Source organism: Lysinibacillus sp. LK3 (assembly GCF_001043675.1).
In the GTDB taxonomy this organism is placed as follows: domain Bacteria; phylum Bacillota; class Bacilli; order Bacillales_A; family Planococcaceae; genus Lysinibacillus; species Lysinibacillus capsici.
In genome coordinates this window covers 57672-173014 of sequence record NZ_LDUJ01000017.1, presented here as the reverse complement: position 1 = coordinate 173014, position 115343 = coordinate 57672, and the positions used below count along the sequence as shown (strand labels likewise).

Here is a 115343-nt window from a genome sequence, read left to right as displayed (position 1 = left end):
CAATATTTCAAATGGGCCCTTAGTATGTTCAAGTTTTCTAATGTCTGTAGCAAGTATATTGTCCTCTCCATAAATACCACGAAGTTTTTCTACTAGCTCAGAACCAATTTGACCAAGTGCTCCAGTAACAATAATCTTTTTCATTTCCCAAAACCTCCACATGTGAACAATTGTACTTTCAGAAAGTACAAAAATACTTTAATAAACATTGATTTAATAACACTTTCAATGAAATTCATTATAATGTGTTCGTTTTGAAAATACAACAATTATATTAATAATATTCCTTACAAAGAACATACAATCCCTTATTCACAGTATATGAGAACATGAAAAATATTGTGCTACAAAAATATACAAAACACATTTGTACATCTCAAAAACACAAATCATTTACACTTTCATAAGCTAGTTTTGTAAGCATGCAAAAAAAGGGTCTTCTTTGCTATTTTTTGCAAAGAAGACCCTTTTTTAATATTATTCTTTAATATTAAATTATATCGAAAAACGTTTGACAGCTATTTGCAAAACTTTTGATACTTTGCGCAATTCCTTAATATAATTATGGAACTGTTGCTGAGCTTTTAATTGATCAGCTGTTAACGTAGCAACATGCTTAGTAGACACGGCATTCGTATCGGATAAGGCTGTCAGCATACCCGCATCCTCACTTACCTTCTGCGTGTGATTGGCAATCTCTTGAACCGTAGCAGATACTTCCATAATATATGGCTTAATAGTATGTACTTTTTCTAAAATTTGATCAAAACTTGACGCAGTTTGTCCTGTAACAGCTACACCTTTTTCAGTCGCTACTAAAACCCCTTCCATCATTTGTACCGCATAACTCGAATCTAGATGGATGTTCTGTACAATGGATGTAATCGTTTGTGTCGATTGAACAGTTTGCTCTGCAAGCTTACGAACCTCATTAGCCACTACTGCAAAGCCTTTACCATGCTCTCCTGCTCTAGCGGCTTCAATTGAAGCGTTTAAAGCCAGTAAGTTAGTTTGCGCTGTTATTCTTTCTATTACTTCAATCATTTGATCAATCGATGCAGCCCGCTCAACTAAATTAAAGATAGCTGTATTAGATTTTTCAACCGCCTGCTTAATAGCTTGCATTTGTGTTAAATTAGCCTGTACAATTTCAGTTCCACTTTCTGCATCTCTGGCCGTTTTTTGTGCAAAACTTTCTACAACCTGAACCTTTTCTAAAATAACCTGTACATCATTTAAAACCTCCTCTAAGGAAGCAGTATTCGAAGCTAGTTTACTAGAAGAAGCAGACGTTGACTCTGAAATAGATTGTACATCCTTCGCTATTTTTAATGTCGTTGTTGATGATTGCTCAGAGGATTTCTGCAATTTCCCTGTCATTTCTTCTACTTCATAGGCACTGTCTGTGACAGTATGGAGTAGTCGTTTCACCTCTGTTACCATTTGATTGTATGACAGAACTACTTCACCAAGCTCATCATGAGCTACATAACTTGCATTGGCAGTGAAATCACCTTGTTCTGCTCGTTTTAATAATGACTTTAGTTGACGGGTTGGCACATTGACTGCCTTCGTTGCAATAAAGCCGATAAGGATAACAAGCAAGACAACCGCTAAGCATACGCCACCTAGTAACCAGTAGCCAAATTGTACATCTTTTTGATAAGCCTGCTGTTGGTCTTTTGCTCGTTGAACCAAATAATTTTGCGTGTCTTCTAATAATGCATGACTTTCCTGACTAATTGGTAAAAATGTTTGCACATAAAACTGATCTAGCTCACCATGGTTCAATTGCTTAAAGTTCTCAATGGCTTCTTCCTGCTTCTTAAGCAATGACTTATACTTCTTAATTTGATGACTCATCTTCTTGTCAATTTCTTGGCTATCTAGATGATCTAAAGGCTGCGCCATGTTTTGTAAAATGGCTGTCATTTCTTTATCGTCACCCTTCGAATCTACTATAAAATCTAATCGACGCTGTGATTCTTCTAGCTCATTTAGCCATCCAATTGGGACCAGTCCCTGTGTGTAACTCTCACTTGCATGCCACGACATTTTCCTTAAATAATCTACACTGAATACACCTAGCAATACATTCGATAATACACAAACAATCATGAGTACAAGTAACTTGTCCTTCACCTTAATGAAACGGAAAAAATGCATGATCCTTGGCTCCTCCTCCAACTCTTACCAATAATGATAGTATAGAGATATAAAGCCAGTGTTATATTTTTGTAAATTTTAATCGAAATATTAAGAATTTATACCCATCATTTAGTTTTATTTAGGTAATTTAACTCGCTAAATTAGCCAGATTATTGCTACTTATTCATACTATTTTTAGAAAAACATTCGCAACCTTCCATACATTGTAAGCGTTCATACTAGAGAATGGAGGTGTTACATTTGACGCAATTCAAGAAGTTAGATTGGAGTTTAGTAATAAGTCTTCTTTTACTCGGCGCTATTAGTTGCCTTTTTGTCCATTCTAGTAGTGTAAATTTTGAACAGTATGCAAGCTCCTTTATTATCAAACAGTTTTTATTTTATGTCATCGGATTAACCATCATGCTTGGAATATCCTTGCTTGATATTGAACAGTTGAAGAAGATTGGATGGCCATTTTACTTCCTAATAGTTGCTTTAACGGCTGGTCTTATTGTTGCTCCTGAAAGCATTGCTCGAACGATCAATCAGGCAAAATCATGGTATCAAATCCCGTTTTTAGGTTCTCTCCAACCCTCGGAATTTTTAAAGTTCGCTTTTTTAATAGTTGTGAGTAAGGTCATTATTGCTCATCAAGAGAAAAATGTCCGCCCCTCCTATCTAGCAGATTTTTGGTTACTTATAAAAATCGGGCTAATTGTCCTTCCTCCTACGCTACTTGTTTATAGACAACCCGATACAGGTATGGTCATGTTGTATATGGCAATGATTTTACCGATGATTTTCTTTTCAGGTATTCATAGAAAGCTTCTTGTCGTATTTACGGCTGTTCCTCTAGTTATCATCAGTACGCTGGTAGTGCTCTATGTCAGATTTAATGAATTTTTTACAGAGAAGGTTTTAGGTGCTCTATCAGGACATCAGATTTCTAGAATTTATGGATGGCTTCAGCCTTATGAATATACAGATTCTTCTTTTCAAGTACGCCAAGGCTTTATGGCTATCGGGTCAGGAGAATTTGTGGGCAAGGGCTATCTACATAACAATGTCTATGTACCAGAAAAACATACCGATTTTATATTCTCTGCTATTGCAGAAGAGCTAGGTTTTATTGGAGGAGCATTTGTAATCGCGCTACTTTTTTTTGTTATCTATCGTATTGTCGTTATTACGGTAGTAGCGCGAGACCCCTTTATGACTTTAATGGGGGCAGGTATTTCAAGCTTACTAGCCTTTCAAATTACTCAAAATATCGGCATGACCATTGGGCTTTTACCTGTCACAGGTGTCACCCTACCCTTTTTAAGCTATGGTGGAAGTTCGTTATTATCCAATTTTATGCTTATCGGAATCGTCATGATCATTCATCATTCATATAAGGGGTATATGTTTAAAGTAGGAGACTGACAAAATGCAAGTAGAGACATGTATATGCTATTCTCTACTTGCTAAGTTAAGGGGGATTAATTCGTTAAAAACTTCTTCATACTTGCATTATATTGATCGATAAATAGCTTTGCCTCATTATATGGTAATCTTAAAGCAGCTAAAGCGGCACCACCTACCGGTAAGCTATAAGCACCCACGAAGTCATACTGATTACTATTCTTTTTATCAATAGCGATTAATTTTTTAGTAAATAGCTCCAATTCATTAAAAACGCCACCAGCTAGCACTACTTTGACTTGCTTATGTGCAAACGGGTTTTTTTTGTAACAAGCGTCTATACTTTGATAAAAAACATGGCACACTTGATCAATAATTGTATTGGCTTCTCCATCACCACGTTTAGCGCATTCAATTGCAACCTTACTTAAAGGTGATATGGTATCCCGCGGATGTCCTTCGCCATATACCACTTCAATTATCTGCGGAACGGATTGTAATCGAAAATATTCTAATACCGCTGCTGTTAGAAGCGTTTCAGGACCTCTTTTGTCGAATGCTTTAAATACCGCTTTTAATGTGCGAATGCCAATATCATAGCCACTGCCCTCATCATCAAAAATATAACCCCATCCTGCTGTACGCTCAATTCTTCCAGATGCATCTATACTGAGTGTAATCGCACCCGTACCAGAAATTTGTACAATGCCTGGCTGCCCCAAGGTTCCCGCATACAGCGCGTTCATTCCATCATTCGATAGTGATAGTTGACAGTCTTTCGGTAAAAGCGAGGTTAATAATGCATAGGTAATTTTCTCATTATTATTTTCTGTTACACCAGACAGGCCAGCATGGCACTTTGTAATGTGTTGAAATTCGTGAGGCTGTTGTCTTTTTAAATTATTTATTAATTCTGTTATCGTCTCTGTAAAATGCTCGAAGCTCATGGATGTGGGATTACTTTTGCCTGTTTCTGCTAGCGCCATAATTTGCCCATGACATGTTGAGATTGTTGCAATCGTTTTCGTTCCACCGCCATCTATTGCCAAAACATGCAAGTGCCTTCACCTCTATACAATTTTAATTGTAGATACAATTTCTCCTACCTCTACCCCTGCATCATTACGCACAAATGCAGGAGACAATGCTTTAATACGCTCAATTGTTTCTTGATTTGTATACTGCATTTGTTCCAATACAGAAGCAATTACATTGGGCCACGGACTTTCGGAGCCATTCATAATTTTCAAGGCAAAACTTACTCCTTCATTTCTTAGAGCAAAACAGTATACACCCTGTGCTCCGCCCTTCGCCACAATATTAGGGTCCTTTAATAATGCTGTACAAATAAAGTTTTGCGCTGCAATGATATGACTCTCTTGATTCATTACTGCTGTAAGTTTTATTACTGCTTCACGAATTAGTTCATCATCAATCAATTCTGGTCGTGCTAACTTTAAATAGGCAATGGCCATGTTTTTTAGCGGAATCGCAAAGACAGGCGCACCACAGCCATCAATCCCTGTACGAATTCTCTCTATCTCATATTCACTTAAATAGGCAATATATTTTTTTATCATCTGTTGCAGTGGATGTTCTGGATGACAATATTGCTTGACATCATAGCCATTTGCTAAACATGCAGTTAAAAATCCTAAATGCTTGCCCGCGCAATTATGAAAGAGTTTCCTCTTTTCAAATCCCTGTTGAATATACTGTGTTTTAGGTTCCTCATTTAGTGGAAAGGATGCTGCACAAATTAAATCACTTTCATTAATAGGGAGTTTTTCCAGCAAAGAGACTAATGCCTCTTGATGATAAATTTCACCTCTTTGCGAAGCCAGAAATAATGCACTTTCATTTGAAGTAATTCCGTATTTTTCTATAAAATCAGTCATAAAAATGGGAATGGCTTGAAATGGTTTTGCTGCAGAACGAAAATACACAGGCTCATAGTCTTGACCTACAGAGACGAATTCTTCCTTCGTTAGATTCACAGCACTCATTTGTCCATAATGCACATTTTCCATTAATCCTGAACGATACTCCTTTAAAAATTCTGAGTAAGCCACGAATCAACCAACCTTTCTTTAAACAGACAGCAACTGCTTTTGTGCTTGTAATGCCGCTCCTTTAACAACCCCTTCTTTTAATTGATTGGAAAACTGCAAATCAAAGTAGGGTTGTAATTCCTTCCATATATACTGTTTACACTTTTCACTAAGTAGTTTTTGAAATGTCACATTGTGCTCAATAATTTCTCCACTGACGATGACAGCCTCTGGTTCGTATAAACAAACTAGATTATTGATGGCTATAGCTAGAAAAGTAGCTACATCTTGTTGAATATCGATCGCCCATTGCTCACCTTGATCAACACACTGCAAAATCTCTTCTATTGATTGAATATTAAGATTTTTAGGCGTTCTTTTTAACAGCGTAACTTCAGAAACATACATCGATAAGCATCCTCTTTTACCACAGTGACACATTTCACCAAAGGGATTAATCGTTATATGACTTATTTCTCCAGCTTTATTTTGAATGCCACGATACACTTCTCCATTTAATAATATGGATGCTCCTATTCCCGTTCCAATTCCGACTAAAATACAATTTGAATACAGTGGCGTATAGATATCACCAATTTCAGCAATGATTTGCATTTTTAATTCATTATCTACGATGACTTCACAACCAAAAACACCATTTAAATCTTCTCTTATATGGCAGTTTTCCCACTTCAATTGCTCAGAGGAAACGATAATTCCTTCCTCGTTATTGATTACTCCTGGAATTCCTATCCCAATGCCTAGTAATTTATCCTGAGCAATCTGATATTCTGTCATGATATTTTCTATAGATCGTTTAAGTAGATATATAGCTTCTTCGTATTGATGCTTGATGCTACATTTGACTTCCTGAAAGGCAATAAGCTTCCCTAAGAAATCTAGTATACCTATTCGAATAGTAAAACAGTCAATTTCTATCCCAATCGTATATAAAGCATCTTCTCGCATATGAATTAACGTAGGACGTCTACCAATGGCTGTTTCTTCCGATACCCCTTCAAGAATAAAGCCTTCCGCTTCTAGCTCCTGCACAATACGAGTAATAGTCGTAGGGCTCATTTTTGTATATTTTGATAATTGAATTCTTGAAATTGGCGCCATCTGCCTTATTGCGTCAAGCACAATATATTTATTTTGTCTTCGCATTTGTACTTGATCTTGCTTTTTCAAATTAGATTCAACCCCTATTTAAACTTTTCTATGAATTGTACAGCTTCTTTGATGTCTTTTTCGGGATTTGATCTCACTTCTCGTTCAATAGTTAAATAGCCATTGTATCCGATTTCTTGTAAAGCTGAAAAATAAAGCTCGAAATTGACATCTCCATGACCTAATGGAAGTTCTCTGAAAAACTCTCCATTTTCCACCATTTCTTCTATTTTATCATGAGATGTTCCAGAATCGTATCCTAAGTACCCGTACACATCTTTAGGATTCGTTGACTGCAGTTGAATACCATCCTTTACATGTGTATGTACAATATATTTCTTTAATAGTTTGACTCCAGCTACAGGATCATCTTTTGTTACCATCACCATATTGGCTGGATCAAAATTAACCGATACACCGTTCGTTGATAGCTTATCTAAAAACTCTTTTAATGTTTTACTCGTTTCTGGCCCTGTTTCAATCGCAAAATAAGCATCTAATGATGTAGCATATTGTCCTAATTCTTCACAAGCTTCCAGCATTGTTTGATAGATTGGGTCATTTTCATCTTCAGGAATAATACCGATATGGGTTGTAACAATGGATGTTCCTAGGTCCTTGGCTAATTGCAGTATTTCTTTTGATTTTTTTATTTTTCTGGCATTTTCTGCTTTATCTTGGAAGCCATGTCCTCCTAAATCTCCACATAAGGCGGAGATTTCTAGACCTAACCCTAAAATATACGCCTTCAATTCTGCTCTTTGTTCAGCATTTAGGTTATCGGGGTCCAGCTCACCTGAAACGGCATACATTTGTACCCCCTGTGCCCCAACTTCTTTCGCCTTTAACAAACCTTCACGAATAGGTATACGAAAGCTGTCTACTATCACACCGATTTTATTATCCAATTTCACCATTTTAATAAACAACCTCCTTTCCTTCAGTTGCAGAAATATAAATACCTTCTAAGATTTTCATAATTTCTACCCCATCCTCCACAGGTGCAACTGAATCATAATGATGAAGGCAACAATCAACAAATGAATTAATTTCATTTTGAAAGGCAGTTGCAAAATCAAAAGTTAGATCGTTAATTTGAGGATGAATATTTAAAATCGTATTATGCTCTTCACTTACAATTTTTAATTCAGGCTCTAGCTCTGCTCCACCGTTCGTGCCATATAGCTTAATACTTATTTCATCTTTTAAAGCATGTAGTGTATAGGAAACGTCTACCATTAGCGATGCTCCATTCTCAAATGTAATGAGGGCATTTGCTAAGTCTTCTACTGTGTTTTTCGTTGCATCATAGTCTGCAGCCTTGTAGAAGGATAAATTTTCTATATGATTTCGATTTCCTAATTGATTGTAAGTATGACCTGTTATACGTTTCACCTTTGGTCTACCCATTAAGTACCAGCATATATCAATTACATGTACCCCTAGATCAATTAAAGGTCCGCCGCCAGACTTATCAATTTCGGCAAACCAGCCTCCTGGATTCCCTAATCTTCTTAGGCAGGAAGCTTTGGCATAATAAATATCGCCCAATTTGTTATCGTCGATGAAGCTTTTCAGTACTTTGGTATTTGTTGCAAATCGTCTTACATAGCCCACTTGAAATACTTTCTGATGCTTTTCTGCAACCTTTTGGATATTTAGAGCCTCTGCATAAGTCATAGATAGCGGCTTTTCTATTAGAACATGTAAGTCATTTTCCAAAGCAAAAATCGCCAATTCTGCATGCGTATTATTCCATGTACAAATACTGACAGCATCCACATTTTTATCTGCGAATAGCTCTTCTTTTGAAGAAAAAACATGTGTTGCTCCAAATTGGGCTGCTTTTGCTTTGCCTCGTTCAATGGAAGCATCATACACGCCATATAATTCAACGTATGGATTATTCGTATAGGAACCTAAGTGAAAATCTGAAATAGAACCTGTGCCAATGACACAAACTTTTAATTTATCCATGTGCTTTCCCCCTTTAGAGCTTGCATTCATTCCATAAACGACGTACATTATCCATCCCTATTTTTGAACCAACTTGGCAATCTTCCATCCCTTCAAACTCAATAGTAAGATAGCCATCATATCCACTGCCTTTTACGAGTTTAATAATTTCTCGAATATTTATATCACCATGCCCGACAATAGCACCTCTGATGTAGTTGTTATGAACTGTACGGAACCACTCGCCCTCACCTGGATTTTCATAATAAGGACGAATATAAAAATCTTTGAAATGCACTGTAGCAGCATAAGGAATGTTTTTCATAACACCAATGAGAGGCTCTTCATCAATACATAAAAAATTACCGATATCTAAAGTTGTTTTAAAGTTGTCTCTGTTTACCGCATGAATTAATTGTTGTACACGATCACTTGTTTGAACATTAAAGCCATGATTTTCAATCGTTGTCGTAATATTAAATTGTTTCGCGTAATCTGCAATTAACTGACAGCCTCTAACCATTTCTTCAAAATGCTCGTTGTAATAATGAATGGATGTTTGCTCCTTTGGTAAGGTAAAGAGAGTAACGTCATGGCGCATAATGTGAATACCCATATGATGTACTACATCAATATGTTTCTTTAAACGTTCAACTTCTTCTAAAAAAGCTTCCTCCGTATCATGAATAAAGTTAGCTGGTAACGAATAGGCGGATAACTCTAATCCTAGCTCTGCTGCTTTATCTTTAATTTCAGTTGCAAGTTCATAGTTATCTACAACCGTAAATTCATAGGGCACTAATTCTACATGCTGACCACCGTTGTCTGCTACCCATTGTAAAACATCTAGAACATCCATCTCTCCCTGTCTCATTTTTTTAACCATGCTGTATGTGCTTAACCCTATTTTCATTTATAAACATCCTCTCCATTAGTTAACAAAGTGACATGCAACACTTTGCTCTTCGTTAATTTTCCTCATTTCTGGTATAGCTTGCTTACATATATCTGATGCAAAGGGGCACCTTGTGTGGAAGGTACAACCACTCGGCGGATTTTTAGGATTTGGAATATCACCAGTTAAAACGATCTTCTTTTTTCGTAATGTTGGGTCTGCAATCGGTACGGAAGCAATGAGCGCTTGTGTATAGGGATGCTTTGGTTCATTAAATATGGTTTCTTTACGCCCAATTTCTACAATGGATCCTAAATACATAACCCCAATATAATGGCTAATATGTTCTACAACACTTAAATCGTGAGAAATAAAGAGATAAGATATTTTATATTCTTGCTGCAATTGCTTTAATAGATTCAATATTTGTGATTGTATAGATACATCCAACGCAGACACAGGCTCATCAGCAATAATTAATTTTGGCTTTGTTATTAAAGCACGGGCAATACCCAAACGCTGTCTTTGTCCACCACTGAACTCATGTGCATAGCGATCAGCATGTTCAGCATTTAATCCAACGACTTCCAGCATTTCAAGCACTAGTTTTTCACGCTCTACTTTCGAAAGTTTTGTATGAATTTCTAAAGGCTCTCCAACAAGCTCCTTGACCTTCATTCTTGGATTCAATGAGGCATATGGGTCTTGAAAAATCATTTGAACAGTTTGCCTTAAGTGCCTTAATTCAGATGGCTTTGCAGTAGCTACTTCTTTCCCATCCACAACGATACTTCCATTCGTTGGTGCTATTAATCTAGTAATTAATCTGCCCGTAGTAGATTTCCCACAACCACTTTCCCCAACTAAACTAAATGTCGTACCTTCTTCTATTTCAAAGGAGACATCTATAACTGCGTTAACATATTGCTTTTTTTGAAATAACCCTCCGGCTATTTGAAAGCTCTTTTTTAAATTCTCCACTTTTAATATACTATTAGGCATTTACTTCCACATCCTTTTTCACATATAGCCAGCAGCTACATTGGCGTGTAGCCGAAATTTTTACTGTCGGTGGACTCTCCTGATGGCATATAGACATCGCTTGATTACAACGTGGAGCAAATTTACAACCATTCGGCATATTTTGTGGGGATGGTACTTGACCATTGATAGAATCTAATACTTCTTTGTTATCACCAATTTTCGGTACAGATGCAATTAAACCTTTTGTATAGGGATGCTTGGGGCTAGCAAATAATTCAAAGACATCTGCTTCCTCTACAACCTGCCCTGCATACATGACCACTACCCTATCGCACATTTCCGCCACAACACCTAAATCATGTGTAATTAATAAAATAGCTGTCTCATTTTCTTCCTTTAGCTTTTTCATTAGCTCTAAAATTTGAGCTTGTATCGTGACATCAAGCGCAGTGGTTGGTTCGTCGGCAATAAGTAAATTAGGGTGGCAGGCCATAGCCATTGCAATCATTACCCGTTGGCGCATTCCTCCTGAGAGCTGATGTGGATATTCATAAATGATTTCCTCAGCTCTTCCTATGCCCACGCTTTTTAACATTTGGATTGCATGATGCTTACTTTCGTTTTTCGGCAGCTTCAAATGCATCTCAATTGCTTCCATTAACTGCTTGCCTATTTTTAAGACAGGATTTAAAGAAGTCATGGGCTCTTGAAAAATCATGGCCATTTGCTTGCCACGAATCTTCCGAATTTCTGATTCGGACATTTTCGTCAAGTCATGTCCATTAAAATGTATAGTGCCATTGACGATTTTGCCTGTAGTACCGTGAAATAATTGCATGATGGATAACGATGTTAAGCTTTTTCCACTGCCCGATTCTCCCACTAAGCCTACTATCTCTCCTTTACGGATGGAAAAATTGACACCTCTTAAAATTTTGATTTCCTTATTATCACGCGTAAAGGACGTTTCTAAGTCACTTACTCGCAATACATGTTCTGGCATAGGCATTCTCCTTAATTATTTTTTATTTTTGGATCTAACACATCTCGTAATCCATCACCTATTAAGTTAAATGCTAGTACGGTTAAAAATATGGCAATACCTGGCATGATGACTACATGCGAAGATGTCCCTAAATAGTCGCGCCCACTACTTAGCATTACTCCCCACTCAGGCATTTCAGGGCTTGCACCTAAGCCTAAAAAACTTAAACCAGAAGCTGCTAAAATGGCTGTCCCTATACGCATTGTGACAAAAATGATTAACTCACTAATTGTTTCAGGGAAAATATGTTTCCACAGCACTCTAACATGCGATGCTCCCATAGATTGTGCTGCTTCTACATAGACATTCTCCTTCGCATTCAATGTAGCACCTCTGACTAAACGAGCAAAAGATGGCACACTAAAGATCATCACAGCAATGATGACATTATTAATACCAGGGCCCAATAAGGCTACAATGGCAATCGCTAATAATAAATCAGGGAATGAAAACAAAACATCACAGCTACGCATGATGATTTTGTCAACCCACCCACCGAAGTAACCGCTAATTAAACCTAAAATAGTTCCTAGTATTAAGCCTAAAAATACGGCACTGAAACTCACCATTAAGGATATTTTTGCGCCTACTATTAAACGACTAAAAATATCTCGACCATACTCGTCCGTTCCTGCCAAATGACTTGCACTTGGTCCCTCTAATAAAGCATTATAATTCGGTTCAAAAGGATCGTAAGGTGCGATATAAGGGCCAATAATAGCGATTACAATTAACAATCCTATAAAGATACTTGCTACCAAAGCAGCCTTTTGTTTTTTAAAAGACTTCCAAAATTCTTTAAGAGGAGAGTATTTTCTTTGTGTATTTTGCACTTGGCTATTTTGCACAGTAGTTGGTGAAGTCATTTTGTTCCCTCCCTTAAGAATTTAATTGGATTTTTGGATTTAACACGGTATAAAGCACATCAACTATTAAATTGACTAAAATAAATTCAAATGCAAATAACAGCAGTGCAGACTGAATGACGGGATAATCTCGAAAGGCAATCGAATCAATTAAAAGTCGTCCCATTCCTGGAAAACTAAAGACTGTCTCCACTACCACCGATCCTCCTAAGAGAAATCCGAATTGCAGACCTGCTACTGTTACCACAGAAATCAAGGAATTTCTTAAAGCATGGGTCACAATAACGGAGTGTTCTTTCAATCCTTTTGCTCTCCCTGTTCTTATAAAATCAGCTTGTAACGTTTCAAGCATGGAAGAACGAGTAAATCGCGCAATCATTGACATAATGCCAGCCCCTAAAGTCAAGGAGGGCAAAATATAACTTGAAAAGCCATCTAATCCACCCGTCGGAAATAACCCTAGCTGCACTGAAAATAATTGAATTAATAATAAGCCCAACCAAAATCCTGGAATTGAGATGCCAGAAACAGCCGTTACCATACCAAAATAATCAGGCCATTTGTTTTTATTGATGGCAGAAAAAACACCAATCACCAAACCCATTAATGTAGCCCAAAACATGGAAAGGAAAGTAAGATGAAGAGAAGGCATAAACCTTGTTTTAAACATATCTATGACAGGTAGTCCTGTTGTTAAAGATGTTCCAAGCTCACCCGTCACAAGATTTTTCATATAATCCATGTATTGTTTAAGAATGGGTTTATCTAAACCTAACTCATGGCGTACATTTTCAACATCTTCTAGCGTGGCATCCTTACCAGCTACTAATCTTGCAGGGTCACCTGGTATGAAATGAATAAATAAGAATGTTAATATAGAAATGACAATTAATATCGGTATCATTTCAACAGTTCTTCTTGCTATATACTTCCACATGTGGCCTTCCTCCTTTCTATTTTTATGGAAAAGGAATTGACGAGCATCAATTCCTTTTACTGTTCATTACTCCACTTTGGCATTCTTCACATCAAGCCCACCTGTAGGGTTTACTAGCACACCGCTCACATTTGAACGTACACCATATACAACTTCATCTACCCCTAAGAAAATCCATGGTGTATCTTGATAAACGATTTCCTGTAATTTTTCATATAATTCAGCTTGGCGATCAACATCTGAAATGGAGTTAGCTTCATCCATTAATTGATCTGCCTCCGTGTTATGATAGTAAGCTGTATTTGCACCATTCGGTGGGAATGATACGCTATGGAAAAGAGGCTTTGTTGCATTCGTTATATCCGAAGCATACGCTGACCAACTCACATACCACATTTGTAATTTCGCATCATCTGGTGTTTGTGCTCCATAGATTTCGTCTGATAAAGTTCCTTCTTCCATCGATTTAATTTCTACTTTTACACCGATTTGACCTAACTGTTGTTGAATAAACTGCATACCCTTCATCGTATCCGAGTTTGTGTTCCCCCAGATTTCAATATCGAAGCCATCTGGATAGCCTGCCTCAGCCAATAATTCTTTTGCCTTTTCAATATTGTGTTCATACATTTTTTGCTGCTTATAATAAACGGTTTTGGAAGGAATAATAGAGTCTAATGGTAAACCAAGCCCTGCATTCACCACTTTTAAATAAGCATCCTTGTCCACGGCGTAGTTAAATGCTTGTCGAACTTTAATATCATCCAAAGGTTTTTTATAGGTATTTAATGAAACGTAATGTGCAATTGTAGAAGGAACCTTATTTACCTCTACATCTTTACTATTAGAAAGCTCATCAATATTTTGTGCTGGCACTGGATAGATAACCTGAGCATCGCCCGCTTTTAGCATCGCTACGCGCGAGCCGTTTTCTGGCACTGGTTTATAGGTGATTTTAGCAACACGTTCTCCACCATCCCAATAGCCATCAAAGTTTTCAATTGTTAAATGGTCTCCTTGTACCCATTCAACAAATTTATATGGTCCTGTACCAACAGGTTTTTTAGGTATATCTGCTGAATTTTCTTTAATCATTTTTGGACTAATCATTTTGGCAACTCCGAAACGCGTAATCATTGGTCCATATGGTTCTTTTAAAGTAACTTTAATTTCATAGTCGCCTAGGATTTCAACATTGCTGATTAAGCTAAAACCACGAGAATATAAACGTAAGCTTTCATCATTCATGATTCGTTCAATGTTGACCTTTACAGCTTCAGCATTAAACTGCTCCCCGTCATGGAAAGTAACCCCTTCTTTAAGTTTGAATGTATAGACTAGCGCGTCTTCACTAATTGAATAGTCATCTGCTAGAACCTTAATAATTTGACCATCTGCATTAAAGCCTAACAATCCTTCTAGCATTGTCTCCTGTACAGAACTCGAATTCGTATCCCCTGTGTTATGTGGATCCATTGAAATAAAGTTTTCATTTACAGCGATAACAAGTTCATTTTTTGAACTAGCTGTACCTGAATCTGTAGTAGACTTGTCCCCAGTATTTGATGCGTTAGAATTGTCTTTCTCTGCGCATGCTGCTAAAAGCAACGTACATAGAATTACAAAAACCAATTTTTTAACATAATTCATCTCATCTACTCCCTTTGTAAAAATCTATAAGAATATTTCTTATAACTTAAATTAAGAAATATAATTACCGAAAAACATTTATTTTCTCCACTGATGAAAATAAGTAGGCAAAAAATAAACTATATTTTCTTACGATTAGACAATTCAATTCAGGAAAAATTGCTCCCTCAACTATCACAATTGCTTTTAATCAGAAAGTATAGTTCAAAATACAAGGTGTATTTATTCCACTGCTGAAAATAAATGAGTAAAAAAATATTCCCTCTCAGGACATTTTTATTATCAGAAAATTAATTATTTTTTAACAACTATAAACTATGAAATCTATTATTTCCACTATTTTTTTAATAAATTTCAGAATTTTATAATTGTTTTTATTGAACTATAATAATTATCCCTAGAGTTTTTGTTGCCCCAAAGGCCAATAATAAAAGTTCTAAAAGCCCTTATTACATGGCTTTTAGAACCTACATGAATAGTTGCTATAGCGTATTTATACTATTCACAACCACATTTAGTATGCGGTCAAGATCTTCTTGTGAAATATTAAGTGGTGGTGATAACGTTAAGACATTATTAAACCCTGCTACAGTAGCTCCATTTTTCCCAATGATGACCCCTTGCCCTTTACATGCTGCAATGACAGCATTCACTTTCTCCACAGGTAAAGGTTCTTTCGAAACTTTATCTACCACTAATTCAATTCCAATCAATAAGCCTTTGCCTCGTACATCTCCTACATTTGGGTGAGGCTGTAATTCTTGTTGCAGTGTTTTTAGTGTTACTGCACCAATTTCCTTGGAACGGTCAAATAAAGCCTCTTGCTCAAGAATCTCAATATTTTTTAATGCGACTGCACATGCCACCGGTGAGCCACCGAATGTATTTACATGGCGGAAATAGCCGTATGCATCTGATCCAGTAAACGCCTCATATATTTCACGCTTTACCGCTGTAGCTGATAATGGTAAATAGGCACTTGTAATTCCTTTGGCCATTGTAATAATATCAGGCTTTACACCATAATTCATAAATCCAAATGGCTTCCCTGTACGACCAAAGCCACAAATAACCTCATCCACAATCATTAAAGCGCCGTGTTTTTTGCATACTTCTTCAATACCTTTTAAATAGTTTTCTGGAGGCATAATGACACCACCACCTGTAATAATAGGCTCTAAGATCATTGCTGCAATTGTATCGCCCAGCTCCCAGGTCATCGTTTTGTCTACGGCCTTTACACTCGCTAAATCTAATGGCGCAATAGTCTCACTTTCATGCTCACGATATTGATCAGGTGGTGCAACATGGATAAAGCCAGGTGATAGAGGCTCATATTTATATTTACGCTCCGCCTGCCCTGTTGCCGCTAATGCACCGAAGGAATTCCCATGATAAGCACGGTAGCGAGAGACGATTTTATAGCGCGAGCTTTGTCCTTTTTGCTGATGGTATTGTCGAGCTATTTTAAAAGCTGTTTCATTCGCTTCTGAACCACTGTTAGAGAAGAAAATAACATAATCTCCACCAAGCATTTCATTAAGTTTTTCGGCTAGTTCCACGGCTGGTAAATGTCCCTGAGATAAAGGTGCATAAGCATTTTTCATCATTTGTTCATGGGCTGCATCCGCTAATTCTTTACGACCATAGCCAACATTGACACACCATAGCCCAGCCATCGCATCAATATATTCCACACCATCTGTATCAGTAATTCTTGCACCATCAGATTTCTCTACTACATACGTGGCTTGTGGATTATAGGGTTTCATCGAATGCCATACATATTGCTCATCCTTTGCTAATACATCACTTTTAAGATTGATCTGCGTCATCGCCAAACACCCCTCATTATTATTTTAGTTTTTCGCATCGTTATTACTTGGGAACGCAAAGGAGCTTGCTGTATCCTCTGTCTCATCGGGCCAACGTTCAGAAATCGTTTTTGCCTTTGTAAAGAACCTCGCCTGATCTGGACCAAACATATGCCCTTCACCAAACTTAGAGCGTTTCCACCCACCAAAGTTATGATAGCCAACTGGGATTGGGATTGGCACATTTACCCCTACCATACCCACCTCTATTTCTTCTTGGAATTTACGCGCTGCCGCACCACTGCTTGTAAACATTGTGACACCATTGCCAAGCTCATGATCATTTATTAAATCAATAGCCTCTTGTAGTGAATCAACCCCTACTACAATACGTGCTGGACCAAAGACCTCCTCTTTGAAGATCGTCATTTCTGGTGTGACATGATTAAGTAAAGTAGGACCAAGATAAAAACCATTTGACGATTCACATACTTTTGGATTTCTTCCGTCGATGACAAGATTCGCTCCTTCACTGACCGCCCCATCGATATAACGTATAATCGTTTCCTTTGATTGTTTAGTGATAACAGGACCAAAATCGACGTCTTGCTCTGTATAAGGCCCTACCTTTAGTTCGGAAATTTTATTTTTCAATATTTCCGTAAATCGTTGCTCCGTATCCTTCCCTACAACGAGTGCACCAGAAATAGCCATGCAACGCTGAGATGCTGCGCCATATGCTGCTCCTAAAAAGGCATTTGCTGTCTGTTCTAAATTGGCATCAGGCATAACAATCATAAAGTTCTTTCCACCACCAAATGCAGCGACTCGTTTATTGTGCTTTGTCCCAGTTTGATAGATATATTCAGCAACAGGCGTTGAGCCAACAAATGAAATTGCTTGAATCTCTTTATTTTCTAATAGTTCATCGACTGCCTCTTTATCTCCATTAACCACTGTCCAAATACCGTCTGGTAGACCTGCCTCTTTCCATAATTGGCACAAATATAATGCTGAAATAGGTACACGTTCAGATGGCTTTAAAATAACTGCATTTCCTACCGCAACAGCCATACTTGTAATAGCCAGTGGTACCATAACAGGGAAATTAAATGGTGCAATGGTTGCTACTACACCAAGAGGCGATTTGGCAGAAAAAGCATTAATATTTCCACCTACATTGACGGAATACTCTCCTTTTAGCAATTGGGGGGCACTGATCGCCATATCCACAGATTCAATACCACGAACAATTTCACCTTTCGCATCTTCCTTAGTTTTTCCACTTTCTTGGCAAATCACATTGATAAGTTCTTCCTGTCTTTCTACTAACAGCTGACGGAAACGATGTAGCACTTCTACCCGCTTCCCAATTGATGTTTTTTTCCATGCTGGAAAGGCTTCCTTAGCTAACTGAATAGCATGCTTTACCTCGGCTCTTGAAGCAAGGGGTACTCTTGCAATAACCTCACCTGTTGACGGATTATATACTTCAGAGAATCTGTTACTTGTACCTGCTACCTCTTCTCCTTTGATAAAATGTGTTAGCGTTTTCATTTCTTGTTGAACTGTCATAATTGACCACTCCTTTTTTTCGTCTTATTGTTCAAAATCAAACTTGTCTTTTGTGAAAAGGGAACTTGATTCATCGGCTTGTTTGATCACCTTTTTCTTTTGAGTCAGCATATAGAAAATCATCACAATGGCCACAATAACGCATGTAAATAAAATTTGTGAGCGCATAGACTCTATAAAGAACATCGCAATGAGTAATGCTGTTGTTGCTACTATTGTTAAATATGTTAAATATGGAAATAGCCACATTTTCACCTTTAATAGCTCTGGATTTTCTTGCTCAATCTTCCGTCGCATTCTTAACTGTGAAAAGGCAATGATTAAATAAAGAATCAACGTAATAGCACTACAAGAACTTAATAAAAACATAAATACTTTATCTGGCGACACATAGTTCATAATGACCGCAATATATGAGAAAAATGTTGCGGCAAGTATGGCATTAACAGGTGCACCATTTTTATTTAATTTTAAAAATGCCTTTGGTGCTTCTCCTTTTTCCGCTAAAGAAAATACCATTCTTGATGTAGCATAAAGTGCTGAATTTAGGCATGATAATACAGCAGTTAAAACAACAAAATTCATAATTTGTGCGGCTGCAGGAATACCAATATAATCAAGTACCGCTACATAAGGACTTGTTAAAATATCTGAGGAATGCCAAGGCAATAGCGTCACTACAACTGCAATAGAGCCTACATAGAAAATTAAAATACGCCAAGTAATAGAATTGGTAGCTTTTGTGACAGCGGCTAACGGTTCATCCGATTCACCAGCAGCAATCGCAACGATTTCTGTCCCCATAAATGAAAAAATAACGATAACGACACCCATTAGAACAGCGCCAAAACCATTTGGTAAAAAACCACCCTGTTCAACTAAATTGGTCATACCAACAGCATTAAAGTTTGGAGCAATACCAAAGATAATAAAAGCACCAAGACCTAGAAAAACGACTATACTTGCAACCTTAATAAGAGAGAACCAATACTCAAACTCACCAAAAGCTTTGACAGAAAGAACATTTGTTAATGTAAGTGCTACAGTTAATAACAGACTTAAAAGCCATAAAGGAATCCCATCGTACCAATATTGAATAATGGCAGCTGCTGCTGTTGCCTCTAAAGCAATGGCAATCACCCAGAAAAACCAGTACAACCATCCAATCATAAAACCTGCCCACGGACCAATGGCTTCATGTGCATAGTGAGCAAACGATCCACTCGTTGGATTGACTGCCGCCATCTCACCTAGCATACGCATAACTAATACAACGATAATTCCTGCAAATATATACGATAAAATTGCCCCTGGACCAGCTAGGTTAATGACCGAGCCACTCCCCATAAATAGTCCAGCACCGATTACACCGGCAATTGCAATCATCGTCATATGCCGCTTCTTTAATCCTCTTTGTAAATGCGTTTGTTGCCCCATATCTGTCACCTCTTTTAGTAGATTGCTTGATCGCTTACAAAAATCTTACATCTTTCATAACGTTGAAGTAATAGACAAACTGTAAAATTCTATACTTTTGTTTTATACATAATGTAAAATAGACTAAATATTCTTAAAATAATTTTTAAACGATTTTATGAGTAAATTCTTAGCGCAAAGCAGAAATTATTGAATTCTAACCACAGACACGCATGTCAAAAGGAGGGGCAAAAATGAGCCCATTTCAACTAAAAGTACTAGACGTTTTACAGAATAAATATTTTCAAAATGCAGAGGTAGTTGCAGGTCATGAGGGATTAACAAGGAGCGTTAAATGGGCACATGTACTAGAAATCATTCATGTTGATAATTTTTTAGTTGGTGAAGAGTTAGTATTAACTACAGGGCTTAGTCTCCAACATAGTATCGAGGACTTTGTATCCTTTATAGAAGCCATCATTCAAAAAAATTGTGCTGCCCTTTGTATTGAATATGGCACCTCTATTCAAGCAGTTCCTGAAGCGATTTTAACACTTGCCAACCGCCACCAGTTGCCTATTATTGTTTTCCATGAAGCAGTTCCTTTTGTTCGTATTACACAGGATTTACATAGTCAAATTATCAATCAGCAATATCTATTGATTTCTTCACTAGAAGCTTACTCACAAACATTGAACAAAAATGCAGTATTGGGACAAAATACGGACGATATTTTACAAAATATGTATAATGAATTGAAAATACAAATTATGTTTTCCATTAAGGGAAGAGAACCTGTCTTTTTCCCGAATATGGTTCATAAAAAGCGGCAGCAATTCCTAACATTGAATACATCGTCTCAGCAATTTAAACATGAGCCTATTTTTCTATTTGATCAACATTATGCCGATTTATCAATTTATCGAGAAGATGGGCTTTTCTCCGAATTTGAATTATTAATATTAGATCGCACGGCAACAGCGTTGGCACAGCTTTTAATGCGAGAGTTCTATATTGAGGAAAAAAAGAATATTGAGGATGCTTCGATTTTAGCTGATTGGATTGATCAAAAACTATCTAAGGAGGAAATCTATAAATTTATCGTTACACATTATACTAACTATACACAATCCAGTGGCACTGTCTTTATTTTGGCTTCTCCTAATACGTTGACAAAGGCACAGGAGGATGTAGTCTATAGTAAGCTTTATTATCGTAATCTCTTTGAGCAACATGGCTTTATTCCATTTTTATTTGAAAGAAAAAGCTATGTTATTTTTATTTTACTGCATACAAAAGATAGTAAAGCCATTCGTGATATGCTAAACAACATGTTTTCCTCTTTGGTCAAAACTGAATTTTATAAAAAGCAGCAGGCACAAGGTTATCAGATAGCTATTGGGAAGGTCGTTTGTGATGTGGATGAAATTCCCAAAAGCTATCAAACTGCACTGGAAACCTTATATATTTGTCGAAAAGTACAAACGTCCTCGTTCTTTTATGATGATCTGCATTTATATCATTTAATCTATAAATTACAAATGCAGGTGGATTTACAGGAAGTGATTTTCGACTATTTACAGCCCGTTATTGAATACGATGAAAAATATAATAGTAAGCTTCTCGAAACATTGCAGGTGTATTTACAAACAAATGGCTCTAAACAGCAAACAGCGAATCAATTGTTTATTGTTCGTCAAACACTCTATCACCGCCTAAAAAAGCTTGAAAGTTTACTTGGTAAAAATTTTATGAACGGGCATAACCGCATTACACTTGAATTTATGCTACTAGCCAATTCATTAATCGAGGATAAGAGCTAGAAAAAAGTTGGCACGCTTAAAAGGTTAACTCCCCTCCTAAGCGTGCCCTTTATTACCCTTTCACAACTACATCGTGATACAGTCCTGGTCTACGATCATCGTAAACAGGAATTCTTCCACGTACTTCATCGACAATAGAAAAGTCTACATCGATCACTGCTACTTCCTCGTCCTCAGCACCTACCCATAATACTTCTCCCCAAGGCTGAATAATCATAGACTGCCCATTAAAATTTTCTACCTTTTTCGAAATACGATTTACTGCAATGACAAAGCATTGATTTTCAATTGCACGAGCCTGTAGCAACGTTTTCCAATGGTCAATCCTTGGAGTTGGCCACTGCGCTGGTACAAATAATACCTTTGCTCCTTGTAATGCATGTGCACGTAACCATTCTGGGAAGCGAATATCATAGCAAATGACACCAGCAGCTTCAATATCATCTAAAGCAAAACGATTCATTTCATCCCCTGCTTCCAAGTAAAGATGCTCGTCCATTAAACGGAAAAGATGTGCCTTGCTATATTCCCCAACAAGTTCTCCATTACGATCAAAGGTATACATCGTATTATAAAATTTATCGCCTTTCTTTGTTGAAACAGAGCCCCCTACAATATGTACATCAAGTTCCTTAGCAAGTTTAGCCAAAAAGGCCTTTGTCCGCTCACCATTGATATCTGCTAGCTCAGGCAGTTTCTCTAAAGCATAGCCTGTATTCCACATTTCAGGTAACACTATGATTTCTGCCCCATTTTTTGCAGCTTCACGAATCTTATCCTCGGCACGTTCAAAATTTTCTTCAACTTTGCCAAAGCCAACATTTAATTGAATACAACCGATTTTCATCTCTATTCCTCCTCTAGACAATTAACAGAAAAAGTAATACTATTTGCTTCATATTCTTCAATAATAATTATTATATTCTGAAAAAGGTGATCATGCATGGAATTCTCTAAAAAACTACAGCAACTACCCACTCAATTTTTTGCAGCACTCGTTCAAAAAGTAAACTTGGCTCTAGAAGAAGGGCGTGATGTCATTAACCTTGGGCAAGGAAATCCCGATCAGCCAACGCCTATTCACATCATTCAAGCATTACAGGAAGCAGCTGAAAATCCTCAAAACCACAAATATTCACCATTTAGAGGTCTCGCTGAATTACGCCAAGCTGCTGCGGACTTTTATCAACGTGAATATCAGGTAGAACTAAATCCAGATACAGAGGTAGCGATTCTTGGTGGAACAAAAATTGGTCTAGTTGAGCTACCTTTAGCTGTGTTAAACCCTGGTGACACGATGCTCTTACCAGATCCTGGCTATCCAGATTACCTATCAGGTGTTGTACTAGGAGACGTCAATTTTGAAGTAATGCCCCTTTTTGCTGAAAATGATTTCTTACCTGATTATCATGCATTACCTGATGAAGTGAAAGAAAAAGCAAAGCTTCTTTACTTAAATTACCCGAACAACCCTACAGGTGGTACAGCATCACTTGCGTTTTTTGAAGAGACCGTTCGCTTTGCGAAGGAGCACAATATTATCGTATCACATGATTTTGCTTATGGGGCAATAGGATTTGACGGTAATAAACCAGTTAGCTTCCTTCAAGCAAAGGGTGCAAAAGAAGTAGGAGTTGAAATGTATACATTATCGAAAACCTATAATATGGCTGGCTGGCGTATAGGCTTCGCTGTAGGGAATGCCGAGATTATTGCTGCTATTAATCTAATTCAGGATCATCTGTTTTGTAGTCAATTCCCTGCCATTCAACAAGCCGCAGCAGTAGCACTGACGGCTTCCCAGCAATGTGCGGATGAACTACGAGCTACTTATGAGCGTCGCCGCAATGTACTCATTGAAGAAGCTCGAAGAATTGGCTGGCATGTTACGGCTCCAAGTGGCTCCTTCTTCGCATGGCTCCCTGTACCACTAGGCTATACAAGTGAACAGTTTGCTGATCTTTTGCTCGAAAAAGCTGATATCGCTGTAGCAGCAGGTAATGGCTTCGGTCAATATGGTGAAGGCTATGTTCGCGTAGGATTGCTGGTTAGTGAGGAGCGCTTACGTGAAGCAATCCATAGAATCGAGCAATTACAATTGTTTATAAGATAATGACGCCATATCCTGTAGCTATCCCTAGCTACAGGATTATTACTATTTTTCAATTTTCCTTGGTTGCCCTAAACCATTTTCTAATGGATAAAATTGAACATGACCTGTTTCATCATCCCATTTTCGAATATGTTGAATCCCTTGTACCTCTGCCAACACGATGTCAGCAGTAATAACAGGGTTGCCCCCTTTTATTAAATGCCCACCTGATACAACACCCCATTGATCGCTCATAGAACCATGGAAATGTGTCTCATATCCACCATCTCGCTTACACACCACACCTGAACCTTGAATAAATTCTAATGGTCCCTCTTTTTCAATCACATCACTAAAACGAACTTGAATTTGAACTGTTGCATCTGGCACTAAATAAACAAAGCTACTTTTTTGAAAGCTGCCAATACAGCTTACAATTGTTGCTGACTCTATACTATTCTCTTCGCAAAGCGCTTCAATTCCTTCAATGATATCTGTTCCCGTTAGAAAACGAGCACTAATAACCTTACCAAATGAACCTATACCATAATTAACTCTTACAGACATTGTTATCCCTCTTTTGCGTCGAAATATTATAATTATATAAAAAATTTAAAAATTATTTATTGACTTACTATACCCTATAAATTATATTAGTTCTATCGGAATTACAAAAAAATATTATAAATCTCTTATCAAGAGTAGCTGAGGGACTGGCCCTATGAAGCTCGGCAACCTCCTTTTATAGGAAGGTGCTAAATCCTGCAAACGATCTTCGTTTGATAGATAAGAGAGGACATCTTTTCATGAGCCTCTCTTAATTTGTAAGAGAGTTTTTTTATTTTCAAAAAACCGATAAAAACAATCTTGGAGGTATTTTCATGAAAAAGAAAAATAAATTTTTAGTAGGTTTAGCAAGTTTAACATTAGTAGCAGCTTTAGCAGGCTGTGGCTCTAAAGAAGATAGTAAAAGCCAAGCTGAAGGAATTGATGAAAAGAAAATCGTTGTAGGCGTCACTTCTGGTCCACACGAACAAATTGCAGAAGTAGCCGCTAAAGTAGCAAAAGAGAACGGGCTAGAAGTAGAACTAAAATCATTTTCTGACTATGTTTTACCTAATACATCCTTAGCTGAAGGTGATCTTGATGCGAACAGCTATCAACACGAGCCTTTCCTAGATACATTTAATAAAGACCATGATACAGATTTAGTACCAGTGGGCAAGACGATTTTAAATCCAATGGGTATCTACTCAGAAAAATATAAATCCTTTGATGACATTCCTGACGGTGCAACGTTTGGCCTACCAAATGACCCAACGAATGGAGCACGTGCCCTCTTTGTTTTACAGGAAGCTGGCTATATTAAGTTAAAAGAGGGTGCAGACTTAACAGCCTCGATCCGTGATGTAGAAGAAAACAAAAAGAATTTAAAATTCATTGAATTAGAGGCAGCTCAAATTCCTAAACAACTTAGTGAAGTAGATGTAGCAGCTATTAATACAAACTTTGCACTAGAGGCTGGCATTAACCCTAAAGATGACTCTATTTTATTGGAATCTACTGATTCTCCATACGTGAACTATATTGTTGTACGTGCTGAAAATGAAAATGATCCAACAATTAAAAAGTTCGTTGAGGCTTACCAATCTGACGAAGTGCGTCAATTCATCGAAGAGGAATTCAAAGGTTCTGTAATCCCTAGCTGGTAATATGTTCAGAAAGCTTCTATAAAGCCGAAGAATCTGCTGAAATTCCCCAATGGGAAGACGAGCAGATTCTTGCTTTTTAGAAGGTTGAGAAAGGAGCAAACAATCGCATGATTCAATTACAAAATATCTCAAAAGAATTTAAATCGAAAAAAGGCATCATAAAAGCTGTGGATGGCATCAACCTTCACGTAAAAAAGGGACAAATTCATGGTGTAATCGGCTATAGTGGTGCTGGTAAAAGTACACTCATTCGTTGCGTTAATCTACTAGAACGTCCTACAGCAGGAAAAGTAGTGATAGACAATGTAGACATTACGACCCTTTCTCTTCACGAATTACGTCAAACACGCCAAAAAATCGGGATGATCTTCCAGCACTTTAATCTCTTAAAAACAGCAACAGTTTACAATAATATTGCAGTTCCCTTAAAGCTACTAGGCTATAAAGAGGCGGAAGTAAAAAACCGAGTAGCTAAGTATGCTGAAATTGTCGGTTTAACAGATAAACTAGATAGTTACCCAAATCAACTTTCAGGTGGTCAAAAACAGCGTGTGGCTATTGCACGTGCCTTAGCACAGGAACCAGAGATTTTACTTAGTGACGAAGCAACAAGTGCACTTGATCCTGAGACAACGGAAGCCATTCTTGAATTGTTGTTAAAAATTAATCGTGAATTAGGCATTACGATTCTGCTCATCACACATGAAATGAATGTAATTCAAAAAATTTGCGATGAGGTTTCTGTTCTAGAATCAGGGAAAGTTGTGGAATTTGGCACAGCGATTGAACTTTTTGCGAAACCGAAGCACCCTACAACGCGAAAGTTTTTGAATACAATTTCACAACGTAATTTATCCCCTTCTCTTATTGAGCAATTAAATGTTTCAGGAAGTGTAATCCGTTTAACATTCCTTGGTGAAAGTACTGGTAAGCCATTATTAGCAGAAGTCACTAAGGTATATGATGTGCAACCAAATATTTTAACAGCTAATATTATTGAATTAAAAAACGGTATTGTCGGCAATATTGTGGTGCATTTACATGGCGAAACGCAGATTGTCCAAAAGGCGTTAACGTATTTTTCAGAAAATGGCGTGGCAGTGGAAGAATTAGGAGGTGTGTTCAATGAGTAGTATCCAAAGCTTCTTTACAGATTGGTCAGATGTTATTGGCAAAGCAATTATCGAAACATTTCAAATGGTCGGAATTTCATTATTTTTCTCCATTCTGATTGGCATTCCATTAGGGCTATTAATCGTTTTAACACGACCAGGACAATCCTTTGAAAATAAATTTTTCTATCAGTTTTTTAATCTATTTATCAATATTGTTCGCTCTGTTCCATTTATCATTTTATTATTCTTCATCTTACCTTTTACCAAGTTAATTGTAGGTACAACAATTGGTGTTAAAGGTGTAATCGTTCCACTAGTTGTTTACACAGCTCCTTATATTGCACGGCTGATGGAATCTGCGCTTTTAGAAGTGGATTCCGGAGTAGTAGAAGCCTACACAGCCATGGGTATTAAACGTCGCCATATCATTTGGCATGTCCTATTACGTGAAGCGCGACCATCTATTATTTTAGGCTTAACAATTGCCACAATAGGATTAATTGGTGCAACAGCAATGGCAGGAATGGTTGGTGCTGGCGGTTTAGGTGACCTTGCCTACCGTTATGGTCATTTGCGCTATGAGGTTGATGTGATGTATGCAACTGTCTTTATCTTAATCATCCTTGTGCAGAGCATTCAATCCATTGGTAACCGCTTCGCCGCGAAGTTGAAAAAAGATTAAGAGGAGAATGAAGATGACAAACGAAATTTATGTAGAGAAAAATGGCTATATTGCAACGTTAGTATTAAACCGCCCGGATAAACGGAATTCTTTATCAAGGGCAATGTTTCAAGCCATAGTAGACCAACTAGAGCTGCTCCGGATAGATTCTTCCATCAAACTTTTAATTGTTCGCGGTGTCAATGAAGTAGCCTTTTCTTCCGGTGCAGATATTAGCGAGTTTTTAGATGTTCGTTATGCTACAGACAATGCTAAAGCCTATAATGAATTGGCTCTAAAGGCGATCGATGCTCTCTATAAATTTCCACACCCGACAATTGCTATGATTCAGGGCTTAGCAATTGGTGGTGGCTTAGAGTTAGCAAATGCTTGTGATTTTAGAATAGCAACGCCTAAGAGTAAGCTAGGCATTACCGCTGCAAACATAGGTATTGTCTATAATTTAGAAAGCACGAAACGTCTCATCAATATTGTTGGTGTCGCTAAGGCAAAGGAAATTTTGTACACAGCTACTATTTTTACAGCTGAAGAAGGAAAAAATATTGGTTTAATCACGGCCCTACACGAACCAGAGGAAATTGATGAGGCGACATTGCAATTCGCTGAACATTTATTAAGTAAATCATCCATTGCAAACGCAGGCATCAAAAAAATTATCCAAGCAATTGTTGATGGTGAAATTGAAGAAAACGATGAGCTGGCACAGTTAGTTTTGGATTCATTTAGTTCAGACGATTATAACGAAGGTATTCAAGCCTTTTTAAATAAAAGAAAGCCTATTTTCAATAAATAAGTGAGGTAGTAACGATGACAAACATAACTGATGGCGATCTACTCTTAAAAAATATAACTGCACAAGCCCCCTTCCCCATTTGCTTTGCAGATTTAGAAAAGGCCGTAGCGGAAAAAATCGAAGCTGGCCCTTTTGGCTACATCCGTTCAGGTGCTGGCGGTGAACAAACACTGCGCAATAATCGTGCAGCTTTTGAGAAGTATTCCATTGTTCCCCGATTTTTAAATGATGTGTCAAACGTTGATACATCGGTTCATTTGTTTGGTAAAACATATCCAACTCCTTTGCTTTTTGCTCCTGTGGGCATGAACGGAATGGTTCACGATGAAGGTGAGCTTGCCGTTGCACGTGCCGCCCAGTTTTTAAATATCCCTTATATACAAAGCACTGTGTCCACTTTTGCTCTTGAAGAAGTTGCTCAAGCTGCGCCTTCTGCAACAAAATGGTTTCAATTATATTGGTCTACTAATGAAGAAATTGCTTTTAGCATGGCTGCACGTGCGGAGGAAGCTGGATTTGAAGCGATCGTTTTAACTGTCGACACCGTAATGCTAGGCTGGCGTGAAGAAGATGTACGCAATCAATTTTCACCATTGAAGCTAGGCTATGCAAGAGGAAATTATATGAATGATCCCGTTTTTACAGCCACTTTACCTGATGATTCATTCGAGTCCTACGTACAAGGTGTCTTGCAAAATGTCTTCCACCCAACACTTAATTGGGAGCATGTTCGAGAGCTAAAAAAACATACCAACCTTCCTATATTATTGAAGGGAATTTTACATCCTGAAGATGCAAAGCATGCTATCGACAATGGTATTGATGGCATTATTGTATCAAACCATGGTGGCCGTCAATTAGATGGTGTAATTGGTTCACTTGATGCCCTTCCTGCTATTGTGAAAGTTGTGAATGGACAAATTCCTATTATATTAGATAGTGGTGTATATCGTGGCATGGATGCCTTAAAAGCACTTGCTTTAGGAGCGAATGCAGTTGCAATTGGACGTCCTTTCGTCTATGGACTAGCCCTTGAGGGACAACAAGGTGTCGAAAAGGTGATGACCAATCTTTATGATGAATTAAAGGTTTCTATCGCATTAGCCGGTGCTACCTCTGTCAAAGGATTACGCAACATCACATTAGTCAAACAGGATGGGACTGAGGGTAAATGAAACAAGCATTACAAGGATTAAAGGTTATCGATTTATCACAAGTCTTAGCAGGTCCCTATTGCACCATGGTATTAGCAGATATGGGTGCAGAAGTTATCAAAATTGAAAAATACCCAAATGGAGACGATACCCGTACAATGGGTCCATTCGTTAATGAAGAAAGTCATATGTATATGATGGTTAATCGTAATAAAAAAGGTGTCTGCATCAATTTAAAAACGACTGAAGGACTGACTTTATTTAAAGAATTGATTCAATCTGTTGATGTACTTGTGGAAAATTATCGACCAGGTGTCACGAAAAAGCTTGGTATTGATTATGACACATTAAAAGCCATCAATCCTGGCCTAATTTACTGCTCTATTTCCGGTTATGGTCAAACAGGTCCTTATAGTCAAAAGGGTGGCTATGATATTATGGCTCAGGGTCTGAGTGGCTTAATGCATATGACAGGTGAAGCAGATGGACGACCTGTAAAAGTTGGCTTTGCGGTGAATGATATTGCTGCTGCACAAACAGCCTTACAATCGATTTTAATGGCCTATATTTATAAGCTTCGTAGTGGTGAAGGTCAATATATTGATGTGTCCTTAGTGGAGTCAGGTCTTGCGTGGACTGTTTGGGAGGCCGCTGCTTACTTCGGAAAGGGTGAGTTACCTGAGCGAACAGGAACCGCCCATCGTGTGTCTGCGCCCTATCAAGGTTTCAAAACACAGGATGACTATATTCTAGTAGGTGCTGGCAATCAAAAGCTATGGGAGATTTTTGCGGCAAAGGTTGTCAATCGACCTGATTGGTTAGACAATCCTCTCTTTGCTACCAACTATTCACGTGCCCAACATGTGAGGGAGCTGGAAGCAGAAATTGAAAGCGAGCTAATTAAGCATAAGGCTATCTACTGGCTCGAACTATTAGATAAGCATGGTGTACCATCTAGTCCAATCTATTCTTATGACCAAACATTGAATGACCCTCATATACTAGAGCGTGGCATGGTACTGTCCTATGAGCATCCGACTGCTGGACCAATGAGAACATTGGGCTTCCCAGCTAAGTTTTCACAAACACCTGGACAGCTAACAAGTGCAGCACCCACTTTAGGACAACATAATGAAGAAATTTTACAGGCATTAAATATTTCTGATCAAGCTATTCAACAGCTCAAAGCAGGCAAAATAATTGGGTCAAAATAAAGTGATTGTCTATTTTTAGATCGCCCTATCAGTTAGATTTAAGCTTCTATCGGTCACTTTTTTGATTCTATCCTTCACTTTTTCTTTTCTATCATGCAAAAAAGGCTTCCCCATTCATGAGGAAGCCTTTTTCTTATTGAATAACGCCTAATTCACGACCAACCTTCTCGTAAATCGCAATTGCATCATCAAGCATTTCTTTTGTATGTGCCGCTGTTGGCATATTCCGAACGCGACCTGTACCTTTTGGAACTGTTGGGAAGACAATTGATTTTGCATAAACGCCTTCTTCAAATAAACGTTTTGAAAATTCCTGTGTTAATTTTTCATCCCCAATGATGCATGGTGTAATTGGTGTCTCAGACGCACCAATATTAAAGCCAAGCTTCTCAAGCCCCGCTTTTAAATAATTACCATTATCCCACAGTTTATCGTGTAGCTCTGTTGAATCAATCAGCATTTGCACGGCTGCTGTAATAGCGGCTACATCACCTGGTGGTAATGCTGTTGAGAATAGGAATGGGCGTGAGCGAACTTTTAGCCAATCAATTAAATTTTTCTTACCTGCTACATAGCCACCTACTACACCAATGGCTTTTGATAATGTACCAATTTGGAAATCAATTTCTTTTTCTAATCCAAAATGCTTCACAGTTCCTTTTCCTTTACCTGTTACACCCGAACCATGTGCATCATCCACATACGTGATTAAATCAAACTCTTTAGCTATTTCCACAATTTCAGGTAATTTAGCAATATCACCATCCATTGAGAAGACACCATCTGTGATAACCATGATTTTATTGTATAAACCTGATTCCTTTGCTGCCTTTGCCTTTGCACGTAAATCCTCCATATCAGAGTGATTAAACGCGATGATTTTTGCCTTTGATAAGCGACATCCATCAATAATAGAGGCATGGTTTAATTGATCAGATAGAATGGCATCATTTTTATCCATTACAGCCGAAATAGCTGCCATATTACAATTAAATCCAGATTGATAAGAAATAGCCGCTTCTGTTCCTTTAAATTCAGCAAGCTTTTCTTCTAATTTTACGTGCAAGTCAAGTGTCCCGTTGATTGTACGAACAGCACCTGCTCCAACACCGTATTTATCAATTGTCTCTTTGGCAATACGCTTTAATTCTTCATTTGTTGCTAAACCAAGATAGTTGTTAGAGGATAAGTTAACAAGATTTTTGCCACGGACCTGAATAATTGGGCCATTTGCTCCCTCTACTGGATCGATTTCATTGTATAAGCCTTGTTCATGTAAGGCTTGTAGGTTTTCATCTAAAAATGCATTCAATACTTTTGACAAGCGTATCATCCTTTCCTAGGAAAACTGTTCTCGCTCCTAGTTTAGCACATGCAAGCCATTAGCTACATTACTTTGTTAATCTTTCGAATAGTGGCGCTGTTTTTTCGCGCCATAAAGAAGCCGATAGACAATTATCTAATAAACGACGAACGGTATATTCAGCTTCTGCATATCGTTTGGAATGGCCCATCGCATCCTGTATAGCTTCTTTGTATTGTGCTCGCACTGCCTCGATCGCAGTTTCTGCTTCCTCTGACAGCGCACAATGTTGACCAATATCAAATATCTTATCCCCTAACCTACCATCCTCTGGATCAAAGATATGAGGCTCTGTGCTATCAAAAATACAGAAATTAAGCTCTGGGATAATGACCATATCTACAGATTCCGCATCTAAGCCACACCAAACAATTTGTGCATCAAGCCCTCTTGCATTTGCTTCATCGGCTAAGCTTTTCATTAGTGAAGATTTGCCTGTACCTGGCTTACCTTTAATCATGAAGCGAGTCGTGATACTTTTGGTGATACTATCCACTGTATTTTCCGCACCTCTAGGAGTTAGCGTTCCCAGTAAACGATGTGTCCGCATACCTGTTTTATTCAGAATAATAGATTGGAACACTTCCGACTTTAAATTTTCCACCTGTTCATTTAATGCCTGCCAGTTCATACAGCTTTGTGTGATAACCTCCCAGTCATCATGTAGCTTGATTGCTTGATCCAGTTTCGCTATGCATTTTTCACGCCATGTTGCACGCTCTTGCATCGCCTCTGCAAGCTGTTCTCCAACCTTTTTAAGCTGTATGTCTTCTAAGCATTCATAGAAAGACATGACACGATGCTTTGTACCGAGTAAAGTTGGCTCGATATTCCACTCAGATGCCCATACAAAAAGTCTGTTACAGCCTTTTATATAAACGGCCTCAACAACCTCCTCTAATAAAGCATGCTTAAACCACTCGACAGCAAAGCCCTGTTTCACATAGAAGTATCCTAGTTCTTTTAACAGTTCTGAACCTTTAAATGTGGCAGGCCCTTGCAAAAAATAAACGAGAGACGCCTCTTCCATCATTTCTTTATATAAATGCTTCACACCTTGGCCAGTCAATGCGTGTCCAAAATAATACGTTACATTTCCGTTCAAATGTCGTTCCTCCTTTAGCTTATGCCCTGCATTATATGAAAGAACGCTAAAAAAAATGAAAAGCTACTTCTATCCTTTACAGATCTAAGTAGCTTCTTGGTTTAATAGAATGGCTTCATGCCCTCCATATTTCCAATACATTTCATCAATATTTTACGACAATACGGTAATGAATATTGCACAATATAGCCTGAGGTTAAGGCGATCAATACCGTCCCTACTCCAACTGGTCCTCCTAGAAGCCAGCCAACAATGGTTACAAGTACTTCAATTCCCATTCTTGCTGTCTTAATAGATCCGCCAAATTTTTCAACAAGTATCATCATTAAGGTATCCCTTGGTCCTGCGCCCATATTCGGTGCAATATACATCCCACAGCCAAAGCTCAAAACAAATAAACCAATTATAAAATATGTAATTTGTAAGCCATATACATCCGTTGAGGGCAACAGCCAGTTAAATACATCAATGAACGAGCCGATTAGCAGCATATTGAGCCAAGTACCTATCTTTGGCCATTGACGTAATACAATGGATGTTGAAGCAACTATAAAGAGTCCTGTTACAATAGACCATGTGCCGATACTTAACCCAAAATTTTGAAAGAGACCTACATGTAAAACATCCCATGGGCTTGTGCCAACGATTTTCCCCTTTATCGACATCGTGATTCCAAGTGACATCACCATTAAGCCACCAATAAAAAAGGTCCAACGCCACCCCATTATTCTACGCATTCCTTATCCTTCTCTCTATGAATAATATTGCTATTACTTTATCATACTTTCAACCAAAATTAAGCTATAGTGCTTAAACTAAACCGTTTATCTTACCACATAAAAAACTACCCATTCTCTCACTCATGGGTAGTTGTAATTGAGGCAAGTTGTGCCTTTGTTATATTCTTCAAATCATCTATTTGTACATGAATTTGCATACCAATTTTCCCAGCACTAACGATTATACTACCTTGTTCTTGAGCAGATACATCGATGACCGTTGGATATAACTTCTTCATCCCTACTGGTGAACATCCACCACGAACATAACCAGTATGGCTAAGTAGATCTTTTACCGCTAACATTTCAATTTTCTTTTCCCCAACTACCTTCGCGGCTGCTTTTAAGTCCAGCTCTTCAGCCACTGGAATAACAAATACAAATAACCTTTGTGCACTTGCTTTTGCTACTAATGTTTTAAATACCCTAGCAACAGGCTGTCCTATTTTCTCAGCTACAGAAACACCATCAACTTGACCGTCCCCTGTTTCATATTCCATCACATCAAAATGAATTTTTTGTTGTTCTAATAAACGAATCGCATTCGTTTTCGCGTGCTTTGCCTTTGCCATGTCAACAATCTCCTATCTACAGCATCAGGCTATCAAAGAGAACATAGAATCCTTGTCTGGACGATAGCCATTTTTCGTCATTTGAACGTGAGCCGCATATCTTTCCGATGCCTGTTTAAATGCTCTTAACTTGAATGCAGTCTCATAGTTCTTACCGAAAATTGTATCTGCAAATGGGTCCAATTTCAATTCCTTCGAGTAACGTTCAGGAACCTTCACTTCAATGATGTCACGTACAAAAGATGGTTCGCTTTCATTTGTGGCAACCTCGTCAACATTTGAATTATTTAACATATGCTGTATTTGAGCATCAACGCTTTGCGCCACACGTAAATCTTGAGGAGAAGGCTCTGCTGATGTCAATGCTGCATTACGTACCTGCTCTAAAATGTGTAGTGTGTCACCTAGTTCTGAATCGGATATATTCGAGGGATCAGCGTTATCATTCATTCCTACTTTATAGGTTTGCTCATGTGCCCGTACACTCTTTTCTGTTTGCTGTAAATCTTCCATAATGGCTTTCTGCTGAGGAGTTACTTCTTTTGACTCTTCTTGCTGCTGGTCATACAAATCTTGGTCAGTACGTCCTAATAATAAATTTTCAAGTTCAATCAATAATGGGTTTTTCTTTGGCTGAAAATACATCGCATTTTTTCTATAGGCATCTCCTGCCTCTTTACGCTGAAGTATTTTTTTACGATTATGCTGGGATGAAATTCTTTCTTGTTCCATTAAATTTGATATTTTCATAGTTTTCACCTCGCCCTTCTATCTACATATGCTAATAAGTTAATAGATATGAACATTCTTCCTCACACTCTATCTATACCATTTTATAAGTTTCTGTACACTCATTATCGGAATTTTCACTATTAAATTCAAGCACTAATTACTACTAACCTCCTAAAGAGATACTAATTATTTTCAAAAATAGGTATAAAGAATCTCATCTAATTAATGTTTTCATATTCATTTATTAGCTCCATACCCTTTTCAATAAAATTTATTACCATATACACTACACAAATAGTGTTAATCAACGTAAAAAAACAGCCCTTCATACTGGACTGCTTTTCTTATTTTTTGGGTCTAATCAATATCCCTTTATAGGCTAAGTAACCAAGCCATGCACCAATTGTATTCAAAATTAAATCATCAATATCCGCAGAACCAACGGTAAAAATAAATTGAACGGTTTCGACAGCAAGACTAGAAATAAAGCCTAAACAAATAATAACCCACGCTTTTCGGAATTTCTTCGATAGCAATGGCAGTAAAAAGCCCATGGGAGTAAAAATTAATAAGTTGCCAAGTAAGTTAACGATTATAATTTCCCAATTAAAATATTGAGAGTAGTTTATATAACGGAGAATCGTCTCGAAGGGAATAAAATTAGTAGTTAATCGCCAGCTACTATAATCAAACAATCCTAAGTCACCTATAGAATAATCTCCCCTTAATAAAATGACGACTACATCTACTAAGCGATCAATAACCAATTTATAAAAAGCCATAAATGAATAGATACTAAATAAAATCCAACCTGCGATCTTTAGCGGCAAATGATATGTATCAATGACATCCCGATATGGTAATGGGAGCTTGGCATTATTTTGAACATCCGCTATGTTGTTTTTAGACAAGCTTAACACCCACTTCCCTTTTATTCCTTCCCATATTTTAATATGCTCAACTATAGCTTGCAAGTAGCTGAAAAAATTATCATCCAAAAAGGCTGTCTCCTACCAGCAGAGACAGCCTTATAATAAGTATGTTTAAACTGGGTTTACCCCATGCTTACGTTGTGAGAATAATAAGTATTTTGACATATAAAGTTCTAAGCGATTTTCTAGTACCTTACGCAGCTCATTAGGCTCAATCACATCATCAATGATAAGCTCTGAAGCTAAGCGATACACATCAATTTCCTCTTGATATTCTTTACGTTTCTCGGCAATGAAGCTTGCTTGCTCTTCTTTTGGAAGTTCTGCAATTTTATTGGCATAGACGGCATTGACAGCAGCTTCTGGTCCCATTACGGCAATTTGTGCATTTGATAAGGCAATACAGCAGTCTGGTTCAAACGCAGGGCCAGCCATTGCATATAATCCTGCACCATACGCTTTACGCACAATGACCGTTAGCTTAGGAACAGTTGCCTCACTCATGGCAAAAATCATTTTAGCACCATGACGGATGATTCCTGCTTTTTCTACCTGAGTACCAATCATAAAGCCTGGAACGTCTGCTAGGAATAACAGTGGGATATTGAATGCATCACAAAGTGAAATAAATTTCGCCGCTTTATCAGCAGAATCGTGGAATAGCACGCCTCCCTTAACACGTGGTTGGTTAGCGATGATCCCAACGGATTGTCCATTAATTCGTGCAAGGCCTGTAATTAATTCTGGTGCAAATAATTTCTTAACCTCACAAAACGAATCTTCATCAATAATACGATCAATTAGCTTATACATATCAAATGGTACATTTTGATTTTGAGGAATTAATTCTTCAATAGATTTATCAAATGAAGCTGGTGGTTTAGGAGCCTCTACATTGCTACGCTCTGCATAGTTATTCGGGAAATATCCTAAATATTTGCGCGCATAAGTAATAGCCTCCTGTTCGGATTTAACAAGCACATCTCCACAACCAGAAACAGAACAGTGCATTTTTGCGCCACCCATTGTTTCTAAATCTACTTTTTCACCGATAACCATTTCGGCCATTCGAGGAGATCCTAAATACATAGAAGCATTCCCTTCTACCATCACCACAATATCGCAAAATGCAGGAATATAGGCGCCACCCGCTGCGGAAGGACCAAATAATAAGCAAATTTGCGGAACTTTTCCTGACAGTTTGACTTGATTGTAGAAAATGCGCCCTGCACCTCGGCGCCCTGGGAACATTTCAAGCTGATCTGTAATACGCGCACCCGCTGAATCCACTAAATAAAGTAATGGACAATTCAACTTTTCAGCGGTTTCTTGAATGCGAATCATTTTTTCAACCGTGCGTTTTCCCCAAGAACCAGCTTTAATCGTTGAATCGTTCGCTAGCACACAAACTGTGCGACCATGGATTTTACCAATACCAGTGATAACGCCATCTGCTGGTAAATCCCCTGCTAAACAGTTCGCATAGAGTCCATCCTCTGATTGAAGACCATCATCAAGTAATAGTTCAAGACGCTCACGTACAAATAGCTTGCCTTGTTGTGCATTTTTGTCATGATATTTTGGTAATCCACCTGCTAAAATTTTATCTTTCATTGTAGGTGGTGTATTTTCTGTCGAGATATTGCTCATGTTTATTTCCTCCCTTTGCCCAATCGATTACACCAAAATTATTTCTTGGCGTTTTATTTCCCTGAATATTGTGGCGCTCGCTTCTCTTGGAAGGCAAGTAAGCCCTCTAATCGGTCTTCTGTTGGGATCAGTGCACTATATGCAAGTGATTCAATTTTTAAACCGGTAGCTAAATCTACCTCAACACCTTGATTGATCGCAACTTTGGCCTGCACTAGAGAGAGTGGTGCATTTTTTGCCATTTCCAGTGCAAGCTGTTGTGCCTTATCTAATACCTCATGTCCTTCATAAACATACTCGATAATGCCATAATTTTCAGCTTCTTTAGCACTGAGCCTACGTGCTGTATAAATTAATTCCTTTGCTTTACCAAGACCAATTAGACGTGGAAGCCGCTGTGTTCCCCCAGCTCCTGGAATAATACCGAGTGATGTTTCTGTTAAGCCAAGCTTTACATGTGTAGCCGCAATTCGTAAATCACAAGCTAGTGCCAACTCCAAGCCTCCACCAAAGGCAACACCATTTAAGACAGCAATGACAGGCTGTGCAAGCGTTTCAACTTTTGCCACAGTGGCACCAATCAGCTGCACGATCTGCTTCACTTGTCGATCAGACATTCCTTTACGTTCCTTTAAATCAGCACCTGCACAAAATGCCTTTTCGCCTGCACCTGTTAGAAGGACTACACGCACTGCTGGATCACCATTGATTTGATCAAGTGTGGCAGACAGCTCATGCAGTAATTGAACCGACATAGCGTTAGCAGCTTCTGGTCTTGAAAGAGTAATAAGTCCAATACTACCCTCTAGTAATTCAAATCGAACGAGTTGTGTCATCCTTGATTTGCACTCCTTTCATTGCGGACAATAGCCATTTGCTTTGATGCAACCGCTTTGCCTAACTTCTCTTCAATAAAGAGTGCTGCCTCTAGCACCTTTTGTCGATCTACGCCTGTTTCAATGCCCATCTCATCGAATAAATACAATAAATCTTCTGTGGCTACATTACCTGAGGCACCTTTCGCATATGGGCAGCCCCCTAGCCCACCAAGCGCACTATCAAACTTGGTAATACCCATCTCTAAGGATTTCATAATATTGGCTAATGCTGTCCCACGTGTATCATGAAAATGCATGGCAAATTTTTCAGCAGGATACCTTTTTAGCAATTCCTCTAAAAGAAACTCAACCTGCGTCGGTACACCAACACCAATTGTGTCACCAAGCGATATTTCAGTCACACCCATCTCCAATAATTTTTCCGTTACTCGTAATACCTTGTCAGGGTGTATATACCCCTCATAGGGACAACCAATAACCGTTGAGATATAACCTCGAACATGTTTTTTTGCAGCCTGAGCTCCTACTACAACTTCCTCTAATATGGGAAATGTATCTTCTATGGTTTTATTAATATTACTTTGGTTATGGCTTTCACTAGCAGACATAAAAATACTTACTTCATCTACTTCAGCCTGTAATGCGCGTTCTAAGCCCCTCATATTGGGTACAAGTGCCGCATAGGTAATATCCTTATGTCTTTTAATGGCTTGCAGAACCTCGACTGCATCTGCCAATTGAGGAATCCATTTGGGATGCACAAAAGATGTCACTTCAATATAATTTAATCCTGTTTGACCTAATAAATTTACTAATTGCACTTTATCAGCTGTTGAAATATGCGTTTTTTCATTTTGTAAGCCATCACGGGGACCAACTTCTTTGATTGCGACTTGCTTAGGTAGCTGCATAAACAAGCCTCCTCTTATTCAATTTCTAAAATATCATCATCAACGTTAATGAAGTCTCCCTCATTGGCAATGATTTTCGTCACTACGCCATCCTCTTCTGCTGCAATTGGAATTTCCATTTTCATCGATTCTAAAATAGCTACATCTTGACCTGCTGTCACTTTCTCGCCCTCTGTTACGACGATTTTCCATACTGTCCCTGCCATGCTTGCTTTTACTGTTGCCATAATCATTCACTCCTATTTTTTATCATGTATTCGTCCCTCTATAGAAGCACGAATACATGATAATTGTTATTTTGTTTCTGCTAATTGCGGTAAATAATATTGCTCTACAAATTTTGTCGTCGTATAGCCTTTTAAAAATTGCTCATGTGTGACGGTTTTTAACAGCATCGGGATATTCGTTTGAATCCCCTCCACTTTATACGCCTTTAGCGCTTGTGCTAATCTTTCACAGGCAATTTCTCTTGTTTCCCCCCACACCACCAATTTACTAATCATTGGATCATAGAATGGTGTTACCACTGAACCAGACTCTACACCACACTCATGTCGAATGCCTTCACCTGTCGGTAATTCAAGAGTCGTAATGGTACCTGGAGACGGGAAAAATGTCGAAGGATTTTCAGCGTATATGCGTACTTCAATTGCGTGCCCTTCTTTAGTAATACTTTCTCTAGTAAACGTAAGAGGTTGTTTTGCCGCAATTTTTAATTGCTCTTCTACTAAATCAAGCTTCGTAATTTCCTCCGTAACGGGATGCTCTACCTGTAGTCTTGTATTCATTTCTAAAAAATAAAAGTTTTGATCTTCATCAACCAAGTATTCGATTGTTCCAGCATTGACATAACCAATATGCTTCGCCGCCTTAACTGACGCTTCTAGCATTTTTTCTCTTGTCTCTTGTGAGATAAACGGTGATGGTGCTTCTTCTACTACTTTTTGATTTCTTCGTTGAATAGAGCATTCTCGTTCAAATAATGGAACGACATTACCTTGATGATCAGCAATAATTTGCACTTCGACATGGTGAGGGTTAGCAATGAATCGCTCCATATACATCGTGCCATCACCAAAGAATGATTGTGCACGCTTTTGATTGCCCTCGAAAGCTTTGGCTAGTTCCTCAGCATTTTCAACTAGCTGCATACCGATACCGCCTCCGCCTGCCGATGCCTTTAACATAATTGGATAGCCTAAACGCTCCGCTATGGCAGTGGCTTCTTCTACATCCTTCACTGGCGCTTCTACACCCTCTACAATCGGTACACTAGCAGCTTTCATTGTTTTACGAGCCTCTAATTTACTGCCCATTGAAGCGATCACATCAGCACTTGGCCCGATAAACACTAAACCTGCCTCTGTACAACGTTTCGCAAAATTTGCATTCTCTGATAGTAAACCATAGCCAGGATGAATAGCCTCTGCCCCACTTTCTAGTGCAATTTCAAGAATGCGGTCGATGTTTAAATAGCTCTGTGCAACAGGTGACTTCCCTACACAGAAAGCCTCATCTGCATCTTTCACATGTAAGCTTTCAGCATCTGCCTCTGAATAGATAGCAACCGTATGAATATTTAGGCGCTTGCATGTTCTGATCACACGTCTAGCAATCTCCCCACGATTTGCAATTAATACCTTGTTGAACATATTCACTGCCCCTCCTTACTTTACGGTCATAACGAAATCTTCTCGTAATTTATATTTTTGAACTTTTCCAGATGCAGTCATTGGATAGTTATCAATAAAGAAAATATGTCGTGGAATTTTATGTCTTGAAATTTTATCCCGACAATAATCTCGGATTTCTTCCGTTGTGGCCTGCTCTCCTTCTTTTAAAACAATCCAAGCTGCCGCCTCCTCGCCATAAACAGGATCAGGGACACCTGCAACCTGAACATCTGAAATTTTCGGATGTGTATAAAGGAACTCCTCAATTTCACGAGGATATAGGTTTTCGCCACCACGGATAATCATATCCTTTAAACGACCTGTTACACGAACATAACCTGCTTCATCCATCGTTGCTAAATCACCTGTATGCAACCAACCATCCTCGTCAATCGCCAGATCTGTTTCCTCCTGGTTTTTATAATAGCCCTTCATCACATGATAGCCCCTTGTACACAGCTCTCCCTGTTCATTTGTCGGAGCTTCCTCGGTAGTTCCAGGAACAACAATCTTTACTTCTAGGTTAGGTAAAGCGCGGCCAACCGTCTCCACCTTTAACACTAGCGGGTCATCCGTTCTTGTCTGTGTAATAACAGGTGATGATTCTGTTTGACCGTAGCATATTGTTATATCTTTCATGCCCATCTTCTCAATGACCGCTTTCATAACCTCAATTGGACAGTTTGATCCTGCCATGACTCCTGTACGTAAAGTTGAAAGATCGAAAGATGCAAAATTCGATAAATTCAGTTCACTAATGAACATCGTTGGCACGCCATGTAATGCAGTGCATTTCTCTTGTTGAACGGTTCTTAGTACCTCTTCAGGTGAGAACTCCTGTACTGGTACCATTGTTCCACCACTTGTTGTAATGGCTAATGTTCCTATGACACAACCAAAGCAATGGAAGAAAGGGACTGGGATACATAGACGATCCTCTGCCGTTAAACGCATACATTCTGCAATGTTAACAGCATTGTTGACTAAGTTAAAATGCGTTAGCATGACTCCCTTAGGAAAGCCTGTTGTACCAGAAGTATATTGAATATTAATGACATCATCATAATGAAGAGACTGCTCTCTCTGATCTAACTGTTCCTCGGTTACTTGCTCGGCAGCAGTTAAAACGTCTGACCAATTAAGTACGCCGGGGTATTTGGTTTCACCGATTAAAATAACATTTTTTAATAAAGGTAGTCGCTTTGATTGCAAATTACCTGGTTCACAATGTTCAAGCTCTGGACATAACTCTTGCAGTGTATTGATAAAAGAATGGTCTCGATAATTTTCAATTAAAAAAATCGTTTTAGCATCAGATTGCTTCAATAAATACTCCAACTCACTCGCACGGTAATTCGTATTTACCGTTACAATTGGAGCACCCATCTTCCCTGTACCAAATTGAAGCTGTACCCACTCAGGAACATTCGTCGTCCATACTGCGATATGGTCTCCCTTTTCAATTCCTAGAGCCATTAAACCTCTCGCTACGTATCGTGCTTGACGATTTAGCTGTTCATAAGTCATGCGTAAATTTCTGTCAGCATAGACTAATGCTTCATTCTGCGGGTACTTTTTTGATTGTTCATCTAGCAATTGACCAATAGTTTGATACACAAGTTCTGCCATGAAGATCCCCCTTATTTATGCTATTTAACTTAACTGATGATGATTAACAGCCAATTAGACGAGAAATAACAAGACGTTGAATTTCAGATGTTCCTTCACCGATTTCCATTAATTTAATGTCACGTAAATGACGTTCTACATCATATTCTTTCATATATCCAGAACCACCATGAATTTGGATTGCTTGATTACATGTACGGAAGCCCATTTCAGAAGCAAATAGTTTAGCCATCGCAGCTTCTTTGCCAAATGGCTTCTTTTGATCTTTTAACCATGCCGCTTTATGTACTAGCGTACGAGCAAGCTCTATTTCCATCGCCATATCCGCTAATTTAAATTGGATCGCTTGTAGCTTCGAAATAGGTGCACCAAATTGCTCACGTTCCTTCGCGAATTTTAGTGCCTTTTCATAAGCAGCCTGGGCAATTCCAACAGAAAGAGCAGCGATGGAAATACGACCACCATCCAATGTATTTAAAAACTGGCTAAAGCCACGTTTTTCATCCCCTAATAGATTTGTTCTTGGGACACGGACATTTTCTAACACAATTTCACATGTATTGGAGCCACGTACACCCATTTTGTCATAATTACAGTTGATTGTTACGCCTGGTGTGTTTGTTGGCACAATAATAGAAGAAATAATCTTTTTACCATCCTCACGTTTACCTGTTACCGCCGTTACAATAATTTGTCGAGCATATCCTGCATTAGTGATCCAGCATTTCTCTCCATTAATAATGTAGTCATCACCATCAATAACAGCTGTAGTACGTGTGCCCCCTGCATCTGAACCTGCATTTGGCTCTGTTAAACCGAATGATCCTAATGTCTCACCCTTAGCTAATGGAACTAGCCACTCTTGCTTTTGCTCCTCTGTGCCGAAGTTGTAAATTGGTGAGGCTCCTAAGCTAACAGCAGCTGCATAGCTTAACCCTGTGCCCCCACATGCTCGACCAATCTCCTCTACAGCTAAAGCGTAGGACACCGTATCACCACCTGATCCACCATATTCCTCAGGAAACGGGATACCCAATAAGCCTAGTTCTGCCATTTTCTTAAAGCTCTCTATTCTCATTGTTGATGTCTCATCAACCTCACGAGCATACGGTTTAATCTCCTTCTCAGCAAAATCACGCACCATGTCTCGAATCATTTCTTGCTCTTTTGTTAATTCAAAATTCATCCCTAATCCCCCTATTGTTGAATTTGCCATAGTAGATGTAGCTCAAGAACAATTGCTTACAGTGAAATACCGACTAGTCGGTTTGTAAAAACAAATAATAAAACCAGTGTTTCCTACTGGCTACCCCTTTATTATAAATTGCTTCGCTTCTCCCATGGCTTGCTCTGTCACAATTGCCCGTAATACCATATCGGTAAAAACATCTGTGATTTGCTCCATCGTTAATGGTCCTGATTGCTTAAACCATTTGTACGTCCAGTTAATCATCCCGACAATTGCCATTGTTACAATTGTACAAGGTAATTCGGTACGAAAAACCTTTGCTTCCTGACCCTCTGCTATCACTCTTTGTAAAATATCACGATAGTGATCTCGCTTTTTATGGATGATGTCACTATATTCATCTGAGAGTGAACGACTTTCTTCATAAAAAATCGTAATATGTGCTTGATACATATCAAATACTTGTGTCAGTGTTTGCAGCATGGCACACAAACGTGTGATGGGTGTATCGAATTTGTCATATGCAGCTTGCGATTGTTGAATGACATATGAAATAAAGACATCATGAATTTCATACAACAGTTCATCTTTTGATTTAAAATTATGATAAAATCCACCCTTTGATGCCCCAATATATTCCACAATACGATCCACGGTTACATTGTGATAACCATCTTGTTGAAACAATTCAACTGAAGCGTCTACAATTCTTTGTTTTAACGTTTTCTTTACCATAGGCCCTATCATCCTTCATCTAGCTCTATACTTCATCACTCCTTATAATCAGGAAAAACCATTAAACCCATAAAGTATTCTATTTTTTCCTAATTATAAAAATACTATGACAATACAAATATAACATTCTCAAAAATTGGTGTCTAGCACCGAATAGCTTTTTTCTATAGTTTCGAGCATAATTTTTACTTAAAACAGCATGGACAGATTTCGCAAACACAAATTAACTGTATGATATATATCTTGCTTTCATCACAAAAAACAAAAAAATTTCCCTTACGTTCACAAAAGGGAAATTTTTACTTTATAAAGTTTTTGGTAGTTTACGTAGCCACGAAATAATAACAGCAACAATTAAGGCGAAACCTAAGTAGCCCATTGTTGAATAGACTTTACCAACTAATGTAGTAAATCCTACTAGGCTTGCAGCAAAACCTATTAATCCTATAACTACAATAGCTACTTTAAAATATTGATGGTCTGGCGCAATAAATCGAACTGTAAATGAATAGAACATCCCCACCGCAGTATTGTACATCATGCCTAATAAAGCAATAGACATTAAGACACCTACTATAGGGTGAATTTGTTTTGCTAATTCTAATGTTGGCATTGCTACTCCATCAATAACATTTATTTTAGCAAACATGGCTATATTGATTAATACAATTAAGATACCAAGCATTAAACCGCCAAGTAGTCCACCTCTGCCAGCAACTTTGCGGTCCTTTACTGTTCCACCCATTACAATTAACATTGCTGCACCAGCAGCGATATTATAGGAAACATAAAGTAACGCTCCCATTAACCAATTAGATGCTGCAGATGATTGTGCTTTCGCTAAAGTATTTTGCTCTGCAATAGATATATCCATCGTAAAGATAGAATAAATCAAAATAATAAAAATGATACCCATTAAATAAGGGGTAACCAATGCTATTAAATTAATAATATTATTAACATTTAATAGTAAGGTTAGTATAGTTATAACAACCATAAAAATACTACCAACTACTGGATTGATGCCAAACATCTGATGAAATGTTGAGCCTGATCCAGCAAACATGACAACAGCAACGCCAAATAAGAAAAACGTGATAACGATATCTAAAATAATGCCAACATATCGCCCTCCTATATGATAGATCACCTCTTTATGTGATGTTGTTTGTAAATCTGTTCCTAATTGAGCTAAACTCATTCCTAAAAATGCGAAGGCAAGGGTAGCAACAATGGCACCTACCATACTGTACAAGCCAAAGCTAGTAAAGTACTGCATTATTTCCTGACCCGATGCAAACCCTGCTCCAACAATTAAGCCTACAAATGCTCCACCTATCTGCCAACTTTTTTTCATAGCCCACCTACTATTCTAATATAAGAAATTTAAGTCTATTTATTGATATGTTTTCTGTGCGACTGTGAAGGAATTTACCGTTTCCCTATTTATTTCATAACCAATTCCTACTTGTTGTGGTACTTCAATATAACCATCTTTTACAACTACTTCTGGTTCGATAATATCCTTTTCCCAATATCGATTAGAGCCAGCAGTATCTCCCGGTAATATAAAATTTGACAACGTTGTTAAGGCTACATTGTGCGCACGACCAATACCAGATTCCAACATGCCGCCGCACCATACTGGGATGTTATGTGTCTCACAATAATCATGTATTTTTTTTGCTTCTGTTAGGCCACCAACACGACCAATTTTTATGTTTATAATTTTGGTGCTCCCTAGTTCTATAGCCTTTCGTGCATCTTCTAACGAATGGATACTTTCGTCCAAACAAATTGGTGTTTCCATTAATTTTTGTAATAAAGCATGGTCGATAATGTCATCTGAAGCCAATGGTTGCTCAATCATTGTTAAGTTAAATGCATCAAGTTGTTTCAATGTCTCAGTATCCTCTAGACGATAGGCTGAATTGGCATCCGCCATAAAGGCTACATCAGGAAATGTTTCCCTTAATGTACGCATAACCTCTATATCCCAGCCCGGTTTTATTTTGATTTTCATGCGCTTATAGCCTTCCTTTACATAGCCGTCAACTAATGTAACTAACTCCTCGATTGAATTTTGTATGCCGATACTAATACCTACTTCAATTTTATCCTTTTTACCACCAAGTGCTGTTGCTAGGGATTGGCCAGTTTGCTGTGCATATATATCCCAAATAGCTCCTTCTATCGTCGATTTCGCCATATTATTTTTGCGAATCGGCTCAAATAATTGACTCACTTCATCGGGGTGATGAATCTCTTTATTTAAAATAAGAGGAATGAGGAAGTCTTCAAGCATATGCCAGTTTGTTTGAAGTGTTTCTTCATTGTACCAAGGTGAATGAAAGGCAACTGATTCTCCCCAACCAATTAAGCCTGTCTCATCTTTTGCCTCGAGGACTAAAAAGTCCCTCTCATCAAACGTGCCAAAGCTTGTTGTAAACGGTGCTTTTAATTTCATCTTCAATTGTCGTATTGTGATTTCTGTAATTTTCATATTAAAATGCTCCTTCCAAATTTAAAGCTGCTTTTTTCACTAAAACATATTCGTTATAGCATTCTCGTTGTTGCAGTGAAATTGCTGCATACCCTGCTGAAAATAGTTGCTTTAGTATAGTTCTTGTTTTGAAACGCCAATCCAATGCTAAGCTAGGATTTTGTGCTTTTAAGGCTTGAAAGTCCTTAGGAACAGGTAGCGTATACAACTCTTCTACAAATTCAAAATTTTCAGTCATTTTTAAACATAATAAGCCCTGCTTTGTAAGTTCACAGCTTGCCACTGGTTTTGCATCCGCTACTTCTATTGTAATGTCGTTCACCACATAATCTGAAGTTAAATGCCAGCTCACCTCAAATCGATCAGAGGGTAGCCCTTTATTGAAACCATCCTGCATTTCACCGTAGCAATTTTCTATATAGGTATAGCAAATACCCTTTAATTTAGATAAATTAAGATAAGCATTTCGGGTTTCAAGAGGGTCAAATGTCCATACCATTAAGTCATAGCCACGTTCAATAGCAATAGCTCGCTGTTCGTACTTTAACTTTTCTCCTATGCCTAGTGATCGATATTTTTCATCAATCCCTAGCATATGAGAGCATAGATAGCTTTTTCCTTCTCGAAAACCCGCAAAACCATAACTAAATCCGACTAATTTATCTTCTTGATAGGCACCTACAACGATGCCCCCATTTTTCACTGCTGTCAGCGTTTGATGAAGAGGAATAGCAGACATTCCCCATACATTCAACTCTAATTGCTGAACCTGCTCAAGTTGTTCTATTGTTTTGATTTCTCTTATCTCTATCATAGCTATCTCTTCTTTCTATATCTTTATAATGCTCTCAAAATAGCCCTTGTAATAATATTTACTCCTACTAACAGCCGGTCTTGATTAAAGGTCATTTGCGGATGATGTAAGCCAGGAGTAACCCCACAGCCTAATCCAAGCATTGTAGCTTTAAGCTTCGGACGTTCATAGGTATAAAAATGAAAATCCTCCCCTCCTGGTGTAACAACTGATGGAGCGCAAGCCTTTTCCCCAACTACATCAATAATAGCTGCCTTCATATGTTGTAAGGCTTCATCATTCACCAATGCTGCCACTATATGAGCATCTACCTGTAAGGTAATCTTGGCACCATACATCGCTTCAACAGAGGCTTTTACACGCTCCACCCCCTCTGTGATTACCTGCATCACTTCATTTGTTTGGGCCCTTGCATCAATGCTAAAGGTTGCTTTACCAGGAATAATATTTGTAGAGGTGCCTCCCGCATTAAACTGTGTCATTTTGACAGAGGCAGAGATAGTTGGATCAGTCCAAATTTTTTGAAGACCTTCGACAATAGCTGCTCCAACCTCAATTGCATTAACGCCAAGTTCTGGTCGTGAGCCATGTGCCTCTTCCCCAATAATGGTCCCTGTAAAAAGCTTTGCTGCTCCGTGGTATAACGCTGGCGCATATGACCCATCCTGTAATTCCTTTAATGGGCGAACATGAACACCAAATAAATAATCTAAATCATCTATAATACCTTTTTCGACAAATGCGCGTGCTCCTTGGGCCTTTTCCTCAGCAGGCTGAAATAGTATGCGTACAGCACCTGACAGTAAATGCTCCATGTCCTTTAACAGCAATGCAGTTCCAATAGCCATCGTCATATGACCATCATGTCCACAAGAATGGTTAGCTTGAAAGACACCATTAACCTCCTGCCAAAGTGCATCTATATCAGTGCGGAACCCTACTCTAGGTGTTCCATCCCCTATATCAACATAAAGTCCTGTCATATCTTCAAAAAGGTGTGGCTCCATTTGGGCCTCTCTTAATAAATTTGCTATATATTGAGTTGTATTGTGCTCTTGCCAACTAACTTCTGGATGTTCATGTAAATGTTTAAAAATATCTGTAAGAAGTGGCTGTAACTCTTGTAAAATTTGGTTCATATTAGTCAACTCCATCGGTTTGCTAAAAAGCTATTTTGAAAATCGTCATATTTTACGCGCTGATTTTCATAATAGTCATGATCTTGAGCAGTCATTCCTGCTATTAGTGTATTTAAAAATGCTATGAGTGCTGGCATAGCATCAATTGTTGAAACTTCTTGTTGTTGTTCATTCACAAAGGTGATAGTTGCATATTGAGTAATAGGTGCAATTTGAGAATCGGTTATGCCAATAATCTCACATTTTTTTTCTTGTAATTCGGCTGCAAATTGGATCGGCTCTTTAAAGTAACGGTGGAATGATAAAATAATTACTACACTATTTTCATCAATCTCTTGAATAGCACGTATGACCTCACTTGTTTCAAAATTTAATAAAACAACATTCGGTCGCAAAAGATTTAATGTAAAATGAAGCCACTGTGCAGCTAAATGGGAAGAGCCATTCCCTGCAATATATATTTTTTTCTTCTCATGGAGCAATACTGAAGCTCGATTAAAGTCTTCCTCGTTAATGTTTTTAGCCATATTTAAAATGCGAGATGCATCCTTTTCCATCGTCTTTACATAAAAACGTGGATTTTCAAAAAGAGCTTGCTTCGATTGCAAATAATTCTGCAAACTACTTGCATTCCCTTCATTAAATAAATGCATGGTTACCTGACGTTGCAATTGTGCATAACCAGATAAGCCTAATGCGTAACAAAAACGGATAACTGTCGTTTCACTTACTCCGGCCTTTTCCCCTACATATGAAGCAGAGTGGATTCCTACTGTCTGTAAATTTTTTAATATGAATGTAGCTACCTTTTGTTGACTTTTAGACAACTCTTGATATTTCTCTTGAATCATTTGCTGAATTGTTTGATCTCTCATAAAAGAAGCTCATCCTTTTTTTATTTATACTATGAAGCCGTTACTTCATTTTCATGTAAACTAGACTAACATAATAATTTTCAGAATTCAATATTTTTTCTGAAATTTATACTTTCTTAACTGTTACCTGCCTAAATCATCCTCCGACATTTAATAAATTCGCTTCAGTTAAACTGCGAACCCACTCAACCTATGCTATATTTAAAACCATGGAACTATGAAAGGGTGTTAACAATGGCAAAGAGCGTAGTAATTGCTGAAAAACCTTCTGTAGCACGTGATATTGCACGTGTGCTGAAGTGTAATAAAAAAGGAAATGGCTTCCTTGAAGGAGATAAATATATTGTGACTTGGGCGCTTGGACATCTTGTAACACTGGCTGACCCAGAAAGCTATGATGTGAAATATAAAACATGGAATCTTGAAGATCTCCCCATGTTACCTGAACGCTTAAAATTAACGGTTATAAAGCAAACTGGAAAGCAATTTAATGCAGTCAAAAGTCAGCTTACACGTAATGATGTTAATGAAATCATCATTGCTACAGATGCTGGACGTGAAGGTGAATTAGTAGCACGCTGGATACTTGATAAAGTGAAAATTAAAAAGCCTTTGAAACGCTTATGGATTTCCTCTGTTACAGATAAGGCAATAAAAGATGGGTTTGCCAATCTAAAGCCAGGCAATGCATATGATAATCTCTATGCCTCTGCTGTAGCTCGCTCAGAGGCAGATTGGTATATCGGGCTTAATGCTACTCGTGCTTTAACTACCCGCTTTAACGCACAGTTGAATTGCGGACGTGTACAAACACCAACAGTAGCAATAATTGCTGCACGTGAAGATGAAATTAAAAACTTTAAGGCACAAACTTATTATGGTATTGAAGCGCAAACAACTGATAACTTAAAGCTTACATGGCAAGACCAAAATGGTAATAGTCGTAGCTTTGATAAAGATAAAATCAATACACTGGTGAAAAAAATAGGAAATAACAATGCCATCGTTGCGGACATTGAAAAGAAACCTAAAAAATCATTTGCACCTGGTCTTTATGATTTAACTGAATTGCAGCGAGATGCCAATAAAATCTTCGGCTACTCAGCGAAAGAAACATTGAATATCATGCAAAAACTCTATGAGCAACATAAAGTGTTAACTTATCCACGTACGGATTCTCGCTTTATTTCACAGGATATCGTTGCTACACTACCAGAACGCTTAAAGGCCTGTGGTATTGGTGAATATCGCTCCATCGCCAATAAACTGCTTACTAAACCAATCAAGCCAACAAAGGCCTTTGTCGATGATAGTAAAGTATCAGATCATCATGCGATTATTCCAACAGAGGGCTATGTAAATTATTCAGCTTTCACAGATAAGGAACGTAAAATTTATGATCTTGTTGTAAAGCGTTTCCTAGCTGTTCTACTGCCTGCTTTTGAATATGAACAACTAACACTGCGTGCAAAAATTGGCGATGAAAGCTTTATTGCTCGTGGAAAAACGATTTTATCATCTGGCTGGAAGGAAGTTTATGAGCATCGCTTTGATGATGAGGACACAACAGATGACGTAAAGGAACAAATACTACCACGCATTGATAAGGGCGATATATTAAAAGTAAAGCTTATTGCCCAAACTTCTGGTCAAACAAAGCCACCTGCTCGATTTAATGAAGCTACTCTTTTATCAGCCATGGAAAACCCAACAAAGTATATGGCAACGAATGATAAAAAATTAGCCGATACATTAAAATCTACGGGCGGTCTTGGCACAGTCGCTACACGTGCAGATATTATTGAAAAGCTTTTCAATTCCTTCTTAATAGAAAAGCGTGGTGGCAAAGATATTTATATTACCTCCAAAGGTCGTCAACTACTCGACCTAGTGCCAGAGGAATTAAAATCCCCTGCCCTGACAGCAGATTGGGAGCAAAAGCTTGAACTTATTGCAAAGGGCAAGCTAAAAAAAGATGTATTTATTAGCGAGATGAAAAATTACACAAAGGAAATTGTTACAGAGATTAAGGGTAGTGACAAAAAGTATAAGCATGATAATATCTCTACCAAAACATGTCCTGATTGCGGTAAACCAATGCTTGAAGTGAATGGCAAGAAAGGAAAAATGCTTGTCTGCCAAGATCGCGAATGTGGTCATCGGAAAAATGTCTCACGTACCACAAATGCACGTTGTCCACAATGTCATAAAAAATTAGAGCTTCGCGGAGAAGGTGATGGTCAAATTTTCGTTTGTAAATGTGGCTATCGCGAAAAATTATCAGCCTTTGAAGCAAGACGTAAAAAAGAAGGCGGAGGCAAGGTCGACAAGCGCTCCGTACAAAAGTACTTAAAGCAGCAAAACAACGAGGAGCCTGTGAACAATGCACTTGCTGAAGCATTGAAGGGGTTAAAGTTCGATTAATTAAAAGGGCAAATTCACTCTATATGTGAATTTGCTCTTTTATTATGCATACTCACCCCATCTAAACATATCTTGAATTGACTGAATATTCTATATCGAGGGAGGTTTTTAATGGAAGCAAAAAATTTTAGGCCACGTAATGTAATTTTTATGACGGTTGTTGTAGGTGTCTCTGTGTTAATTGGCCAAGCTATTTATGTCTTGTTTATTGATGTACCTTTTCCATAAGAAAGATTTATATCTTTAATTGACTAAGTAAATATTTCCCATTATTGATTATTTCCTGATGATTCGGTTTCCATTTTTGTGCCTCTAGATTATGCTGATAGGCATTTTCAAATAACCGTAACTCCCTGTATAAAAGGCTTAATTGTAAATGAGGAATCCATGTTGAATAAGCACGCTTTTGGATAGTCATTGTATCGGCAGGAGCTTGTTGCAAGGCTTGAGAGTACCAGTAAATAGCCTCTTTATGTTTTAATTGCTCCATAAAAAATTGGCCCATTCGGCAACATGCTTCTGGCTTTGGTCGATCATGTAAGAAAGATTGCAAAACAGCTTGCTGTGCTTGTTGATCATCATGTAAACGTCTATAGCATTCCCCTAGATGTAAACAAGCCTCAATGCGATTATCTGTAGTGCCTAAGTTGCTATCCAAAAATAGGTTGTATTGATTAATAGCTTCTAGGTAACGGTGATGCAATTTTAGTTCATTGGCATAATGAAATTTCTCAATTGCTGAAAGAGAATGTCCATTCTTTATTAATCCCTCATAAATATTTATATTGCGATGAATATCTTTCGTTAACGGTAAATGTGTGACAGCTATATCACTATGAAAGAGCTGCCCTGACACCTTTAAATTCTCATGAACAGCACCCTCCCATTGAAAATGATTCGCCCTTTTTACTAGACGAAACTTTCGTTCACTACACTCCACTTCCCCATCACAATCAAGCGTCAAATAATAGTCCATTGTTACAGCATCAATAGAAGGAAATAATGTTTGCTTTAGTTGGCTGAACTTGTGCTGATTTTCCTTTGTCATAATATCATCAGCATCAAGCCATAAAATATAGTCTTTTGTTGCCTGCTGAAATGAAAAATTTCGTGCTTTGGCAAAATGATTACACCAGGAAAAGTCATAAATTCGAGAGGTAAAATTTTGAACAATCTCTTTTGTACGATCAGTTGAACCAGTATCAATAATATTAATCTCATCCACGAGGTGCTGAACCGAATCTAAGCATCTTTCAATCGTACATTGTGCATTTCTAACAATCATACATAAACTAATCGTTAACATCTGTCCCCTCCTTAGCAATGGTTTAATTTATGCTAATGTAGTATTTTATCGAAAAAATTTTTCGATTATCACCTAACTCTGTAAATTTATAATGTAAAACAAAAAAAACGAACGCGATTTACGTTCGTTTTTTCTAGCAATTGAAATCCTATTGAATCAAGATAAATATTGCTCACGCCATGTTAATTGTTCTTTGTCTGTAAGCTGTTGCTCTAAATGATGATCCCATTGATTGAGTAATGTATTCCATACTCGTACAAATACTATATCCTGTTCCTTATCATAAAGAACAAACTCTAAACATGGGCTATCATTAATTTGTTGAGCTTCTGTTTGAACAATTTTTGCGATGACTTTCTGAGAGCTACCTTCCTCTTCTTCATCCGCTTCCTGCAAAGCTGCAATCACCATGGACTCCTCAAATTGTTCCTGTTGTTCTGCCTCTTTGTCAATATAACGATAAAGCTCTGGCAATTCATCATATTCATCATTCCTCGTATCGATAGTGAGAAACGATTGATGGCAAGGACTAAAGTAAAGCGTGGAGGTTTCTTCCTCTAGTTCTTCTTCAAAAATACCTCTTTCTAGCTGCCTCTGTCCTTTTTCAGTTAGCCTATAGAAATCATCTTCATTCCTCACAAGGTTTACTCGAATCATTAAAGAAACCAAGTCTTCAATAAATAACGGGTCTACAAGCAATAGCTCGCTCAATTCCTGTGCGTTGCTAAAATCTGCCTCTTGAATACTAAGCAGAAGCATTGTCATTAAGACATCCATTGTTGAACGACGAACAGGCTCATAGGTCACATCAACTGTTCGAATGGGAATACACCATTCAGCCGTTTTGACAATCTTAATATTACGATTCTGCTGAAGCTCACGCATTAGTCGTTGTTGTAATTTTGACAATCTATATCACCAATCCTTCATGATTACGTAAGCCATCGTAGGATTTTACTGTTTTTAACAAATTCGCATACATCTCTCTTGTCTCTTGATGTTTTGCACGTTTTGCAAACATTTCTGCACTTCCAACAAGCAGTAGTAACTCACGGGCACGAGATAGCGCGACATTTAATCGACGATAATCTCTGGCAAAGCCAATATCCCCGCCTTTAGGTGTATTACGAACCATGCTCACTAAAATGACATCCATTTCCATCCCTTGGAATTTATCAACAGTCCCTGTTCTAAATTGCAGATGTGGTAGCTGTAATTCTCGCTGAAGAAGGCGATTAATTTTCTTTACCTGCTCACCGTAGAAACTTATGACACCAACGCTTTTTTGAGCATCCTGCGGCATACGCCCTGCTTCTTTTGCTGCCTTCACAGCTTCATTGAGATCTAGTAAAATACGTCTAATTGTGAGCAATTCTCCTTCATTAAAACGACTCGTTCCCCCTTTTACTTGCTCCTCTAAATAAGGTTTTTCTGTTGGAATATCAATCCACAGTAAATGGTCATCACGTTTTATAAACTGCCCTTCTAAGCCATGATCTCTTGCTGCATCCGAATCTGGTAAGCCACATTGCAAGCCATTTTCTTCTTCCGCATAAAACGGCGTGATACTTTGCATGATTTTCTCATGCATGCGGTATTGCAATGCTAGCATTTGCTTATGTGTTGGTGGCAAATTATTAAATAAACGCTCAAATAATGATTCACGCAACAGATTTTTTAATTCCTGTGCGCCTTCAAAGTTTGGATTTTCTTCTAGCATTGCCTTTAATGTTTCCTCCAGCGTATCATCCCCAAGTAATGGTGGTAGCTGATGATGATCACCTACTAAAATTACTTTCTTCCCCTTTAGCATTGGTAAGAGCAATTCTGGTGGTGTTGCCTTTGAAACTTCATCAATAATAACCACATCAAAGGTCGGATAATTTTCCATAAACTCCTTACTGGCAGAAGCTACGCATGTTGTACCAATAACGTTCGCATGACGCACATACAATTTTCGAATTTCATCTAAATCATACTCTGTTGCGTTTTGTAATTTTTCACGCCATTGTTCTTGTAGTTTTTTGTGAAGAGGTAGCTGTTTTTCCTGACGTTGGAATGCTTCGATTGATTGCTTTGCAGTTTGAATAGCTTCCTTCACCTCTTCAGCCGTTCGTTCTGGCATAGATTGTAAGAGCTTGGTATAGGTAGCTAGTTGCTTTTCTTTCTTCAATCCTGCTATATTAATATCTTTTATTTGTTCTTCTATAAGCGTTAGCTGCTGTTCTACTTCCTGCAAGTTTGTTTGGACAGTCTGTAAAGAGGCTTTTTTAGGAATGAGTTGTACTTTAGCCTGTTCCACTGCCTCCAGTTGCTGCTTTGCTTGTAGAAGAGACTCTCTAGCTTGTGAGGCAAGAATTTTTAAATATTCTACAGATTCTTCTGGTTCTTCAGTAATTTGAAAGGCGTTTGCTAATTGTTGTAACCGCTCAGTATGCTGTATAAATGGTTGGAGCTGCCGCTGGTAACTTTGCACATCGAAGCTAGTTATTGCACACTCCTGATGAATTAAAGTTACTAGATTTTTACGAAAAGTTTCGTATTCCTGATCTTTATGCTCTTGCTGTTGCTTTAGTGCTATTCCCTTTTGCCAAACAAAATCACGACGCATATATAGCCCGAGCAAATAGCTTTCAATAACATCACTTGCTGGTGCTTGACCATCTTGAAAAGCCGTGTTTAATTGTGCAAATACACCAGTAAGGTTTTGCAAAGAAAACGATTGTACTGGTTGTAGTCTACTTTTAGCAAGGGCACGCTCCTTGACTTCATGCGTAACCAAAGCCTCTAGCTTCACAATTGCTTTTTGTAAACGAGCATTAATCGTTGACCATGCCTCTAAATCTTTCGCATCCTCTAAATGCTGCAAGCGACCTATTTGTTGCGAAAGTACATGAGAAGGGCGAATTTGATAATGTTGTAAAAAACGCTGAATAAGCTCAAATGAGGTTAAGGTGTATATATATTTTTGCGCTTCCTTCATGATTACTAGACGATTACTTTCGATTTCATATTTCTGCTGTATCTCTTCAAATTGCTGTGTTAACTGGTGCTTTTGTTCTTGTAGTTCTTTATATTGAGCAGCAGCCTCTAGATGTTTCACTTTTTCAGTAGTTTCCTCAATCGTACGCTGTAGTTGCTCGACTGAAGGGTAATCAGCAAGTGTCTGTTCAAGCTGCTGTACAATTGGCTCAATTTGTGCGAGCTGTTTTTCATAATGCTCTTTTTGAGTCTCACATGTTTGTTGCTCTGTTTTAGCAGCCTTCAATTCTTTTTTTAATGCTTGAATCTCTTGCTGTAAAACGGGTTCTTCCATAGCTGCCTGCTCTTTTGCAGCAATTTCCTGTGTTAATTGCTCTAGCCATTGCTCTAATTTCTCTAGCTCATCTTTTGCTTTTACAAGGTTTGCTTCTAGCTCTTGCTGACGTTCTGGAAATATTGTAATTGCTTCTTCAATCGCAGCAAGTGTCTGCTCACGCCATTGAAGCGCAACATTTTCCTCTATGAATTTTTTACCCTCTTCCTCAATACTTTCCGTTCTACCATAGCGTAAAATTCGAATTTCTTGATTGGACAGTAAGCGTCCTAATGCATTATCTACAGCTAAATTAGACTGTGAGGCAACAAGTGTTTTTAAGCCTGCTTTAACATTTTGCTGACAAATCTCTGAAATGACAGTTGTTTTCCCCGTACCAGGTGGACCCTGAATGACATACAAATCCTCAACAGATAGTGCACCTAAAACGGCTCGTCGTTGATATTCATTTAAATTATTATGAAACTCAATATCTTCGCGTAGCTTTGATGCCCGAACTACAGGACGCCGCTCAAACAGTATGGTTTCTAAATTAGGGTTTACTGCCTCACCCTTTTCTAGCTTTGTAAAACCATTACGTAGTCGTCGAATTTGGCTTAATGTTGCAAAATTACTAAAGCTCGCTTGTTTGGAACGAAGATTCAGCTGGTCCTTGCGAGCCAAATCCTGTATAAAAGGCTTTACATCAATTTCTACCGTTTGCTTTCCTGCATTAGCCTTAATAACCTGTCCTATCTCGCCTCGAATTCCTTGAATGCTAACACTTAACCCCTCTAGCTTTTTCCATTCTTTACTCTTTATGTAGGGACATACAATGGTTAAGCGTGTAAAATCTTCATTGAAATAGCTTTGCTTAAATTCTGTATGAATATCATCAATGGTTGCATCTCGTTCTTGTATTTTTAAATAGCCTTCCCAGCTGGCTATACGTTTTTTTACATACTCTGTACGTTCCTCTGCAATCGGTAGCTGTCTTATTTTGGTGTGAAGCTCAAGTGGAATACCTGCTCCATTATTAGGCTTCGTCACAAATTGTAATGCGGCTGCTAAGCGACGATTTGTGTTAATAGGTCCACGCATATGGACAAATCGAATATTGGTTGCCAGCAATCCTTCCACCTTTAGCACACAATCCATAATAACCGTTTTCTCAGTAAGAATATCGCTTAATTTTTCATTGTCCTCCTCATTAAAATAGATGGATAAAAAGGTTTCACCAACTGTTTTTGCTTTTCGTTTTTCAATATAGACAGTAAAAGATCTTTGTAACGCAAAAAAGGCATGCTCGTTTGCTGAGCATTCCTCTACCGCTTCCTTCGCCTTATTGGTCAAAATAAGATTACAGCGTTGTTTTTCTAGTAAAGCGATGTCCTGCATGAGCAGCCCTCCTTCCTGAGTCACTAAAGTTTTATTTTATCACATACTAAAACAATACTTACAAAGAAAAATCCCCTGCACAGTGATTTCTTACCACCGTACAAGGGCTATCTTAATGTTGGTCAATTGTTTCTTTGGGCAAGTTCTTGCTCATTTCACAGTATTGAACAAATACACGAGCTAATTCACGTAAACGACTATGAACGTCTGCATCTACAATAGAATTATTTGCATCGAAATGTGATGTATGTGTATACACATAGTTTGGCGTAACAAGCGCTCGGAAGTAGTCTAAAATAGGTTTTAGCTGATTTTCGACTACAAGGTGATGCTGATATGTGCCTCCATTTGCAACAATGGATACGGGCTTATAGCGCATTGTTTTAGGGTGTAAGAAGTCAAAGGCATTTTTCAAAACGCCTGGAATAGACGCTTGGAAAATAGGCGTTGCAATAATGTAAGCATCTGCCTCCTCAAATTGTTGAATCATTTTTTTCATATCATCATTTAATGGAGAACCATCCACAATTTGATGCTTATATTGACTAAAATGCATCATTTCTAACTCGAAACTAGCATCTAATTCTTTAATATATTGCTCTACTTGCTCTAAAATAGCACCAGTTTTACGACCAAACATCGTGCCATCTACGAGTAAAATTTTCATCTTTACTTTGCCTCCACATTCATCTTCTACAATAATATTGTAACAAATGAAAAGTGGCTCGGAAAGGATTGTCATGACAATTGATATAAATTCAGTCTTTAGACGGAACGACAAATTTAATCCCTAAATTAATTATCCTGATCACGTTGTCGGAAATGGACTTCCTTATCAATGACCGTTTCCTCAAGCTTATATTTATCTCGATTAATGACAACCTCACGATTAACTTTCTCGCCTTCATTCAGCTTATCCCAATTAAATAATATCTCTCTTGAAATGTCCTCTTCTGGTACTTCCGGATACTCTAATGTTGCTAACTCATCTGATGGATAAATAGTGACTGGCTGTTGTTTACCATATAGGGCAATGATAATCATAGCCTTTGCCACTTGTGTGGCTTCAATTGCTCTAGAACGTTTTAAAGGTCCAATTAATAAAGGCTGTGCAAGCTTTAATAATTTTTCTCCTGCCTTTTCTCCTAATCGAAATTCATCACGGTTCCCTACTAAGAGTGATGGGCGAATAATGGAAAGCCTTTGTAAGCCTAGTTCCTCTAAATCACGCTCAAGTTTACCTTTAACTCGATTATAGTAAAATGGAGAATTTTCATTAGCTCCCATTGCAGTAATCACAAGAAAATGAGGGATTCCCCGTTTTTTTGCTAAAGAGGCAATTGCTAACGGGTATTCAAAATCTACCTTTTCAAACATTTCACGAGAGCCTGCCTTTTTAATGGTTGTACCTAAGCAACAATACAATTCATGAGCAAATCCTATATCGTTTTCTTCTATTCTATCAAAATCACGAATTTTCACTTCTAACTTTGGATGCGTATAAGTTAGCTTTCTTCGTGCAATAACTGTTACTGAAATATACTCATCATGTTCACATAATTGTTCAACTAGAGCGGAGCCGGTTAAACCAGTCGCCCCTACAACAATCGCTGCACGCATACTCATTTTTTCTCCCGTCCTTCTACTTATTGATAGTATATCAATTACGCTTATCTTGACACATCGGAGTTAAACAAAACATCCCATCATCTCCATTTGTAGAGGGATTTTTCGAACCAAGATAAAGAACTTCCAATTGTTATGTATATTCCTACAATTCGCCTTACTATATATATCGACCATTTTTTTGATGATTAAAACTGATTAAAGATAGCTATTTTAGAAGATACCGCTAGAGACAATCATGATCAAATCCTAAATTTTACACATACTTGCTCTTTCTTCGCCATAATTTAAAGAGACAGAGGAAAGGATGGGATACATTTGCAAAACGAAACACACGCAATTGAACCAAAAAAAACGATTGTTTTCATTATTGAAAGCTGTATTGATAAAGGGCTGTATCCTTTTGAACGGGTTTCAACATTAGCTAAACTACTTTCGAATGAGAAGGTTTTTATCTTTGTAAAGACTCCTTCAAATGACGGAATCCAAATTTTAATGAATGAAGGAGTTACTCCTATTCTATTTGATCACTTTAACGAATTACCTAAGCAAATCAAAGGACTTCAACCTGATTTAATTGTTAGAGATGGGCGAAATTCTGAAGGCTGGCAAGTAGAGGAATTACGACCTTTCTGCAAAACAATTATTCATTTTGATGATTTTGGTGAAGGTGGCCAAGCCTGTGATTGTGTATTACTAGCACTCTATCAAGAAGTGAAAGATTATTTACCATCGCATTATATTGGTGGAAGCTTTGTTTTTGCTCTTCCAGATGCCTATCAACATTTCGATAATATACCTGATAGTAAAACACCTGAAAATCCGCCTCATATCGTTGTCGCTTTCGAGGATGGGGACGAGCATAATTTAACGTATCGAACACTTCGACACCTAACTCAGCTACAAATACCACTACAAATTACAGTTATGATTGACGACAGCTATCGCCATGCAACGGATGACTTGCAAATGATGGTACTTAGTCGTCGCAATACTGCTATTCTTCGAGATAAAGATGCACTCCTCAAACTACTACCTAAAGCAGATGTCATTATTTGTAATGCTAACTATACACCTTATAAAATTGCCTCTTATGGCGTGCCATGCATTACACTTGCGCAAACTGAAGCTGAGCTTTTACATGCTTTTCCTCGTGAGCATAATGGCTTTATCCATCTAGGACTTGGTCGTAAAATGAAGCAATCACAAATCCAAAATGCTGTCATGGAATTTCTTTTACACGAAGCTCGCAGTGAACGAGCAGTGAGAAAACAGCGACAACTCAATCTTGCTGGTAATAATGAAACACTTCAAGCTTTACTCTTAGATTTTGCTTACGATCGTCATAATATCGCTTCTACTTAGTGCTACTTCGAAGATGATTATGATACAATATATAAGAATTTTTCACTCCAACAGCTCTTACAGTAGTTGGGACATAAATAAATTCAACAAGTACCCGATTGATTTTAAAGAATAAGCGGTGGGGGATTCTTAAAACCTCCATCGCTTTTACACGCATTCACTATAAAAATATTCTCAAAAGGAGTAGTCTTCATGCCAACAAAAAGTGATATTGAATACCAAATTAGAGAGTTAAAAATGGACTATATGAATTTACAAGGTGATATAGAAAAGTTGGAGTCTACTGGACACAACGATCAGGTAGCTAAGGCAGAGCAACGTCTTGCGAATATGGAAGCTCAATTAGCAGAACTTAACAAGCAGCTTGCAGAACTATAAAATGTAAACAAGAAAGATAGTTGGAGGAACAGATATGGCAATATTAACAGTAGATAATTTAGGTCATTCTTTCGGTGATCGTACACTCTTTAAAGATGTATCGTTTCGCTTAGTGGAAGGTGATCATATTGGACTTGTAGGGGCTAATGGTGTCGGTAAGTCTACATTAATGGGCATCATTACAGGTCAAACGATCCACGATACAGGAAAAGTTGAGTGGCTGCCTGGTACACACTATGGTTATCTAGACCAGCATACCGTACTAACGGCTGGTAGAACAATGCGTGAAGTGTTACGCGATGCCTTTTTACCATTATATAAAAAAGAAGAAGAACTGAATGAAATTACGGGCAAGATGGCAGACGCAACGCCTGAAGAATTAGAAGTACTTTTAGAACAAATGGCAGAAGTGCAGGATGCATTAGATGCAGGAGATTTTTATTCATTAGATATGAAAATTGAAGAGGTGGCACGTGGACTTGGCTTGGATGCCATTGGCTTAGAACGTGATGTAGCTGCTCTTTCTGGTGGACAACGCACAAAAGTACTACTCGCTAAGCTTTTATTAGAAAAGCCAAAAGTACTTTTATTAGATGAGCCGACGAACTATCTTGATGAGGAACATATTACTTGGTTGAAAATTTATTTAAAGAACTATCCATATGCTTTCCTTCTAATCTCACATGATACAGAATTTATGAACGAAACAGTGGATGTCATCTTCCAATTGGAATTTTCTAAATTAACTCGTTATACTGCAACATACGAAAAATTCCTTGAACTTGCTGAAATCAATAAACGTCAGCATATTGAAGCCTATGAAAAGCAACAGGAGTTCATCAAGAAGCAAGAAGATTTTATAGCCAAAAACAAGGCTCGTTACTCCACTACTGGTCGTGCAAAATCACGCGCTAAGCAACTTGATCGTTTAGAGCGAATTGATCGCCCAGAAACAGCTGTAAAACCAGAATTCGGTTTTAAAGAAGCCCGTTCATCTAGCCGCTATGTTGTAGAGGCTGAGAACTTAGTGATTGGTTACGATAAAGACAAGCCATTACTTCCTCCACTTTCTTTTGCGATTGAACGAGGAGAAAAAATTGCTTTAGTCGGTATGAATGGTGTTGGTAAATCCACATTATTAAAAACAATGTTAGGTAAAATTAATGCGCTTGGTGGGAAAGTAGTCCGTGGTGACTACCTATATCCTTCCTATTTTGAACAGGAAGTAAAAGCTGAGAAAATCACGCCAATTGATGATGTTTGGAATGCATTCCCTTCTATGGAACAAGCCCAAGTACGTGCAGCTTTAGCAAGAGCTGGCCTAAAAACTGACCATATTACACGTCCGCTTAATTCTTTATCTGGTGGCGAGCAAGCTAAAGTGCGTTTATGTAAATTAATGATGGAGGAAGCTAACTGGCTTCTCTTCGATGAACCGACAAACCATTTAGATGTAGATGCAAAAAATGAATTAAAACGTGCCATGAAAGAATTTAAAGGTACCATTGTGCTAGTAAGTCACGAACCTGATTTCTATGAAGGACTCGTAACAAAAGTCTGGAATGTTCAAGATTGGTTTACTTCTGGACAACAAGGCCAAGACTAATTATTTCAAGGGCAGCTCCAACATGTTATGGGGCTGCTCTTTTAAATTTTTTTAAGTTCTATGTATAAATAGCCTCATTTAAACATACTATAATCAGTGGACTAACAATTTTACCCCTACTTCCATCTAACTCTCTCCTACGAGACAACTTAGAATTCTAGTAGTCCCTATCAATTCAACATCGATTTTATAGCTTAAAAAGACATTTTCTATAGAGTTAACATAAACTTACATCATTGTAAGCTGAATAAACGAAACTTTTTACGCTTATCTTCGTATATTTTAATATAACTGAAAAAATAATAATTCGGTTGAGAAATTTTTTCAATTAACTATTGATTTATATATAGCTTACTAGTAAGATATATATATAAACTATTAACTTACTAATAAGCTATTTGTAAAATATAATCTAAAAAAGAAAGCGAGGAATGAAGAATGACAGTTACAATTTACTCACAAGCGAGCTGTTCTTCATCCAGAAAAGCACTTAAATGGTTAAAAGATCACAACATAGAATATAAAGAAAAACGTATTACATCTCACCCACTTACACTTGCAGAATTCAAAGAAATTCTAAGTATGACTGAAGATGGCACAGATGAAATCATTGCAACAAACTCAAATGACTTTAAAAACTTAAATATCGACATCGACCAACTTTCTATTCAAGAGCTATTTGCTATCATTCAGGCACACCCAAGAATGTTGCGTAGCCCTATTATAATAGATGAAAAACGTATTCAAGTTGGTTACAATGAGATGGACATCCGTCGTTTTATCCCACGTAAAGTACGTGCTTACGAATTAAATGCGATGACAAGATTGGCACAAGAAAGTTAAAACAGTTTTGGAGATGACCTTCTATGGACCAAGAAAAACAAAAAGCCATTACCTCGTTGTTTGAAGTCGTTTCATCTATTGAGCGTAAGTGGGCAAACGAGTGGAATAATCATAATGTACTCGGCTTTTCAAAATCCCATATTTTAATTTTAGACTACTTATCGCAGGAGGGCCCAAAACGCCCTTCTGCTATTGCTGAGCGGTTAAAAGTAACTACTGGTGGTGTCACTGTTTTAACAACCAAGCTGATAAATGGTGGCTTTATTGAAAAAACACAGCATGCCACAGACCGCCGTGCTTCTCAACTAGTCATTACGGCTGACGGTGAAAACATATTAAAAGAATCTCGTCAACAAGTGAGCGAAATCATTAATAATATGTTTGGTATGCTAACAGCGGAGGAACTGCAAACCTTACGAACTATTTTCTCTAAATGTTTATTGGATGTGGAGACAAATCGACCAGATTAAAGCACAATAAAAAGATGCATTTGCAACTGTTTGCGAATGCATCTTTTTTGATTAGTCGACCAAATACTTCCGTCTAAGTACTGTGATGTGCGACCAATCTGCTTTATTACGCTGGTAGCACAGATTCCACAATAGCTGTATCTGACATGAGCATTTCTTTTAATCGAGCCTTTGCACGGAATAAACGAGATTTCACAGTACCAATGGAAACTTTCATAATTGTAGAGATTTCTGCAAGTGAGTATTGGTCTATGTAGAAATACCATAAAGTCTTTCTATAAATAGCATCTAATTGCTCCATTTTATCCTGGACTAGTTTTGTTACAATGTCCTTTTCAATTTTTTCTTCTGTAGAAATATCGTTATTGGGAACCAAATCTAGAATCGGCACGTCTAATGTTTCAGGTTGGTTCATCATATATTTGCTACGTCGTACTTTTTTACGATAGCGATCTCTAAATGTATTCATTGTAATAGTTGTCAGCCAAGCTTTAATATGCTCTACTTCGGCCACGCTATCTTCATAGCGTACAACCTTAACCCAAACTTCTTGCATTAAATCTTCAGCTTCTATATTATTGCGAGTTAGTTTTAAACATAAATGATATATATAACGATTGTATTCCTCGTATACGCCTTCTAATTTTTCATTCATTGTGTATGCCTCCGCTTCTTGTTCTTGCTTCTATACACATTCTCGCAAAATAATGTATTACACTCTATCGCATTGGCTTTCAATTTCATTACAATCGTGTAAGCTTAATCGCTTTCACTTGTAATATTCGTAAAAATTGTTTTACTACTATACTGCTTTCCCTCCAAAAAAGCTTTTGATGACAATAGTTACCTATTATTTAAACTATATTTTTAATAGTATTTATTGTCAGAATATTAATTAGCATTTGAAGAAACAAAAAATGCACTCCTAATAGAAGTGCATTGGGTGTTTTAGCTTAACAGTCCTAGACGAAAGGCTGAGGCAACGACCTGTGTTCGATTCTTTGCTTTGAGCTTTGTCATAAGACTGCTTACATAATCCCTGACAGTATGCTCACTTAAAAATAATAAACCAGCAATTTTTTTATTATCATATCCTTCGGCAAGCAGGCCAAGTATCATCGATTCCCTTTCAGTTAAATGAAGCACTGTATTCTTTTCTACCTTCTCGCCCTTACGTGATAAAAATAAACCTAAACGCTTCCCTACTTCCTCAAGGAGTGTTAATTCTTCCTTTGTACAATCAAACTCCTCCCCTAGCTGATCAAATGTTAGCCATCCAAATAATTGCTCTTGACGCAAAATGGGAATAAAAATAATCGAGGATAAATTAAATAATTGGATATGCTCTTCTTTCACGTAATTTTTAGGATTTTTTAAATAAATGGGCTTTCTTGAACTAAGTATCGTGTTTTCCCCAGTCAACTCCCCTTTCATGCTTTGCACCTTAGGCAGCTCTGCGCCAATAACTCCATAAAATTGATTGGACCATGGGACATATGCGTAAAATACACATCTTTTATAACTAAAATACTCTTCACATTTTTTTAAAATCAGCGCTAAATCCTGATAACCTGAGGAACTAATAAGCAATTTATCAAGCCTATCTAATAATTGTAAGTGCCTAATTTTCTGATTTTCGCTAGCTATGTTACTAGTTTGGTTATCTCCCTCACAGTCATAATAAAGCTCTACAAGTAACGTAAATGTCGATAATACATACATGAAGATGGCGTTCGTTCGACTACTCTTCTGTTGAATCATAAAAGTAATCAACGATTTCTCAAATATTAATTGAAATAAATTAAAGCTCTTCCTATCAATAATGGACAACTGTGATTGAAGCCATGTGTTGAAAAAACTCTTCTCATCATTATTTAATTCATCGATATTTGCATGTGTCATTAAACGCAAAAATGAATCTAATAGCATTGCTGTTCTTTTTCGATCTGCCCCAGTTATAGAAGGTTCTAGATTAAGGTAAATAATTGTATTCTCTTCAATTTGCTGATGATGGATTTTAATAAACAACACAAACTCTTGAAGTGTTACTTCTTCAATTGATTGAAATGGATGCGTCATAGGAAATTCTTCTCCTTCACACTAAAAATACCCCTATAAATGGAGGATATTCACTCACTATATTATACAGCATCTTATAGGATAGTATTTCAAATTGAAAGGAGTAAGATGAAGGTATCGCTAAACAATGCGAATACTTTTGAATCCTAAGGCAACCATATAACCAGAAATAATGAAAGGTGCGTGCTTGAAATGAGATTAGAAAACAAAGTGGCCATTATTACAGGTGGAGGTACAGGAATCGGGAAAGAAACTGCACTATTATTTGCTAAAGAGGGAGCAAAAATAGTTATTACTGATATAAATGAACAATCTGGGAACGATACAGTCCGTGATATTCAAACTATCGGCGGTGAGGCAGTATTTATCCGCCACGATGTTAGTAATGAAGAAGACTGGAAAAAGGTTGCAGATGAATCAATAAAAACATTTAAGAAAGTGGATATTCTTTTCAATAATGCAGGTATCTATATCATAAAACCCCTTGCAGAAATCGAGCTTTCTGACTGGAACCGCTTAATGTCCATCAATGTGACAGGTGTGTTCTTAGGCATGAAACATATTATGCCGCTTATGGCTAAACAACATAATGGTTCTGTTATTAATGCTTCCTCTATTGCAGGCTTAACAGGTGCTGCTGGTCACGTATTATACGGCGCTAGTAAAGGGGCTGTTCGCATTATGACAAAAGATGCTGCTATGGAGTATGCTCCATACGGCGTACGTGTCAACTCCATTCATCCTGGCTACATTGATACAGGTATGGCAGACTATGCATCAGCAACAACAGGAAGCTCAAAAGATGAATTAGGCAAAAACTTATTCCCATTAGGACGTTTAGGCTCTGTAAAGGAAGTAGCGCAAACTGTATTGTTTTTAGCTTCTGATGAATCTTCCTTTTCAACAGGTGCAGAATTCGTTATTGATGGCGGAGCAACAGCAAAATAACATTAAAGGTGGTCATTTATATGAAACTAAAAGATAAAGTAGCAATTGTTACAGGTGGGGCTAGTGGTATCGGTGAAGCCACAGTTCGTCTCTTTGTAGAAGAAGGCGCTAAAGTCGTTATTGCCGATTTTTCTGATCGTGGACAAAGCGTTTCTGAAGAATTAAATAACAATGGTTTTGATACACTTTTCGTAAAAACAGACGTAACAAATGAAGCGGACATTCAAAACATGATAAAGGAAACCGTTACTAAATACGGTAAACTTGATATTATGTATGCAAATGCAGGCGTAGCTGACGATGCACCAGCACACGAGCTTTCTTTTGAAAAATGGAAAAGAACAATTGATATTAATTTATCAGGTGTATTTCTATCGGATAAATATGCCATTGAACAATTCCTTGCCCAAGGAACAGGTGGCGTCATTGTTAACGCTGGTTCAATTCATAGCTTCGTTGCCTTACCAAACCCTACAGCCTACTCATCTGCAAAAGGTGGCGTTAAATTATTAACACAAAACCTATGTACTGCTTACGCTAAACAGGGTATTCGTGTAAATGCGGTGTGTCCTGGCTATATCGACACTCCTCTATTAGCTGAGGTCGATGCTCAGAAGAAAGAATATTTAGCATCCCTTCACCCACAAGGTCGACTTGGTAAACCAGAAGAAATCGCTAAAGCCGTTCTCTTTTTAGCAAGCGATGACGCAAGCTTTGTTAATGGTACAACGCTTCTTGTTGATGGTGGTTATACTGCTCACTAATGAGGCTTTGAATAGACTCGCCTGAAAGCTAGTGCATTTAATGATGCCATTCTAGCCGTTAAAAGTGCGAAGCGATCTAGCTGTTGTATCTGAACCCTTCACTGAAAAATGACGAATTTATAATCCACTCAAGTAAGACTCAACCACAATTGCTATTTAGCTCTTGTGGTTTATTTTGTAGGTGCTATGTGTAATCTTTCAATTCAATTTAAGATTCCTAAAAGCAAATTGTGCTATACTATTTCTATTATCGAAATATTAGAAAGAGGGATGCTTAATGACTAATTTACAGCAAATTGATGCTTATTTTGCAAAACACCGTGAGGCACATTTAAATGAATTGAATGAATTTTTACGAATTCCAAGTATCAGTTCTTTATCCGAGCATAAAGAGGATATTCAACATGCAGCTGAGTGGCTAGCCAGTGCGTTTGAAAAACTAAATCTTGAAAATATCTCCATTACACAAACAGCTGGGCACCCTGTTGTTTATGCAGACTGGCTACATGCAGAGGGTAAACCAACTATTTTATTTTATGGTCATTATGATGTTCAACCTGTTGATCCATTAAATTTATGGGACAGTGAGCCTTTTAATCCTACAATTCGAGACAATAAATTATTTGCTCGTGGTGCGAGTGATGATAAAGGACAAGTCTTTATGCACTTAAAAATGATTGAGGCATTGTTTGCTACAACAGGGACATTACCTGTCAATGTTAAGTTCATTTATGAAGGTGAAGAAGAAATTGGTAGTCCACATCTACCTGCCTATGTTGAACAATATAAAGAAAAACTAGCGGCAGATTTAATTTTAATTTCCGATACAGGTCTTTATGGTCCTGGGAAGCCTGCGGTATGCTATGGTTTACGGGGCTTAACGGGCATTCAAATTGATGTGCGTGGAGCTAAGGGAGATTTACACTCCGGTCTTTATGGTGGTGGCGTACAAAATGCTATTCACGCATTAGCTGAAATTTTAGCATCCTTCCGTGATGAGCATGGTACGATTCAAGTTGAAGGTTTCTACGACAAAGTGTTGCCATTAACAGAAGAGGAACGTGAGGCTTATCTTGCGCTTGGCTTCGATGAAGAGTCTGTTAAACAGGAAGTTGGCGTAAAAGAATTATTCGGTGAACAAGGGTATTCTTATTTAGAACGTACTTGGGCCCGCCCAACCCTAGAGGTTAACGGTGTATTTGGTGGTTTCTCAGGTGAAGGTATCAAAACAGTGCTGCCCGCTGAAGCTGGCGCTAAAATCACATGTCGTCTTGTACCAAATCAAGAGCCCGATGAAATTGTAGCACTTTTAAAAGCACATGTTGAAAAGCACAAACCTGCTGGTGTGGAAATCAACATTTCTGAATTCGATAAAGGCCGTCCATTCCTAACGCCTTTCGATCATCCATTTATCCAGGCTGCTGGACGCTCCTATGAAAAAGTGTATAATGTACCAACAGCATACACACGTGGCGGTGGATCCATCCCTATCGTCGCTGCGTTTGATGAAATTTTAGATTTACCTGTAGTGCTAATGGGCTTCGGTCTATCAAGTGAAAACTTCCATGCACCAAATGAACACTTCCATTTAGAAAACTTTGATAAAGGCTTACGTGTTCTTAGTGATTATTTATATGAGGTTTCAGGATTACAAAAGTAAATATCGATTAATTAAAAAATCCCCTCACTGTCAAAGTGAAGGGATTTTTTTATTTGATTACTCACCAAAAATCGTAACGATATCAGCTGCTTGTTTGCGCTCTTTACCTTTTGGCACTTCATCAAAATAACCAACTTGTAGCATAGCAATGACACGCTCACCTGGTTGTACCTTTAAAGCTTCACGGAATTTTGGATTATCTAGGAAGCCTGGTGTTTTCCAGCAAGAGCCTATGCCTCTATCCCATGCCAGTAACTGCATGTTTTGAATAAATGTACTTGCTGCTGCATAATCTTCTAAACGTTCTTTTTGACGCGCATCCTCTGGAACGATAACAAAGGCATAGCCACCTGGTAATGTAAATTTCAACATCTGCTTCGCTAAATCTTCGCTTGAAAGCTCCTGCCATTTAGGAATTGTTAAGTCACGTAATAGCTGGTGAAGATTTGTTAATTCCTTTCCACAGGCAACAACTAATCGCCACGGCTCACGATTACCATGATTGGGAGCCCATACTGCATCGTCAATAATAGCCATTAAATCCTCACGCTCTACAGGCTGGCCATTAAACTTTTTAATGGAACGACGTTGAATAATTGCATCTCTAACAGATAAAATTTGTTCGCTCATATATCAATTCTCCTTCTACCATAAGACAACATATTAGAGTTTATCTCTTCTATCTTTCACATTATCATATATTTGTATGCTTTAAAACTACCTGTTCCTAAGCAAAGCTGTCATCTATATGATAGAAAAAGTAGGTCATGCTTGGCGTATAGGCGGTGGAATCCTCGTAAAAATAAGGTCGATTAATACTATCTGAGGTGTGGGCATTCACATAAGGAATACCATTTTGAATACTTGTAACAATAACGGAGTGGTCAATTCTACCATTCCCTTGAAAATCATAAAAAATGACATCTCCAAGCTCTAGTTCCTCTGCATATTGAACACGTCTGCCCTTCAATCCTGTTGTAGATCCTTCTAAATACCATCGTAATGAATGGGCAACAGACCAGCTAAAGCTCCAATTCCCTTGCTGAATCCACCAGCCTTTCTCTCTACTTGGTGCACCTCGCATCGGTGCCCCTCCTGCAAGTAAACACTGAGATATATAGTTCGTGCAATCTACATCAAAATTTGGAAAAGCAGGATTGCGTCTGTTCCACCACAAATTAGCATATTGAACTGCAGCCTGCCTATTATACATTTTTGCCATACATAACCTCCTCATGCCATCATATGTCTATTTAAGCATTTCTATTAGTTAGGTCCTTCCTCATAATTCTTATTGAAATCCATTATATTCAGCATGTTCCTTTCCAATTTCAAGAACATTTTTGCTACAATAAGGATTAAAGATATGTCAATTTTATTTTATGACCAGAAGGGATGTTGAATGTGAGGCAGCATGCTGAAAAAGAGATTTTACAGCCAACTCTTTTATGCGATAAAAAAGGTAATTTAAATCCAGCAGCCATCGGATTTGCACGCAAACCACTTATTAATAGCAATTTAAGCGGCCATCTCATGCGCAAAAAGAAATGGAACTATTGGTGTGTCTACGGTGATGAAATCTTGTTTTCAGCTACGATTAGTCATCTAGATTACGCAGCAGTCTGCTTCGTTTATTTCCTTGAATATGAAACACAGCGCTATTTTGAAAAAACGATCACAATCCCCTTTGGTGGTAAACTAAAAATGCCTACACAGGTTTTAGAATCTGTTTCATTTAAAAATAGTGAAATGATGATTGATTTATTATATATACAAAATGAAACACATCTATCTGTTTCCATACCAAACTTTGACGGAGATGTTTTACGAGCAAAGCTTATCATTCAGCACCCACCAGCGGACGAAACCTTAAATGTAGTCATTCCTTGGAATCGCAAAACATTTCAGTTCACAGGCAAGCATCACATATTGCCAACATCAGGTGTTGTCACAATTGGTACTCGGCGTTTTAATTTCTCAGCTGAGGAGAATTTTGCTGTGTTGGATTATGGACGAGGTGTATGGCCACGTGAAGCATTATGGAATTGGGGAATGGCCTCTCAACGAGTACGTGGACGACGCATCGGACTTAATTTAGGAGGTAAATGGACAGATGGTACAGGCATGACCGAAAATGCTGTTTTTGTTGATGGTAAAATGACAAAAATACATGAGGATTTATTATTTCAATATGATTCCGAAGATTATATGCAGCGTTGGGAAGTAAAAACAAAATTTTCCAATCAGGTCTCCTTAACCTTTTCACCCTTTTTTGAACGTATAGCCCAAACGAATGCCAAACTAGTTAAATCAGAGGTACATCAACTATTTGGCTATTACGACGGTTCTATTTTACTCGACAATGGTGAAACACTGGTTATTCAACAAATGCTCGGATGTATTGAGGAACATCGTGCAAAATGGTAAAAATCCTCTAGAAGACGTTGCTTTCCGTGGGTATTTTGAAAATGCAAATGATTCCACGGAAGCTTTTGTCTCCTAACTGTCCACTTTTGCTCTAACTAAGGGCTCTTAATATTTTTTCTGGATCATCTGTAAATATCGCCTGTACACCGAGCTGTTGTAAACTTCGAGCATCGCGTTGTTCATTGACGGTATACACACGTACAGTTGCACCTTCAGCGAGAGCTAGTTTAACTGATTTACGGAAGGAAGTTGGCAAACTTACATGTAACGCCTTAGCTGGTATAAGAGCAATGTAAGTCGGGAAATCCACCAGCACCTCTGCAAACAATGCTGCACTTTCTATATAAGGCGCTATTTTTGATATTGTTTGCAATGATTCATGATTGAAAGATGAAATGATCACCCGCTCTGTCATTTGCTGTGCTGCTACTTCTTTGAGCACGAGCGCTTCGATTCCTTCATATGCAATAATGTCTGTTTTCAGTTCAATATTGATACGGTGATTGGTACCTGCAAATAACTCCAACACTTCCCCTAAGGTTGGAATTACTTCATCTCCGAACTCCCGTGAAAACCACGAGCCAAAATCAAATGTACGTAATTGTTGTAATGTAAAATCTTTTACATAGCCTGAGCCATTGGAGGTACGATCAATGGTCTCATCATGAATCACCACTACCTCTTTATCTGCGGTTAAATGAACGTCTAGCTCTACCCCTGCTATAGGAAGCTTTGATGCTGCTTGAAAGGCAGCCATCGTATTTTCTGGATAGTTTATCGAAACACCTCTATGTGCAAATATGTCCAAATTCAATAACCTCCTCTATTATTATTCAAAGAAAAACCTTCCAGCCCCATGTAATAGTAGCATAATTAACATTTTAGCTTTCACTTGCTGGTAAATATTATATATAGTAGTATGATAATCTACTTTGAAATTGTAAGTACCTAGGAGGTGCTAAAAAATGACTGTACAACATCCAGATTTTCAGGCTGAAGTAGAGCGGTTAGCGTATACCCAAGGCTATATGCAACAAATATTAGACGAATCACAACGAGATTTAAAATCTGCTCAAGAAAATATCCGCAAATCTATGGCCGATCTTGATTACTTAGATTCGAGTTTAAGTTATTTAAATATCTTAACAAATGCCAGATTTTTTGAAATGGCACGTAATCAAAAAGAAGGTCTAGAGGCCGTTCGCAAGAAGCCCTATTTCGCTAGAATCCATTTCCAAAAAACCGGTGACCCAGAAGAATTCCTTTATATTGGGAAAACATCACTATTTCATCGTGAAACCCATGAGCCCATTATTGTTGACTGGCGCTCACCCGTAGCTAATGTTTATTATGATGGACGTCTTGGTGACATGGAGTACGATGTCCGTGGTGAAGTTCATAAAGGACATCTCTTTGCTAAAAGGCAATACAAGATCGAAAATGGCGAATTACTCGATATACGAGATATTGATCTAACAACAAATGATGAACTACTACAAGAAGCATTAGCTGGAAAAGCTGATGTCCGTCTAACTGAAATTGTTTCAACCATTCAAAAGGAACAAAATGAAATTATTCGAGCACATCTTCGTCAACCAATTATTGTGCAAGGTGCTGCTGGTAGTGGAAAAACAACCATTGCTCTACACAGAATATCCTATTTCCTTTATACAATGGGTGAACATTTTAATCCTGAGCAGCTCATGATTTTAGCACCGAATAAGTTATTTATTGATTATATAGGCGATGTTTTACCAGAGCTTGGCGTCGATAAAATATGCCAAACTACTTTTACAGACTACGTTCTTTCTGCCACTAAATTAAAGCTTAAGCTTCAAAATCCAAATGAACAATTAGAATTGCTCGTTGCTGGAGGTAGTCAGCCTACTGCCTGGATTGCTGAAATGAAAGGTTCACTTTACTATCGTGATGTCATCGAACGCTACGTACAAAAGCTGGAACAAAAGATCGCAGAGCAATTCGAAGATGTCTATATTGAAAAATACTGTATCATGCGTGCTTCCCACCTGAAGAAGCTGTTTTTATATGAATTCTCATATATGCCTATCGAAAAGCGACTTGAACATATTAAAAAGGTCTTAGCAAGCCATGTACGTCAAAAAAAACAGGCTGTTTTAGCTACACTCCATAAAAAGTATGATGAAGCATTGGGTAAAGCCTTAAATGGAATTCGAGATGATGAAAAACGGCGACGTGTTGTCACAAAATTCATTGATGAGCGTGATGAACGAATTCCTGCCATTGAAAAAGAAACGAAGACAACGGCATCAGCTTATATGCGTCGCTTTCCCAAACATAATATTAAAACACTCTATCGTACCCTTCTCACCGATGCAGAATTATTAGCAGAACTCGCCCCTGAATGGCATTACCTTGAACAGCAACAATTTTTGCAGGCACATCGTAAAGAACAATGGGCACTCGAAGATTTAGCTGCACTATACTATTTACAAGCACGTTTAAAAGGCATTGCAGATGAATGGAAGATGCGTGTTGTCTTTATCGATGAGGTCCAAGATTACAGTTTATTTCAGCTTGCTGCTTTAAAAGCAGGTCTTGATACAGATATGTTTACTATGGTCGGTGATTTAGCACAAGGTATCCATAGCTATCGCTCATTAACAGCCTGGGAACCTGTCCAAAGCTTATTTCCTCGTGCAAGCTTCCGCACTTTGCAAAAAAGCTATCGAACAACAATTGAAATTATGGAAGTCGCGAATCAAATTCTAGCGCAAATGAATGAACAGCTACCTTTAGTAGAACCCGTTGTGCGTCACGGTAAAGTACCAAGTTTTATTCAAGCAGAGCAATTCGATGCCTTCAAAGTTAAAGAGATTTTTGAAGCTATTCGTCAAAATGGCCATCGATCCATCGCTTTAATTTGCAAAACTACTGCAGAAGCCATTACTATGCAACAGGCATTAAAAGACAATGATATTGCTTCACAACTACTAACGGAAAATGAATCTATTAATCAAGAAATGTTACTTGTTGTGCCAAGTCACTTAGCTAAGGGACTTGAATTTGATGCTGTCATTGTAGCTGCCTACGATACACCATTTTACGATACACCCATTGACCGAAAGCTACTTTATGTAGCTCTTACACGAGCCATGCACGAGCTATACTTAATCGGTCCATCCAAAAAGACATTTTTATTAGAAAATTAAAAAGTCGCTAAAAGGCGACTTTTTTCTTTGCATCATTAATTTCTTGGGGGTAATTTATAAAACTTCCCTTTGGATAAATAAGCTTTCACAACTTTCCACCATGAATTAGGGGCTTCCTTCGGAGGAGACTTCTTCTTTGGCAATGCTGGCATGCGCATGATCACGACTCCTTTCTTAAAGCTTATTAATATTATATGAAGATAGTAGGTGATTATGATAAAAAAGGGCGATGAGTTGATATTAAATACCTCTCATCACCCTTTTTTCTATTGTTTTACATAATAATCAATTTGCTGTGCTTTCATAAAGCCTGCTTTTTCATAGACAGAAAGTGCTTTTTTATTGTCTACTTCTACATCTAGCATGACAAACGCTGCACCAACCTTACTCGCATAATCCTTTGAAAAGGAAAGAAGGGCTGTCCCAATACCTTGTCCTTCACAATTTGGATGTACAGCAAGTGCAGTTACCCACTGGATTTCATTTTCCTTAGCTGTAGTCACTGTGCCAACAACTGCACCATCTCTGTAAGCAACCCAAAGCTCTCTTCCATTTGTTGATGTATTAAAAGCAATAAGCTCTTCTGATTCTTCGGGTAGATCTCCAAAAGCCTCACAATAAATAGTAATCAGTTCAGCTTGCTCTCCGTTATAGGCTTGAATATTTATATCACTTCGTAATGTAACGGGCTCTGCTTTTGTTTCTAGGGTCGTTTCTGAAAAACTATAGGTAAACCCTTTGTTTTCAATAAATGTATGCCCACAAGGGGAACCATCAATTACTACAGCTAATTGCCCCTCTGCCCCTCTTTCTTTTAGCCCTACTTGTATACCCTCAACTAAGGCAGTTCCAATACCCTTTTGTCGATATGCAGGTGTCACCACTAATGACCACTCATATGTATGAAGTCCCATTAAGTCGATAGCACTAGCAGCACCAACTAGTAAATCCTTTTCATCCTCATACGCTAGTACCATGAAGCCTTTATTCTCGAAAGAGCTAGCCATTGGTACATTCATAATGGTTTCATATACTCGATAATCTTGAACTGTTGCTTCTTCACATAATAACTTTACTTCTTTCAATGTTTCTCCATCTAATGGAAAAGACACTGTCATCACTGAAATATTCATCATTTACTCCGTTCCTGTAACAGACTATTGCCCTATTGTAGCAAGAATGAAAATAAGCTGGCAACAAAATATATTAATACCCGCTATTAATCAGAATTTTACTTCAAATATTAGAAAAATAAAAGGATTTATACTATAAAAATTCAGTAAAATGACTGAAATTTACTAGAAATAATATACTAATTTTTCTAAAATAGAGATATTTATTTTTTCACAACCCATTACTTTTAAACTATCTACTGCTTCATATTTTAATAATGTTATATAATAATTATACCATTTATTCAAATTAATAACATTTTAATTCAATAAAAAAGAGCAACTTCAAATGAAATTGCTCTTTTTCCATCTATTCCTCAAGATGGTGTGAGGATGAATACAGCATTTGTGCATAAAGACCACCTGATTCGATGAGCTTTTGCTGAGGTCCAGCCTCCACTAATTCCCCTTTATGCATCACTAAGACCATATCGGCATTATGGACAGTATTTAAACGATGTGCGATCACAAAGCTCGTGCGCCCTTGCATTAACGTATCGAGTGCCTCTTGTATCGCCAGTTCTGTCACAGTATCGATACTGCTTGTCGCTTCATCCAATAGTAAAATTTTCGGATCAGCTATAAGTGCCCTTGCTATAGAAAGTAATTGCTTTTGGCCTTGGGAAATCTCGCGTCCATCCGCTGCAAGAATAGTATCATACCCATCCTTTAGTTTCATAATGAATTCATGTGCATTAGCTTGCTTGGCCGCTTCCTCAATCTCTGCATCACTCGCATCCAGTCTGCCATATCGGATATTCTCGCGAACAGAAGCCTCAAACAAAAATGGATCCTGTAAGACAAAGGCCATTTGTGAACGAAGGGATTGTCGATCAATTTGCTGTACATTTATACCATCAAATAATACCTCTCCCTTTGAGACGTCATAAAATCTTGCAATAAGTTGAAGGATTGTCGTTTTACCAGCCCCAGTTGCACCAACAAGGGCTACCGTTTGACCAGGTTCCACTTTAAAGTCTACATTTTTTAGTGTGTACCCCTCTTCTTCTAGTTCATATTTGAAGTACACCTGCTTAAACGTTACATGTCCCAATAGCTGATGCTTTTGTGCTGACACATTTTCTGCCTCTGGTTGTTCATCAAGCAAGGAAAATACACGTTCTGCACCAGCAAGGGCTGACAGTACCGTATTAAACTGGTTTGCTAAATCATTTAAAGGACGTGTAAATTGTCGTGCATATTCAGTGAATATAACAATTACCCCTATCGATACATGTCCATATAACGCAAGGACTCCTCCTACACCTGCTACAATGGTAAAGCTCATATTATTTAAGAAGTTCATAACTTTAGGAATATAACCTGAGTATGTCTGTGCCCAAAAACCAGTTCTTTTTAAGCGCAAACTTTTTTCACGAAATTCTGCTTTCATTCGCTCCTCTTGTGAAAATGCCTTCACAATCCGCTGTCCTGAAATTGTTTCTTCGATCATCCCATTTAAGGCGCCAATAGCTACCTGTTGTTCTTTAAACAGTGGTGCTGTACGACGTGTAATCCATCGCATCGCCCAAAACATCAGTGGAATAATGATCATCGTCAGAACTGTCAGCAATGGGCTTAAACTGAGCATAATAATGACGGTTCCACCAAGCGTAAGTACACTTGAAAATACCTGAATAAAGGAACTGTTCAATGTTGAGCTGACAGCTTCAATATCATTCGTCATTCTACTCATTAATTCTCCATGCTGACGACGATCAAAGAATGCCACTGGCAGTCTTTGAAAATGAGTGAATACACTTGTCCTTAATCTATAGATCGTTTGCTGGGCGATGCCAATCATCCAATAGTTTTGTAGGAAAAGTGAAACGGCTAATAACACATAAATACCAATTAATAAGCCAATCCCTTTATCTAAGCCTGAAAGCTCGCCATGCATAACATAGTGATCAATCATTTGACCGATTACATAAGGACCAACTAAAGCTAATATGGAGCTAATCATCACTAATAAGAGCACCACAATAAGCAGTGCGCGTTGTTCGTCGACAATTTTCCATAACCGCAGCAATGTACTTCTCCAATCAGCTGCACGTGGCCCCTTCTTTTTCTTCACACCCTGTTTCAGATCATCTTTTGTCAAAAGCGGTTCATAGCCAAAAGGTTTCTGGAAAAATCCCATTAATCCTCCACCTCCTGTTGAGAGATAGCTATTTTTTTATAAAGCGAGGAAGTCTCTAAAAGCTCTTCATGTGTGCCATAAGCAACTACTTTTCCAGCATCAATCAGTAAAATGCGATCTGCACCTTTAGCTGTACGTATTTTTTGCGTAACAACAAGCATCGTTGCTTTTTCTTCACTCAGTGCCGCCCACAAAGACTGTTCAGTTTTCACATCTAAAGCACTAGTACTATCATCAAGCATTAAAATATGTCCCTTTCTCAATAGAGCTCTAGCTATAGATAACCTCTGTTTTTGCCCCCCCGATAAATTGACACCTTTTTGCCCAACCTTGGTATCATAACCATTTGGAAAATCTTCAACAGATGCATGAATTTGCGCCTGCATTGTAGCCTGTAATACAGCATCCATTTCAGCCTGTGTATCTCCCCAACGCACATTATCTGCAATACTTCCTGTAAATAACAATGACTGCTGGGGGACATAGCCAATCACTTCCCGCAACTCTTGTAAATCCCAATGTTGCACATCCTGACCTTCCACAAGTATTCTGCCTTGCGTTACTTCATAGAACCGAGGAATGAGCTGTAATAATGTTGATTTTCCTGCACCAGTTGCCCCCATGATCGCTAGTTTCTCGCCAGACTTAACTTGAAAGCTCACATCTGACAGAACAGGAACATCTCCTCCTGGATAAGTAAAACTAACATGGTCAAAGGTTAATTCTCCATATTGTGTGGCATGACCTACTTCTTCTAAAAGAGATGTATCTTCAACCTCATTTTCAACGGAAAGGATTTCTGCCATACGTTCTGCAGATGCCTTTGCACGTGCGTAGAAGATAATAATAAAAGCGAACATTGAAAATGAGCCTGTCATACGCATTGCATAATTCACAATAGCCACAATATCACCAAGTGGCGTTGTTCCTGTAGCAATTTGTTTTGTACCAAACCATAAAACTGCGAGCAGGCTCATATTCATAATGAACAAAAGAACCGGCATAATATATTCCATTATGCGTAAGGCCTTCACAGTATCAACCTTTAACCGTGATGCAACTTCATCAAAGCGTGTAGCCTCATATGCCCCTCTTAAGTAAGCCTTTACTAATCGTATCGCCTGTAAATTCTCCTGTAAAACTCTGTTTAAACGATCGACCCTCTTTTGTACACGCCCAAAATAAGTCACACCTTTTGCCACCATAAAAAGAAGAAAAATAAAAATGATCGGTGCACCAATAACTAAAAATAAAGCTAATTTCGGATTTACGACAAAAGCCATAATAATGCTTCCTATCACAGCAAGTGGCGCTCGAAGCATAATACGTAAGCTCATAAACAGCACCGTTTGTACCTGTGTAACATCATTTGTTAATCGAGTAATAAGCGATGCAGTGGAGAATTTTTGATAGGTTGCTAGCGTAAAGGATTGAATCCTATCAAACAGGGCATTTCGAAGATCATATGAAAAGCTTTGAGCTGTATGTGAAGAAAAATAAGAATTGATAACGCCCGCCAGAAAGGCAACAAAAGATAGCCCAAGTAAAACAGCCCCCCATTGCAAAACCATTCCTTGATTTTGTGCCCTTACTCCCTCGTCGATTATTTTTGCCATAATGAGTGGCTGCACAAGCTCTACAAATAACTCTAAAAGCATTAAACATAAAGCAAAAATAGCTGTCCATTTATATGGCTTTACATAGGAAAAAACTTCTTTCATATTCTTTCCCCCTTGTTGGTAGATAAAATTTAATGATAGTTAAAAACTACTAACACTATAGTATATTTATGCTTTTTCTCCTGCTATAGAAAGCCAGGTTACACAAACAAGCATAACGAATACTCCTATTAATTGCCAAAAACCTAAAGAAGTACCGAAAATAATAACAGAGATCACCATTGCTGTTAATGGTTCAATACTAGAAAGAATGCTCGTTTCAACTGCCGTAATGTATTTCATACTACTTAAAAACAATATAAAAGCTACTGTTCCAAAAAATATTAAAGCAACTAATAACATTAAAATTTTAAAATCTACTAGAACAACCCATTGAGTGGACTGCTGCCAAACACGGCTTACTAAGCCCAAAGTGAAGCCACCCACCAGCATCCCCCAGCCCACTACTAAAAGCACACTCCACTCCTTCATTAAGCGTGCAGGATACAAGGTGTAAAATGCAAATGTTAAGCCTACTCCTATTCCCCATAACAAGGCTTTTGGACTAATAAGTAAACTTTCAAATGATGCATTCGTTAGTAACAGAAACAACCCTATAAGGGTACCAATAATACCTAACACTTGATATTTTGGTGGCCATTTCTTTAAACTAAGAGAGACATACGCGACAACAAATATTGGCGCTAAAAACTGTAGTAAGGTAGCAAGCACAGCATTACTTTCATTAATTGCAGCAACAAATGTAAATTGGACACCAAGCATACCTGCAATACCAAAAACTATGAGTTGTCTCCCCCATAGCTTGTGCTGCCAAATTCCAAAAATATTTTTTCCTGTTAACAATAAATATGTAAGTAGTAATATACCTGCAACCGATAAACGGATTGTTAACATAAAGGATACAGTCAAAGGTGTATGATTAAGCAACCACTCCATTAAAGGGCCAGTTGCTCCCCATAACATAGCACCCGAGACGATAAATATTATTCCTTTTAAACGTTTCATACCAATCCTGCTTCCTATATACGTACTAAAAATTGTTACTTTTCTTCAAATCATTTCTTATATTTCACTAGAAAAGTCCTATTAATTTTTACTATCAAATATTTACAAATATATTCATAATGACTAATTCCCGATTATTATCTATAATATTAGTATATATTGATTACCCAAGGAGATCGAATAATCATGAGTCATATGCATAAATCATTTACGATTGATGAACATTATTTAAATTCACTTCCTTTTCCTGCAATTATCATTAATCAAGATGGACAAGCAACAGTCTGGGGAAAGAGTGCTGAACATCTGATTGGCTTATTAGCTAATGATATTAAAGGAAATACTACTCCATCTATACACGAAAATCTACTGCGTCAGCTTCCTGTCGAAACACTTCAATCTATTTTACAAAATGAGGACAGTACGTATCTAGAAAAAATTCAAGTACACACAACTTCAAATGCAGAAATAACAACAGCTCTGCTAGCTAAACCTTTTACAGATGAGGGAGAACGTTTTATTCTATTGATTTTTATGCTCCCAGAATTAATGACGCAGGCTATCTCTCAATGCAATACCTTTGTAAACCTTAAGCAAGGTTTAGATGCAACCTTTATGACCGTTACACTCGATCACGATGGATTTATCTTGGAATGTAATAATGAATTTCTAAAAACAAGCCAATGGACACCAAAGCGTGTTATCGGCAAAACCTTTTGGCAACTGTTCCCTGATAATGAAGTGAGTGAAAAAATTACACATACGATCTGGCGTAATTTAAATAATGGTCATACATGGCAAGGAGAAGTTGAAAAAATTACAAAAACGGGGCAATCCTATTGGGTGCTACTAACGGCTATTCCCCTCGTTAATCTTGAAACAAATGAACAACAGTTTATCCTAATTGAAAAGGATGTAACTAAATCAAAAACGATTCAACACCAACTTGAAAAAATTGCTTACATCGATACAGAAACCGGTTTGATGAATGCACATCGACTTGAAAAAGTAATCACCAATATGATTGACGATGAGAGACACTTTTCATTTGTTTATCTAAGTATTGATAAATTTTATACACTTAAAGAATTACATGATCAACAAATCGATCAAAGCCTTATTGTTGAATTTACAAATCGTATAAAAATGTATTTCCAAGATAGCACGATGGCTCGTATAAATGAAAATGATTTTGTTGTCATTACGCCTTTAAGTGAATGGTTTATTCAAGGCTTTTTATCTTACTTACAACAACATCCGATTTATAGCGGCAATATTGCTGTACCAATTTCTATTAGTGGTGGCATAACTAGATATCCTGAGGATCAATCAACATTCTCTCAGCTTATGAAGGCATCCATTGCTACTATTTCAACAGTCCGTGAGGCTGGCGGAGATAAAATTGTTTCTTTATCAACAGCAACACATAAAGCTTTAAATCGTAAAGCATTAATTGAAAAGCGCTTACTCCAAGCACTTGACCAAAAGAACTTGAAGGTACTCTATCAACCACAAATCGATGTGTATTCTGGAAAAGTTACTGCTGTTGAAGCACTTGTACGTTGGGAAGATGAGGTAATAGGTGTCGTAACGCCTGATGAGTTAATTCCTATCGCTGAAGAAACAGGTCTAATTAATAATATTGGGTCCTTCATGCTGGAAAAGGCATGTGAACAAGCATTACTTTGGAAAAAGGCTGGCTATGATTTAAAAGTATCTATTAACTCTTCTGTACGCGAATTCCGTGATAAGAATATGGCAAAATCTATACTTGAAATGATTACAAAAACAGGTTGTCCAGCGAACCTATTACAAATTGAGATTACTGAAAAATTTGCTTTAGAAGCTGAAGCCGCAACGTCTATTGCACAGCAAATGCGTAAGCTTGAAAACGAAGGCATTTCTTTTGTATTAGATGATTTCGGTACTGGCTACGGCTCATTTAGATATATGCAAATTTTACCAATAAGTACATTAAAAATCGATCAAACGTTTACAAATTCACTCTTGAAATCCGAAAAGAGCCAAAAGCTTATGAATGGTATGGTACAACTAGGTAAATCCATGGAATTGAAAGTGGTCGCTGAAGGTGTAGAAACAGCTGAACAAGCAGATCTATTAATCACTTACGGCTGCGATGCCATTCAGGGCTATTATATTAGTAAACCTGTTACACCTGAAGAGATTGAACTATTACTGACAAAATAACAATAATGAAGAAGGAGGCTGCGTTTATTTTGCACGCAGTCTCCTTCTATTTTTTATAAACCTTTTGTAATTTTACTTTACTGGAACGAACTGAGCGGAATATGAGTTGGATAATTACTTCTGCAAAAACTAGTCCAATAACAATAGCACCTGTAATTAAAAATGCCTTTAAGCCATATTGCAAGCCTTGTAAGTAATCATCTTCTACCACATTTCTCATTGCATTATAAGCCATGCCCCCTGGTACTAATGGTATAATTCCCCCAACAATAAAAATAATCATGGGTATTTTAAAGCGTCGGGCATATAAATGAGCAACGATGGCAATGACAAATGAGCCAAAGAAAGAAGCTTTGACAACATCCATGCCTTGCTCTGTTAGAACATAGTATATAATCCAGCCAATTACCCCAACGAGTCCGCAATGAAGTAGTGTTTTTCTAGGAACATTAAAAATAATGGCAATCCCAGCTGTCGCAAAAAAACTAACTATTAATTGTATAATAATGTCCATCATCTGCATATTATCCGCCTCCTAAAATCCTAGTGTGACGGCGATTGCTGCACCAATAGCAAAGGCTGTTAAAAAGGCCTCTGCTCCCTTTGCCATCCCTGACATAAAATGACCTGCCATTAAATCACGTACAGCATTTGTAATCAAAATACCTGGTACTAGTGGCATGACGGAACTAATAATAATTTTATCAAGTTCAGTACCATAACCATACTTTACTGCAAAGAAGGCAACAAAGCCGAGGACGAGTGATGCAGTAAATTCAGAAAAAAACTTTACCCTTGTTAAATGATTAATGATTACCAATACTAGGAAACCGAGCCCGCCTGCCAAAAAAGCTATCGGAAAATCCGACCATCCACCCTTAAACATAATAAGGAAACAACCACTAGCAAGCGCAGCTGCCAAAACTTGCAAATAAGTTGGTAAAAAATAATTTGTTTTTTGTATCGACTTTAACTCGTCATAAGCTTCTTCTAATGTTATGATTTGAGATGTGAGTCTACGAGATACTGAATTTACCAAGGCGATTTTTTGCAAATCTGTAACCCTACTGGGAATTGATGTAATTCTTGTTGGCTGTGTCTTGCCTAACGAAAAAATGATGCCCGTTGGTGTGGCATAACATTGAGCATTTGGCATATTTTGAGAATGTGCCATACGCAGCATCGTATCCTCAACACGGTATGTTTCGGCACCACTTTCAATCATAATGCGTCCTGCAAGCAACAAACAGTCAATCGTAAGTTCATTATCCGCATCTTGTAAGACCATTGCAGCTATCTGCCTCCTTCAAAAGGTTCCTTGCCAATATTAACGAACTGCCAATAAAAACTCAACTGAAAATTTTTTTCTTAAGCAATGGATTATCTTTCAATTTATTTTTACAGTTACACTAATATTACGCATGTGTTTTTTCTATTTTAGTAGGTATTTTACAACCTCTTAAATAGAAGTACAACTACAATTAATTCGCTGATTTTTGAAGAAAAAGTGATCTTAATAATTTTCCACAAAATTACATAAAAAGATTCTAGATTTGTATAACTTTTTTAATGACTGGCACGTCTGATTGTATAGAAAATAAAAAAAGAGGGGAGCGTATCCAAAACCATGCAGGAACGTAGAAAAAGACGCGGTCCAATAATTGATTTCTTATTACTTAGCCTTATTGTGACCTTAACAACTATTATACTTTTTATTATCCTTTCAAAGGATGACTTTAAGTTTCAAAAGATTAGTGCTTCAAAAGAATCCGAGACGGAATCGGTGAATAGTCATTTATCGACCGAAAGTTCTGCGTTTCCAGGCATACGTATTGTTACAGACGTTTCAAATGACAAACGAACACCATTTGCTATACATTACCCACAAACAGATAACGAGGTTTTTAATGATGCCGTATTACAATACATATCGGATTCAAAAGAAAACTATCTAACATCGATGAAGAAAAATAAAGATACAGATGCTATGGGTGAATTAAATATTAGTCTAGAAACTTTTCCGTACCGAGAGCATTACTATTCCTTTGTGCTAACAAAAATGCTATATGTAGGTGGAGCCAATCACGAAGTCTCCACAAAAACATTCTTCATTAACAACGAAACGGGCGAACAAATTACGATCCAAACGCTCTTACAAAATGATGAGAATAACTTATCTACGTTGGCTGTAAACGTCCGAAAAGATTTGCAAAAAAACCTCCAATTAAAGGATGAGCTTTTCAACGATGAACTATTAAAAGCTACCGAACCAAAATGGTCTAACTTCAATCGCTTTGCTATTGTTGATGATTCATTACAAATCTATTTCGATGAATATGAGATTGCTAGTGGAGCAGCAGGTACCCCAATAGTGAAACTACCCCTTTCGCTTATTAACCCTTTGTTAGCCTCCGAATTTCAAATCGCAATGGAAAATGTAAAACCAATTAATCCACCACCAACTGGTGATCCGAATAAAAAACGTATTGCTTTAACATTTGATGATGGTCCACATCCAAAAGTCACGGAGCAAATTTTAAATATTCTTGATAAGTATCACGCAAAGGCTACTTTCTTCATGCTCGGTAGTCGTGTACAATACTATCCTGACATCGTAAAAGATGTTCTTGCGCGCGGTCATGAAATTGGAAACCATTCGTGGAACCACCCTGTCTTAACAAAGCTTACGCAGGAACAAGTGATGAAAGAATATAACACGACTGCCACTGAAATTGAGAAGGCAATCAATCAAGGTGCCACAGTTTTTAGACCACCATACGGTGCAACTAATGACACAATTAATGCCGAGATTCCTATCCCTGTTGTGCTATGGACAATTGATACATTGGATTGGAAACATCGAAATGCACAGCAGCTATTGCCTCACGTAAAAAATAATTTACACAATAATGCCATTGTCTTAATGCATGATATTCATCAATCCACTGCAGACGGACTTGACGCTGTTCTTGCCTATTTACAAGAGCAGGGCTATGAATTTGTGACTGTATCCGAGATACTGCCATATCGACAATAGTAATAAACAAAAAGTCCAATGAATTTCTCCATATTCATTGGACTTTCTTTTTGGTTGAAAAAGATGATGTCAACGGCAGAAAAAGCAACTTTGCAAGGCGAGAGGTTGACTTCTGTTCCGCCAGCGTCCTTTCCAGGGCGTCCGATGAGCCGCTTCACTCACCTACGTTCATCCAGGGTCTCATCTGTGACGCTAAATCCCCTAGGAGTGACGCTGGCTCCACTCCAATCAACCATTCTGCCAATTGTCTTTACTTTTTCATAGTAGCATAGTGATCAAATAGCCCATTATCAGAGGATGATGGGTGACAACACCTCTTCATAAAGAATAATGAACACCTTCACTATATTTGAAAACCGTTGCTAAAGATACAGTATTGGAGTAAAGGCTACTTGATACCTTTCAATTGACTGTTTTGTTTTTCTTATTATTTTATTGTTAATGTATCTAAAGGCTTGAAGTCATTTAACTCATAGCTTTTTATCTCGTTACGCGCTATTGTATACAGCGTATCATCTATATAGACAACACGTTGTACAACTTGCTCCCAATTTTCATAGGACTCATTATTATTACGATTGATTATATTTCCTTTCAATACTATCCCTTTCTCTGCAGTAATTTCATAAATTTGAGCACCTTGACCTTGATAGACAACTTCGTCTCCCTTACCTGCCTCATACAGTACTACAGGGAAGCCAAAATAGTTGTATTCCTTATTGCGGAATAGCGCTTTAGGATTGTATTGCACTTCAGAGGAAGAACCTTTCCCACCAATTTTTACGGTTGATTGTTCTTTCGGATTTCGGAAGTCTGATACATCGAATAGGGACATCTTCATATTGGTTGTCACAGTAAAATTACGTTTCGTATACGAATCATAGCGTTGCTCCGTATCATAACCAATACCAATTAAATGCGTATCATCTAATGGATGTAGGTAATTACTGAAGCCAGGAATCTTCAATTCCCCTAGTACAGCAGGCTTTTTCGGATTTGCTACATCAATGACAAATAGTGGATCCACTTGTTTAAATGTCACCACATATGCTTTTTCTCCCATAAATCTAGCTGAATATATCTTTTCTCCAGGCGCCATATCTTTTACTGCACCAAGCGGTTTTAAATGTTCATCCAAAATAAAGAGATGGTTATAGGAAGTACTTTTCTCATTCAACGCATTACCTTCTGTTGTAAAGATCCGGAAGTTCCCCTTATATTCATCCATTGAATACTGATTTAACACAGTTCCCTTTACTTCCGTACTTCCGACAAAGTTCAAAGTCGTTCCATCTACATTCCACTTGAAAATTTGAGTGTCGGCTGACCTCGGTAACCAAATCATATCCATAACGCGCTTTTCTGATGAAACATCAATACTACTTTCATACATTGGTGTCGTTAAATACAGGGCATTCTCTGACATATAAAGACCACTACTTCCACCTAAGTACCCTTTCGTATTGGCAGTTGTCTTAGCTCCATTTTTTAAATCGACAGCTGTAATTAAACTATAGGTACCATCCATCGTATTTGGTAAGATTGAGATTTTTTCTAAAGGCAGACTTTGGTACTCTGTTCCTGCCATACTATCAAATGTTTTAGGCTTTAAATCGGTTTTATTGTCTTCTTGTAGCATCCAGTAATTTGGATACATATTACCGATTAAATATAATGTGTCATTCGTTATGCGAATATCCTGCAAGAAGCCTTCTTGCCCAACATCACGTACATGCTTTGGATTGCTTGGATTTGAAATATCATAAATTGAGGCTGTTACCATAGCTGTGCCTGCTTTTTCAATATATTGATCCCCGATGGCAATTAATAGATTGTCATATAGGGCAAGCTTAGAAATATATTGGGAATGTTTTAATTTGATACTTGTAGCCATCTTTAAATTCTTAGGATCTTTAGCATTCACCACTGTAATGCTCTGATCTTTTGCAGTGTAAATAAAGTCATCTTTTACTACTACAATGTCACCCTCTTCTACCCCCTCTACTTGATTATTAGTTGTAGACTCATTATTAGCTGTTGCTTTATCTTCACTTGCTGTACTTTGTAAGCTCTCTTCTTCTCTAATTTCTACTCTTTGAGTTGTTAACAACTTTTTAAAATACTGCTGTAACTCTTTCTCCGATTTAACGGCTGTTAATGTCTCGATAATTGTAAATGGAATTGTCTGTGAAGCTACATTCAGTCCGCCTTGTGCAAAGGCCTCCTTTTTTACATGCAATTGATAATTACCTGGTGCTAACTTTTTCACTACTATCGTTTTTTGATCTTCCAACAATTCAATTGTTGCAGGTACTTTGCTTCCTTTTTCCGTAGTGATATAGACATATTCCTCAGTTATTTTGTTTTTCTTTAAAGCAACTGAAAAAGATGCTTGCCAGTTTTGTGTTGCCATACTTGCGCTAGCCGCCTTTGCCGTCACATCTGTATTCACTATCAATGTAAAAATTCCAGGCACGATAGCTAGAACGATAATCAGCATAATTGCGAACCATTTACTTTTCATCATTTTTCCTCTCCTTCATATACTTGTTTATTAATTAGACTAGTAAAAAAGAGGAAAGTTACATTTTTCTGAAATTTTCTAAGTAAGTTGAGGCACAATAAAAAACGAGAGGGAAACACTTCCCTCTCGTCTATTCTTCAAATGGCCATTTAGGCAACATATTTTTTAATGGCTTATCTTGTCGTCTTCCCAATACATAATCTGCCTGCATAATAGTATGAATTTCGCGAGTCCCTTCATAAATGACTGGTGCTTTGGAGTTTCTTAAATAACGGGCAACTGGATACTCGTCTGAATAGCCATAGGCTCCATGAATCTGGACCGCATCATCCGCAGCCTTATTCGCAAAATCACAAGACTGCCATTTTGCCAATGATGTCTCTCGAGTATTTCGAACACCTTTATTTTTCAATTCTCCAACACGATAGACAAGGAGACGACTCATTTGATAGCCTGCTTCCATATTAGCAATCATTCGTCCGACAAGCTGATGCTCACCAATAGGTTTACCAAATGTCTCTCGTTCATGACAGTATTTCACACTAGCCTCTATGCAAGCTTGGATCAAACCAACAGCACCTGCTGCTACTGTAAATCGACCATTATCTAGCGCAGACATGGCAATTTTGAAACCCTCGCCCTCTTCACCAAGTCGGTTTTCAATTGGCACACGTAAATCTTCAAAAAAGAGCTCACCTGTATTACCAGCACGAATACCATATTTTCCTTTTATCGCTTTAGATGTAAAGCCAGCCATGGAACGTTCTACAATAAACGCACTAATTCCATGATGTTTTTTTGATTTGTCTGTATAGGCAAATACGATAAAGTGGTCTGCAATATCACATAAGGAGATCCACGTTTTTTGCCCATTGAGGATATAATGATCTCCATCACGGACGGCAGTTGTTGACATGGCAGCTACATCAGACCCAGCCCCTGGTTCTGTGAGACCAAAAGCTCCAATCCGTACACCTTTAGCTTGCGGAACAAGGTATCGCTGCTTCTGCTCTTCAGTCCCCCACTGCATTAAGGTCATGCTATTTAAACCTGTATGAACAGATACGGCTGTGCGAAATGCCGTATCTCCCCGTTCAAGCTCCTCACATACGATAGCAAGTGCATTATAATCCATGCCACTACCTCCGTATTGTTCAGGAACACAAACACCCATTAAGCCAAGCTCAGCAAGTCTGGACCAAATTTTAGCATCAAAGCCACCTTCAGCATCCCATTTAGCAATATAGGGAATGATTTCTTCATCAACAAACTGTCTTACTGTTTTTCTTAGCATTTCCTGCTCAGTGGACATTTCAAAGTTCATGGTCAGCACCTACCATTTCACAATCATAGCAGACTTATGTGATGTCTCTTTAATGACCACACCTCGTTTAGCCATCTCTTCAATATACGTATCACCTGGCACGATTGCTTCAGGCGGGAATACACCATGCTCTGTAATAGCACCGGCACCAATCATCTGAGCAACAACTGAAATCGTATTTGCCGTAGCACGGGCCATCGCTGTTTCATTAATTGTCATATCTTTTCGTACAACCATTTCATATTCATATGTCACCTGCTGTTGGGCCTTTTCACCTGCTACAATAACACGTAACAATACAGCATCAGGTTTTGAGCCCAATTCAAGCTTCTTTTTGAGTGCCTCTCGTACGACTGCACGAACAGGCACTTCTTGATTATCCACTTCTACCTTATTCGCAGAATCAAGGAAGCCTAAGTCTGCTAAAAGTTTAAATTTCTCAGCATGGCCTTTATAACGGATGGTTTTATATTCTAATGTGCGGACATTCGGGAATGTCTTATACAATGTGGAGATACCACCAGATGTATAAAATGCCTCAAGCACACCGAAATCATCAAAATAAATAGGTTCAACGCCTGATAGGGATGGAACTTCTTCAAGCTTGCCCTTCTGAATCGTTTTTGAAGGCTCAGTATAATGATCGAAAACGCCATCTAAAGAAAATACGCGTGTATAATGAAGCGGAGGCTTTGGCTCAGTTGGAATACCACCAACAAATAGTTTAATAGATTCTACTTCGTCTAATTTTGAAGCACCATAGCCCGCTAGAATATTGATCATGCCGGGAGCAACACCTAGGTCAGGAATGATTGTAACACCTTTTGCCTTTGCTTCCTCATGTAAATCTAATATCTTCTCTGTAACGCCACCGATATGACCACCTAAATCAACGGAATGGACGCCTGCCTCAATAGCTGCTCTTGCTACTCGTTCATTGAACGAATAAAACAATGCATTGACGGCAACATCCCCCTTCGAAATAACACTCATTAATGAATCGTCACGTTCTGCGTGTAGCTCTACCACTTCTACCTTATTTGTATCTAGCGTATCTACAAAGTCCTGTGCAACTTTTACATCGATATCACCTAAATACACACGCTCCACTTTATCGTTTTTTATTAAATCACGAGCTACCTCTTTCCCCATTAAACCTGCACCTAATACAACAACTTTCATCAAGAACATCCCCTTTCGTTGATCTGTTACTCTGTATCGATTTGTGCTCTTTGTAATTTACCGCTGTAGTCTACATAAATACTCTTCCACTCTGTGTATACATCTAGGGCTGCTACACCTGAATCACGGTGTCCATTTCCTGTCCCTTTAGTACCTCCGAATGGCAAATGGATTTCAGCACCTGTTGTGCCAGCATTTACATAAACAATACCTGTATCTAAATCACGTTGTGCGCGGAAAATTGTATTGACATCTTGGGAGAATATTGAGCTAGATAAGCCAAATTTCACACCATTATTTACTTCAATTGCTTCTTCCAAACTTGCCACTTCAATTAGAGATACGACTGGACCAAAGATTTCTTCTTGAGCAATAATCATGTCAGGCTTCACATTTGTAAACAATGTTGGCTCATAATAGAACCCTTTATCATAAGGTGGTTCATTTAGTATCCTGCCACCTGCTAATAATGTAGCACCCTCTTGTTTACCTATTTGTACATAGTGATTAATTTTTTCCAATGCTGCTTTATTAATCACTGGCCCGATTTTTACTCCCTCATCTAGACCATCCCCAATTGTGAGCTTTTGCATTTCATCTAAGAGACGTTTCTCTAATTGTTCTTTTACATCTTTATGCACAATGACTCGACTACATGCTGTACACCTTTGCCCAGCAGTACCAAATGCGCTCCATAAAATCCCTTCTGTAGCTAGCTGTAAATCAGCATCATTCATGACAATAACAGCATTTTTGCCACCCATCTCTAAAGAAACCTTTTTCAAATGCTTCCCGCCAAGCTCAGCTACTTTACTGCCCGTTGTTGTAGAACCTGTAAAAGAAATAACCTTGACGTCAGGATGTTCAATTAATGCTGTGCCTACTGTAGGTCCTGTACCAAATACGATATTAGCGACACCATCTGGTAAGCCTACTTCCTCAAAGATTTTACCCATTTCATAGGCCATCATTGGAGTCTCATTAGACGGTTTCCAAATGAATGTATTCCCTGCAACAATGGCAGGAAATGACTTCCATGTGGCGATAGCAACAGGGAAATTCCAAGGTGTAATGAGTGCTACAACGCCTATAGGTGCCCTTACACTCATAGCAAATTTATTGGCAAGCTCAGACGGTGTTGTTTCACCAAACAATCTACGTCCTTCACCAGCCATATAGTATGCCATATCAATTCCTTCTTGGACTTCTCCTCTAGCCTCTTCAATGACCTTGCCCATTTCTTTTGTTAAAACGGTCGCCAAATGTTCTTTTTTCTCTTTCATTTTTTGACCGATGGCATATAAATAATCTGCACGTTTTGGTGCTGGTATAAGTGCCCAGCTCTTTTGTGCTTGTTTAGCAACAGCTACAGCCTCGCCTACCTCATTCGAAGTAGAGCGTGGAATGGTAGCAAGCTGCTCACCGTTTGCAGGGTTCGTCACTGCTATACTTTGTAAATGTGAATGTGTGATCCATTTACCACCGATATAGTTTTTAATCTCCACTACATACACCCCCTGAAATACTCTATGATGCCTCAGCTGTTGTACCAGTCGTATTCCATAGGTATAAGTCTATGAATTTAACCAGAATCCATTTCGCCTTGGAATAATTGCGTCCGAGCAGTGGAATGTGCTTACACGTTTCACTATTCGTGACAGCTACCAGTGGCTTTATCTCCATACATCAATAGTTGCTCCCCACCAAAAGAAAAAATGTCTCATTAAGAATCTTGGAGTGAGCGGAGATAAAATATGTCAAAATTCCGAATTTTCAATATACACCACACCTTGTAATACTAGCATTTCAATAATAATCGGTGACAACTGCCAGAGGCTTTATTTCCACTTAACTTCCTTACCTCAATATAGAGGATGACTTCTAAATTTAGAAGCCTCTTAAGGTTATGTATATTCACAATACCCTTAGTTAAATGAAAATAAATAATACACATTCTAGTTTTTTATATTCGACATTTTCTAACTAATTCCCTTTTTTTCTAAAATATTTAATTTTCTATTGAAACCAATGTAACTTATAATCGTATACAATATCATTAAATTTATTTTTGGAGGAATCCCTTTATGAATAATCATGAAATTGACTACAAGTTATTTGGTGACGACATGCAATATGTGCAAGTTGAGCTTGACCCTCAGGAAACAGTTGTTGCAGAAGCAGGAGCGTTAATGATGATGGATGATTCGATCCATATGGAAACTATTTTTGGTGACGGCTCACGAGGTGGCTCACAAAGTGGTCTAATGGGTAAATTATTAGGTGCCGGAAAACGCCTAATAACAGGTGAGAGTTTATTCATGACAACATTCACAAACGTTGGCTCAGGTAAGAAGCATGTTTATTTCGCATCACCATACCCAGGGAAGATTATTCCGATGGATTTAAGCCAATTAAACGGTAAAATTATCTGTCAAAAAGATGCATTCTTAGCTGCTGCTAAAGGGGTCTCTGTTGGCGTTGAATTTCAGAAAAAAATTGGAGTAGGCTTCTTCGGTGGTGAAGGCTTCATTATGCAAAAGCTAGAAGGTGACGGCATGGCATTTGTTCATGCAGGAGGAGCCATTCATGAAAAAACATTACAACCGGGTGAAGTTTTACGTGTGGATACAGGATGTCTTGTAGCAATGACATCCAATGTGGATTACGATATTGAAATGGTTGGAGGCGTAAAAACAGCCCTGTTTGGAGGCGAAGGAATCTTCTTTGCTACATTACGTGGTCCTGGAACAGTGTGGGTACAATCATTACCATTTAGCCGTTTAGCCAGTCGTGTCTTTGCAGCTGCACCTATTTCGCAAGGTGGAGGCGGTCAATCTAAAGGTGAAGGCGGTATCGGCGGCTTATTCGATTTATTCAATAGATAAAAAAATGGAGCATATCTTTCACCGATATGCTCCTCTTTTTAATCAATTCGATTGGATATTGCCTTGCCTTGTCCATAAGCAGTCAAAGCTTTTACATTTAACATTAGCATAGCCGTTCTCGTTTCTAATGACGCGCTACCGATATGTGGCAGAGCTACTACATTTGGAAGTGTTAATAAGGGATGATCCATCGCAATCGGCTCTTGTTCAAACACATCTAGTCCTGCAGCCCAAAGCTTCCCATTTTTAAGAACATCGTATAGCGCATCCTCATCAATAATTCCACCACGTGAGGCATTAATTAATACCGCATCTTCTTTCATCAAAGCAAGTTCCTTTGCACCAATGAGTCCTTCCGTATCACTATTATAAGGTGTCATAATCACAACAAAATCAGATTGCTTTAATAGATCCTCCAGCGAAACATACTGGAAGCCATACATTTCTTCTGCTTCATGACGACGTCTGCGATTATTATACAAGATTTTCATATCAAACCCTTTTGCTCTTCTAGCAACAGCTTGGCCAATTCTCCCCATGCCAATAATGCCAATTGTGGCTCCTGAAACATCCTTGCCAACCAGTTGCATTGGATACCAGCTTTTCCATTTACCCTCACGTAAATATCTTTCACTTTCTGGAATTCTACGAGCAGTTGCAAGCAGTAAGCCAAATACTAAATCCGCAGTTGTATTAGTTAAAACTCCAGGCGTATTTGTCGCCATAATGCCTCGTTTTTTTAAAGCCTTCACATCGATATTATTATATCCAACTGCTAAATTCGTCACTAATTTTAAGTTGGGTGCATGCGAAAGTAATTCTTCATCTACTTGGTCAGCTATCGTTACCCACAGTACCTCACAGTCAGCGACAGCTGCGAGCAATTTTTCACGTGGAATCACAATTTCTTCCTCATCCCATTGTGAGATTTCATAAAACTCCTGTAGCAGTTCAACAATATGTGTAGGAAACTTACGTGTTATAAATAATTTCTTTTTCATGCTCCAAACACCCCTCTACTCAATTCCCTAATTCGCCTATAGCGTAACACTTAAAACAAGCATTTTCTAGGTTTTTGTAATCTTCCTCTTTCTATAAAATTTGCTATTAGCTAATTCATCAGCCTCTTAGTTGATTTATCCATAAAATAAGACCTTTTATCCTAATTCACATACTAAAAAACTATGCATAGATAGTATGCATAGCTATATTTCTTTTAAAACTCTCTTATTGTTGTATTTAAGCGATTAGCGACCCTCGCTAATTCTTCCGAAGATTCACCAATCGATTCAATAATAGTAGCTAATTCAGATACTTGATTATCAACTTTTTGGAAATTTGAGATTGAAACTTCTACAGAACCCGAAATCGCATCAAAAGCTTTTAGAGATTCAGCATTACGTTCGATACTACTATTTACAAGCTCCTGTATGTTCTGAATTGCTTGTACAACTTGTGTTGTGATACCATTTGACGTCATGATTAACTCAGCAATCTGTTCAACAGAGCTTTTCGTTTGATCGGCAAGCTTGCGTACTTCGTTTGCAACAACTGCAAAGCCTTTACCATGCTCACCAGCACGTGCCGCCTCAATTGCAGAGTTTAACGCAAGTAAATTTGTTTGCCCAGAAATACTTTTCACAATTTCTACAACGGCATTTATTTTCGAAGAGGATGCATCTAATTGCTCCACCATATTTGCCATTTCTACGGTCTTATGATGAATCTTCCCTGTTTGCTCATTAATAGATATTATTTTAGTATAGCCTTCACTAGACACTTTTTGCATTGATTCTGCTTCATACATACTTTCCTTCAAAGAAGCGTTGACACGCTTTGCGCTATATACAAGTTCTGTTACTGTTTCAGTTGTAGTTTGTGATTGAACCTCTAATTGTGTAGAAATTCCGCCGATAACATCCTTTACATGGTCCCTAACATTATTGCGTTGTGTTTCAATTAGTATACTTGCATAGCTATCGTATTCTTCTAAAACGATTTGTTGTTCAAAATTACATATTTTACTGATAGCATCACAAAACTTCTCTTCTTCGCCCTTTGGTAATCGTAGTTCATAGACTATTTTGCGAAGTGATTTCTCAAGAATTTGAAAAGCAGCTAAATACCACTTCGGATATAAATTAATCTTTACATGCATTTTGGCCACACGTCTTCGCTTTTCTAAAAAGGCTTCATCTATTCTCCCCTCAAACATTTCAATAATATGGTGACGTAATGTCTGTCGTAAACGTTCGCTGGAGCTATGTGATTGAATAACCTTTTGTAAGGCAGGAACACTTTCTATTGCATGATAAAATGCCGCTACCACTTCTACTACATTTCTTTCTACATATGGTTTTAAACTATTAATCAGCTGAAGATCATGCACACTTAACCCTACAAGATTTAATTGTAGTAAACGGTCTGGATCTTCTATAAAAATACCGATTGTTGTTTCATTGCTTATTTCAATTGTATTTTTCTTAGATCTATTGATAAGTTGAAACATTTTCTCCACCTCATATATTTAATCATATATCTTAATAAGTCTATATTCCTACTTTTTATAAAAAAACAACAAATAATTAGACACTTTATGTATCAATTATAATCTCAAAACATCTAAATGAACAATATGTAGGTAAATGTTGTCTAATATTATTATAATTCGCTATTAATTTATGCTTTAACATGATTCTTTATACTCATTTTCTCTCAATTTATTGAAAAAATGGATATATGATTCAATAATCTTAACGCAAAAAAAGCCACTGCTTCTTGAAGAAGCGTGACTTATTGTTTACATGAAAATGATAACGCAAAGAACTGCTGCTAAAACTAAACGATAAATGGCAAAAGGCATTAATTTAACCTTTGAAATAAGCGCTAAGAAAAACTTAATGGACAATAATGCAAAGACGAACGAACTAATGAATCCTACAGCATAAAAGCCAAAATAGTCCATTGATAAAGTATCCCAGTTTTTCAAAACGGATACGAGGCTAGCTCCTGCCATGATTGGCACAGCCATAATGAATGTAAAATCGGCTGCAACACGGTGACTCATACCAAATAGTACCCCACCCGAAATCGTTGCACCTGAACGAGAAAAACCTGGCCATAGTGATAGGCATTGTACAAGTCCTACCTTAAATGCTAAACCATAAGAAATCTTATCTAAAGAATCAACTTTTGGTTTTCTCGGTGCCAACTTATCTGCAGCAATCATCAGAATTGCTCCTGCCACTAGTGCATAAACAACATGCTCTACTTTAAAAAGATGGTCGTCAATAAAATCCTTGAATGCAAAACCTAAGACAACTGCTGGTAGCATACCAACAATAACATGCAATAAGTTAAAGCGGCCATTTATGGACTTAGCTTGACCTTCAATTTTATATAAACCAACTAAGCTTAGCATACGTTTCCACATAACTACGATAACCGCTAATATGGAACCAAGTTGTACAACAATTTTAAATGTGTTGGCAGGATATTTCCCTAAAAACTCCTCAGTCTTTAACCACATATCATCCACGATAATCATATGTCCCGTAGAAGATACTGGTGCAAATTCTGTCATACCCTCGACAAAGCCTAATATTAATGCTTTTAATAACTCTATAATTTCCACCATGTCACCTTACCTTTTTTAATCAAATACCCACTTATTATAAAATACTACGTTTTTATATACTACTGCCTTTTCACCTAAGAAGCCGATTGTTAGATTATCACATACTATTTAAATGTTATATCTACTACCCAAAGCTCTGATCTACTGCCAATTCGCATCGGTGGGCCCCAGAAGCCATAGCCTGATGAAACAAGTGTATGCATCTGTTCCTTCAACTTATAACCATAATCCAGTTCAAATACACGAGCTGTTATATACTGATTCGGCCACAGCTGTCCCTTGTGTGTATGACCAGACATATGTAAATCAACGCCCATTTGGGAAGGCGTGTTTAAATCGTCAGGTGTATGATTCATTACAAGCCATGGTAAATTAGCAGAAGGCTTTAGCACCTTAAGTGGTTTTCTTTCTTTATTCGTTCTGTCCTCTTGCCCTGTTAATATAAACGCATCTTCTACAAGAATTGTTTCATCTAGGAGCATTTTCACATTGGCATTTTCCATTTCCTTAATAAATTCAGGAATTTTTTTGCCATAATATTCATGGTTACCTAATATACCATATGTTCCATATGTAGATGTTAATTGTTTCATGACATCTGCCATACCCTCTTGAACAAACCATTTAGGGTCATCGTCCACAATATCCCCAGCTAACAACACAATATCTGGTTGTGCTTCATTAGCTAAGCTGACAAAACGTTGTAAATGTCGTTTATGTGATAAAACACCTAAGTGAAAATCAGATGCTACAACTGCTCTTAGTGTGTTTAAGTCACTATCTTGTTTATCAACAGTTATTTCTAAATGACGAACAACTGGAGAGTAGGCTAAATAGGAGCCAATGATACTTAACAAGAATAGGATTGCTACTGCTATACTACCTATTATTTGCACGTTTTTAAAAGGTGTAAGCCAAATAATGAATTGTGCAACTAAACATAGCAATAAGCCATATTCAAAGATAAACATCCAATAATTACCGATTACAGAAAACACTCGTAATGACTCGTGTAATCTTCCGATTATAATACTAAAAGCAACCATATATAGCACGATCCAAAATAATACTGGAAAACGAAACCACCCCATTGCTACAAGCCACTGCTTTACTCCCCACCCTAAATAGAAAGTCAAAGCACTATAAATACTAATTAAAAGAACAGCGCCGATTACTTTTGGCATAACCAAGTCCTCTACTTTCTTTCTATAATTTAATTGATTATACCATTATACTTATCAATCATATTGCTTAAAGCACTTGAATAATCTTCTAAAGAAAGTAGGAACTTGTCCCTTTATTCTATGACAAATTTAAGTTTACCTTTTCATTTCATTCGTTACTCTCGTTTTACATGACATTTCACTGTATATAGATGACATTTTCGTCATTTACATACTAAACGCTACTTTTATTTTCACATTCCTTCCAGTAACATAGTAGATGAACGAGCAAATTCGCGTATTTACGAAGAAAAAGGGGTGCTATTTCAAATGACACGTTATAAATTTGAAACAACAGAGCATGAATTATTTCGCAAAACCTTTCGTAAGTTTTTAGCTGAAGAAGCTGAACCGCATTATGCCCAGTGGGAAAAGGATCATCTTATTCCGCTTTCTTTTTGGCGTAAGCTTGGTGATATGGGTTATCTTTGTCCACAAGTAGAAGAACAATATGGCGGGCTAGGCTTGGATTTCAGCTTTGGCGTCATTATACAAGAAGAACTTGAACGTATAGGCTCAAGTCTTATCGGGGTTGGCCTGCATAATGATATTGTTGTCCCGTATATCGAAGCATATGGGACACACGAACAAAAATCTCGTTGGCTACCAAAATGTGTCACAGGCGACTATATAACAGCTATTGCAATGACGGAGCCTGGCACAGGTTCAGACTTGGCTAATATCAAAACGTCAGCCATTCGCGATGGGGACCATTATATTGTAAATGGTCAAAAAACCTTTATAACAAATGGCATCCATACAAACTTAGCGGTTGTCGCAGTAAAAACAAACCCTCAGGCTGATAAAAAACATCGTGGTATTAGCCTACTTGTTATTGAAGAGGGCACACCTGGCTTTACAAAAGGAAGACAGCTCGAAAAAGTTGGTATGCATGCCCAAGATACAGCTGAACTCTATTTTGAAGATTGTCGAGTGCCTGTTCAAAATCTACTTGGCGAAGAAGGCAAGGGCTTTCATTATATGATGGAAAAACTGCAGCAAGAGCGATTAGCAGTAGCGATTGCCGCACAAACAGCCGCTGAGGATATGCTTACACTAACGCTGGACTATGTGAAATCACGTCAGGCTTTTGGCAAAACAATTGGTGACTTCCAAAATACACAATTTAAAATAGCTGAAATGGCTACTAAAATCGAGCTTGGTAAATCCTTTTTAGAATCATTGATTGAAGAGCATATTGCAGGCAATGATGTTGTGACAAAAGTTTCTATGGCAAAATACTGGATTACCGAAAATGCACGTGACCTTGCTACGCAATGTATGCAATTGCATGGTGGCTATGGCTATATGGAGGAATATAAGATTGCTAGAAGATATAGAGATATACCTGTTATGTCGATCTATGCTGGTACTAATGAAGTCATGAAGGTTATTATCGCCAAAAATTTAGGCCTATAATAAAAAAGGCGGCAGAAGTTTGCCGCCTTTTTACCATTAAACTGCTGGAATTCGAACGATTACTTTAAATAAATCGCCATCTACATCAATGCTCATTCTTGCTCCATGTAAATCGACAATGGATTGTGCAATGGCTAATCCAAGCCCTGAGCCCTCTGTATGACGTGAGGCATCTGCACGTTTAAAGCGTTCAAATAATTCCTCAGCATCTTCACTAATTTCATACTTTGCTACATTTTTCACCGTAAATTCAGCATCGCCATCTGCCGTACGCTTAAATGTCACATAAACACGCGTTCCCTCTAGCGCATACTTCAAAACATTGACAATTAAATTATCAATAAGTCTCCACCATTTTTGACCATCCACATATGCAAAGATTGGATCATGAGGCATGGTCATTCGTAAATCTAGTTGTGACTGTGTTAAATCCTCTTTATGCTCCCCTACAGCTTGTTGGATAAGCTGTGTTAAATCTACTCGACTGCGGTGAAGTTCAATATTACCACTAGCCATTTTCGATACTTCAAAAAGGTCTTCAATCAGCACTTTTAAACGTTCAGACTTTTTATCCAGTATATGGATGTATTGTTTACGTTCTTCCTCTGTAATATTTGGCTTCTTCAGTAAATCGGTATACGTAATTATAGAGGTTAAAGGAGTACGTAAATCATGACTCACATTTGTAATCAGCTCTGTTTTTAACCGCTCACTTTTCGCCTGCTCATGCATGGACGTACGCACACCTTCTCGTAAATGATTGAGGTTTTCTGCATGACCTGAAAGCGGAGATTTACCTTTAACCTTTACATCACGATTTAAACGTCCTTCAGCCATATCCTTCGTATCTTTCATAATACGGTTTAAATAACCCATTCTTGATAGGAAAACAATCATAGCAGGAAATCCTATAAACATACAAATGCCAAGTACAAGGACTGGAAAAGCTCCGCCTCCTATCATGGTAGCAACAAGGCTACCACCTCCAAAGAAGGCTGCGGCTAGCATTACAATTGAATGTAATGCGATCGAACGATTAATAAATAAGTCAGTCAACGAATCCCCAAGTGACCATAAATAGCTCGATTTCACATTTTCCTCTAGCTTATTCAAAGTATTTACTCTTGTATACAACCAAATTAATTGCACGAAGAAAGCACTACCAATTACCATTAAAACAACTATTTTAAAGCCAATATCGAGTATAAAACGGACATAATTATAATTATAAACAGAATTATATTCAATAGATTCAAAAACAACCTGGGCTGAAATGAAATACATAAGGCTCGTTATTAACAAAAGAATAATTTGTACATCGATTTTATACTTTGTTAAAAGATCTTTTTCCTTCATACTCGTAACTATCTGTAATAAGTCTTTACGCCCCCTCCATACAAAGACGGCCATTAAAATACTTGTGAGCCAAATAAAGTAGTGAGTATATTGATTACGTTGAAACTGTTGAAATTGTTGATACCCTCCCTGTATAACATCTTCTGACATAGCTGCTTTTTTTGAAATAGCTATTACACCTGTATATTCAGCTGTTTCGTAAAGATCATCTACATTCACGTATGTTTCGGTATTGTAAAAAATATCTCTTAAATTCTCACTGATATTCCATGCATATAGCGGTTTTCGATCAGTATACTTAATTTTATAGGCACTACTTTCGGTAACATCACCTGCACGGTATGTTTTACCAGTTTCTGTATTGGTCAACTCATAAGACCAATAGTCATAGTTTTTTCCAAAGTTTTTGGATTCACCTTTTGCTGCTTTAATATATTTATCAATGAGGGCTTCCTTTTCAGCAAGAATCTTTTTTCTTACATGCTCATCATCTTCAAAATTTGCTGTAATATCTTTAATTTTATTATCACGTTCAGACACTAGCTTTGTCTTTAATTCTGTTGCATTGGCATCTATAGCTTCCTGAATACGTTGTTCGTATTGTGCCTTAATATTATCGATTTGCTGTCCTAATGTACCATAATAATTACGATGATCTTCTATTTCAGTTTGAGTAATCTCAATTTTATTTTTCAATTCTTCTGCATTTGGTACATTAATTACTAACGGTCCTAGTTCTGCCGTGAAATTATCGATTTCATGTTGGAAATTTTCCGAATCAAAATATGATTTACCAATATACTGATAGCCCACATTATAAAAAGTAAAAACTCCGAAAATTGTCCAGATTAAACACATTAATACGAGAAGAGATTTCCATTTTTTTATCATTCCTTTTTACACTCCTCTAAAAAATTCTTTCTAACAATTGTAAAACCTCTGAGGAGCGAGAATCGACGATTTGATAGGCATAAATTCCAAAATAGATAAGCCCAATAACACCTGCAATAAATCCAGCAATAGTCATATACTTCTCTAATTTATTTTTCCATTTTATAGCCAACGCCCCATACCACCTTTAGATAGCGTGGATTTTTCGGATCAGCTTCAATTTTCTCACGTATTTTCCGAATGTGAACAGCTACAATATTTTCAGCATTATAAGCTTCCTCATTCCAAACACGTTCATAAATTTCACGAATCGAAAACACACGCCCTGCATTTTTCATTAATAGTTCTGTAATTTTATATTCTATCGGGGTTAGTCGAACTGGTTCTCCTTCTAGTACAACCTCTTTTGCCTCTTCATCAAGAATAAGTCCGTCTATTTCCACTTTTGTAGCTCCCTCACTATACGTTCCTAGCTGAACATAACGGCGCAGCTGAGATTTTACACGTGCCAACAGCTCTAATGGATGAAATGGCTTTGTTACATAATCATCTGCTCCAACCGATAATCCATGAATCTTATCGCCATCCTCCGCCTTTGCACTCAGCATGATAATCGGAATATTACGCTCTTCCCTAATTTTAAAGGTTGCTGTAATTCCATCCATATTTGGCATCATGATATCTAAAATTATTAAATGTACTTCATTGTTCTCTAGCTTTTTTAATGCATCTAAGCCATCTGCTGCTTTAATGACATGATAGCCTTCATTTTTTAAATAGATTTCAATACCATCACGAATATCTTGATCGTCATCTGTAACAAGAACTGTTAATTTCGTCATGATATACACCTCGCTCTCAAATATAAGTGTATCTTTTAAATCTTAAAAACCAGCTATTATAAAAATGAAGAATTTCTTAAGGTTTTAGCTTTTTTCTCCCACCCAATGTTAAAACAACAATGCCACCTAAAAGCATCGCTACTCCAAGCCAGGAAACTATACTTAAGTGTTCTCCAATTAAAAACACACCAAGAATTGCAGCAGTCAATGGTTCTGCTAATGAAAGTGTTACAGCTGAGGATGAACTAATTTTTTGTAGTCCACTTAAAAACAGGAAATACGCTACGCTTGTACACATAATCCCCATAAATAACATTGTCCATAAGTTGTGCACATCTACTAACCAGGAAAATCCATCTTGTATAGAAAACGGCAGTAAAAACAAAGCGCAAATGGAGAATGTCATAGCAACTGCGGGTAATGCTTCTTCTTGTGCCATTAATTTTTTACTTATGCTTGTGTAAAATGCAAAGGACAAACCTGCACAAAGCGCTAATGTGAATCCGCCAACGTGAACAGACTCCTCTCCATTATTCATAAACAATAAAAGACATCCGATAATGGCCATCAATGTAGCAAGTCCCCATACTGCTGTGGGACGTGTTTTCCATACTAGCCACTCTAATACACCAGAAAACACTGGTGCACTACCAATAGTAGCAACAGTTCCAATGGCTATACCTGTTAGACGACTGGATGAGAAGAAAAGACCTTGGAAAAACGCAATACTAGCCGCAGCTAAAATTGTCCATTTCCATGACCACCTTAAAAAATTAATTTTCCTCATTATAATCGTAATAGCTAATAATAAACTGCCACCAATTGCAGAACGAATCGTGGCTACAGCTATTGGAGATACCCCTTCATCCAAATATGTCTGGGCAGTACCTGTCATTCCCCATAGAATAGCTGCTAGTAATACAAACAATGAATTTAACATTTTTCAGCTCATCCCCGCTTCACATCTTTCTCCATACTAATCATACATATTTATCCAAAATCAAACAATTATCATTTTTACTTTTCTTTTAATTCCAATAGTATGTTTTCTCATGAATGGACGTTATAATAAAAACAGTAAAAGGAGCGAATCGTATGTACAAATCAATTGAAGAGACAGCTATTGATCTTGGTATGCCTGAGGATCAAGTAATGCGTCTAATTTACGAAGGACGCATCCGTTCTGTTTACGATGGCCAACAAATTTTAATCAATAGTGGACAATTCAGCACTTATTTTAAACAATTGGAACGTATAAAAGAGGAAATTGAAATTTGGCGTGCTACTCCTATTCCAGAGGACATAGACGTCAAAGATGAAGACTAAAAGCCCACCATTCATACAATTGAACATTGTTGAATGGCGGGCCTTTTTTAAAGCTTTTATTAGATTGTCACAACAAATCCTGCTCTTTTCCCAATGATTTCAGCATAATCTTCTACCATGACACTCGCTGTTGGATACATCCCTGCTCCAGGACCGATTAATGTTAATGTACCAATATAGTTAGTCTCTAATGCCACCGCATTGAACACATCATCGACTGGATAAAGTGGATGCTCTTTATCAACTAGTTGAGGACCTACTTTTGCAATAATCTTACCGTTAGCTAGTTTTTCCACCTCAGCAACATGGCGGTAACGAAGACCCTTTTCACATGCTTCATGAACCTGTTCAGCAGAGATACTATCGATCCCAATTACCTCTACATCTGACCAGTCAGGCTGCTCACCAAAAGCTAAGGCACTTAATATCATTAATTTTTTAAATGCATCCTGCCCAGATATATCATTATATGGATCTGCTTCGGCATAACCTAAGCCTTGTGCCTCTTTTAAAGCTGTTTCGAACGACCAGCCCTGTGCACGCATTTTTGTTAAAATATAATTACATGTACCATTTAAGACACCTTGTATACGACTTACATCATTTACAAGTAAGATATTTTTCATTGTTTTTATCACAGGTACGCCACCAGCGGTAGTAGCCTCATAGCCTACAAAAACGCCATTAGCTTTTGCAAGATCCTGCAACTCCAAACCTCGTTTGGCAAACATCACTTTATTGGCAGTAATAACATGACATTTATGTTCCACCGCTCGCTTTAAATAACTGTATGCAGGTTCTTCGTTCACAATTGCTTCAAACACTACCTGCATACCTGGCTCTGCTAAGACTTCATCCATACTTGTTGTCATTAAATGTGCTGTACCTGGTACACGTTCACGACTAGCATCTGTCACTAAAATCTTCGCTACCTCTAATTCAATACCTAATTTATTTTTTAGCTCTTCTCGTTTTTCATTTAAAATATGGTAAATCCCCTGACCTACCGTTCCAAATCCTAAAATCGCTGCCTTTATAGTTGCCATTCTTGTTATTCCCTCCAACTTACATTCCGCAGTTTCATTAAAGCTAATTTTCCATGGGGTTGTGTCATGACAATTTGACACCCACCGCAGTCTTTAGCCAACAACTCTCTTTGTATGAGTTTCGCTATTTCTATATGTGTTAGGACACATACAAATTCAAATAATTCAAAATTTAACTTAAAGAAAATTGTATCGCAAATACACGCTTTGCACAAGAAAAATCTTTCTAGGAAGGACATTTGTTTTCTCTAGATGTGCAAAAGAAATCGGTTTCATTCCCTTTATTATACGTTTTATTAATCAATCTATAAGATTTGAACAAATATTGACTATTTACATTTCAATATATGAATGTCTTTCTTCTATTATATATATGTATGCTCAGACACTCATAACAATCCCTTTAAAGAAAAAACTCATTCCCTGTAGCAGCAGAGAATGAGCTTAAAAATATGAGGGGGTTTTAACTTGCTTTTGAAAGCAATTGATAACGATATTGTGCTAAAGCTTGTTGAACAAGACTAATCTCTTCTTCTGTAAAATTTGGTATTGCATACGTACGTTCCACTAATTGAAATGTACCATACTTCAAGTAAAACTCTGTCGCAGGAAGTGAGATATGGCTCACACCGTACTGTTCATATGCCTCAAATACTTCCTTTACAGTAAAGTCCTTTTCAGTAAAAACATGTTCTTGAAATGCTGTATGACCAAATACTTCCTGCCATTTTCTTTCGACTGATGTAAGAAGGTGTTGAATGGATTTATTGTTGACAAATACATGCCCTTCATTTAGCTCATATATTAGATAGGATACAATGTTTTGCGCACTATAGATGTTACCCATTTTAAACACTCCTTTATCATCAGTTTTTGGGAAGAGTAGTCACTGGCTAGGCAACTACTCTTCTATATATTCAAAAGTGGGGGAGCACTTATGAAACATTTACCTTTTAAAAAAAATTTTCGTACTGTTAACTTATTTCCTAGTATATAACATGGATTTAACAAAGTCAATAATACATATAAAATTACTTGGTATTATTTTTTATAAGGTTCTGATAATTAACGGATGCAGTAATAGATTGATGTAGCAACGTTTAACGCATTACCAAATGAGGCTAATCGAATGAGAAAATACGTTAACGTCACAACATCTTACCATTTTCTTTAAACTTTAAGCTTCTACTGTTTGTTCAGTTGTTGTAGCCTGTGTAATGGCTTGATCTAAATCAGCAATAATATCCTCTACTGCCTCTAAACCGATGGATAAGCGAATGAGCGACTCGGTTACACCAGCTTGAACTAATTCGTCTGCTGATAGTTGCTGATGAGTAGTGGAAGCTGGATGAATAATTAATGACTTTGCATCACCTACATTTGCTACATGTGAAAATAATTTCACGCTATCAATAAGCTTTCGCCCAGCTTCTCGTCCACCCTTTATGCCAAATGTAAGCACTGAACCGAAGCCATTTCTTAAATATTTTTTTGCTAACTCATGTGTCGGAAAATCTTCTAGGCCATTATAATTTACATACTCCACAAATGGGTGGTTTTGTAAATACTCAGCCACTGCCAATGCATTTTCGTTGTGTTTAGGGATACGCAGATGAAGCGTTTCTAACCCTTGCAATAAATTAAAAGCAGCATCAGCACTTAATGTTGGACCAAAATCACGTAATAATTGTACACGTAGCTTTGTAGCAAAGGCAGCAGAAGCTGTATCAATTCCATAACGTAGACCATGGTAAGAGGCATCTGGTTCAGTAAAACCAGGGAATCGACCGCTAGTCCAATCAAACTTACCAGCGTCTACAACAACGCCCCCTAAAGTTGTACCATGACCTCCTATCCATTTAGTTGCTGAATGAACTACAACATCTGCGCCGTATTCAATAGGTGTAGAACCGTAAGGAGAAGCGAACGTGCTGTCAATAATTAATGGTAGCCCATTATCATGTGCAATTTTAGCTACTGCCTCAATATCTAAAACCTTTAAACTTGGATTACCATAAACCTCTGCAAAAACAGCTTTTGTTTTATCAGTAATCGCTGCTTTGAAATTCTCTGGGTTTGTTTCATCTACAAAAATTGTTTTAATACCATAGTTTGGTAATGTGTTAGCGAATAAATTATACGTACCACCATATAAAGAACTAGCTGCTACTATCTCATCACCAGCTCCAGCTAGATTTAAAATGGAAAATGCGATAGCTGCTGCACCAGATGAAAGTGCTACTGCTGCTGTTCCACCTTCCAATAAAGCCACACGTTTTTCAAACACATCAACTGTTGGATTGGTAATTCGTGTGTAAATGTTCCCTGCTTCCTCTAAGGCAAAAAGACGTTGCGCATGAGCAGTGTCTTTAAATACGAAAGCAGTTGAGCGATAGACTGGAACTGTGCGAGATCCCGTCACTGGGTCTGGCTCTTGACCACCATGCAACAGCAATGTTTCTGGTTTAAAATTTGTCATTGTGTACCTCCAAATGGTTATTTTTTTACGATGGTACCGGAGATGAGGAGGATTTTCTGTAGAAAACAAAAACCCTCTTCAGCTAAGAAGAGGGTTGCGGTTGCAAGTTTTCCTCCCCTTATCTGCCAGATCCAAGTAAGAATCTGTAGGAATTAGCACCTTAGTAAGCTCATTGCTTACTGGTTGCCGGGCATCATAGGGCCTATCCCTCCGCCGCTCTTGATAAGAGTATGAGATTCAATTTCCATCGTTGTTACACAGTATAAACATAGAGTTTTTTTCTGTCAACATGTAAATTTTATTTTTTCCGAAACTTCTGTCTGCTCTTATACGTAATATGAACGCATACACTATTTTAGAAAAAATTTTGAGAGGAGTATTTTTATGGTAAAGGCCGTGATCATTTTTCTTATGATTGGCTATATAATAGGCTGTATTCACGGCTCTAAAGTGGCTCAATTTTTATCGGGGGTTGATTTAAAAAAGGCTGGCCACGGTAATGCTGGTGCCTCTAATGCCACTCTTTCCCTTGGCTGGAAGTATGGCGTTTTAGTAGCCCTCATCGATATAGGCAAAGGCGTTGTCGCTATTATAGGTGCACATTTTTATCTAGCGGACGCTATTCATTTAACAGAAGAACAAATTTGGCTGCTTACTTATATTATGGCTGCTGGGGTTATTTTAGGTCATAATTTCCCCTTCTACATGGGCTTCAACGGCGGGAAAGGAACGGCCTCCATCATTGGTATTTTACTTGCTGTTGATTGGAAGATTGGTTTATTTGCACTTATTTTATTTGTTATTTTATCCTTTGCAACAAATTATTTAATTGTAGGTGTTCTAGAATTTTATCTCGTGTTTTGTACAGCAACTTATTTATGGATTCCTGGCATTGGCCCAACCATTATAGCTCTTCTTCTTTTTGGCATAGCCATCATCCTGCACCTCGAAAATATTAAACGATTAGTCAATGGAACAGAGCCTAAAGTAACTTCTGCCTTTAAGAAAAAGAAATAATATTTAATGGATATTTTTGTATTTTTTGTGACCGTTTTTTTTCTCTTTATCTACTCATATTGCTGTAAAAAACACCATTTTCACATAGATTTTTTTCTACAATAAAATAGACATATTCTTATCTCAATAAAACATTATACAGGCCGATGTTATGGATAATAATCGTCATTTTTATCGTAGAAAGGATGAGAAAATATGTCTTCACCAAAGCAAGCAGCTACAAAACTTAATTTAAAGCCACTATGGATTGGCTTGGCATTCGCGTTACTAATCATTATTACCTTTTTACCTAACAATGGTGATTTACCTATAGCTGGGCAACGAGCTTTAGCCATTTTAGCTTTTGCAGTCATCCTTTGGGTTACAGAGGCCGTTTCATATCCTGTGAGCTCGGCCATGATCATTGCACTAGTAACTGTTTTACTAGGACTCGCTCCGTCAATGGATAATCCAACTACAGAGCTAGGAACAGCTAGCGCATTAAAATTATCTTTAAGTGGCTTTAGTAATTCTGCCGTTGCTTTAGTAGCAGCAGCTCTTTTTCTAGCCGCAGCAATGCAAATTACTAATCTACATAAACGACTTGCACTTTGGATTCTTTCACTGGTAGGAACGAAAACAAAAGCTATCGTATTTGGCGCTATTTTAGTCTCTATCGTCCTCGCATTTTTTGTACCTTCTGCTACAGCACGAGCTGGCGCAGTAGTACCGATTTTGCTTGGAATGGTGGCAGCATTTGGTTTACCACGTGATAGTCGGCTTGCTGCCTTATTAGTTATTACTTCGGTACAAGCCGTTTCCATTTGGAATATTGGTATTAAAACTGCAGCAGCTCAAAATATGGTGGCTTTAAACTTTATCCAAGAGCAATTTAATGTGGATATTTCATGGGGTGCTTGGCTACTTTATGCAGCCCCCTTCTCAATTATTATGTCGATCTTTTTATTTTTCATTATGATTGCTTTAATTAAACCTGAGACTAGCAATATCGAAGGTGGTAAAGAGGTCATCAAAAAACAGCTTGCAGAGCTTGGCCCATTAAAGGCTCCTGAAATTCGTTTAATCATTACATCCGTAGTTTTACTATTTTTCTGGGCAACTGAAGGGAAGCTACATCCATTTGATACGACAACAGTCACAATTATTGCTATCGCGATTCTATTAATGCCTAAAATCGGTGTGTATTCATGGAAGGAAGTTGAGCCTCATATTCCATGGGGGACAATTATCGTCTTTGCGGTAGGCATTATGTTAGGAACCATTTTACTAAATACGCAAGGTGCTGCATGGTTATCAGATAAAGTTTTTGGTTCACTTGGGCTAGATACTATGCCTTTACTAGCAACCATCGCACTCGTAACTTTATTTAACATTTTGATTCATTTAGGTTTTGCAAGCGCAACTAGCTTAGCCTCAGCACTTATACCTGTGTTTATCGTTTTAGCCTCCACATTAACGGCTAATGTTGATCAAGTTGGTTTTGTTATTGTGCAACAATTCGTCATAAGCTTTGGCTTCCTGTTACCAATTAGTGCACCACAAAACATGCTTGCCTATGGTACAGGCTCCTTTACAACAAAGGATTTCTTGAAATCTGGAATTCCCTTAACCATTATCGGTTTCCTTCTCGTACTTTTGTTCTCTGCAACTTATTGGAAATGGATTGGATTATTATAGAACTTTCATTAAATTAAAACGTAAAAGCCTTGAAGAAACAGACTATCTGTCCTTCAAGGCTTTTAAGATAAGACTATTGTTTCGTAAAAGCAGGGTCCTTCATCGTACCGTTTTTCGCATAGTTAACGTGCCATGATAGTGCTTTTTCTAGGTCATGTGGTGTGTGATGTCCACCCGTTGCCTCATTGGCATCATTAAAGTACTGCCACAGCTGCTCCCTATAATCAGGATGTGCACAATTATCAATGATAAGTCCCACTCGTTCTTTTGGAGCAAGTCCTCGTAAATCTGCTACGCCCTGTTCAGTTACAATGACATCAACATCATGCTCCGTATGATCCACATGTGAGACCATTGGGACAATACTCGAAATATCTCCACCCTTAGCATAAGACTTTGTTACAAAAATTCCTAAACGTGCATTACGAGCAAAGTCACCAGACCCTCCGATACCATTCATCATCTTTGTACCAGAAACATGTGTGGAATTCACATTGCCGTAAATATCTAATTCCAATGCCGTATTCACTGAAATTAATCCGAGTCGACGAATAATTTCAGGCTGATTTGAAATTTCTTGAGGGCGCAACACTAATTTATCAGCATATTTTTCAAAATTCCCATAAACACGGTTTCCTACTTGCTCAGAAAGGGTAATAGAAGTAGCAGATGCAAAATTCACTTTCCCTGCATCCATTAATTCAAATACTGCATCTTGGAGAACTTCTGAATAAACTTCTAAGTTCTCAAACTCAGAGTCTTTAAAGCCTAGCAATACAGCATTTGCTACTGAACCTACCCCAGATTGAATTGGACGCAAACTTGTTGTTAAGCGACCTACTTTAATCTCTTCACGTAGGAAATTTAATAAGTGATTAGCCATAACATCTGTCTCTTCATCTGCAGGGACAATCGTTGATGGCGCATCTAATATATCCGAAATGACGATGCCTTTTACTTTATCTAAATCTAGTGGAATTCCAATTATACCAAGACGATCAGAGACATTCTGTAAAGGAATTGGATCACGTTTTCCTTGTTGTGCAGGTACATAAATATCATGTATACCTTCTAATGCATCAAGCTGTGCTACGTTTAATTCAATGATGACTTGGTCTGCTTCTTGCACAAAAATGGGAGAGTTACCAACTGAAGTTGTAGGAATTAATAAGCCTTCTTCTGTAATAGCAGCCGCTTCAATGATCGCAAAATCAATTGGTCCAATAATGCCTTGACGAACAAGCTCAGCATTATGGGAAAGATGGGCATCGACAAATGTGATATCACCGCTATTGATTTTATTACGAATGCCAGCATCTGCTTGGAAAGGACCGCGCTTACGTATGACCCCTGCTTCTGCTAAATATTGGTCTACCTCAGGTCCAAGTGATGCACCTGTAAAGACATCTACTTGAAAATCCTCTTTTTTTGCTTTCTCTACAAGTGCAAGAGGTACAACCTTTACATCACCAGCACGTGTGAATCCACTCATCCCTAATACCATGCCATCCTTAATCCAAGAAGCTGCTTCTTCTGCTGTTACAACCTTGCTTCGTAATTGTTCATGACGAAGCTTTTTCGCTAACTTTTCTTCCATTCCCTATTCCTCCATTCCACTTTATTTTTGTTCAACTTGCATATTTGGTTCCAGTAAATCTGTGACATCCGTCAGAGAATGTATCTTTATTCCAGGAGGATTTCATTACCTAATAGCTAATGCTGTCTAAACATTTGTGAATAAAGATCATGTAATTTTTTGGTAGCACAACCAAATAAACAGTCGCTTCTATAATTTTATACTATTTAGAATATTTAATCTATATCAAATGAAATATTTTACTTTACGAGATAATTTCGTCATTTATAAATTATTTATAAATAACTTTTTGTTCCTCATTATTCGATTTTGCTAGAAAAGCGTGCTATGCTCAAGGTATAGAACAGACACAAAGGAGAGAGTTTTTAATGGTTAAAGAACTATTACGTAGCCATTCCTCGGTACGCATCTATGATGGAGAACCGATTTCAAAAGAAATCATTGAAGATTTAATTGGAACAGCACAAATGGCTGCAACATCACATTTTGTGCAAGCCTATAGTGTAATATGGGTAACAGATGCAGATAAAAAGGAAAAATTAGGCTTACTCTCTGGTAATCCACGTCAATATGAAACTTCAGGTGGGGCATTTGTTTTTTGCGTAGATTTCAAGCGACTTCAAATGGCTGGGAAACTAGAAGGAGTGGATATTGTAGCCGATTCTGCTGAAAATGTCCTTGTCGGGGTAGCAGATGTATCATTGTTTGCACAGAATTTTGTTATTGCGGCAGAGTCAATGGGTTATGGCATTTGCTATATTGGAGGTGTACGCAATAAACCTTCTGAAATCAGTGAATTATTTAATCTGCCTGACCATGTTTTCCCATTATTCGGGCTAACAATCGGCGTTCCTGCACGTCGCAATGAGGTAAAACCTCGTTTACCTGTATCTGCTGTATTACATGAAAATGAATACAATGTTGAAAAATATGAAGAACTTTTACCAGCCTACAACGAGGAAATGGAAATATATTATAACAGCCGTTCGTCTAACAGAAAAATTGATAACTGGACAAAACAGATGGCTGATTTTTTAATTGAACAACGACGTCCGCATATCAAAGAGTTTTTAGCAACTAAAGGGTTTAATTGGAAATAAATTAACGAGAATGGAGTTACTATCGTATGATAATAATTCCATTTTTTACATAAAAATATTACCTATATATATTCAATCTAGGGATATTGCCACAATTACTTCTATAAATCTAACCTTAAATTAAACGAAAAGACTCTTTCCTTTTCCAGCTATTCCATTCATATTAATAAATGATACCTATTAAAGAAAGGAGTTATAGAAACAATGTCCAATATCAATAAACATCTTGCTCGCACCTTAGAACAACAGCATAAGAGAAGTGTAAGAGGTTTATTCTTAAAAATTGAAGACTTAAATAATGAATGCACCCAATTAAGAAAAAGACTCGAGCCACATATTGATTTGAATGTATATAAAAAACCCATTGATTATGTCAATCAGTTCGTTTCTCACACTACTATACTCAATTTAAAATTCGTTACGAATACACAGAATTTAGAAGTAGTTGTCTTGCATGCTCTTTTATTATCCTATATTTTAGAAAACACTCAAAGCCATGCTTTTGAATATGAAGATAAATTGTTACAGGGGTATATACAAGAAATCTTTACACTAAATGCTCATGCAAAAAGACTATTTATGAACCATAGAGAAAAGATGCTTACCTATGTTCAAGGGCAAGCTACATAAAAAAGACGATCTTCGTAATAACAAGATCGTCTTTTGTTCTTTTATTGTAGTCCTCTAATTATAAGAGAGCGAACTGGTAGGAACTGCTCTCCTGTATCTCCATAAGTGAGTATTACCTCATCACCCTCCTGTAAATAAATTGCTAAAGGTTCTGTTTCGGCACTCACTAAATAATTTTCACCATTGTTTAATAAGAAAGATACAGTTGTAAAATCGCCTAGACGT

99 protein-coding genes and 2 riboswitches (2 of these 101 cut by a window edge) are annotated in these 115343 nt (G+C 37.7%); of the genes, 29 read left to right on the top strand and 70 right to left on the bottom strand.

The genetic code is table 11. The features are described from left to right. Positions 1–144: the start of an L-threonine 3-dehydrogenase gene (locus VK91_RS13290; RefSeq protein WP_004225462.1), read on the bottom strand. Its footprint begins 810 nt before the window's first position; only the first 144 of its 954 coding nucleotides appear in the window; the start codon lies at positions 142–144; its stop codon lies off the left edge, out of view. Between the two features lie 351 nt (positions 145–495). Then, positions 496–2166 carry a methyl-accepting chemotaxis protein gene (locus VK91_RS13285; RefSeq protein ID WP_048393415.1) on the bottom strand — a complete coding sequence of 557 codons (1671 nt, stop codon included), beginning with the start codon at positions 2164–2166 and terminating at the stop codon, positions 496–498. 243 nt (positions 2167–2409) lie between these two features. Between VK91_RS13285 and VK91_RS13280 the strand changes: the two genes are divergently transcribed. Next, positions 2410–3576, top strand: a complete 1167-nt coding sequence (locus VK91_RS13280; RefSeq protein ID WP_053075715.1) for an FtsW/RodA/SpoVE family cell cycle protein — start codon at positions 2410–2412, stop codon at positions 3574–3576. A 56-nt stretch (positions 3577–3632) separates the two neighbouring features. Here the strand turns inward: VK91_RS13280 and VK91_RS13275 are convergent, their stop codons facing one another. The 14 genes from VK91_RS13275 to VK91_RS13210 form a co-directional block, all read right to left on the bottom strand. Next, entirely contained in the window at positions 3633–4613 is a 981-nt protein-coding gene (locus tag VK91_RS13275; protein WP_048393411.1) for an N-acetylglucosamine kinase, read from the bottom strand. A gap of 12 nt (positions 4614–4625) precedes the next feature. Next, entirely contained in the window at positions 4626–5627 is a 1002-nt protein-coding gene (locus VK91_RS13270) for an asparaginase (protein ID WP_048393409.1), read from the bottom strand. An 18-nt stretch (positions 5628–5645) separates the two neighbouring features. Then, on the bottom strand, positions 5646–6797 hold the full coding sequence (locus VK91_RS13265; RefSeq protein WP_048393408.1) for an ROK family transcriptional regulator: 1152 nt from the start codon (positions 6795–6797) through the stop codon (positions 5646–5648). A gap of 14 nt (positions 6798–6811) precedes the next feature. Continuing rightward, positions 6812–7693 (bottom strand): sugar phosphate isomerase/epimerase, encoded by an 882-nt coding sequence (locus VK91_RS13260; protein ID WP_048393406.1) that lies wholly within the window; start codon positions 7691–7693, stop codon positions 6812–6814. A 1-nt stretch (position 7694) separates the two neighbouring features. Beyond that, positions 7695–8753 (bottom strand): Gfo/Idh/MocA family protein, encoded by a 1059-nt coding sequence (locus VK91_RS13255; protein WP_048393404.1) that lies wholly within the window; start codon positions 8751–8753, stop codon positions 7695–7697. 13 nt (positions 8754–8766) lie between these two features. Continuing rightward, positions 8767–9645 (bottom strand): sugar phosphate isomerase/epimerase, encoded by an 879-nt coding sequence (locus VK91_RS13250; protein WP_048393402.1) that lies wholly within the window; start codon positions 9643–9645, stop codon positions 8767–8769. An 18-nt stretch (positions 9646–9663) separates the two neighbouring features. After that, the gene (locus tag VK91_RS13245) at positions 9664–10629 is read right to left on the bottom strand and encodes an ABC transporter ATP-binding protein (protein WP_048393399.1); all 966 of its coding nucleotides are present in this window, start codon (positions 10627–10629) and stop codon (positions 9664–9666) included. Then, the gene (locus VK91_RS13240) at positions 10622–11614 is read right to left on the bottom strand and encodes an ABC transporter ATP-binding protein (protein ID WP_048393397.1); all 993 of its coding nucleotides are present in this window, start codon (positions 11612–11614) and stop codon (positions 10622–10624) included. Before VK91_RS13240 ends, VK91_RS13245 begins: the two co-directional genes overlap by 8 nt. A gap of 11 nt (positions 11615–11625) precedes the next feature. Next, the gene (locus VK91_RS13235; RefSeq protein WP_048393395.1) at positions 11626–12522 is read right to left on the bottom strand and encodes an ABC transporter permease; all 897 of its coding nucleotides are present in this window, start codon (positions 12520–12522) and stop codon (positions 11626–11628) included. Between the two features lie 13 nt (positions 12523–12535). Beyond that, complete coding sequence (locus VK91_RS13230; RefSeq protein ID WP_048393392.1) at positions 12536–13459, bottom strand: ABC transporter permease; 924 nt, start codon at positions 13457–13459, stop codon at positions 12536–12538. Positions 13460–13525: 66 nt separating this feature from the next. Then, entirely contained in the window at positions 13526–15109 is a 1584-nt protein-coding gene (locus VK91_RS13225) for a glutathione ABC transporter substrate-binding protein (RefSeq protein WP_048393390.1), read from the bottom strand. 482 nt (positions 15110–15591) lie between these two features. Continuing rightward, positions 15592–16944, bottom strand: coding sequence for an aspartate aminotransferase family protein (locus tag VK91_RS13220; protein ID WP_048393388.1), 1353 nt, complete (start codon positions 16942–16944; stop codon positions 15592–15594). 24 nt (positions 16945–16968) lie between these two features. Further along, complete coding sequence (locus VK91_RS13215) at positions 16969–18498, bottom strand: CoA-acylating methylmalonate-semialdehyde dehydrogenase (protein WP_048393386.1); 1530 nt, start codon at positions 18496–18498, stop codon at positions 16969–16971. Between the two features lie 24 nt (positions 18499–18522). Beyond that, positions 18523–19935 (bottom strand): amino acid permease, encoded by a 1413-nt coding sequence (locus VK91_RS13210; protein WP_048393384.1) that lies wholly within the window; start codon positions 19933–19935, stop codon positions 18523–18525. A gap of 233 nt (positions 19936–20168) precedes the next feature. Between VK91_RS13210 and VK91_RS13205 the strand changes: the two genes are divergently transcribed. Further along, positions 20169–21737 carry a PucR family transcriptional regulator ligand-binding domain-containing protein gene (locus tag VK91_RS13205; protein ID WP_048393382.1) on the top strand — a complete coding sequence of 523 codons (1569 nt, stop codon included), beginning with the start codon at positions 20169–20171 and terminating at the stop codon, positions 21735–21737. Between the two features lie 52 nt (positions 21738–21789). Here the strand turns inward: VK91_RS13205 and VK91_RS13200 are convergent, their stop codons facing one another. Next, the gene (locus VK91_RS13200; RefSeq protein WP_048393380.1) at positions 21790–22584 is read right to left on the bottom strand and encodes a carbon-nitrogen family hydrolase; all 795 of its coding nucleotides are present in this window, start codon (positions 22582–22584) and stop codon (positions 21790–21792) included. 96 nt (positions 22585–22680) lie between these two features. On the opposite strand from VK91_RS13200, the gene VK91_RS13190 reads away from it, so the two are divergent. Then, positions 22681–23850: a pyridoxal phosphate-dependent aminotransferase gene (locus VK91_RS13190; RefSeq protein WP_048393376.1), complete on the top strand. Its 1170-nt coding sequence runs from the start codon at positions 22681–22683 to the stop codon at positions 23848–23850. A 42-nt stretch (positions 23851–23892) separates the two neighbouring features. Here VK91_RS13190 and VK91_RS13185 read toward each other — a convergent pair whose 3' ends face one another. Next, positions 23893–24396 carry a PPC domain-containing DNA-binding protein gene (locus VK91_RS13185; protein WP_048393374.1) on the bottom strand — a complete coding sequence of 168 codons (504 nt, stop codon included), beginning with the start codon at positions 24394–24396 and terminating at the stop codon, positions 23893–23895. A 122-nt stretch (positions 24397–24518) separates the two neighbouring features. Next, positions 24519–24622: riboswitch (SAM riboswitch) on the top strand. An 88-nt stretch (positions 24623–24710) separates the two neighbouring features. Here VK91_RS13185 and VK91_RS13180 point away from each other — a divergent pair. The 6 genes from VK91_RS13180 (at position 24711) to VK91_RS13155 (ending at position 30499) form a co-directional block, all read left to right on the top strand. Beyond that, positions 24711–25541 carry a MetQ/NlpA family ABC transporter substrate-binding protein gene (locus VK91_RS13180; protein ID WP_048393373.1) on the top strand — a complete coding sequence of 277 codons (831 nt, stop codon included), beginning with the start codon at positions 24711–24713 and terminating at the stop codon, positions 25539–25541. Between the two features lie 107 nt (positions 25542–25648). Further along, positions 25649–26674 (top strand): methionine ABC transporter ATP-binding protein, encoded by a 1026-nt coding sequence (locus tag VK91_RS13175; protein WP_048393371.1) that lies wholly within the window; start codon positions 25649–25651, stop codon positions 26672–26674. Then, on the top strand, positions 26667–27338 hold the full coding sequence (locus VK91_RS13170; protein ID WP_048393370.1) for a methionine ABC transporter permease: 672 nt from the start codon (positions 26667–26669) through the stop codon (positions 27336–27338). Before VK91_RS13175 ends, VK91_RS13170 begins: the two co-directional genes overlap by 8 nt. A gap of 13 nt (positions 27339–27351) precedes the next feature. Beyond that, positions 27352–28131, top strand: a complete 780-nt coding sequence (locus VK91_RS13165; RefSeq protein ID WP_048393368.1) for an enoyl-CoA hydratase/isomerase family protein — start codon at positions 27352–27354, stop codon at positions 28129–28131. 14 nt (positions 28132–28145) lie between these two features. Then, a complete protein-coding gene (locus VK91_RS13160) occupies positions 28146–29306 on the top strand; it encodes an alpha-hydroxy acid oxidase (protein WP_048393366.1) in 1161 nt (386 codons plus the stop codon). Beyond that, complete coding sequence (locus tag VK91_RS13155; protein WP_048393363.1) at positions 29303–30499, top strand: CaiB/BaiF CoA-transferase family protein; 1197 nt, start codon at positions 29303–29305, stop codon at positions 30497–30499. The genes VK91_RS13160 and VK91_RS13155 overlap by 4 nt, the downstream gene beginning before the upstream one ends. Before the next feature lie 133 nt (positions 30500–30632). On the opposite strand, the gene VK91_RS13150 is transcribed toward VK91_RS13155, so the two are convergent. From VK91_RS13150 to VK91_RS13060, 19 genes are all read right to left on the bottom strand, one after another. Beyond that, on the bottom strand, positions 30633–31832 hold the full coding sequence (locus VK91_RS13150; RefSeq protein WP_016992223.1) for a glycine C-acetyltransferase: 1200 nt from the start codon (positions 31830–31832) through the stop codon (positions 30633–30635). Between the two features lie 58 nt (positions 31833–31890). Further along, positions 31891–32967 (bottom strand): nucleotide kinase, encoded by a 1077-nt coding sequence (locus VK91_RS13145; protein WP_048393360.1) that lies wholly within the window; start codon positions 32965–32967, stop codon positions 31891–31893. A 101-nt stretch (positions 32968–33068) separates the two neighbouring features. Next, positions 33069–33704 carry a YitT family protein gene (locus VK91_RS13140; protein ID WP_009371629.1) on the bottom strand — a complete coding sequence of 212 codons (636 nt, stop codon included), beginning with the start codon at positions 33702–33704 and terminating at the stop codon, positions 33069–33071. Between the two features lie 119 nt (positions 33705–33823). Beyond that, complete coding sequence (ybaK, locus tag VK91_RS13135; RefSeq protein WP_009371630.1) at positions 33824–34318, bottom strand: Cys-tRNA(Pro) deacylase; 495 nt, start codon at positions 34316–34318, stop codon at positions 33824–33826. A 24-nt stretch (positions 34319–34342) separates the two neighbouring features. Further along, entirely contained in the window at positions 34343–35068 is a 726-nt protein-coding gene (locus VK91_RS13130) for a hypothetical protein (RefSeq protein WP_048393358.1), read from the bottom strand. Positions 35069–35394: 326 nt separating this feature from the next. Beyond that, positions 35395–36048, bottom strand: a complete 654-nt coding sequence (locus tag VK91_RS13125) for a VanZ family protein (RefSeq protein WP_048393357.1) — start codon at positions 36046–36048, stop codon at positions 35395–35397. 45 nt (positions 36049–36093) lie between these two features. Then, a complete protein-coding gene (locus VK91_RS13120; protein ID WP_048393355.1) occupies positions 36094–37632 on the bottom strand; it encodes an acyl-CoA carboxylase subunit beta in 1539 nt (512 codons plus the stop codon). Positions 37633–37685: 53 nt separating this feature from the next. Then, the gene (locus VK91_RS13115) at positions 37686–38468 is read right to left on the bottom strand and encodes an enoyl-CoA hydratase (protein ID WP_048393353.1); all 783 of its coding nucleotides are present in this window, start codon (positions 38466–38468) and stop codon (positions 37686–37688) included. Further along, complete coding sequence (locus VK91_RS13110; RefSeq protein WP_048393351.1) at positions 38465–39382, bottom strand: hydroxymethylglutaryl-CoA lyase; 918 nt, start codon at positions 39380–39382, stop codon at positions 38465–38467. The genes VK91_RS13115 and VK91_RS13110 overlap by 4 nt, the downstream gene beginning before the upstream one ends. Before the next feature lie 14 nt (positions 39383–39396). Then, the gene (locus VK91_RS13105) at positions 39397–39609 is read right to left on the bottom strand and encodes an acetyl-CoA carboxylase biotin carboxyl carrier protein subunit (RefSeq protein ID WP_004225532.1); all 213 of its coding nucleotides are present in this window, start codon (positions 39607–39609) and stop codon (positions 39397–39399) included. Between the two features lie 66 nt (positions 39610–39675). After that, a complete protein-coding gene (locus VK91_RS13100; protein ID WP_048393349.1) occupies positions 39676–41034 on the bottom strand; it encodes an acetyl/propionyl/methylcrotonyl-CoA carboxylase subunit alpha in 1359 nt (452 codons plus the stop codon). A 15-nt stretch (positions 41035–41049) separates the two neighbouring features. Beyond that, positions 41050–42684 carry an AMP-binding protein gene (locus VK91_RS13095; protein WP_048393347.1) on the bottom strand — a complete coding sequence of 545 codons (1635 nt, stop codon included), beginning with the start codon at positions 42682–42684 and terminating at the stop codon, positions 41050–41052. A gap of 43 nt (positions 42685–42727) precedes the next feature. Further along, positions 42728–43870, bottom strand: a complete 1143-nt coding sequence (locus tag VK91_RS13090; RefSeq protein ID WP_036078132.1) for an acyl-CoA dehydrogenase — start codon at positions 43868–43870, stop codon at positions 42728–42730. Between the two features lie 120 nt (positions 43871–43990). Beyond that, positions 43991–44608, bottom strand: a complete 618-nt coding sequence (locus VK91_RS13085; protein ID WP_036078131.1) for a TetR/AcrR family transcriptional regulator — start codon at positions 44606–44608, stop codon at positions 43991–43993. Positions 44609–44912: 304 nt separating this feature from the next. Further along, positions 44913–45965: a membrane protein gene (locus VK91_RS13080; protein WP_004225538.1), complete on the bottom strand. Its 1053-nt coding sequence runs from the start codon at positions 45963–45965 to the stop codon at positions 44913–44915. Positions 45966–46004: 39 nt separating this feature from the next. Further along, the gene (gene menC, locus VK91_RS13075) at positions 46005–47111 is read right to left on the bottom strand and encodes an o-succinylbenzoate synthase (RefSeq protein ID WP_048393345.1); all 1107 of its coding nucleotides are present in this window, start codon (positions 47109–47111) and stop codon (positions 46005–46007) included. A gap of 1 nt (position 47112) precedes the next feature. After that, the gene (locus VK91_RS13070; protein ID WP_048393343.1) at positions 47113–47925 is read right to left on the bottom strand and encodes a GNAT family N-acetyltransferase; all 813 of its coding nucleotides are present in this window, start codon (positions 47923–47925) and stop codon (positions 47113–47115) included. A 23-nt stretch (positions 47926–47948) separates the two neighbouring features. Then, positions 47949–49064, bottom strand: coding sequence for a M20 peptidase aminoacylase family protein (locus tag VK91_RS13065; RefSeq protein WP_048393341.1), 1116 nt, complete (start codon positions 49062–49064; stop codon positions 47949–47951). Positions 49065–49069: 5 nt separating this feature from the next. After that, on the bottom strand, positions 49070–49939 hold the full coding sequence (locus tag VK91_RS13060; RefSeq protein ID WP_004225544.1) for a MurR/RpiR family transcriptional regulator: 870 nt from the start codon (positions 49937–49939) through the stop codon (positions 49070–49072). A gap of 234 nt (positions 49940–50173) precedes the next feature. On the opposite strand from VK91_RS13060, the gene VK91_RS13055 reads away from it, so the two are divergent. After that, on the top strand, positions 50174–52363 hold the full coding sequence (locus VK91_RS13055) for a DNA topoisomerase III (RefSeq protein WP_048393340.1): 2190 nt from the start codon (positions 50174–50176) through the stop codon (positions 52361–52363). 235 nt (positions 52364–52598) lie between these two features. Here VK91_RS13055 and VK91_RS13050 read toward each other — a convergent pair whose 3' ends face one another. The 5 genes from VK91_RS13050 to VK91_RS13030 all read right to left on the bottom strand — a co-directional run bounded on the left by VK91_RS13050 (position 52599) and on the right by VK91_RS13030 (position 59988). Then, complete coding sequence (locus tag VK91_RS13050; protein ID WP_048393338.1) at positions 52599–53669, bottom strand: glycosyltransferase family 2 protein; 1071 nt, start codon at positions 53667–53669, stop codon at positions 52599–52601. A 156-nt stretch (positions 53670–53825) separates the two neighbouring features. Continuing rightward, positions 53826–54578 carry a hypothetical protein gene (locus VK91_RS13045; RefSeq protein WP_048393336.1) on the bottom strand — a complete coding sequence of 251 codons (753 nt, stop codon included), beginning with the start codon at positions 54576–54578 and terminating at the stop codon, positions 53826–53828. A gap of 1 nt (position 54579) precedes the next feature. Further along, positions 54580–58362 (bottom strand): ATP-binding protein, encoded by a 3783-nt coding sequence (locus tag VK91_RS13040; RefSeq protein WP_048393334.1) that lies wholly within the window; start codon positions 58360–58362, stop codon positions 54580–54582. A 112-nt stretch (positions 58363–58474) separates the two neighbouring features. Next, entirely contained in the window at positions 58475–59029 is a 555-nt protein-coding gene (locus VK91_RS13035; protein WP_048393332.1) for an NADPH-dependent FMN reductase, read from the bottom strand. A gap of 128 nt (positions 59030–59157) precedes the next feature. Continuing rightward, positions 59158–59988 (bottom strand): oxidoreductase, encoded by an 831-nt coding sequence (locus VK91_RS13030; RefSeq protein WP_048393330.1) that lies wholly within the window; start codon positions 59986–59988, stop codon positions 59158–59160. Positions 59989–60306: 318 nt separating this feature from the next. Between VK91_RS13030 and VK91_RS13025 the strand changes: the two genes are divergently transcribed. From VK91_RS13025 to VK91_RS13005, 5 genes are all read left to right on the top strand, one after another. Further along, positions 60307–61353: a PseG/SpsG family protein gene (locus VK91_RS13025; protein WP_048393328.1), complete on the top strand. Its 1047-nt coding sequence runs from the start codon at positions 60307–60309 to the stop codon at positions 61351–61353. Positions 61354–61545: 192 nt separating this feature from the next. Next, positions 61546–61731 (top strand): SE1832 family protein, encoded by a 186-nt coding sequence (locus VK91_RS13020; protein WP_004225556.1) that lies wholly within the window; start codon positions 61546–61548, stop codon positions 61729–61731. A gap of 34 nt (positions 61732–61765) precedes the next feature. Next, a complete protein-coding gene (locus VK91_RS13015) occupies positions 61766–63337 on the top strand; it encodes an ABC-F family ATP-binding cassette domain-containing protein (RefSeq protein ID WP_048393326.1) in 1572 nt (523 codons plus the stop codon). Positions 63338–63775: 438 nt separating this feature from the next. Then, positions 63776–64180 carry a transcriptional regulator Spx gene (gene spx / locus VK91_RS13010; protein WP_004225558.1) on the top strand — a complete coding sequence of 135 codons (405 nt, stop codon included), beginning with the start codon at positions 63776–63778 and terminating at the stop codon, positions 64178–64180. A 23-nt stretch (positions 64181–64203) separates the two neighbouring features. Continuing rightward, complete coding sequence (locus tag VK91_RS13005; protein ID WP_009371643.1) at positions 64204–64650, top strand: MarR family winged helix-turn-helix transcriptional regulator; 447 nt, start codon at positions 64204–64206, stop codon at positions 64648–64650. A gap of 106 nt (positions 64651–64756) precedes the next feature. On the opposite strand, the gene VK91_RS13000 is transcribed toward VK91_RS13005, so the two are convergent. Together VK91_RS13000 and VK91_RS12995 are read right to left on the bottom strand one after the other, a co-directional pair. Beyond that, positions 64757–65305 (bottom strand): RNA polymerase sigma factor, encoded by a 549-nt coding sequence (locus VK91_RS13000; protein WP_036078118.1) that lies wholly within the window; start codon positions 65303–65305, stop codon positions 64757–64759. A 293-nt stretch (positions 65306–65598) separates the two neighbouring features. After that, the gene (locus tag VK91_RS12995; protein ID WP_048393322.1) at positions 65599–66729 is read right to left on the bottom strand and encodes a LuxR C-terminal-related transcriptional regulator; all 1131 of its coding nucleotides are present in this window, start codon (positions 66727–66729) and stop codon (positions 65599–65601) included. 192 nt (positions 66730–66921) lie between these two features. On the opposite strand from VK91_RS12995, the gene VK91_RS12990 reads away from it, so the two are divergent. The 3 genes from VK91_RS12990 (at position 66922) to VK91_RS12980 (ending at position 70101) form a co-directional block, all read left to right on the top strand. Further along, positions 66922–67677: an SDR family NAD(P)-dependent oxidoreductase gene (locus tag VK91_RS12990; RefSeq protein ID WP_048393320.1), complete on the top strand. Its 756-nt coding sequence runs from the start codon at positions 66922–66924 to the stop codon at positions 67675–67677. Between the two features lie 20 nt (positions 67678–67697). Beyond that, complete coding sequence (locus VK91_RS12985; RefSeq protein ID WP_048393318.1) at positions 67698–68441, top strand: SDR family NAD(P)-dependent oxidoreductase; 744 nt, start codon at positions 67698–67700, stop codon at positions 68439–68441. A 277-nt stretch (positions 68442–68718) separates the two neighbouring features. Then, positions 68719–70101: a dipeptidase gene (locus tag VK91_RS12980; RefSeq protein WP_048393316.1), complete on the top strand. Its 1383-nt coding sequence runs from the start codon at positions 68719–68721 to the stop codon at positions 70099–70101. A gap of 57 nt (positions 70102–70158) precedes the next feature. Here the strand turns inward: VK91_RS12980 and VK91_RS12975 are convergent, their stop codons facing one another. Then, positions 70159–70731 carry a nitroreductase gene (locus tag VK91_RS12975; protein ID WP_048393315.1) on the bottom strand — a complete coding sequence of 191 codons (573 nt, stop codon included), beginning with the start codon at positions 70729–70731 and terminating at the stop codon, positions 70159–70161. A gap of 97 nt (positions 70732–70828) precedes the next feature. Then, positions 70829–71323 (bottom strand): amidase domain-containing protein, encoded by a 495-nt coding sequence (locus tag VK91_RS12970; protein ID WP_004229655.1) that lies wholly within the window; start codon positions 71321–71323, stop codon positions 70829–70831. Between the two features lie 182 nt (positions 71324–71505). On the opposite strand from VK91_RS12970, the gene VK91_RS12965 reads away from it, so the two are divergent. Next, positions 71506–72528 (top strand): DUF2804 domain-containing protein, encoded by a 1023-nt coding sequence (locus VK91_RS12965; protein ID WP_048393313.1) that lies wholly within the window; start codon positions 71506–71508, stop codon positions 72526–72528. A 91-nt stretch (positions 72529–72619) separates the two neighbouring features. On the opposite strand, the gene VK91_RS12960 is transcribed toward VK91_RS12965, so the two are convergent. Beyond that, entirely contained in the window at positions 72620–73336 is a 717-nt protein-coding gene (locus VK91_RS12960; RefSeq protein WP_048393311.1) for a glycerophosphodiester phosphodiesterase, read from the bottom strand. Positions 73337–73493: 157 nt separating this feature from the next. On the opposite strand from VK91_RS12960, the gene helD reads away from it, so the two are divergent. Further along, positions 73494–75719: an RNA polymerase recycling motor HelD gene (gene helD / locus VK91_RS12955; protein WP_048393309.1), complete on the top strand. Its 2226-nt coding sequence runs from the start codon at positions 73494–73496 to the stop codon at positions 75717–75719. A gap of 266 nt (positions 75720–75985) precedes the next feature. On the opposite strand, the gene VK91_RS12950 is transcribed toward helD, so the two are convergent. The 4 genes from VK91_RS12950 to VK91_RS12935 form a co-directional block, all read right to left on the bottom strand. After that, positions 75986–76855, bottom strand: a complete 870-nt coding sequence (locus VK91_RS12950) for a GNAT family N-acetyltransferase (protein WP_231595659.1) — start codon at positions 76853–76855, stop codon at positions 75986–75988. 346 nt (positions 76856–77201) lie between these two features. Next, the gene (locus tag VK91_RS12945; protein WP_048393308.1) at positions 77202–79034 is read right to left on the bottom strand and encodes an ABC transporter ATP-binding protein; all 1833 of its coding nucleotides are present in this window, start codon (positions 79032–79034) and stop codon (positions 77202–77204) included. After that, complete coding sequence (locus VK91_RS12940; protein ID WP_048393307.1) at positions 79034–80755, bottom strand: ABC transporter ATP-binding protein; 1722 nt, start codon at positions 80753–80755, stop codon at positions 79034–79036. The genes VK91_RS12945 and VK91_RS12940 overlap by 1 nt, the downstream gene beginning before the upstream one ends. Positions 80756–80821: 66 nt before the next feature. After that, positions 80822–81718, bottom strand: a complete 897-nt coding sequence (locus tag VK91_RS12935) for a DMT family transporter (protein WP_048393305.1) — start codon at positions 81716–81718, stop codon at positions 80822–80824. Positions 81719–81904: 186 nt separating this feature from the next. Here VK91_RS12935 and VK91_RS12930 point away from each other — a divergent pair, with 186 nt between their 5' ends. Further along, entirely contained in the window at positions 81905–83926 is a 2022-nt protein-coding gene (locus tag VK91_RS12930; RefSeq protein ID WP_048393302.1) for a GGDEF domain-containing phosphodiesterase, read from the top strand. A 46-nt stretch (positions 83927–83972) separates the two neighbouring features. Here VK91_RS12930 and VK91_RS12925 read toward each other — a convergent pair whose 3' ends face one another. After that, a complete protein-coding gene (locus VK91_RS12925) occupies positions 83973–84449 on the bottom strand; it encodes a threonine/serine exporter family protein (RefSeq protein WP_081010948.1) in 477 nt (158 codons plus the stop codon). Positions 84450–84461: 12 nt separating this feature from the next. Continuing rightward, entirely contained in the window at positions 84462–85214 is a 753-nt protein-coding gene (locus VK91_RS12920) for a threonine/serine exporter family protein (protein ID WP_009371811.1), read from the bottom strand. Between the two features lie 339 nt (positions 85215–85553). Here VK91_RS12920 and VK91_RS12915 point away from each other — a divergent pair, with 339 nt between their 5' ends. Beyond that, positions 85554–86963 (top strand): polysaccharide deacetylase family protein, encoded by a 1410-nt coding sequence (locus VK91_RS12915; protein WP_048393300.1) that lies wholly within the window; start codon positions 85554–85556, stop codon positions 86961–86963. A gap of 427 nt (positions 86964–87390) precedes the next feature. Here the strand turns inward: VK91_RS12915 and VK91_RS12910 are convergent, their stop codons facing one another. From VK91_RS12910 to VK91_RS12895, 4 genes are all read right to left on the bottom strand, one after another. Beyond that, positions 87391–89490 (bottom strand): beta-propeller domain-containing protein, encoded by a 2100-nt coding sequence (locus VK91_RS12910; RefSeq protein ID WP_231595657.1) that lies wholly within the window; start codon positions 89488–89490, stop codon positions 87391–87393. A gap of 127 nt (positions 89491–89617) precedes the next feature. Further along, positions 89618–90811, bottom strand: coding sequence for an acyl-CoA dehydrogenase family protein (locus tag VK91_RS12905; RefSeq protein WP_048393298.1), 1194 nt, complete (start codon positions 90809–90811; stop codon positions 89618–89620). Positions 90812–90820: 9 nt separating this feature from the next. Continuing rightward, complete coding sequence (locus tag VK91_RS12900; RefSeq protein ID WP_048393296.1) at positions 90821–91993, bottom strand: saccharopine dehydrogenase family protein; 1173 nt, start codon at positions 91991–91993, stop codon at positions 90821–90823. Between the two features lie 26 nt (positions 91994–92019). Further along, complete coding sequence (locus tag VK91_RS12895) at positions 92020–93498, bottom strand: aldehyde dehydrogenase family protein (protein WP_004229708.1); 1479 nt, start codon at positions 93496–93498, stop codon at positions 92020–92022. Between the two features lie 579 nt (positions 93499–94077). On the opposite strand from VK91_RS12895, the gene VK91_RS12890 reads away from it, so the two are divergent. Then, positions 94078–94878: a TIGR00266 family protein gene (locus tag VK91_RS12890; protein ID WP_004229711.1), complete on the top strand. Its 801-nt coding sequence runs from the start codon at positions 94078–94080 to the stop codon at positions 94876–94878. A 38-nt stretch (positions 94879–94916) separates the two neighbouring features. Here VK91_RS12890 and VK91_RS12885 read toward each other — a convergent pair whose 3' ends face one another. The 4 genes from VK91_RS12885 to VK91_RS12870 all read right to left on the bottom strand — a co-directional run bounded on the left by VK91_RS12885 (position 94917) and on the right by VK91_RS12870 (position 99699). Beyond that, positions 94917–95879, bottom strand: coding sequence for a D-glycerate dehydrogenase (locus VK91_RS12885; protein WP_004229713.1), 963 nt, complete (start codon positions 95877–95879; stop codon positions 94917–94919). 215 nt (positions 95880–96094) lie between these two features. Further along, entirely contained in the window at positions 96095–97387 is a 1293-nt protein-coding gene (locus VK91_RS12880) for a globin-coupled sensor protein (protein WP_048393294.1), read from the bottom strand. A 291-nt stretch (positions 97388–97678) separates the two neighbouring features. Next, positions 97679–98515 (bottom strand): undecaprenyl-diphosphate phosphatase, encoded by an 837-nt coding sequence (locus tag VK91_RS12875; RefSeq protein WP_175400802.1) that lies wholly within the window; start codon positions 98513–98515, stop codon positions 97679–97681. A gap of 104 nt (positions 98516–98619) precedes the next feature. Next, a complete protein-coding gene (locus VK91_RS12870) occupies positions 98620–99699 on the bottom strand; it encodes a metallophosphoesterase (RefSeq protein ID WP_048393292.1) in 1080 nt (359 codons plus the stop codon). 309 nt (positions 99700–100008) lie between these two features. Here VK91_RS12870 and VK91_RS12865 point away from each other — a divergent pair, with 309 nt between their 5' ends. After that, on the top strand, positions 100009–101157 hold the full coding sequence (locus tag VK91_RS12865; RefSeq protein WP_048393289.1) for an acyl-CoA dehydrogenase family protein: 1149 nt from the start codon (positions 100009–100011) through the stop codon (positions 101155–101157). A gap of 36 nt (positions 101158–101193) precedes the next feature. Here the strand turns inward: VK91_RS12865 and VK91_RS12860 are convergent, their stop codons facing one another. The 4 genes from VK91_RS12860 to VK91_RS12850 all read right to left on the bottom strand — a co-directional run bounded on the left by VK91_RS12860 (position 101194) and on the right by VK91_RS12850 (position 105186). Beyond that, complete coding sequence (locus VK91_RS12860) at positions 101194–103404, bottom strand: sensor histidine kinase KdpD (protein ID WP_053075714.1); 2211 nt, start codon at positions 103402–103404, stop codon at positions 101194–101196. A 16-nt stretch (positions 103405–103420) separates the two neighbouring features. Beyond that, a complete protein-coding gene (locus VK91_RS22725; protein WP_155483369.1) occupies positions 103421–103576 on the bottom strand; it encodes a hypothetical protein in 156 nt (51 codons plus the stop codon). Beyond that, positions 103554–104246: a response regulator transcription factor gene (locus tag VK91_RS12855; RefSeq protein WP_048393287.1), complete on the bottom strand. Its 693-nt coding sequence runs from the start codon at positions 104244–104246 to the stop codon at positions 103554–103556. The genes VK91_RS22725 and VK91_RS12855 overlap by 23 nt, the downstream gene beginning before the upstream one ends. 76 nt (positions 104247–104322) lie before the next feature. Continuing rightward, positions 104323–105186: a DMT family transporter gene (locus tag VK91_RS12850; protein ID WP_048393285.1), complete on the bottom strand. Its 864-nt coding sequence runs from the start codon at positions 105184–105186 to the stop codon at positions 104323–104325. A gap of 155 nt (positions 105187–105341) precedes the next feature. Between VK91_RS12850 and VK91_RS12845 the strand changes: the two genes are divergently transcribed. Then, positions 105342–105572, top strand: a complete 231-nt coding sequence (locus VK91_RS12845; protein ID WP_004229745.1) for a hypothetical protein — start codon at positions 105342–105344, stop codon at positions 105570–105572. Between the two features lie 59 nt (positions 105573–105631). On the opposite strand, the gene VK91_RS12840 is transcribed toward VK91_RS12845, so the two are convergent. The 3 genes from VK91_RS12840 to VK91_RS12830 form a co-directional block, all read right to left on the bottom strand. Beyond that, entirely contained in the window at positions 105632–106618 is a 987-nt protein-coding gene (locus tag VK91_RS12840; RefSeq protein ID WP_048393283.1) for a homoserine dehydrogenase, read from the bottom strand. A gap of 463 nt (positions 106619–107081) precedes the next feature. Continuing rightward, on the bottom strand, positions 107082–107465 hold the full coding sequence (locus VK91_RS12835; protein ID WP_048393282.1) for a hypothetical protein: 384 nt from the start codon (positions 107463–107465) through the stop codon (positions 107082–107084). Positions 107466–107795: 330 nt separating this feature from the next. Next, a complete protein-coding gene (locus tag VK91_RS12830; protein WP_048393279.1) occupies positions 107796–109097 on the bottom strand; it encodes an O-acetylhomoserine aminocarboxypropyltransferase/cysteine synthase family protein in 1302 nt (433 codons plus the stop codon). 115 nt (positions 109098–109212) lie between these two features. Then, positions 109213–109326, bottom strand: a riboswitch (SAM riboswitch). Between the two features lie 155 nt (positions 109327–109481). Between VK91_RS12830 and VK91_RS12825 the strand changes: the two genes are divergently transcribed. Both VK91_RS12825 and VK91_RS12820 read left to right on the top strand, forming a co-directional pair. Next, on the top strand, positions 109482–110114 hold the full coding sequence (locus VK91_RS12825) for a glycerol-3-phosphate acyltransferase (protein ID WP_048393278.1): 633 nt from the start codon (positions 109482–109484) through the stop codon (positions 110112–110114). A gap of 195 nt (positions 110115–110309) precedes the next feature. Next, on the top strand, positions 110310–111791 hold the full coding sequence (locus tag VK91_RS12820) for a DASS family sodium-coupled anion symporter (RefSeq protein ID WP_048393276.1): 1482 nt from the start codon (positions 110310–110312) through the stop codon (positions 111789–111791). Between the two features lie 73 nt (positions 111792–111864). On the opposite strand, the gene VK91_RS12815 is transcribed toward VK91_RS12820, so the two are convergent. Continuing rightward, a complete protein-coding gene (locus VK91_RS12815) occupies positions 111865–113388 on the bottom strand; it encodes a succinate CoA transferase (protein ID WP_048393275.1) in 1524 nt (507 codons plus the stop codon). 368 nt (positions 113389–113756) lie between these two features. Between VK91_RS12815 and chrR the strand changes: the two genes are divergently transcribed. Then, positions 113757–114488, top strand: coding sequence for a class II chromate reductase ChrR (gene chrR / locus VK91_RS12810; protein WP_048393273.1), 732 nt, complete (start codon positions 113757–113759; stop codon positions 114486–114488). A 204-nt stretch (positions 114489–114692) separates the two neighbouring features. Beyond that, a complete protein-coding gene (locus VK91_RS12805) occupies positions 114693–115118 on the top strand; it encodes a hypothetical protein (protein WP_048393271.1) in 426 nt (141 codons plus the stop codon). A gap of 41 nt (positions 115119–115159) precedes the next feature. Here VK91_RS12805 and VK91_RS12800 read toward each other — a convergent pair whose 3' ends face one another. Next, positions 115160–115343 carry the 3' portion of a tripartite tricarboxylate transporter TctB family protein gene (locus VK91_RS12800; protein ID WP_048393456.1) on the bottom strand. The gene runs 1496 nt beyond the window's last position, so 184 of the gene's 1680 nt are visible here — the last part of the coding sequence; its start codon lies beyond the right edge, outside the window — the gene reads right to left on this strand; it ends in the stop codon at positions 115160–115162.

Coding starts and splice junctions, on each gene's coding strand:
- VK91_RS12850 (WP_048393285.1), bottom strand. CDS start 105,186: ATGTTAAATTCATTGTTTGTATTACTAGCAGCTATTCTATGGGGAATG.
- VK91_RS12950 (WP_231595659.1), bottom strand. CDS start 76,855: ATGATGAATATTTCAGTGATGACAGTGTCTTTTCCATTAGATGGAGAA.
- VK91_RS13035 (WP_048393332.1), bottom strand. CDS start 59,029: ATGAAAATTTTACTCGTAGATGGCACGATGTTTGGTCGTAAAACTGGT.
- VK91_RS13070 (WP_048393343.1), bottom strand. CDS start 47,925: ATGATAGAGATAAGAGAAATCAAAACAATAGAACAACTTGAGCAGGTT.
- VK91_RS13260 (WP_048393406.1), bottom strand. CDS start 7,693: ATGGTGAAATTGGATAATAAAATCGGTGTGATAGTAGACAGCTTTCGT.
- VK91_RS13090 (WP_036078132.1), bottom strand. CDS start 43,870: ATGAATTTTGAATTAACAAAAGAGCAAGAAATGATTCGAGACATGGTG.
- VK91_RS12905 (WP_048393298.1), bottom strand. CDS start 90,811: ATGAACTTTGAAATGTCCACTGAGCAGGAAATGCTAAGAAAAACAGTA.
- VK91_RS12890 (WP_004229711.1), top strand. CDS start 94,078: ATGAATAATCATGAAATTGACTACAAGTTATTTGGTGACGACATGCAA.
- menC (WP_048393345.1), bottom strand. CDS start 47,111: ATGAAAATTACAGAAATCACAATACGACAATTGAAGATGAAATTAAAA.
- VK91_RS12915 (WP_048393300.1), top strand. CDS start 85,554: ATGCAGGAACGTAGAAAAAGACGCGGTCCAATAATTGATTTCTTATTA.
- VK91_RS12885 (WP_004229713.1), bottom strand. CDS start 95,879: ATGAAAAAGAAATTATTTATAACACGTAAGTTTCCTACACATATTGTT.
- VK91_RS13155 (WP_048393363.1), top strand. CDS start 29,303: ATGAAACAAGCATTACAAGGATTAAAGGTTATCGATTTATCACAAGTC.
- VK91_RS12940 (WP_048393307.1), bottom strand. CDS start 80,755: ATGAAAGAAGTTTTTTCCTATGTAAAGCCATATAAATGGACAGCTATT.
- VK91_RS13050 (WP_048393338.1), bottom strand. CDS start 53,669: ATGTTAACGATTAGTTTATGTATGATTGTTAGAAATGCACAATGTACG.
- VK91_RS13120 (WP_048393355.1), bottom strand. CDS start 37,632: ATGAGCAATATCTCGACAGAAAATACACCACCTACAATGAAAGATAAA.
- VK91_RS12975 (WP_048393315.1), bottom strand. CDS start 70,731: ATGAGCGAACAAATTTTATCTGTTAGAGATGCAATTATTCAACGTCGT.
- VK91_RS13040 (WP_048393334.1), bottom strand. CDS start 58,362: ATGCAGGACATCGCTTTACTAGAAAAACAACGCTGTAATCTTATTTTG.
- VK91_RS13210 (WP_048393384.1), bottom strand. CDS start 19,935: ATGGGGCAACAAACGCATTTACAAAGAGGATTAAAGAAGCGGCATATG.
- VK91_RS13175 (WP_048393371.1), top strand. CDS start 25,649: ATGATTCAATTACAAAATATCTCAAAAGAATTTAAATCGAAAAAAGGC.
- VK91_RS13065 (WP_048393341.1), bottom strand. CDS start 49,064: ATGAACCAAATTTTACAAGAGTTACAGCCACTTCTTACAGATATTTTT.
- VK91_RS13215 (WP_048393386.1), bottom strand. CDS start 18,498: ATGACAGTTCAACAAGAAATGAAAACGCTAACACATTTTATCAAAGGA.
- VK91_RS12855 (WP_048393287.1), bottom strand. CDS start 104,246: ATGACGAAATTAACAGTTCTTGTTACAGATGACGATCAAGATATTCGT.
- VK91_RS13225 (WP_048393390.1), bottom strand. CDS start 15,109: ATGAATTATGTTAAAAAATTGGTTTTTGTAATTCTATGTACGTTGCTT.
- VK91_RS12875 (WP_175400802.1), bottom strand. CDS start 98,515: ATGGTGGAAATTATAGAGTTATTAAAAGCATTAATATTAGGCTTTGTC.
- VK91_RS13205 (WP_048393382.1), top strand. CDS start 20,169: ATGAGCCCATTTCAACTAAAAGTACTAGACGTTTTACAGAATAAATAT.
- VK91_RS13180 (WP_048393373.1), top strand. CDS start 24,711: ATGAAAAAGAAAAATAAATTTTTAGTAGGTTTAGCAAGTTTAACATTA.
- VK91_RS13110 (WP_048393351.1), bottom strand. CDS start 39,382: ATGCAGCTACCTAAGCAAGTCGCAATCAAAGAAGTTGGTCCCCGTGAT.
- VK91_RS12910 (WP_231595657.1), bottom strand. CDS start 89,490: ATGATGAAAAGTAAATGGTTCGCAATTATGCTGATTATCGTTCTAGCT.
- VK91_RS12865 (WP_048393289.1), top strand. CDS start 100,009: ATGACACGTTATAAATTTGAAACAACAGAGCATGAATTATTTCGCAAA.
- VK91_RS12840 (WP_048393283.1), bottom strand. CDS start 106,618: ATGGCAACTATAAAGGCAGCGATTTTAGGATTTGGAACGGTAGGTCAG.
- VK91_RS13185 (WP_048393374.1), bottom strand. CDS start 24,396: ATGTCTGTAAGAGTTAATTATGGTATAGGTTCATTTGGTAAGGTTATT.
- VK91_RS13255 (WP_048393404.1), bottom strand. CDS start 8,753: ATGGATAAATTAAAAGTTTGTGTCATTGGCACAGGTTCTATTTCAGAT.
- VK91_RS13015 (WP_048393326.1), top strand. CDS start 61,766: ATGGCAATATTAACAGTAGATAATTTAGGTCATTCTTTCGGTGATCGT.
- VK91_RS13005 (WP_009371643.1), top strand. CDS start 64,204: ATGGACCAAGAAAAACAAAAAGCCATTACCTCGTTGTTTGAAGTCGTT.
- VK91_RS12930 (WP_048393302.1), top strand. CDS start 81,905: ATGAGTCATATGCATAAATCATTTACGATTGATGAACATTATTTAAAT.
- VK91_RS13095 (WP_048393347.1), bottom strand. CDS start 42,684: ATGGCAGAACTTGTGTATCAAACTATTGGTCAATTGCTAGATGAACAA.
- VK91_RS12945 (WP_048393308.1), bottom strand. CDS start 79,034: ATGGGATTTTTCCAGAAACCTTTTGGCTATGAACCGCTTTTGACAAAA.
- VK91_RS12830 (WP_048393279.1), bottom strand. CDS start 109,097: ATGACAAATTTTAAACCAGAAACATTGCTGTTGCATGGTGGTCAAGAG.
- VK91_RS13000 (WP_036078118.1), bottom strand. CDS start 65,305: ATGAATGAAAAATTAGAAGGCGTATACGAGGAATACAATCGTTATATA.
- VK91_RS12985 (WP_048393318.1), top strand. CDS start 67,698: ATGAAACTAAAAGATAAAGTAGCAATTGTTACAGGTGGGGCTAGTGGT.
- VK91_RS13080 (WP_004225538.1), bottom strand. CDS start 45,965: ATGAAAAAAAGTTGGCAGATAGGTGGAGCATTTGTAGGCTTAATTGTT.
- VK91_RS13055 (WP_048393340.1), top strand. CDS start 50,174: ATGGCAAAGAGCGTAGTAATTGCTGAAAAACCTTCTGTAGCACGTGAT.
- VK91_RS13020 (WP_004225556.1), top strand. CDS start 61,546: ATGCCAACAAAAAGTGATATTGAATACCAAATTAGAGAGTTAAAAATG.
- VK91_RS13170 (WP_048393370.1), top strand. CDS start 26,667: ATGAGTAGTATCCAAAGCTTCTTTACAGATTGGTCAGATGTTATTGGC.
- VK91_RS12925 (WP_081010948.1), bottom strand. CDS start 84,449: ATGCAGATGATGGACATTATTATACAATTAATAGTTAGTTTTTTTGCG.
- VK91_RS13130 (WP_048393358.1), bottom strand. CDS start 35,068: ATGAAAATATCAAATTTAATGGAACAAGAAAGAATTTCATCCCAGCAT.
- VK91_RS13285 (WP_048393415.1), bottom strand. CDS start 2,166: ATGCATTTTTTCCGTTTCATTAAGGTGAAGGACAAGTTACTTGTACTC.
- VK91_RS12990 (WP_048393320.1), top strand. CDS start 66,922: ATGAGATTAGAAAACAAAGTGGCCATTATTACAGGTGGAGGTACAGGA.
- VK91_RS12995 (WP_048393322.1), bottom strand. CDS start 66,729: ATGACGCATCCATTTCAATCAATTGAAGAAGTAACACTTCAAGAGTTT.
- VK91_RS13220 (WP_048393388.1), bottom strand. CDS start 16,944: ATGACGCAGATCAATCTTAAAAGTGATGTATTAGCAAAGGATGAGCAA.
- VK91_RS13200 (WP_048393380.1), bottom strand. CDS start 22,584: ATGAAAATCGGTTGTATTCAATTAAATGTTGGCTTTGGCAAAGTTGAA.
- VK91_RS13105 (WP_004225532.1), bottom strand. CDS start 39,609: ATGGCAACAGTAAAAGCAAGCATGGCAGGGACAGTATGGAAAATCGTC.
- chrR (WP_048393273.1), top strand. CDS start 113,757: ATGGTTAAAGAACTATTACGTAGCCATTCCTCGGTACGCATCTATGAT.
- VK91_RS13235 (WP_048393395.1), bottom strand. CDS start 12,522: ATGACTTCACCAACTACTGTGCAAAATAGCCAAGTGCAAAATACACAA.
- spx (WP_004225558.1), top strand. CDS start 63,776: ATGACAGTTACAATTTACTCACAAGCGAGCTGTTCTTCATCCAGAAAA.
- VK91_RS12825 (WP_048393278.1), top strand. CDS start 109,482: ATGGTAAAGGCCGTGATCATTTTTCTTATGATTGGCTATATAATAGGC.
- VK91_RS12820 (WP_048393276.1), top strand. CDS start 110,310: ATGTCTTCACCAAAGCAAGCAGCTACAAAACTTAATTTAAAGCCACTA.
- VK91_RS13165 (WP_048393368.1), top strand. CDS start 27,352: ATGACAAACGAAATTTATGTAGAGAAAAATGGCTATATTGCAACGTTA.
- VK91_RS12880 (WP_048393294.1), bottom strand. CDS start 97,387: ATGTTTCAACTTATCAATAGATCTAAGAAAAATACAATTGAAATAAGC.
- VK91_RS13240 (WP_048393397.1), bottom strand. CDS start 11,614: ATGCCAGAACATGTATTGCGAGTAAGTGACTTAGAAACGTCCTTTACG.
- VK91_RS12805 (WP_048393271.1), top strand. CDS start 114,693: ATGTCCAATATCAATAAACATCTTGCTCGCACCTTAGAACAACAGCAT.
- VK91_RS13250 (WP_048393402.1), bottom strand. CDS start 9,645: ATGAAAATAGGGTTAAGCACATACAGCATGGTTAAAAAAATGAGACAG.
- VK91_RS12845 (WP_004229745.1), top strand. CDS start 105,342: ATGTACAAATCAATTGAAGAGACAGCTATTGATCTTGGTATGCCTGAG.
- VK91_RS13230 (WP_048393392.1), bottom strand. CDS start 13,459: ATGTGGAAGTATATAGCAAGAAGAACTGTTGAAATGATACCGATATTA.
- VK91_RS13060 (WP_004225544.1), bottom strand. CDS start 49,939: ATGAGAGATCAAACAATTCAGCAAATGATTCAAGAGAAATATCAAGAG.
- ybaK (WP_009371630.1), bottom strand. CDS start 34,318: ATGGCAAAGGCAAAGCACGCGAAAACGAATGCGATTCGTTTATTAGAA.
- VK91_RS12860 (WP_053075714.1), bottom strand. CDS start 103,404: ATGATAAAAAAATGGAAATCTCTTCTCGTATTAATGTGTTTAATCTGG.
- VK91_RS13100 (WP_048393349.1), bottom strand. CDS start 41,034: ATGTTCAACAAGGTATTAATTGCAAATCGTGGGGAGATTGCTAGACGT.
- VK91_RS13245 (WP_048393399.1), bottom strand. CDS start 10,629: ATGCCTAATAGTATATTAAAAGTGGAGAATTTAAAAAAGAGCTTTCAA.
- VK91_RS12815 (WP_048393275.1), bottom strand. CDS start 113,388: ATGGAAGAAAAGTTAGCGAAAAAGCTTCGTCATGAACAATTACGAAGC.
- VK91_RS12935 (WP_048393305.1), bottom strand. CDS start 81,718: ATGAAACGTTTAAAAGGAATAATATTTATCGTCTCGGGTGCTATGTTA.
- VK91_RS12970 (WP_004229655.1), bottom strand. CDS start 71,323: ATGGCAAAAATGTATAATAGGCAGGCTGCAGTTCAATATGCTAATTTG.
- VK91_RS12980 (WP_048393316.1), top strand. CDS start 68,719: ATGACTAATTTACAGCAAATTGATGCTTATTTTGCAAAACACCGTGAG.
- VK91_RS12900 (WP_048393296.1), bottom strand. CDS start 91,993: ATGAAAGTTGTTGTATTAGGTGCAGGTTTAATGGGGAAAGAGGTAGCT.
- VK91_RS13190 (WP_048393376.1), top strand. CDS start 22,681: ATGGAATTCTCTAAAAAACTACAGCAACTACCCACTCAATTTTTTGCA.
- VK91_RS12920 (WP_009371811.1), bottom strand. CDS start 85,214: ATGGTCTTACAAGATGCGGATAATGAACTTACGATTGACTGTTTGTTG.
- VK91_RS13115 (WP_048393353.1), bottom strand. CDS start 38,468: ATGACACAACTCGTTCGATTTGAATTACTAGAGGGTAGTATTGGACTT.
- VK91_RS13160 (WP_048393366.1), top strand. CDS start 28,146: ATGACAAACATAACTGATGGCGATCTACTCTTAAAAAATATAACTGCA.
- VK91_RS12870 (WP_048393292.1), bottom strand. CDS start 99,699: ATGCCAAAAGTAATCGGCGCTGTTCTTTTAATTAGTATTTATAGTGCT.
- VK91_RS13140 (WP_009371629.1), bottom strand. CDS start 33,704: ATGCGTAGAATAATGGGGTGGCGTTGGACCTTTTTTATTGGTGGCTTA.
- VK91_RS12835 (WP_048393282.1), bottom strand. CDS start 107,465: ATGGGTAACATCTATAGTGCGCAAAACATTGTATCCTATCTAATATAT.
- VK91_RS13030 (WP_048393330.1), bottom strand. CDS start 59,988: ATGAGTATGCGTGCAGCGATTGTTGTAGGGGCGACTGGTTTAACCGGC.
- helD (WP_048393309.1), top strand. CDS start 73,494: ATGACTGTACAACATCCAGATTTTCAGGCTGAAGTAGAGCGGTTAGCG.
- VK91_RS13150 (WP_016992223.1), bottom strand. CDS start 31,832: ATGATACGCTTGTCAAAAGTATTGAATGCATTTTTAGATGAAAACCTA.
- VK91_RS13085 (WP_036078131.1), bottom strand. CDS start 44,608: ATGGTAAAGAAAACGTTAAAACAAAGAATTGTAGACGCTTCAGTTGAA.